Source organism: Anoxybacillus sp. CHMUD, from assembly GCF_013096965.1.
Lineage (GTDB): Bacteria > Bacillota > Bacilli > Bacillales > Anoxybacillaceae > Anoxybacillus > Anoxybacillus kestanbolensis_A.
The window spans coordinates 57,672-168,817 of the sequence record NZ_SDLG01000006.1; the positions used below are offsets into that span (position 1 = coordinate 57,672).

Annotated in this window: 102 protein-coding genes and 2 pseudogenes; 88 read left to right on the forward strand and 16 right to left on the reverse strand. The window is 41.5% G+C overall.

Features of this window, described 5'->3' with window-relative positions; all coding sequences use genetic code 11:
• Positions 1–29 precede the first annotated feature (29 nt).
• The 54 genes and pseudogenes from ETB99_RS05830 to ETB99_RS06095 all read left to right on the forward strand — a co-directional run bounded on the left by ETB99_RS05830 (position 30) and on the right by ETB99_RS06095 (position 51,334).
• Complete coding sequence (locus ETB99_RS05830) at positions 30–890, forward strand: F0F1 ATP synthase subunit gamma (RefSeq protein ID WP_003396998.1); 861 nt, start codon at positions 30–32, stop codon at positions 888–890.
• Positions 891–918: 28 nt separating this feature from the next.
• Positions 919–2,340 (forward strand): F0F1 ATP synthase subunit beta, encoded by a 1,422-nt coding sequence (atpD, locus tag ETB99_RS05835; RefSeq protein WP_003396997.1) that lies wholly within the window; start codon positions 919–921, stop codon positions 2,338–2,340.
• A 23-nt stretch (positions 2,341–2,363) separates the two neighbouring features.
• Positions 2,364–2,768 carry a F0F1 ATP synthase subunit epsilon gene (locus ETB99_RS05840; protein WP_003396996.1) on the forward strand — a complete coding sequence of 135 codons (405 nt, stop codon included), beginning with the start codon at positions 2,364–2,366 and terminating at the stop codon, positions 2,766–2,768.
• Between the two features lie 147 nt (positions 2,769–2,915).
• Positions 2,916–3,314, forward strand: coding sequence for an NADH-quinone oxidoreductase subunit A (locus ETB99_RS05845; RefSeq protein WP_077429174.1), 399 nt, complete (start codon positions 2,916–2,918; stop codon positions 3,312–3,314).
• On the forward strand, positions 3,305–3,817 hold the full coding sequence (locus ETB99_RS05850) for a NuoB/complex I 20 kDa subunit family protein (RefSeq protein ID WP_003396994.1): 513 nt from the start codon (positions 3,305–3,307) through the stop codon (positions 3,815–3,817). The genes ETB99_RS05845 and ETB99_RS05850 overlap by 10 nt, the downstream gene beginning before the upstream one ends.
• Positions 3,818–5,023, forward strand: a complete 1,206-nt coding sequence (locus ETB99_RS05855) for an NADH-quinone oxidoreductase subunit C (RefSeq protein ID WP_171700155.1) — start codon at positions 3,818–3,820, stop codon at positions 5,021–5,023.
• Between the two features lie 3 nt (positions 5,024–5,026).
• Positions 5,027–6,127 (forward strand): NADH-quinone oxidoreductase subunit D, encoded by a 1,101-nt coding sequence (locus ETB99_RS05860; RefSeq protein ID WP_035019874.1) that lies wholly within the window; start codon positions 5,027–5,029, stop codon positions 6,125–6,127.
• Positions 6,127–7,128: an NADH-quinone oxidoreductase subunit NuoH gene (gene nuoH / locus ETB99_RS05865; protein WP_171700226.1), complete on the forward strand. Its 1,002-nt coding sequence runs from the start codon at positions 6,127–6,129 to the stop codon at positions 7,126–7,128. The genes ETB99_RS05860 and nuoH overlap by 1 nt, the downstream gene beginning before the upstream one ends.
• A gap of 22 nt (positions 7,129–7,150) precedes the next feature.
• Positions 7,151–7,570, forward strand: a complete 420-nt coding sequence (gene nuoI / locus ETB99_RS05870; RefSeq protein ID WP_003396988.1) for an NADH-quinone oxidoreductase subunit NuoI — start codon at positions 7,151–7,153, stop codon at positions 7,568–7,570.
• Positions 7,567–8,076, forward strand: coding sequence for an NADH-quinone oxidoreductase subunit J (locus ETB99_RS05875; RefSeq protein ID WP_003396986.1), 510 nt, complete (start codon positions 7,567–7,569; stop codon positions 8,074–8,076). Before nuoI ends, ETB99_RS05875 begins: the two co-directional genes overlap by 4 nt.
• Positions 8,073–8,384 (forward strand): NADH-quinone oxidoreductase subunit NuoK, encoded by a 312-nt coding sequence (gene nuoK / locus ETB99_RS05880; protein WP_091700060.1) that lies wholly within the window; start codon positions 8,073–8,075, stop codon positions 8,382–8,384. Before ETB99_RS05875 ends, nuoK begins: the two co-directional genes overlap by 4 nt.
• A gap of 59 nt (positions 8,385–8,443) precedes the next feature.
• The gene (gene nuoL / locus ETB99_RS05885; RefSeq protein ID WP_171700156.1) at positions 8,444–10,300 is read left to right on the forward strand and encodes an NADH-quinone oxidoreductase subunit L; all 1,857 of its coding nucleotides are present in this window, start codon (positions 8,444–8,446) and stop codon (positions 10,298–10,300) included.
• Positions 10,300–11,817: an NADH-quinone oxidoreductase subunit M gene (locus ETB99_RS05890; RefSeq protein WP_077429178.1), complete on the forward strand. Its 1,518-nt coding sequence runs from the start codon at positions 10,300–10,302 to the stop codon at positions 11,815–11,817. The genes nuoL and ETB99_RS05890 overlap by 1 nt, the downstream gene beginning before the upstream one ends.
• A 4-nt stretch (positions 11,818–11,821) precedes the next feature.
• On the forward strand, positions 11,822–13,324 hold the full coding sequence (nuoN, locus tag ETB99_RS05895) for an NADH-quinone oxidoreductase subunit NuoN (RefSeq protein WP_171700157.1): 1,503 nt from the start codon (positions 11,822–11,824) through the stop codon (positions 13,322–13,324).
• 57 nt (positions 13,325–13,381) lie between these two features.
• Positions 13,382–13,612: a DUF1146 family protein gene (locus tag ETB99_RS05900; protein WP_171700158.1), complete on the forward strand. Its 231-nt coding sequence runs from the start codon at positions 13,382–13,384 to the stop codon at positions 13,610–13,612.
• A gap of 81 nt (positions 13,613–13,693) precedes the next feature.
• Entirely contained in the window at positions 13,694–14,389 is a 696-nt protein-coding gene (locus ETB99_RS05905; protein WP_171700159.1) for a YwmB family TATA-box binding protein, read from the forward strand.
• Positions 14,390–14,420: 31 nt separating this feature from the next.
• The gene (gene murA / locus ETB99_RS05910; RefSeq protein WP_171700160.1) at positions 14,421–15,719 is read left to right on the forward strand and encodes a UDP-N-acetylglucosamine 1-carboxyvinyltransferase; all 1,299 of its coding nucleotides are present in this window, start codon (positions 14,421–14,423) and stop codon (positions 15,717–15,719) included.
• A gap of 96 nt (positions 15,720–15,815) precedes the next feature.
• A complete protein-coding gene (spoIID, locus tag ETB99_RS05915) occupies positions 15,816–16,802 on the forward strand; it encodes a stage II sporulation protein D (RefSeq protein WP_171700161.1) in 987 nt (328 codons plus the stop codon).
• Between the two features lie 74 nt (positions 16,803–16,876).
• On the forward strand, positions 16,877–17,659 hold the full coding sequence (spoIIQ, locus tag ETB99_RS05920) for a stage II sporulation protein SpoIIQ (protein WP_375153708.1): 783 nt from the start codon (positions 16,877–16,879) through the stop codon (positions 17,657–17,659).
• 222 nt (positions 17,660–17,881) lie between these two features.
• Positions 17,882–18,145 (forward strand): sporulation transcriptional regulator SpoIIID, encoded by a 264-nt coding sequence (gene spoIIID, locus ETB99_RS05925; protein WP_003396966.1) that lies wholly within the window; start codon positions 17,882–17,884, stop codon positions 18,143–18,145.
• Positions 18,146–18,237: 92 nt separating this feature from the next.
• Positions 18,238–19,242 carry a rod shape-determining protein gene (gene mreB / locus ETB99_RS05930; protein ID WP_171700163.1) on the forward strand — a complete coding sequence of 335 codons (1,005 nt, stop codon included), beginning with the start codon at positions 18,238–18,240 and terminating at the stop codon, positions 19,240–19,242.
• A 169-nt stretch (positions 19,243–19,411) separates the two neighbouring features.
• Positions 19,412–20,587, forward strand: a complete 1,176-nt coding sequence (locus ETB99_RS05935; RefSeq protein ID WP_171700164.1) for an RNA-guided endonuclease InsQ/TnpB family protein — start codon at positions 19,412–19,414, stop codon at positions 20,585–20,587.
• A 162-nt stretch (positions 20,588–20,749) separates the two neighbouring features.
• Positions 20,750–21,538: a flagellar basal-body rod protein FlgF gene (flgF, locus tag ETB99_RS05940; RefSeq protein WP_171700165.1), complete on the forward strand. Its 789-nt coding sequence runs from the start codon at positions 20,750–20,752 to the stop codon at positions 21,536–21,538.
• Between the two features lie 10 nt (positions 21,539–21,548).
• Complete coding sequence (locus ETB99_RS05945; protein ID WP_171700166.1) at positions 21,549–22,373, forward strand: flagellar hook-basal body protein; 825 nt, start codon at positions 21,549–21,551, stop codon at positions 22,371–22,373.
• 14 nt (positions 22,374–22,387) lie between these two features.
• Positions 22,388–22,600, forward strand: a complete 213-nt coding sequence (locus ETB99_RS05950) for a DNA-directed RNA polymerase subunit beta (RefSeq protein WP_171700167.1) — start codon at positions 22,388–22,390, stop codon at positions 22,598–22,600.
• An 85-nt stretch (positions 22,601–22,685) separates the two neighbouring features.
• Positions 22,686–23,114 (forward strand): 3-hydroxyacyl-ACP dehydratase FabZ, encoded by a 429-nt coding sequence (gene fabZ, locus ETB99_RS05955; protein ID WP_012576163.1) that lies wholly within the window; start codon positions 22,686–22,688, stop codon positions 23,112–23,114.
• Between the two features lie 66 nt (positions 23,115–23,180).
• Entirely contained in the window at positions 23,181–23,411 is a 231-nt protein-coding gene (locus ETB99_RS05960; protein WP_094240363.1) for a hypothetical protein, read from the forward strand.
• 139 nt (positions 23,412–23,550) lie between these two features.
• Positions 23,551–23,949: a hypothetical protein gene (locus ETB99_RS05965; RefSeq protein ID WP_077429853.1), complete on the forward strand. Its 399-nt coding sequence runs from the start codon at positions 23,551–23,553 to the stop codon at positions 23,947–23,949.
• A 308-nt stretch (positions 23,950–24,257) separates the two neighbouring features.
• Complete coding sequence (locus ETB99_RS05970; protein ID WP_171700168.1) at positions 24,258–24,998, forward strand: YveK family protein; 741 nt, start codon at positions 24,258–24,260, stop codon at positions 24,996–24,998.
• Between the two features lie 28 nt (positions 24,999–25,026).
• Entirely contained in the window at positions 25,027–25,689 is a 663-nt protein-coding gene (locus tag ETB99_RS05975) for a CpsD/CapB family tyrosine-protein kinase (RefSeq protein ID WP_171700227.1), read from the forward strand.
• 132 nt (positions 25,690–25,821) lie between these two features.
• Positions 25,822–26,586: a tyrosine-protein phosphatase gene (locus ETB99_RS05980; protein WP_171700169.1), complete on the forward strand. Its 765-nt coding sequence runs from the start codon at positions 25,822–25,824 to the stop codon at positions 26,584–26,586.
• A 279-nt stretch (positions 26,587–26,865) separates the two neighbouring features.
• Positions 26,866–27,390, forward strand: coding sequence for a hypothetical protein (locus tag ETB99_RS05985; protein ID WP_253263556.1), 525 nt, complete (start codon positions 26,866–26,868; stop codon positions 27,388–27,390).
• A 72-nt stretch (positions 27,391–27,462) separates the two neighbouring features.
• The gene (locus ETB99_RS05990; protein WP_171700170.1) at positions 27,463–28,524 is read left to right on the forward strand and encodes an IS630 family transposase; all 1,062 of its coding nucleotides are present in this window, start codon (positions 27,463–27,465) and stop codon (positions 28,522–28,524) included.
• Positions 28,525–28,555: 31 nt separating this feature from the next.
• Positions 28,556–28,801, forward strand: a pseudogene (locus ETB99_RS05995) (hypothetical protein); the annotation flags it as partial.
• A 94-nt stretch (positions 28,802–28,895) separates the two neighbouring features.
• Positions 28,896–29,777 carry a UTP--glucose-1-phosphate uridylyltransferase GalU gene (gene galU / locus ETB99_RS06000; RefSeq protein WP_171700228.1) on the forward strand — a complete coding sequence of 294 codons (882 nt, stop codon included), beginning with the start codon at positions 28,896–28,898 and terminating at the stop codon, positions 29,775–29,777.
• 24 nt (positions 29,778–29,801) lie between these two features.
• On the forward strand, positions 29,802–30,482 hold the full coding sequence (locus ETB99_RS06005; RefSeq protein ID WP_171700171.1) for a sugar transferase: 681 nt from the start codon (positions 29,802–29,804) through the stop codon (positions 30,480–30,482).
• Positions 30,483–30,855: 373 nt separating this feature from the next.
• Positions 30,856–31,830 carry a UDP-N-acetylglucosamine 4,6-dehydratase (inverting) gene (pseB, locus tag ETB99_RS06010; RefSeq protein WP_171700172.1) on the forward strand — a complete coding sequence of 325 codons (975 nt, stop codon included), beginning with the start codon at positions 30,856–30,858 and terminating at the stop codon, positions 31,828–31,830.
• Between the two features lie 38 nt (positions 31,831–31,868).
• Positions 31,869–33,053, forward strand: coding sequence for a UDP-4-amino-4,6-dideoxy-N-acetyl-beta-L-altrosamine transaminase (gene pseC, locus ETB99_RS06015; protein WP_171700173.1), 1,185 nt, complete (start codon positions 31,869–31,871; stop codon positions 33,051–33,053).
• A 44-nt stretch (positions 33,054–33,097) separates the two neighbouring features.
• The gene (locus ETB99_RS06020) at positions 33,098–33,979 is read left to right on the forward strand and encodes an aldo/keto reductase (RefSeq protein WP_171700174.1); all 882 of its coding nucleotides are present in this window, start codon (positions 33,098–33,100) and stop codon (positions 33,977–33,979) included.
• The gene (locus ETB99_RS06025; protein ID WP_171700175.1) at positions 33,976–34,866 is read left to right on the forward strand and encodes a Gfo/Idh/MocA family oxidoreductase; all 891 of its coding nucleotides are present in this window, start codon (positions 33,976–33,978) and stop codon (positions 34,864–34,866) included. The genes ETB99_RS06020 and ETB99_RS06025 overlap by 4 nt, the downstream gene beginning before the upstream one ends.
• 1 nt (position 34,867) lies before the next feature.
• A complete protein-coding gene (locus ETB99_RS06030; RefSeq protein WP_171700176.1) occupies positions 34,868–35,629 on the forward strand; it encodes an SDR family oxidoreductase in 762 nt (253 codons plus the stop codon).
• A complete protein-coding gene (locus ETB99_RS06035; RefSeq protein ID WP_171700177.1) occupies positions 35,607–36,326 on the forward strand; it encodes an acylneuraminate cytidylyltransferase family protein in 720 nt (239 codons plus the stop codon). Before ETB99_RS06030 ends, ETB99_RS06035 begins: the two co-directional genes overlap by 23 nt.
• Positions 36,327–36,646: 320 nt before the next feature.
• Positions 36,647–37,738 carry a UDP-2,4-diacetamido-2,4,6-trideoxy-beta-L-altropyranose hydrolase gene (pseG, locus tag ETB99_RS06040; protein ID WP_171700178.1) on the forward strand — a complete coding sequence of 364 codons (1,092 nt, stop codon included), beginning with the start codon at positions 36,647–36,649 and terminating at the stop codon, positions 37,736–37,738.
• Entirely contained in the window at positions 37,735–38,304 is a 570-nt protein-coding gene (gene pseH / locus ETB99_RS06045; protein ID WP_171700179.1) for a UDP-4-amino-4,6-dideoxy-N-acetyl-beta-L-altrosamine N-acetyltransferase, read from the forward strand. Before pseG ends, pseH begins: the two co-directional genes overlap by 4 nt.
• On the forward strand, positions 38,301–39,359 hold the full coding sequence (pseI, locus tag ETB99_RS06050; protein ID WP_171700180.1) for a pseudaminic acid synthase: 1,059 nt from the start codon (positions 38,301–38,303) through the stop codon (positions 39,357–39,359). The genes pseH and pseI overlap by 4 nt, the downstream gene beginning before the upstream one ends.
• 12 nt (positions 39,360–39,371) lie before the next feature.
• Positions 39,372–40,658, forward strand: a complete 1,287-nt coding sequence (locus ETB99_RS06055; RefSeq protein ID WP_171700181.1) for a lipopolysaccharide biosynthesis protein — start codon at positions 39,372–39,374, stop codon at positions 40,656–40,658.
• A gap of 110 nt (positions 40,659–40,768) precedes the next feature.
• A complete protein-coding gene (locus tag ETB99_RS06060) occupies positions 40,769–41,749 on the forward strand; it encodes a polysialyltransferase family glycosyltransferase (RefSeq protein ID WP_171700182.1) in 981 nt (326 codons plus the stop codon).
• Positions 41,750–41,861: 112 nt separating this feature from the next.
• Positions 41,862–42,689 carry a glycosyltransferase family 2 protein gene (locus tag ETB99_RS06065; protein ID WP_171700183.1) on the forward strand — a complete coding sequence of 276 codons (828 nt, stop codon included), beginning with the start codon at positions 41,862–41,864 and terminating at the stop codon, positions 42,687–42,689.
• Positions 42,690–42,697: 8 nt separating this feature from the next.
• The gene (locus ETB99_RS15245; RefSeq protein ID WP_171700184.1) at positions 42,698–44,053 is read left to right on the forward strand and encodes a DUF6418 domain-containing protein; all 1,356 of its coding nucleotides are present in this window, start codon (positions 42,698–42,700) and stop codon (positions 44,051–44,053) included.
• Between the two features lie 95 nt (positions 44,054–44,148).
• Positions 44,149–45,314, forward strand: a pseudogene (locus ETB99_RS06075) (IS256 family transposase).
• Between the two features lie 423 nt (positions 45,315–45,737).
• Complete coding sequence (locus tag ETB99_RS06080; RefSeq protein ID WP_171700185.1) at positions 45,738–46,841, forward strand: glycosyltransferase family 4 protein; 1,104 nt, start codon at positions 45,738–45,740, stop codon at positions 46,839–46,841.
• 19 nt (positions 46,842–46,860) lie between these two features.
• On the forward strand, positions 46,861–48,129 hold the full coding sequence (locus ETB99_RS06085; protein WP_171700186.1) for a glycosyltransferase family 4 protein: 1,269 nt from the start codon (positions 46,861–46,863) through the stop codon (positions 48,127–48,129).
• A gap of 1 nt (position 48,130) precedes the next feature.
• On the forward strand, positions 48,131–49,504 hold the full coding sequence (locus ETB99_RS06090; protein WP_171700187.1) for a sugar phosphate nucleotidyltransferase: 1,374 nt from the start codon (positions 48,131–48,133) through the stop codon (positions 49,502–49,504).
• A gap of 87 nt (positions 49,505–49,591) precedes the next feature.
• Positions 49,592–51,334 carry a phospho-sugar mutase gene (locus ETB99_RS06095; RefSeq protein ID WP_171700188.1) on the forward strand — a complete coding sequence of 581 codons (1,743 nt, stop codon included), beginning with the start codon at positions 49,592–49,594 and terminating at the stop codon, positions 51,332–51,334.
• 18 nt (positions 51,335–51,352) lie between these two features.
• Here ETB99_RS06095 and gloA2 read toward each other — a convergent pair whose 3' ends face one another.
• The gene (gene gloA2 / locus ETB99_RS06100; RefSeq protein WP_171700189.1) at positions 51,353–51,736 is read right to left on the reverse strand and encodes an SMU1112c/YaeR family gloxylase I-like metalloprotein; all 384 of its coding nucleotides are present in this window, start codon (positions 51,734–51,736) and stop codon (positions 51,353–51,355) included.
• Between the two features lie 136 nt (positions 51,737–51,872).
• Here gloA2 and ETB99_RS06105 point away from each other — a divergent pair, with 136 nt between their 5' ends.
• The 7 genes from ETB99_RS06105 (at position 51,873) to tagU (ending at position 59,579) form a co-directional block, all read left to right on the forward strand.
• On the forward strand, positions 51,873–53,279 hold the full coding sequence (locus ETB99_RS06105) for a PTS fructose transporter subunit IIC (RefSeq protein WP_171700190.1): 1,407 nt from the start codon (positions 51,873–51,875) through the stop codon (positions 53,277–53,279).
• Between the two features lie 74 nt (positions 53,280–53,353).
• Positions 53,354–55,303 (forward strand): BglG family transcription antiterminator, encoded by a 1,950-nt coding sequence (locus tag ETB99_RS06110; RefSeq protein ID WP_171700191.1) that lies wholly within the window; start codon positions 53,354–53,356, stop codon positions 55,301–55,303.
• A 14-nt stretch (positions 55,304–55,317) separates the two neighbouring features.
• On the forward strand, positions 55,318–55,776 hold the full coding sequence (locus ETB99_RS06115) for a PTS sugar transporter subunit IIA (protein ID WP_171700192.1): 459 nt from the start codon (positions 55,318–55,320) through the stop codon (positions 55,774–55,776).
• Between the two features lie 19 nt (positions 55,777–55,795).
• Entirely contained in the window at positions 55,796–56,755 is a 960-nt protein-coding gene (gene manA, locus ETB99_RS06120; protein ID WP_171700193.1) for a mannose-6-phosphate isomerase, class I, read from the forward strand.
• A gap of 26 nt (positions 56,756–56,781) precedes the next feature.
• Positions 56,782–57,660, forward strand: a complete 879-nt coding sequence (locus ETB99_RS06125; RefSeq protein WP_171700194.1) for an ROK family protein — start codon at positions 56,782–56,784, stop codon at positions 57,658–57,660.
• Between the two features lie 202 nt (positions 57,661–57,862).
• The gene (locus ETB99_RS06130; protein ID WP_171700195.1) at positions 57,863–58,141 is read left to right on the forward strand and encodes a hypothetical protein; all 279 of its coding nucleotides are present in this window, start codon (positions 57,863–57,865) and stop codon (positions 58,139–58,141) included.
• A gap of 520 nt (positions 58,142–58,661) precedes the next feature.
• Positions 58,662–59,579 (forward strand): polyisoprenyl-teichoic acid--peptidoglycan teichoic acid transferase TagU, encoded by a 918-nt coding sequence (gene tagU / locus ETB99_RS06135; RefSeq protein WP_171700196.1) that lies wholly within the window; start codon positions 58,662–58,664, stop codon positions 59,577–59,579.
• Positions 59,580–59,653: 74 nt separating this feature from the next.
• Here the strand turns inward: tagU and amyS are convergent, their stop codons facing one another.
• Together amyS and ETB99_RS06145 are read right to left on the reverse strand one after the other, a co-directional pair.
• Positions 59,654–61,495 (reverse strand): alpha-amylase, encoded by a 1,842-nt coding sequence (gene amyS, locus ETB99_RS06140; protein WP_171700197.1) that lies wholly within the window; start codon positions 61,493–61,495, stop codon positions 59,654–59,656.
• Between the two features lie 310 nt (positions 61,496–61,805).
• Positions 61,806–62,399 carry a plasmid pRiA4b ORF-3 family protein gene (locus ETB99_RS06145; protein ID WP_171700198.1) on the reverse strand — a complete coding sequence of 198 codons (594 nt, stop codon included), beginning with the start codon at positions 62,397–62,399 and terminating at the stop codon, positions 61,806–61,808.
• Between the two features lie 142 nt (positions 62,400–62,541).
• Here ETB99_RS06145 and ETB99_RS06150 point away from each other — a divergent pair, with 142 nt between their 5' ends.
• From ETB99_RS06150 to ETB99_RS06165, 4 genes are all read left to right on the forward strand, one after another.
• The gene (locus tag ETB99_RS06150; RefSeq protein WP_171700199.1) at positions 62,542–63,852 is read left to right on the forward strand and encodes a UDP-glucose dehydrogenase family protein; all 1,311 of its coding nucleotides are present in this window, start codon (positions 62,542–62,544) and stop codon (positions 63,850–63,852) included.
• A gap of 62 nt (positions 63,853–63,914) precedes the next feature.
• On the forward strand, positions 63,915–64,883 hold the full coding sequence (gene galE, locus ETB99_RS06155) for a UDP-glucose 4-epimerase GalE (protein ID WP_171700200.1): 969 nt from the start codon (positions 63,915–63,917) through the stop codon (positions 64,881–64,883).
• A gap of 127 nt (positions 64,884–65,010) precedes the next feature.
• Entirely contained in the window at positions 65,011–66,519 is a 1,509-nt protein-coding gene (locus ETB99_RS06160; RefSeq protein WP_171700201.1) for a glycine betaine uptake BCCT transporter, read from the forward strand.
• A 107-nt stretch (positions 66,520–66,626) separates the two neighbouring features.
• Positions 66,627–69,683: an efflux RND transporter permease subunit gene (locus tag ETB99_RS06165; RefSeq protein ID WP_171700229.1), complete on the forward strand. Its 3,057-nt coding sequence runs from the start codon at positions 66,627–66,629 to the stop codon at positions 69,681–69,683.
• A gap of 119 nt (positions 69,684–69,802) precedes the next feature.
• On the opposite strand, the gene ETB99_RS06170 is transcribed toward ETB99_RS06165, so the two are convergent.
• Genes ETB99_RS06170 through ETB99_RS06180 form a run of 3 tightly spaced genes read right to left on the reverse strand, consistent with a single transcriptional unit; the run spans position 69,803 to position 74,649 of the window.
• Entirely contained in the window at positions 69,803–72,496 is a 2,694-nt protein-coding gene (locus ETB99_RS06170) for a DEAD/DEAH box helicase (RefSeq protein ID WP_171700230.1), read from the reverse strand.
• Positions 72,496–74,151: an SWIM zinc finger family protein gene (locus ETB99_RS06175; RefSeq protein WP_171700202.1), complete on the reverse strand. Its 1,656-nt coding sequence runs from the start codon at positions 74,149–74,151 to the stop codon at positions 72,496–72,498. Before ETB99_RS06175 ends, ETB99_RS06170 begins: the two co-directional genes overlap by 1 nt.
• A 54-nt stretch (positions 74,152–74,205) precedes the next feature.
• A complete protein-coding gene (locus tag ETB99_RS06180) occupies positions 74,206–74,649 on the reverse strand; it encodes an Rrf2 family transcriptional regulator (RefSeq protein ID WP_171700203.1) in 444 nt (147 codons plus the stop codon).
• Positions 74,650–74,809: 160 nt separating this feature from the next.
• Between ETB99_RS06180 and hmpA the strand changes: the two genes are divergently transcribed.
• Together hmpA and ETB99_RS06190 are read left to right on the forward strand one after the other, a co-directional pair.
• Positions 74,810–76,039 (forward strand): NO-inducible flavohemoprotein, encoded by a 1,230-nt coding sequence (hmpA, locus tag ETB99_RS06185; protein WP_171700204.1) that lies wholly within the window; start codon positions 74,810–74,812, stop codon positions 76,037–76,039.
• Between the two features lie 102 nt (positions 76,040–76,141).
• Positions 76,142–76,561: a VanZ family protein gene (locus ETB99_RS06190; RefSeq protein ID WP_171700205.1), complete on the forward strand. Its 420-nt coding sequence runs from the start codon at positions 76,142–76,144 to the stop codon at positions 76,559–76,561.
• Between the two features lie 12 nt (positions 76,562–76,573).
• On the opposite strand, the gene ETB99_RS06195 is transcribed toward ETB99_RS06190, so the two are convergent.
• The 3 genes from ETB99_RS06195 to ETB99_RS06205 form a co-directional block, all read right to left on the reverse strand.
• Positions 76,574–77,623, reverse strand: a complete 1,050-nt coding sequence (locus ETB99_RS06195; RefSeq protein ID WP_253263558.1) for a Fic family protein — start codon at positions 77,621–77,623, stop codon at positions 76,574–76,576.
• A gap of 113 nt (positions 77,624–77,736) precedes the next feature.
• Positions 77,737–77,922 (reverse strand): hypothetical protein, encoded by a 186-nt coding sequence (locus ETB99_RS06200; RefSeq protein WP_171700129.1) that lies wholly within the window; start codon positions 77,920–77,922, stop codon positions 77,737–77,739.
• Between the two features lie 258 nt (positions 77,923–78,180).
• Positions 78,181–79,053, reverse strand: a complete 873-nt coding sequence (locus ETB99_RS06205; protein ID WP_171700207.1) for a CvfB family protein — start codon at positions 79,051–79,053, stop codon at positions 78,181–78,183.
• A 123-nt stretch (positions 79,054–79,176) separates the two neighbouring features.
• On the opposite strand from ETB99_RS06205, the gene ETB99_RS06210 reads away from it, so the two are divergent.
• Positions 79,177–80,295 carry an SEC-C metal-binding domain-containing protein gene (locus tag ETB99_RS06210; protein ID WP_171700208.1) on the forward strand — a complete coding sequence of 373 codons (1,119 nt, stop codon included), beginning with the start codon at positions 79,177–79,179 and terminating at the stop codon, positions 80,293–80,295.
• A 20-nt stretch (positions 80,296–80,315) separates the two neighbouring features.
• On the opposite strand, the gene ETB99_RS06215 is transcribed toward ETB99_RS06210, so the two are convergent.
• Positions 80,316–81,044 carry a hypothetical protein gene (locus tag ETB99_RS06215; RefSeq protein ID WP_077429896.1) on the reverse strand — a complete coding sequence of 243 codons (729 nt, stop codon included), beginning with the start codon at positions 81,042–81,044 and terminating at the stop codon, positions 80,316–80,318.
• A gap of 200 nt (positions 81,045–81,244) precedes the next feature.
• On the opposite strand from ETB99_RS06215, the gene ETB99_RS06220 reads away from it, so the two are divergent.
• Positions 81,245–83,491 (forward strand): S-layer homology domain-containing protein, encoded by a 2,247-nt coding sequence (locus ETB99_RS06220; RefSeq protein WP_171700209.1) that lies wholly within the window; start codon positions 81,245–81,247, stop codon positions 83,489–83,491.
• A 25-nt stretch (positions 83,492–83,516) separates the two neighbouring features.
• Here ETB99_RS06220 and ETB99_RS06225 read toward each other — a convergent pair whose 3' ends face one another.
• The gene (locus tag ETB99_RS06225; RefSeq protein ID WP_253263559.1) at positions 83,517–84,077 is read right to left on the reverse strand and encodes a hypothetical protein; all 561 of its coding nucleotides are present in this window, start codon (positions 84,075–84,077) and stop codon (positions 83,517–83,519) included.
• Between the two features lie 140 nt (positions 84,078–84,217).
• Between ETB99_RS06225 and ETB99_RS06230 the strand changes: the two genes are divergently transcribed.
• From ETB99_RS06230 to ETB99_RS06275, 10 genes are all read left to right on the forward strand, one after another.
• The gene (locus tag ETB99_RS06230; RefSeq protein WP_171700211.1) at positions 84,218–84,952 is read left to right on the forward strand and encodes a WecB/TagA/CpsF family glycosyltransferase; all 735 of its coding nucleotides are present in this window, start codon (positions 84,218–84,220) and stop codon (positions 84,950–84,952) included.
• On the forward strand, positions 84,949–86,481 hold the full coding sequence (locus ETB99_RS06235) for a putative polysaccharide biosynthesis protein (protein WP_171700212.1): 1,533 nt from the start codon (positions 84,949–84,951) through the stop codon (positions 86,479–86,481). Before ETB99_RS06230 ends, ETB99_RS06235 begins: the two co-directional genes overlap by 4 nt.
• Positions 86,454–88,346, forward strand: a complete 1,893-nt coding sequence (locus ETB99_RS06240) for a DUF5693 family protein (protein WP_171700213.1) — start codon at positions 86,454–86,456, stop codon at positions 88,344–88,346. The genes ETB99_RS06235 and ETB99_RS06240 overlap by 28 nt, the downstream gene beginning before the upstream one ends.
• A complete protein-coding gene (csaB, locus tag ETB99_RS06245; RefSeq protein ID WP_253263560.1) occupies positions 88,343–89,425 on the forward strand; it encodes a polysaccharide pyruvyl transferase CsaB in 1,083 nt (360 codons plus the stop codon). Before ETB99_RS06240 ends, csaB begins: the two co-directional genes overlap by 4 nt.
• Positions 89,426–89,518: 93 nt before the next feature.
• Positions 89,519–91,627 carry a methyl-accepting chemotaxis protein gene (locus ETB99_RS06250; RefSeq protein ID WP_171700215.1) on the forward strand — a complete coding sequence of 703 codons (2,109 nt, stop codon included), beginning with the start codon at positions 89,519–89,521 and terminating at the stop codon, positions 91,625–91,627.
• Positions 91,628–91,715: 88 nt separating this feature from the next.
• Positions 91,716–92,198 carry a competence protein ComK gene (locus ETB99_RS06255; protein WP_077429888.1) on the forward strand — a complete coding sequence of 161 codons (483 nt, stop codon included), beginning with the start codon at positions 91,716–91,718 and terminating at the stop codon, positions 92,196–92,198.
• A gap of 40 nt (positions 92,199–92,238) precedes the next feature.
• A complete protein-coding gene (locus ETB99_RS06260; RefSeq protein ID WP_171700216.1) occupies positions 92,239–92,667 on the forward strand; it encodes a DUF1284 domain-containing protein in 429 nt (142 codons plus the stop codon).
• A gap of 49 nt (positions 92,668–92,716) precedes the next feature.
• Entirely contained in the window at positions 92,717–94,063 is a 1,347-nt protein-coding gene (locus tag ETB99_RS06265; RefSeq protein ID WP_128999640.1) for an aspartate kinase, read from the forward strand.
• A 60-nt stretch (positions 94,064–94,123) separates the two neighbouring features.
• A complete protein-coding gene (locus ETB99_RS06270; protein WP_171700217.1) occupies positions 94,124–95,041 on the forward strand; it encodes a processed acidic surface protein in 918 nt (305 codons plus the stop codon).
• Positions 95,023–95,532 (forward strand): class D sortase, encoded by a 510-nt coding sequence (locus ETB99_RS06275; RefSeq protein ID WP_077429884.1) that lies wholly within the window; start codon positions 95,023–95,025, stop codon positions 95,530–95,532. Before ETB99_RS06270 ends, ETB99_RS06275 begins: the two co-directional genes overlap by 19 nt.
• On the opposite strand, the gene ETB99_RS06280 is transcribed toward ETB99_RS06275, so the two are convergent.
• Complete coding sequence (locus tag ETB99_RS06280) at positions 95,533–95,940, reverse strand: YwpF-like family protein (protein ID WP_035019891.1); 408 nt, start codon at positions 95,938–95,940, stop codon at positions 95,533–95,535.
• Between the two features lie 371 nt (positions 95,941–96,311).
• On the opposite strand from ETB99_RS06280, the gene ETB99_RS06285 reads away from it, so the two are divergent.
• Positions 96,312–96,671 (forward strand): CCDC90 family protein, encoded by a 360-nt coding sequence (locus ETB99_RS06285; protein WP_004892763.1) that lies wholly within the window; start codon positions 96,312–96,314, stop codon positions 96,669–96,671.
• A 21-nt stretch (positions 96,672–96,692) separates the two neighbouring features.
• On the opposite strand, the gene ETB99_RS06290 is transcribed toward ETB99_RS06285, so the two are convergent.
• Positions 96,693–97,106: a helix-turn-helix domain-containing protein gene (locus ETB99_RS06290; protein WP_237811318.1), complete on the reverse strand. Its 414-nt coding sequence runs from the start codon at positions 97,104–97,106 to the stop codon at positions 96,693–96,695.
• Between the two features lie 191 nt (positions 97,107–97,297).
• On the opposite strand from ETB99_RS06290, the gene ETB99_RS06295 reads away from it, so the two are divergent.
• Positions 97,298–97,747 carry a hypothetical protein gene (locus tag ETB99_RS06295; protein ID WP_006319994.1) on the forward strand — a complete coding sequence of 150 codons (450 nt, stop codon included), beginning with the start codon at positions 97,298–97,300 and terminating at the stop codon, positions 97,745–97,747.
• A gap of 193 nt (positions 97,748–97,940) precedes the next feature.
• Here the strand turns inward: ETB99_RS06295 and ETB99_RS06300 are convergent, their stop codons facing one another.
• Both ETB99_RS06300 and secA2 read right to left on the reverse strand, forming a co-directional pair.
• Positions 97,941–98,807 (reverse strand): accessory Sec system S-layer assembly protein, encoded by an 867-nt coding sequence (locus ETB99_RS06300; RefSeq protein WP_077429880.1) that lies wholly within the window; start codon positions 98,805–98,807, stop codon positions 97,941–97,943.
• A 16-nt stretch (positions 98,808–98,823) separates the two neighbouring features.
• Complete coding sequence (gene secA2 / locus ETB99_RS06305) at positions 98,824–101,157, reverse strand: accessory Sec system translocase SecA2 (RefSeq protein WP_171700219.1); 2,334 nt, start codon at positions 101,155–101,157, stop codon at positions 98,824–98,826.
• Positions 101,158–101,394: 237 nt separating this feature from the next.
• On the opposite strand from secA2, the gene ETB99_RS06310 reads away from it, so the two are divergent.
• Positions 101,395–104,826, forward strand: coding sequence for a S8 family peptidase (locus ETB99_RS06310; RefSeq protein ID WP_171700220.1), 3,432 nt, complete (start codon positions 101,395–101,397; stop codon positions 104,824–104,826).
• Positions 104,827–104,933: 107 nt separating this feature from the next.
• Positions 104,934–106,526 carry an S-layer homology domain-containing protein gene (locus ETB99_RS06315; RefSeq protein ID WP_171700221.1) on the forward strand — a complete coding sequence of 531 codons (1,593 nt, stop codon included), beginning with the start codon at positions 104,934–104,936 and terminating at the stop codon, positions 106,524–106,526.
• Between the two features lie 23 nt (positions 106,527–106,549).
• On the opposite strand, the gene ETB99_RS06320 is transcribed toward ETB99_RS06315, so the two are convergent.
• Positions 106,550–107,095, reverse strand: a complete 546-nt coding sequence (locus ETB99_RS06320) for an S-layer homology domain-containing protein (protein WP_309138137.1) — start codon at positions 107,093–107,095, stop codon at positions 106,550–106,552.
• A 297-nt stretch (positions 107,096–107,392) separates the two neighbouring features.
• Between ETB99_RS06320 and ETB99_RS14995 the strand changes: the two genes are divergently transcribed.
• The 5 genes from ETB99_RS14995 (at position 107,393) to ETB99_RS06335 (ending at position 110,858) form a co-directional block, all read left to right on the forward strand.
• Positions 107,393–107,500 (forward strand): putative holin-like toxin, encoded by a 108-nt coding sequence (locus ETB99_RS14995; protein WP_253263561.1) that lies wholly within the window; start codon positions 107,393–107,395, stop codon positions 107,498–107,500.
• A gap of 477 nt (positions 107,501–107,977) precedes the next feature.
• Positions 107,978–108,085, forward strand: a complete 108-nt coding sequence (locus ETB99_RS15295; protein WP_019418134.1) for a putative holin-like toxin — start codon at positions 107,978–107,980, stop codon at positions 108,083–108,085.
• Positions 108,086–108,416: 331 nt separating this feature from the next.
• Positions 108,417–108,614, forward strand: coding sequence for a hypothetical protein (locus ETB99_RS06325; protein WP_375153709.1), 198 nt, complete (start codon positions 108,417–108,419; stop codon positions 108,612–108,614).
• A 149-nt stretch (positions 108,615–108,763) separates the two neighbouring features.
• A complete protein-coding gene (locus ETB99_RS06330) occupies positions 108,764–109,336 on the forward strand; it encodes a transposase (RefSeq protein ID WP_171700222.1) in 573 nt (190 codons plus the stop codon).
• Position 109,337: 1 nt separating this feature from the next.
• Positions 109,338–110,858, forward strand: a complete 1,521-nt coding sequence (locus ETB99_RS06335; protein WP_171700223.1) for a YifB family Mg chelatase-like AAA ATPase — start codon at positions 109,338–109,340, stop codon at positions 110,856–110,858.
• Positions 110,859–111,146 lie beyond the last annotated feature (288 nt).

Below are 111,146 nucleotides of genomic sequence, written 5' to 3' on the forward strand. Positions count from 1 at the left end.
ACAATTGAGCGAAAAAGGTGGTGAAACCTTTGGGAGCATCGTTACGCGATATTAAAGCGCGCATTAATACGACAAAAAAGACGAGCCAAATTACGAAAGCGATGGAAATGGTCTCGGCCTCAAAGTTAAACCGTGCTGAACATAATGCGAGATCGTTCACGCCGTACATGGAAAAAATTCAAGAAGTCGTCGCGAGCGTTGCACTTGGCAGCAATGACGCTTCTCATCCGATGCTTGTAAAGCGCCCAGTCAAAAAGACGGGATATTTAGTCATTACGTCTGACCGCGGTTTAGCAGGTGCTTACAACAGCAACGTGCTCCGTACGGTATACCAAACGATTCAAGAGCGTCACCGTTCAACAGAGGAATATGCGATCATCGCAATCGGCCGCGTCGGTTTAAATTTCTTTAAACGCCGCAACATCCCGGTAGCTTTACATATTACCGGTTTGCCAGACCAACCGACGTTTGCGGATATTAAAGAAATTGCGAACAAAACTGTCAATATGTTTGCGGATGGTACGTTTGATGAACTGTATATGTTTTACAACCATTTCGTCAGTGCCATCCAACAAGATGTCACAGAGAAAAAGCTATTGCCATTAACGGATTTAGCTTCCGATAAAAAGTTGACAGCTTACGAATTCGAGCCGTCGCAAGAAGAAATTTTAGAAGTATTGTTGCCGCAATACGCTGAAAGTTTAATTTACGGTGCTTTGCTAGATGCAAAAGCGAGCGAGCATGCTGCGCGGATGACAGCGATGAAAAACGCAACAGACAATGCAAAAGAATTGATTCGGACGCTTACACTTTCTTACAACCGTGCCCGTCAAGCAGCGATTACGCAAGAAATTACAGAGATTGTGGCCGGAGCGAACGCATTGCAATAAGGTTGATTAGCAGTTAGGAGGGAAAACGATGGCAAAAGGACGCGTTATTCAAGTTATGGGTCCTGTTGTAGACGTCAAGTTCGAAGACGGACACTTACCTGCGATTTACAACGCCCTAAAAATTAAACATAAAGCGCGTAACGAAAAAGAAGTCGATATCGACTTAACGTTAGAAGTAGCCCTTCACCTTGGGGACGATACAGTACGCACAATTGCGATGTCAACGACAGACGGATTAGTGCGTGGCATGGAAGTCATTGATACAGGAGCACCAATTTCTGTTCCTGTTGGTGAAGTGACGCTCGGACGCGTATTTAACGTACTAGGGGAGCCGATTGACTTAGGGGAAGACATCCCGGCAGACGCTCGCCGCGATTCGATTCACCGTCCGGCACCAAAATTCGAACAGCTTTCAACACAAGTTGAAATTCTTGAAACAGGAATTAAAGTCGTTGACTTGCTTGCACCTTATATTAAAGGTGGAAAAATCGGTTTGTTCGGTGGTGCAGGGGTAGGAAAAACGGTTTTAATTCAAGAGTTAATTAACAACATCGCGCAAGAGCACGGTGGTATTTCCGTATTCGCGGGCGTTGGTGAGCGCACGCGCGAAGGAAACGACTTGTACCATGAAATGAAAGACTCTGGCGTTATTAACAAAACAGCGATGGTATTCGGTCAAATGAACGAGCCACCTGGAGCACGTATGCGTGTAGCGTTAACAGGGTTAACAATGGCGGAATATTTCCGTGATGAGCAAGGACAAGACGTATTGTTCTTCATCGATAACATTTTCCGTTTCACACAGGCAGGTTCGGAGGTTTCTGCGTTATTAGGACGCATGCCTTCAGCGGTAGGTTACCAACCAACGCTTGCGACAGAAATGGGTCAATTACAAGAACGTATTACATCAACAGCAGTCGGTTCGGTTACATCGATCCAAGCGATTTACGTACCAGCGGACGACTACACAGACCCAGCGCCAGCGACAACGTTCGCACACTTAGATGCAACGACAAACTTAGAGCGTAAACTATCAGAGATGGGTATTTACCCAGCGGTAGACCCACTCGCATCGACATCTCGTGCGCTTTCGCCTGAAATCGTCGGTGAAGAGCACTATCAAGTTGCGCGCAAAGTACAACAAACGTTACAGCGCTACAAAGAATTGCAAGACATTATTGCGATTCTCGGTATGGATGAGCTTTCAGAAGAAGATAAACTTGTCGTTCATCGCGCTCGTCGCATTCAGTTCTTCTTGTCGCAAAACTTTCACGTTGCTGAACAGTTTACAGGACAACCAGGTTCATACGTTCCTGTAAAAGAGACAGTTCGTGGCTTTAAAGAAATTTTGGAAGGAAAATATGACCATCTTCCAGAAGATGCGTTCCGCTTAGTCGGCCGTATTGAAGAAGTAATTGAAAAAGCGAGAAAAATGGGCGTAGAAGTTTAATAAGGGACCGAGGAGGATTTTCCATGAAGACGATTAAAGTCAGTGTCGTAACTCCGGACGGCCCAGTATATGAAGCGGATGTGGAAATGGTGAGTGCTAAAGCGCAAAGCGGCGAACTCGGCGTGTTGCCAGGGCACATTCCGATGGTCGCACCGCTAGAGATTGGCGCGGTTCGTTTGAAAAAAGGAAACGCGACAGAGCTTGTCGCGGTGAGCGGCGGCTTTTTAGAAGTTCGCCCTGATCGCGTCACGATTTTGGCGCAAGCAGCGGAACGAGCAGAAGATATTGATGTGGCGCGTGCAAAAGCGGCGAAAGAGCGGGCTGAACGCCGTCTGCAAGCGAAACAAGAAGATATTGATCATAAGCGGGCTGAGCTAGCTTTACGTCGCGCGCTTAACCGTTTAAATGTCGCGAATCGCAACTTTTAACCCTAAGAGCATCGTCTCTTAGGGTTTTTTGTTATTAGAAAGAGGGGGGTTTTTTTCTTGTTTTTGGAACAAGTTTTATCGACACATATGTGAAGAAGTGATATAATGTTATCGGTTACAGTCGTAATAGTATGACGTTTTCGAAAAATGTGTATAAAGTCACAAAGGGGTGGGACATCGTTGAACGTTTATGTAAACAGTTATGTAGTCGTCTTTGTGTTTCTTTGTTTAGGTATTTTACTTCCGATCGTTGCGCTCACAGCAGGACGTTTTCTTCGTCCACATGCGCCGAATGCAGCGAAGCAAACAACGTACGAGAGCGGATTGGATCCATTCCACGATTCGCGCGTGCAATTTAACGTGAGATATTACATCTTTGCGTTGCTGTTCGTCATTTTTGATGTAGAAACTGTATTTTTATATCCGTGGGCGGTGGCATTTGAAAAGCTCGGTGCATTTGCCATCATCGAAATGCTCATTTTCGTCGTCATGTTGTTGATTGGACTTGTGTATGCTTGGAAGAAGAAGGTGTTAAAATGGATGTAAAGTTATTGAACGTATCAGATCAAGAAATGGAAGAAATGCGCCGCAACGTCTTTTTAACGACATTAGAACAGCTAAAAGCGTGGGCGCGCAGCAACTCGCTATGGCCGCTTACGTTCGGACTTGCCTGTTGCGCCATTGAAATGATGGGAGTCGGCTCTTCCCATTACGACTTAGATCGTTTCGGCTCTTTCTTCCGCACGTCGCCGCGTCAATCAGATGTCATGATCGTTTCAGGTACAGTCACGAAAAAAATGGCGCCAATTGTTCGCCGCTTGTACGATCAAATGCCTGAACCGAAATGGGTCATTGCGATGGGATCATGCGCAACGGCAGGTGGTCCGTACGTGAAATCGTATTGCGTTGTGAAAGGTGTCGATCAAATCGTCCCTGTTGATGTATATATTCCAGGCTGTCCGCCAAACCCAGCTGCCCTTATTTATGGCATTAATAAGTTAAAAGAGAAGATTCGCTATGAAGCAAAAACAGGAAAGAGGGTGCTGTAAATGAGCGATGAAAAAGATTTACAGCAACTAAAAAGAGAAGCGGCCGAACGGGCGAAACAATTAGCAAAAGAGCGTCTTGCTGCCAAACAAGCAGCTGAACAAGCGAAACAAACTGAGCCATCGCTCGAAAGCGAAGATGACCTTGCGCTTGCGAAGAAAAAAGCAGCGGCAGCGGCGAAAGCGAAAGCGGCAGCATTGGCGAAACAAAAAGCCGCGGAGACAGGGGACTTAAGCGAAGAAGAGTTAGCGAAGAAAAAAGCAGCGGCAGCGGCGAAAGCGAAAGCCGCAGCGCTAGCGAAACAAAAAGCGCTGGAGTCAGGCGAATTAAGTGAAGAAGAATTAGCGAAGAAAAAAGCGGCAGCAGCGGCGAAAGCGAAAGCTGCAGCGCTAGCGAAACAAAAAGCGCTGGAGTCAGGCGAATTAAGCGAAGAAGAGTTAGCGAAGAAAAAAGCGGCAGCAGCGGCGAAAGCAAAAGCCGCAGCGCTAGCGAAACAAAAAGCGCTGGAGTCAGGCGAATTAAGTGAAGAAGAATTAGCGAAGAAAAAAGCGGCAGCAGCGGCGAAAGCAAAAGCCGCAGCGCTAGCGAAACAAAAAGCGCTGGAATCAGGCGAATTAAGTGAAGAAGAATTAGCGAAGAAAAAAGCGGCAGCGGCAGCGAAAGCGAAAGCCGCAGCAGCAGCAAAAGCAAAAAGTGCAGATGTCGCTGAACAAAAAGAGGAAAAACCTTCACCAAATCAGCCATATCTCGACAAATACGTCAAAGTGATTGAACAACATCTCGGAGCAGAGGTGCTAGAAAACGCTTACATCAACCGGTTGTCGAAAGACGTACCAACGCTTGTTGCTAAAAAAGATACATATTATAAAGTGGCTGAGTTTTTAAAATATAACGAGCAACTAAGTTTTGATTATTTATCCGAATTGCACGGAACGGATTTTCAAACACATATGGAAGTGTACGTCCACTTGTATTCTTATAAAAATCGCCAGTCCGTTGCGTTGAAAGTAAAAATAGATCGCGACAATCCGGTCATTGACTCGCTTGTTCCGCTTTGGCCAGGGGCAAATTGGCCGGAGTGCGAGGCGTACGACTTGCTTGGTATTCGTTTTGAAGGCCATCCAAACCTCATTCGCATTTTCTTAGGGGAAAATTGGGTCGGCTACCCGCTCCGGAAAGATTACGAACCGTACGATATGGAGGGTTAGAGCGTGCTGAGAACAGAGGAGATGCTTTTAAACGTTGGACCGCAACATCCGAGCACGCATGGCGTGTTTCGCCTCGTGCTGAAAATTGATGGGGAAATAATTAAAGAAGCGACTCCCGTCATCGGTTATCTTCATCGCGGGACAGAAAAAATTGCGGAAAATTTGCAGTATACACAAATCATTCCGTACACAGATCGCATGGACTATTTATCGGCGATGACGAACAATTACGTTATTTGTCACGCAGTAGAAACGATGATGGGTATTGAAGTGCCAGAGCGCGCAGAATATTTACGTGTTTTAGCGATGGAGCTTGGCCGCATTGCGAGCCATCTCGTTTGGTGGGGTACGTATTTGCTTGATATTGGTGCAGTCAGCCCGTTTTTATATGCGTTTCGTGAGCGAGAAATGATTATTAATTTATTAAACGAACTATCAGGCGCGCGCTTAACGTTTAACTATATGCGTGTCGGCGGCGTGAAATGGGATGCGCCAGATGGATGGATCGACAAAGTGAAGCAGTTCGTTCCATATATGCGCAAACAGCTAGAAGGTTATCATGAACTTGTGACAGGAAATGAAATTTTCCGCAACCGTGTCATCGGCGTTGGTAAATACACGAAAGAAGAAGCGTTAGCTTATTCGTTAAGCGGCGTCAATTTACGTTGTACAGGTGTGAAATGGGACTTACGAAAAGATGAACCGTATTCCATTTACGACCGCTTTGATTTTGATGTACCTGTACGAACAGAAGGAGATTGTTTCGCCCGTTATGAATGCCGTCTCGCCGAAATTGAGCAATCGCTTCGCATTATTGAACAAGCGTGTGAGCAGTTTCCAAGTGACGGTGAGATTATGGCGAAAGTGCCAAAAATTATTAAAGCGCCACCGGGCGAGGCGTATGTGCGCATCGAGTCGCCGCGTGGCGAAATTGGGTGCTACATTGCGAGCGACGGGAAAAAAGAGCCGTACCGCTTAAAATTCCGTCGACCGTCATTTTATAATTTGCAAATCCTTCCGAAACTATTAAAAGGGGAAAATATCGCAAATTTAATTGCGATACTTGGCGCGATTGATATCGTGCTTGGGGAGGTCGATGGATGATGATGGAACAACTTTTACAGTCGACGCCGAGCTGGACAAATGTTGCGATATTTTTCGCGATTGGCGTTGGGCTGTTGCTCGTTGTATTAGGGTTTGTTACGTACGGCATTTTAGCGGAACGAAAAGTAATGGGATTTATGCAAGGACGAATCGGTCCGAACCAAGTGGGAGGTCGCTGGGGGTTATTGCAGACGGTTGCGGACGTATTAAAACTACTATTGAAAGAAGATACAATTCCAAAAGCAGCCGATCGGCCATTGTTCATTTTAGCACCGGTCATTGCGTTTGCCCCTGCGTTTATGGTGCTGGCAGCGTTGCCGTTTACGGATGCGTTACAATTTGCCGATATTGGTGTCGGGCTGTTGTATTACATTGCCGTTTCGGGATTGACGACGATTGGGGTTGTCACGGGCGCATGGGCGTCCAACAACAAATATGCACTACTTGGAGGCATGCGCGCAGCTGCGCAAATGATTTCATACGAAGTGCCTCTCGTCATGTCGGTCATCGGTGTCATTTTGTTGGCGGGAAGTTTAAACTTAAACGACATTGTTGAGGCGCAAAAAGATGTTTGGTTTATTATTGCGCAGCCGATCGGATTTCTCGTTTTCCTCATCGCCGCTGTGGCAGAGTTAAACCGGACGCCATTTGACTTGCCGGAAGCAGAATCGGAGCTTGTTGCAGGATTCCACGTAGAATATTCTGGCTTCCGTTGGGCGTTTTTCATGCTTGCAGAGTACGTGTACTTTTTTGCGATGGCAGCTTTAACAACTGTTCTTTTCTTAGGAGGATGGCATCCGCTTCCATTTCTCGGTTTTATTCCAGGAGCGGTTTGGTTTGCCTTAAAGTTTAGTCTTGTCGTCTTTTTATTCATTTGGTTTCGCATTACGTTTCCGCGTGTGCGGGCCGATCAATTGATGGAGTTTGGCTGGAAAGTATTATTGCCTGTTGCACTCGTGAACATTTTCGTGACAGCTTTTGTAAAACAACTATTTTTTTAAATAAAAAGGTGGGTGGGCAGAAATGCTCGGTTTAATGAAAGGATTAGCGTATACGCTGAAAAATTTAACGAAAGAAAAAGTGACGTACGATTATCCGAATGAACCGCTTCCGCTTCCGGATCGCTTTCGCGGCATTCAAAAGTTTTATCCGGAAAAATGTATCGTTTGCAATCAGTGTGCAAACATTTGCCCGACCGACTGTATTCAGCTGACGGGCAAAAAGCATCCGGATCCGACGAAAAAAGGAAAAATTATTGATACGTATGACATTAATTTTGAAATTTGCATTTTATGCGATTTATGTACAGAAGTATGTCCGACCGAGGCGATTGTCATGACGAACAACTTTGAATTAGCGGAATATAGTCGCGATGAATTGTTTAAAGATTTAACGTGGCTTGACGAAAACGATACGAACGTGCGGAAGGTGAATAAACCATGAGCGGACAATATCTCGCATTTTTCGTTCTTGCGCTCATTGCGCTAGGCGGCGGCATATTTATGTTAAATTTAAACAAAGTCGTCCATATGGTCGTCGCCCTTGTATTTACGTTCGTCAGTCTCGCCGGCATTTACGTGCTTTTATCTGCTGAGTTTGTTGCGGCAGTACAAGTGCTCATTTACTCCGGAGCAATTACGATCATTATGTTATTTGGCATTATGTTGACGCGCCACCAAGATGACGGACAATCGACAGGAAGCCCGCTTCGTAAAGCGCTCGCGTTGCTCGGTACGGTAGCATTCGGTGCGGTTATGTACATCGGCATTCGCACGCTTGATTTCGGTACGGAAGCGGTCGGACTTCATGAAAACAATACGGAACAAATCGGGATCGCCCTTTATTCTAAATACGTCATTCCGTTTGAACTAACATCTGTATTATTGCTCGTTGCTCTCGTTGGCGCCGTCATTTTAGCAAAAAAAGATGATAAGGAGGAGGGAGAATGAGCGTACCGTTATCCGCCTATCTCGTATTTGCGCTTTTATTATTTTGCATCGGGCTGTACGGAGCGTTAACAAAACGAAATACGGTGATCGTCCTCATTTGTATTGAGCTCATGTTAAATGCGGTCAACGTAAACTTAGTGGCGTTTAGTAAATATGGGGTGAATCCGGGCATTACAGGGCAACTGTTTTCGCTGTTTACAATTACCGTTGCCGCCGCAGAAGTAGCGGTCGGTTTAGCGATTTTAATTGCGCTATACCGCAACCGTAAAACGATTCATATTGATGAAGTCGATACGATGAAACGATAAAGGATGGGAAACAAAGGGGTTAATATATAAACGCACCTGAAAAAGGGGATGATTGAACGATGATGGAAAACGCATGGCTCATACCGCTTTTTCCGTTCGTATCGTTTGTTGTGCTGCTTGTCGTCGGTAAGCAGTTAAAAGAACGAAGCGCGTATGTCGGAATGTTGTTGACGTTTCTTTCGCTCGTTTTGGCTCTCGGGACGTTGTACGAGCGATGGACGGCACCAACATACAAACAAGCATACACATGGCTTACGATCGGGAATGTACAATTGACGGTCGGTTTTGAAGTGAATGCGTTAAACGCACTTATGCTCGTTGTCGTATCGCTTGTTAGTTTTCTCGTACATACGTATGCGAAAGGGTATATGCATGGTGATGAGCGCTTTCCGGTGTTTTATGCATATTTAGGCTTATTTACTTTTGCGATGCTTGGGCTCGTCATATCGCCTAACTTATTGCAGACGTACATGTTTTGGGAGCTTGTCGGTCTCGGCTCGTTCTTATTGATCGGATTTTATTTTTACAAAGAAGAAGCAAAAGCTGCAGCGAAAAAAGCGTTTATTATGACGCGCATCGGGGATGTCGGCTTGCTGATCGGCATGATTTTATTGTTCCTTGAAGTAGGAAGCTTTGAATATGAAGCCATTTTTGCCGCGTTACAAAATGGAAATATATCGACTACAATCATCACGTTAAGCGCCATTCTTATTTTCGTTGGCGCCGTCGGAAAATCAGGTCAATTTCCGCTTCATACGTGGCTTCCGGATGCGATGGAAGGTCCAACGCCTGTATCCGCATTAATTCACGCAGCGACAATGGTTGCGGCTGGGGTATATTTAGTGGCGACGTTGTTCCCGCTTTATGAAGCGAGCGAGACGGCGATGATGACCGTCGCTTACGTCGGTGGATTTACCGCTATTTTTGCAGCGTCCATCGGCTTAGTACAAACAGACATTAAACGTGTGCTCGCGTATTCTACAGTCAGCCAGCTCGGCTACATGATGTTGGCGCTCGGTTCAGCTGGATATGTCGCAGGCATCTTTCATTTGATGACGCATGCATTTTTCAAAGCGCTCCTCTTTTTAGCGGCAGGTAGCGTCATTCATGCGGTGCATACGCAAAACATTGAACAAATGGGCGGATTATGGAAAAAGATGAAATGGACCGCTCCGCTCTTTTTAATCGGAACGTTAGCGATTAGCGGGTTTCCGTTGTTCTCAGGCTTTTTCAGCAAAGACGAAATTTTACTTGCCGCGTGGACGCACGGACATGTCGGTCTATTTGTTGTTGCTGTTATTGCGGCCTTTTTCACAGCGTTTTATATGTTCCGTTTATTTTTCCTTGTATTTGCAGGGGAAGCGCGAACGAACGTCCACGACGTTCACGAATCACCAATGGTTATGGTGCTTCCGATGATTGTGCTCGGCGTGCTTGCTGTCGTTTCTGGCTACGTCCAAACACCGTGGGGAGCGTTTTTAGGCGAATGGTTGACGGAAGGAACGAACTGGCATGCGCATACAGAAGGTCCAAGTTGGATTATGATTGTTGCGACTGTTGTTTCTTTATGTGGCATGGCTCTTGCGTGGCTCATATATGGCAAACAGGCGATTGCTCGCGACTGGCTATCGTCGCGTTTCCCAATGACGTACAACGTGCTTATGAATAAATATTACGTCGACGAGTTTTACGGACTTACTGTTATTCGTGCCGCATCGTTTGTTAGCTTGTTATTTGAATACATCGATCGTTTCCTCGTCGAAGGAATAGCTCGGTCGCTTGCAGCAGCTACGCGCGGTATCGGACGAATCGGTTCGCGTCTACAAAACGGTCAAGTACAAATGTATGGCACAGTGACGATCGTTGCTTTAGCAATTCTCGTCGTCATTTTTGCGGTGACAGGGGGGTATTTATAATGCAGCCATACTTTTTATCGCTCTTAATTTTCTCCCCGCTTTTAGGTATACTCGTTCTTTCCTTGATTTCGAAAGAGCAAGAAAAAGCGATTAAATGGCTCGGTGTGTTGGCGACGTTGCCATCGTTATGTTTATCGTTGTTTGCTTTTTGGCAATATCAAAACGGGTATGATATAAGCCAGCTGACAGAAAAGCGTTCATGGATTCGATTTGGCGATTTTCCGTTTTTAAGGGAAACGGATTTTACGGTCGCGTACGAACTGCACGTCGACGGTTTTGCGCTCGTCATGATCGTGCTAACAACTATTTTAGCAACGCTCGCTGCGCTTGCTTCCATATCCATTCAAAAAGAATGGAAAGGCTATTTTCAACTGTTTTTATTGCTTGAAATCGGCATGCTTGGCGTTTTTGCGGCAAGCAACCTCGTTCTCTTTTTCATCTTTCTCGAATTGACGCTCATTCCGATGTTTTTCTTAATCGGAAAATGGGGCTATTTCGAAAAAGAAAAAGCAGCGTATAGTTATTTAATTTACAACGGGCTCGGTTCAGCTGTTTTGTTAATTGTGATCGCTATTTTGTTCGCCCGCACCGGCACAGCGAATATCGCGGAGTTGCGCCACATATTGACGGATCCGATTGCGCAAATGCAAACCATTTCGCCAATTTCCGACGATCTTCGTTACGGATTGTTTATCGCCTTGCTTGTTGCATTTGGGGTAAAATTGCCGATCGTGCCGCTCCATCGTTGGATGTTGCGCGTGCACGTACAAGCGCCGCCGTCTGTCGTCATGCTGCACGCGGGTGTTTTGTTAAAAATTGGTGCTTTTGGTCTCGTTCGTATCGCCCTCGGATTATTTCCCGGGCAATTCCAGCAATTTTCGACATGGCTCATCGTTTTAGGAGTTGTAAATTTATTGTACGGTGCGTTTTTAGCGTTTAGACAAACCGATTTTAAAATGGTACTCGCTTACTCAAGTGTATCGCATATGGGCATTGTATTGATCGGTCTTGGATCTCTTAATGAAGCGGGAATGCAAGGGGCGATTTTCCAAGCGGTGTCACACGGATTTATCGCGGCGTTCTTATTCTTCTTCGTCGGGGTCATGTACGAGCGGACGCGCACGACGACGCTCGCCCGTTTAGGTGGAATGGCAAAAACGATGCCGTATGCATCAGGATTTATTCTTGCTGGAGCGATGGCTTCGCTCGGCTTGCCGGGGACGTCAGGATTTATTAGCGAGTTTATGGCGTTTGTTGGTGCGTTTCGAGCCGAGCCTTTATTAGCGGCGATCGGTACGCTCGGCATTATTATGACAGCAGTGTACTTGTTGCGGGCGGTGCTTCGCATAACATTCGGGCAAACAACAGTCACAAACGTTCACGATTTACGTGGTATCGAATGGGTGCCAGCCATTAGTTTACTGTTGTTTATTGTTATTATTGGGGTATATCCGAACGTGTTGGCGATGCCGCTGCAGACGACGATTGAAACGATGATGAACGGGTTAGGGGGTTGATGAGATGGATTTCGAAACATTACTTAGTTATCAATGGGGCGTCATGATGCCGGAATTTATCATTCTCGGCGTGGCGGTTGCGCTCTCGCTCATCGACCTATTTATGCCCGAAGATCGCAACCGGCGCCTGCTAGGGCTGTTCGCTTTCGTTGGCGTCGCCGTTTCGTTCGTATCGTTGCTTGGGTTATGGATGACTGATGTTACATCTATTTTAGATGATACGTTTCGCCTTGATTCGTTTGCGAAATCGTTTAAAGCGTTATTGCTCATCGGTAGTGCGCTCGTGTTACTTCTTGCGATTCATTACGAACCGAATGAGCGCATCGCCTACCGCGGTGAATTTTACTACTTATTTTTAACAGCGCTCCTCGGCGCGATGATGATGGCGTCGAGCGGTGATCTTATTACGCTCTTTGTCGGTCTTGAACTGTTGTCCATTTCTTCTTATATTCTTGTTGCGATTCGGAAAAAACATACGTTAGCGAATGAAGCTGCGCTAAAATACGTCATTACGGGAAGTATCGCAACAGCCATTACGTTATTCGGAATGAGCTACATATTTGGCTTTACCGGATCGACAAATATAAAAGAAATTGCCCAGCAACTCGCAAGCACGTACGATGAAAACCATCAATACATTTTATCGGTTGCCTTTTTGCTTACGTTTATCGGTTTGTCGTTCAAACTGGCGGCTGCTCCGTTTCATATGTGGGCGCCTGATGTATATCAAGGTGCAACGACGCCCATTGTTTCGTTTTTAAGCGTTGTGTCGAAAACGGCAGGATTTATCATCGTCTTGCGCCTCATCGTCTCTGTATTTGCGCAAACGCCAGCCGGAAGTTCCGCTTCCATGTTGATGACGCTTGCGCCGTACATCGCTTTTTTAGCAGGAGCAACGATGATTATCGGCAATACGATTGCCCTTCGACAACGAAACGTGAAGCGTATGCTCGCATATTCAAGCGTGGCGCATGCCGGGTACGTATTAGTCGCTTTTGCAAGCTTATCGATGTTTATGTTTGAAGCGATTTGGTTTTACTTATTGGCGTATTTGTTTATGACGATCGGAGCATTTGCCATTTTACAAGTCGTTTCTCAACATCACGATGACGAAGACGTTAGCATATTTGCTGGTTTATATCGTCGCTCGCCGCTTATGGCAATTGCGATGACAATCTTTTTACTATCGCTTGCAGGTATCCCAGGAACAGCTGGATTTATCGGGAAAATGAATATTTTCCTCGGCGCATTCGTCGTGGAGCCGGCACATTACGTGCTTGCGTCGATTATGGTGATCACAACGGTCATCTCTTACGTATATTACTTTGGAATTTTCGTACAAATGTTTTTCCGACCTGTCGAACATACGCACCGATTAGAGTGGCCACCTGGGGTCATTGCGGTTGTCGTTATTTGTATCATCGGCACCGTTTTATTAGGGGTGTTTCCAAACATCGCTTACGATTTCCTTGCACCGTTTGAACATTTTAGCGATTTTCTTCAATAAGACGTATAATGGAAGGGGTTTACCCTTCCATTTTCTTTTGTGAAAGGAGGAATAAGCGTGGAAGTATTCGGACAAGAGGCGTTAATTAGTTTACTTTCTCATTTATTTTTTATTACGGTGACGTGGTGGACGTTACAAGCGGTTCGACTTGAAGTCATTTTCAAACCAAATCGTACCATTCAAGCGCGCGTCTTTTACGTGTTATTGACGATCGCGATCGGCTCATTAGTGAGCAACTTCTTTTTAGATTATTTACGTTGGTCGCGCCAGCTGCCATTTTTATTTTAACCGCGAGTGTTGTCGATTTTTTTCACGTATGTTCCCTTCCGATCTGGCAACAATAAATGCTAAGGAGAGGAAGGGAAAGAGATGAGAAAAAAATGGTTGGCACTCGTTATTTTTTGTTTGTTATTTAGTGGTTATCGGATGTATGATGGTGAACGTGTCGAAAGAGAAATAACGAAAATAAACGACATGCTCGGCGTATTTGACGCTCATCATATTTACCTCAAACGATGGAACGTCTACGCCAAAGAGCAAGTACTTACCAATGACCCTCACAACTGGATCCAACAATACGTGAGAACATGGTCCTCTTTTCGTTGGACGGTTGAACCGCACAAGATGATTGGCAAACGTGAAACCTCCGCTTACGTTGAAACGATTCAACTTATCACGGTCGCTCATCATCCAGCTGTCCTTGTTTTATACGAAGCAACCGGTTCAACGTGGAATAAACAACTCGAACGCACGCTCGTCCGACAAACGACAAAATTATTCGAAAAACCTACATTTTTCACTTGTATTACAGGGGAATTTGATGATAAGATGAAAGGTGTTTTGTTTGACAAGGCGGTTCGCTTGCTTGCTTCGTTTCAAGCGCAACCGATCGAATCATTGCGTGAAGAGACATTTGTCTCCGTCTCAGCATATACTGAGCAGTGGAAGACGTCACTTTCTGTCGGACAACAACAAATGAATCTTCAACTGGCGTTACGACAAAACGGATTGGGCGCGCGAACGACCGTTGTCATTGGCACCCCAATCATAACAGCTGAATATTAATATAGAGACTTTGGACGCGGAGGGGAATGCCTTGGAAAAAATCATCGTCCGCGGCGGGAAGCGGTTGAGTGGCACAGTGAAAGTGGAAGGTGCGAAAAACGCTGTGTTGCCTGTCATCGCCGCAACATTGTTAGCGAGTGAAGGAAAGAGCGTCATTTACGATGTACCTGAACTCTCCGATGTATATACGATTAGTGAAGTGTTGCGTCATTTACAAGCGGACGTAACGGTTGGCAACAACAACATTGTCGTGGATGCATCTGGAGAGCTAACGATTGAAGCTCCATTTGAATATGTACGAAAAATGCGCGCATCTGTATTAGTGATGGGACCGTTGCTTGCGCGTAAAGGCCGCGCGCGCGTGGCGCTACCGGGTGGCTGTGCGATCGGATCACGCCCGATTGATCAACATTTAAAAGGATTTGAAGCGATGGGTGCAACGGTGAAAATCGGCAACGGTTTTATCGACGCAGAAGTGAATGGGAAATTGCGCGGTGCAAAAATTTATTTAGACTTCCCAAGTGTAGGAGCGACAGAAAATATTATGATGGCTGCCGTTTTGGCAGAAGGCACGACCGTCATCGAAAACTGTGCGAAAGAGCCTGAAATTGTCGACTTAGCTAACTTTTTAAACGCCATGGGTGCGAAAGTGCGCGGGGCTGGAACAGGCACGATTCGCATTGACGGTGTTACTACATTATATGGTGCTGAACATACAGTTATTCCTGATCGCATTGAAGCCGGAACGTTTATGATTGCCGCTGCCATTACAGGCGGAAACGTCCTTGTACAAGGTGCGGTGCCAGAACATTTAACGTCGTTAATCGCAAAGCTCGAGGAAATGGGTGTCACGATCGTTGAAGAAGATAGTGGTTTGCGCGTCATTGCGCCAGACAAATTAAAAGCGGTAGACGTCAAAACGATGCCACATCCCGGCTTTCCAACAGATATGCAATCACAAATGATGGCGCTATTGATGAAAGCAGAAGGCACAAGCATGGTAACCGAAACGGTATTTGAAAACCGTTTTATGCATGTCGAAGAATTTCGTCGCATGAATGCTGACATGAAAATTGAAGGCCGTTCGGTCATTATTAACGGTCCATGCAACTTGCAAGGGGCGGAAGTAGCCGCAACGGACTTGCGTGCAGCTGCTGCGCTTATTTTAGCCGGGCTAGCAGCGGAAGGATATACGCGCGTAACGGAGCTGAAACATTTAGATCGCGGTTACGTTCGTTTTCATGAAAAGTTAGCCGCTCTAGGTGCTGACATCGAGCGTGTCCGCGAGGATGTCGATACGGCACAAACACAAATGACAGACGTTGGATGAACATAAAAGCGACCGTTTGCGGAGGCGAATGGTCGTTTTTTGCATATATGCTTGTCCCCTCGCATACAGTTTAGTAATGACAAAGGGGGGATCGGATTGCGACAATGGATCATCGCAACAATAACATTATTTACACTTATTTTACTTATTCCTGCGTTAGTCGTTTTAGCGTTTGGGGAAAAGCAAAGCACACCCCTTTCGGCCGAACCGAAGCACGTTCAAGCGCGCGATGAACCGATCGTGGAAGTGGCAGTGTACCGAAGTAAAGAAAAAAAGGTCGAACGGCTTCCGCTTGAACAATATGTCGTTGGCGTCGTAGCAGCAGAAATGCCAGCGGAATTTGAAATGGAAGCGTTAAAAGCTCAGGCGCTTACCGCAAGAACGTATATCGTGAAACAGCTTATGCATAACCAACCGATTCAACTACCCGAGGGAGCGAACGTGACGGACACGGTTATGCATCAAGTATATTATAACGACGAGCAATTAAAAGAAATGTGGGGAATTAGTTACGAATGGAAAATAAAAAAAATTAAAGAAGCGGTCGAGGCAACGAGAGGACAAATTTTAACGTACAACAACGGGCCGATTGAAGCGGCGTTTTTCTCGACAAGCAACGGCTATACGGAAAACTCAGAAGCGTATTGGCAAAACGCGTTTCCGTATTTAACGAGCGTCGAAAGCCCGTGGGATGAACAGTCGCCAAAGTTTTACGAACAAGTGACGTTATCGGTTCGCGAATTTGAACAACGGCTCGGGGTGAAACTGCCAAAAGACGGATCCGTTGGAAAAGTGCTTGCACGCACGCCGGGAAAACGCGTCGCTCTTGTTGATATTAACGGGAAACAGCTCACTGGTCGTGACGTGCGCGAAAAGCTGCAGTTAAAATCAACCGATTTTACGTGGGAGAGGAAAGGAAATAACATCGTCATTACGACGAAAGGATACGGTCACGGCGTCGGGATGAGTCAATACGGGGCGAACTTTTTAGCGAAACAAGGAAAAACGTATAAAGAGATTGTCAAATATTATTATCAAGGGGTACAAATTCACGATATATCGCTTGTCGCTTCAAAATTTTGAAGCGGCAAATTTTTTTATTTTTACGTGTATAAATGTGCTTCTTTCTGTTCACAATGGTTGCTGAGGTGATGAACATGAAAGAAGAAAACAAAAAAGTTTCAAAGTTGTTCCGTAAACGATGGGTTGTTCCTTCCGTTTATTTGTTAAGCGCAGCGCTTATTTTAACAGGTGTGCTTTGGTTCCAAAACAAAACAAACGATATTGTCCAGCCACCTGTCGATGAGCAAACAGAACAAGGAACGGCGGTGAATGAACCAGAATCTGTTCCGGTACAACAAGCGGTTGAACAAATCATTATGCCTGTCCTTGATCCAAACGCTGTTGAAATCGCAAAACCATTTTACGATTTTCATGCACCAGCCGAAGAACAAGAAGCTGCTCTCGTCTCTTATAATGATGAATATTATCCGAACAAAGGTGTCGACATCGCGATGAAAAACGGCGAAAGTTTTGATGTGACCGCATCGTTAAGCGGAACAGTCGTCAAAGTAGAAAAAGACCCGCTCTTTGGCTACGTCGTTCATATTCAACATGATCGCGGCGTTGTGACGGTATATCAATCATTAAAAGACGTACAAGTGAAAACAGGCGACACAGTAAAACAAGGACAAGTGATCGCAAAGGCAGGCACAAGCGAGTTTAATAAAGAAGCAGGCGTCCACGTCCATTTTGAAATTCGAAAAGACGGACAAGCGGTGAACCCTGTCGCTTACTTCGATCAACCGCTAAGCGCATTAGAAAACAAAGAACAACAAACAACGGAACAACAAGAAACAAATCAAAACGAAACAGAAAAACAACAAAGCGATCCGTCAAGCACCGTTCCAGATGCTTCGATCGGAATGGCAAGAACATGAACAGATGGGCAAAATGCTCATCTGTTCGCTTTTTTATGGAATATATTTTCTTCTTCCCTAATACACTATTACAAACTTGAACAACGAGGGTGTTTGAGGTGAGATGAACGATTAATAGATGACATTGACGATTTTGTTATAAACGAGTAAACGCCACTGCGCCAAACGCCTTACACGTCTCATTTCACACTTCTCACATCCAACTTAGGGAGGGCGAGCAGTGTGCACGATTACATCAAAGAGCGTACAATCAAGATTGGCAAGTACATCGTGGAGACGAGAAAAACCGTTCGCGTCATCGCGAAAGAGTTCGGTGTGTCCAAAAGCACCGTCCATAAAGACTTAACGGAACGGCTTCCAGAAATTAATCCCGAATTAGCGAATGAAGTGAAAGAAATTTTAGATTACCATAAATCCATTCGCCATTTGCGTGGAGGAGAAGCGACAAAGAAAAAGTATAAAAAAGAAACGGAGCAAGCGACGTAAATTTGTTGTTCCCCTTGTCAAAAATATTCTCTTTTTTTCGTCATCGTTGTGGTAGAATGTTTTATTAGGAGAAATGGCAAGGAGGAACGTACATGTTTTTAGCAAGAGATATCGGCATCGATCTCGGCACGGCGAACGTGTTGATTTATGTGAAAGGAAAAGGCATTGTATTAAACGAGCCTTCCGTCGTTGCGATTGACCAGCATACGAAACGAGTGTTGGCGGTCGGAGAAGAGGCGCGGCGCATGGTTGGGCGCACGCCTGGGCATATTGTTGCCATTCGTCCGTTAAAAGACGGGGTGATTGCAGATTTTGAAATTACGGAAGCGATGCTAAAACATTTTTTAAGCAAACTCAATTTAAAAGGATGGTTTGCTAAACCGCGTATTTTAATTTGCTGTCCAACAAACATTACGTCCGTCGAACGAAAAGCGATTAAAGAAGCGGCAGAAAAAAGCGGCGGAAAAAAAGTGTACTTAGAAGAAGAACCGAAAGTAGCAGCGATTGGCGCAGGGATGGATATTTTTCAACCTTCTGGAAACATGGTCATCGATATTGGCGGAGGTACGACGGACGTTGCCGTATTATCGATGGGTGATATCGTCACATCCGCATCCATTAAAGTAGCGGGCGATAAATTTGACCAAGAAATTTTACATTACATTAAGCGCGAATATAAATTGTTAATCGGGGAGCGGACAGCGGAAGAAATTAAAATCAATATCGCGACTGTTTTCCCGAATGCGCGCGATGAAGCGATGGACATTCGCGGTCGCGATTTAGTAACAGGCTTACCAAGAACGATTACGATTCGCTCCGGTGAAATTGAAAAGGCGCTACGCGAAACGGTATATACGATCGTCCAAACAGCAAAAAGCGTTCTTGAGCGCACACCGCCAGAACTATCAGCCGACATTATTGACCGCGGCGTTTTCTTAACAGGAGGTGGGGCATTGCTTCACGGCATCGACCAACTTCTTGCCCAAGAATTAAAAGTACCTGTCTTTATTGCCGAAAATCCGATGGATTGCGTAGCGATCGGTACAGGATTAATGCTTGATAACATCGACAAAGCTCCATATCGTCAACCTGTATAGGTACCATTGGGAAATGGTACCTATTCGCTTTTTCCCCACTTTTCTTTTATAATGAAAGTAGTGTAAAAACGGTTAGGGGGCTTTTGACTGTTCATGATAAATGTATAAATATTTATAAAAATCTGATGATCATTTTATGTGAAAAAAGTCAAAAAGGGGCTGGGAGAAGATGATTCGCACGTACAAAGTCATGCTTCTGCCCAACAATAAGCAAAAGACGAAGCTATTTCAATGCGCCGGTGTTGCCAGATGGGCGTATAACTTTGCATTAGCACAACAACAAGAAAATGATAAACAAGGTGGTCAATTTTTAAGTGATGGCGAACTAAGAAAAAGACTAACGAAACTCAAACAAACGAAAGAGTACAGTTGGCTCAATTCATTCTCAAACAACATCACAAAACAAGCGATCAAAGACGCGTGTCAAGCTTACAAAAACTTTTTCGAAGGGCGGGCGAAGTTTCCAAAGTTTAAAACAAAAAAGCGAACACGCCCAAGTTTTTATCAAGACACCACCAAAATCAAAATCACCGACACGCATGTGAAACTAGAGAAACTGACGCCTTCGAAAAAGAAAAATAGACAGAAATTCAATTGGATTCGTCTTGCTGAAAGAGGTCGTATTCCTCACGGTGCACATATAAAGTATGTCAATCCGCGCATCGTGTTTGACGGGATGAACTGGTTTTTAACGGTCGGTGTAGAGGAAGTGGAAGTGAAACATGAAACGTATAACGAAGGCATCGGCATTGATTTGGGAGTAAAATCGTTCGCTACCGTCAGCAATGGGATGACGTTTCCTAACATCCATCACATGCCTCAAGTGAAAAAGCTTGAAAAACAAATGAAGCGAATGCAAAGAAAAATATCGCGAAAATATGAAATGAACAAAATCCAAACAGAAAGGGGGGAATTCCGTTACAGAAAAACGGAAAACATCAAGAAACTAGAATTCCTTGTTTTGAAAAAACGCCGAAGGCTAAAAAATACCCGGCTAAACTATACCCACCACATCACCACGACGTTGGTGAAAACCAAGCCAGCGTATGTCGTGATGGAAGACTTGAATACAAGTGGCATGTTAAAAAATCGCAAGCTATCGAAAGCGATTCAACAACAAACATTCCACGAGTTCAAGCGGCAAATGACGTACAAATGTGCATGGCATGGGATCGAGTTGATCGTGGCGGATCGGTTTTATCCGTCAAGCAAAAAGTGTAGCCGTTGTGGTCACGTAAAAGAGAAGCTTTCTCTATCCGAACGGACGTATCGCTGTGAAGCTTGCGGGATAGAAATGGATCGTGACCTCAACGCAAGCATCAACTTGAAAAACTATGCCAAGTAAAGCACAACATGTACCCATCCGTTAGTGGGGAAGTGAAGCCTTCGGAGCGTCAAAGAAACGAGAGTAGCTTTTCGCGAAATCGGGCGCGATGAACAAGGAAGGAAACATAGACTTTTATAAGTTTATTATAAAGTCTTGTAAGTTTTCTGTAACGGAAGAGTGATGTTTCGCGGACTATATACAGCGGCCTCAGGCATGCTTTCACAACAACGCCGCATCGAGATGATGACGAACAATATCGCAAATGCGAATACGCCGGGCTACAAAGCTGATCAAGCATCGTTGCGAGCTTTTCCAGAGATGCTAATGCACCGCATTCAACAAACAACGATTCCGACAGAAAGGAAACTCACATGGCGCGATCGGACGTACATTGGCCCGCTATCGACAGGTGTGTACGTGCAAGAACTTGTGCCGAACTTTGCGCAAGGAGATATACGCGAAACAGGCAACAACACCGACATGGCGATCGTCGATAGCACAGGCACATCATTTTTTACCGTTCAAAACGAAACGGGCGACGTTCGTTATACGCGCAACGGTCACTTTACAATTGATGCGGACGGTGCATTAACGACGACAGACGGCTTGTACGTGCTTGATGAAAACGGCAACCGCATCGTCGTTGGCGACGAGCAGTTTACCGTCTTATCTGATGGGACGATCACGAAAAACGGCGCGCCAATCGCCCGCCTTCGCATCGCTTATGCCGAAAATGTGCAAACGCTTATGAAAGAAGGAAACGGTTTATTTCGAGCCGAACAAGAACTTCCGCCTGCTGAAACGTATACGATTCGGCAACAACATATGGAACGTTCAAACGTCGATTTGTCTCGTGCGATGACAGATATGCTTTCAGCTTACCGAGCGTTTGAAGCAAACCAAAAAATTTTACAAGCATATGATAAAAGCATGGACAAAGCGGCAAACGAAATCGGCCGCTTAAGATAGGAGGACGGCTATGCTTCGCTCAATGATTACTGCCGCCAATACAATGAACCAACTACAACAACAACTAGACGTCATTAGCCATAATATCGCCAACGTCAATACGACCGGGTTTAAAAAGCGCGATGCCGTATTTGGTGAATTGCTCGCCCAACAGTTTACGAACTTGCCAAAAACGGACGAAGCGCCACGCCTGACGCCAGCAGGTGTCCGCCTCGGTGTCGGCGCAAAAGTCGCGTCCACCTATATGCAAATGAAACAAGGTTCGGTCGTAAAAACAGATCGTCCGCTTGATCTCGCTTTGACGAAAGAAGGGCAATTTTTCCGCATTTTTGTTGATGGGGCGATTCAATATACGCGCGATGGTGCGTTTTACCTTAGCCCGTCCGCAAACAATCCAGACGAACTTATGGTTGTAACAGCTGATGGTTACGCGGTGCTAAATGAAAACGACGAGCCGATTACTGTCCGCGACGGTTTTAAAGACATTCAAGTCACCCAAAACGGCACGATGCAATTCATTGCGCCAAACGGAGACATCATGCAGACGGTAAACATCGGGGTATCATATATCACCCGTCCGCAACTCATGCAGGCGCTCGGTGACAACCGTTTTGCTTTTCCAAATGGGCTCAATGTGGAAGACGCAACAATCAACTTAGCTGGCAATAATCGCAACGCCATTTCATTACAACAATACGCCCTAGAACAATCAAACGTGGAGCTAGCGACAGAAATGAGCGAACTGATGATTACGCAACGGTCATATCAGCTTAACGCTCGTGCGATTACGCTATCGGATCAAATGATGGGGCTAATTAACGGCATTCGTTCGTAGAGAGGGAAAATGATATGGAGGAAAAACAACAAAAGCGCTCGCTTCGCCGTCCGCGCCGTCGCCTCGTTCCGATTTGGCTTCGTCTTGTCATTGTGTTCGTTCTCGTTCTGTTAAGTGGGATGATCGGAGCGATGGTCGGCTACGGTGTGATTGGCGAAGGAAACGCATGGGATGCGTTAAAGCCAGCGACGTGGCAACATATTATCGACTTAATCGAAAAACAATAGTGGACAGACCACTTCAAAACGTGATACATTGAAAACAAACGACGGAAGGGAGATCCTTCCGTTTTTTTATAAAGGAGGAATTGATATGCTTGATATTCAACAAATTCAACAAATTATTCCACATCGCTATCCGTTTTTACTCGTTGATCGCATTGTTGAAGTGGAAGAAGGAAAGCGCGCCGTCGGCATAAAAAACGTGAGCGCCAACGAACAATTTTTCGTCGGTCATTTTCCTGAATATCCGGTCATGCCAGGTGTATTGATTGTCGAAGCGCTAGCGCAAGTAGGGGCGGTCGCGATGTTAATGAAAGAAGAAAACCGCGGTCGCCTCGCCTTTTTCACAGGCATCGATAACTGCCGCTTTAAAAAACAAGTAAAACCGGGTGACCAATTGCGTCTAGAAGTGGAAATGATTCGCTTTAAAGGTGCAATCGGCAAAGGAAAAGGCATCGCCACCGTTGATGGCGAACTCGTATGCGAAACAGAAATGATGTTTGCGCTCGGTGAAAAATAATGCATAATCGTCTCCTTTCTGGGCATGTTATAAGTGATTACATATAAGACAGAAAGGAGACAAACGATGAAAGCAAAATGGCTACTCAAACTACTTAGCGCGCTCATCGCCATCATGGTCGTCACCGGTTGCAATAACGACGATACCGATAACGATATGAACAATCAAGAAGAGATGCAACCAGGTGAAGATACAAATAAAGGCGTCGGCGATGATGAAAACGATGCTGTCCCAGATGAAGAAGACGCCGTTGAAGATGCAGAAGACATGAACGATGCAGATAATACGGACGAGTAAGCGCAAGAGATTTCCTCTTGCGTTTTTTTATTGCTATACTTCCTATAACACCTAGCAAAGTTATAAAAAAACTTTGTCAATACCCGTTTTTTTATGATACATTAACGGTTGACGATTATTATATGGAGGGTTTTTGTATATGTTAAAACAGCTTCCTCATCGCATGAAAATGAACATCACGCTGTCGATTAAAAAAGTGTTTGAACGATACATGGCAACAATCGGCTGGGACGAAACAAAATACGATGCTGCAACGTTCATGGAACAATGGCGTCATTATTTATACAATGAAGCGGCATGGTTTAACGAATTAGATGATACGATGAAAGCAAACCCACACTTTCATGAACAACTTGCTGAACGTATTAACGAAATTATCGACCAGCTCGTCAACGAACCTCCAACAGACGATCAAATCGCAGAAATTAATCGCCTCGTTGAACGGCTCGGCATTGACGATTTCCCTTACGGCTGTCGATTAGAAGCAAAATACCATATCGAACGTCTACAACAAGAGTTAAAAAAAAAGAAAAGTTAACGAAACGAGCGAGTGAAAAGCAACGAAAGCTGGCAGAAATTTTATACTACCAAGCATATGACCGTCCACTGCCGGAGCGGGAGTATACGGTGGGGGAAATTTACGAGCTCATTGCACAAACGAAGCGAATGATCGAAAAAGAAGAGCATAATGAACAAATGATTCACTAACCGGCAGAACATGGCTCTGTCGGTTTTCTTTTTCGTGGAAATAACTTTACAAAAAGGGTAGAAAAACGGAATTGTTTGTCGGTATAATGAAGCTAGTGAACGTTTTTGTCGAAAATATATGTTTCATAGGAGGACGCCATGGAAGAGACGATTAGCTTACGAGAATTATTTCAAACGTTACGCAAACGTGCGTGGCTTATTGTAGCGATTACCGTCATCGTAACGATGACAAGCGGTATCGTTAGCTATTTTGTGTTGACGCCAATTTATCAAGCATCAACACAACTACTCGTAAATCAAGCGAAAAGCGAACAGCCGATTTACAATATTAGCGAAATTCAAACGAATTTGCAGCTCATTAATACGTATAACGTCATTATGAAAAGCCCAGCCATTTTAGATATCGTCAAAGAAGAACTCGATTTAAATATGCCGATTGAAGAGCTCAATGAAAAAATTAACGTCACAAGTGAAAAAGACTCGCAAGTCGTGAACGTAACAGTCGAAGATCCCGATCCGTATATGGCGGCTGATATTGCTAATACCGTTGCAAACGTGTTTCAGCGTGAGATCGTGAAAATTATGAACGTTGATAACGTCAACATTTTAGCGAGGGCAGAAGTGAAAGAGCAACCTGTTCCGGTGAAACCAAAGCCGCTACTCAATATGGCGATCGCTTTCGTTGTCGGTATGATGACAGGTGTCGGTTTAGCATTTTTACTTGAATATTTAGATAACACGATTAAAAACGAACAGGACGTCGAGAAGTTGCTTGAGCTACCTGTGCTAGGAGCTGTCACAACAATTGATGAAGAAGGAAAAGAAGCCAAAGCGTTACAAGCGAAAAAGCAAGTAAGAGGTGAGACGATTGGTTCTTAAAAAGAAAAAGCAAGTATTTGAGCGGACGATGCGCTCACTCATTACAAAAACAAACCCGAAATCGCCAATTTCTGAACAATATCGGACGATTCGAACGAACATTCAATTTTCTGTCGCTGATCGTCCGTTGCGCTCGATTATGGTCACCTCCTCTGCCCCTGCAGAAGGAAAATCAACAACCATTGCCAATTTAGCGGTCGTTTTTGCCCAACAAGGAAAAAAAGTGCTTTTAATTGATGCGGACTTACGTAAACCGACGGTCCATTACACGTTTCGTAAAGACAACTACGTCGGTGTCACGAACGTATTAACGAAACAGGCGACGCTTCAAACAGCGATGAAAGAAACGGATGTGGAAAACTTATTTGTGTTAACGAGCGGTCCGATTCCACCAAATCCAGCTGAATTGCTCGGCTCAGCCACAATGGAAGAACTATTAGCGGAAGCATATGATCAGTTTGATGTTGTTCTTTTTGATACACCGCCTGTGTTAGCCGTGACGGATGCCCAAATTTTAGCGAATCAATGCGACGGAACGATTCTTGTTGTCCATAGTGGAAAGACAGACATTGAGGCCGCGCAAAAGGCAAAAGAACTCCTTTTAGCGGCGAAAGGAAAGCTATTAGGTGTTGTGTTAAACCAAAAGAAGCAAAAAGAAAGTAGCTATTATTACTACTATGGTAACAAATAGACAACATTCGACAAAAAATGTCTATTGTCCCCTTCTATTTTCCTATGCTACTATGAATTACATGAGTCTAGTTGTCGAAAGATGATGAAATCCGCCTATTTTTGGCCGATATAAAGGGAGAGAGGGGTTTGCATGATTGATATTCATAGTCACATTTTACCATCTGTCGATGACGGAGCGAAGACGTTCGATGACGCCATCGAGATGGCGAAAGCGGCGGTTGATGAGGGGATTACGACAATCATCGCAACCCCTCATCACCGCAATGGGACGTTTGAAAATGAGAAACAATCGATTATTGAGCACGTTTATGCATTAAATGAGGCGTTGCAAATGCATCACATTCCCCTCTCTATCTTACCAGGACAGGAAGTGCGCATTCATGGGGAACTGATGGATCATTATCGCGATGGGGATATTTTGTCGCTTGCGGAGACGAAGTATGTGCTTGTGGAGCTTCCAAGCAACCACGTTCCGCGCTATACGGAGCAGCTTCTTTTCGATATGCAACTGCAAGGGCTTGTTCCGATCATTGCCCATCCTGAACGAAATAGCGAGCTGATCGAACATCCGAACAAGCTATACGACCTTGTGAAAAAAGGGGCATTAACACAGCTCACTGCCGCAAGCGTCGCCGGAAAGTTCGGGAAAAATATTAAAAAGTTTTCACTTCAAATGATTGAAGCGAATTTAGCTCACCTCATCGCATCTGATGCGCATAACACAACAACGCGCGCCTTTCATTTACGCGAAGCATACGATGTCATTCAAAAACAGTTCGGCTCGCAAGCTGTATATGTGTTTCAAGAGAACGCACAGCTGCTTGTCGCAAACGACACATTGTATAAAGATGCGCCAGAACGAATGAAAAAGAAAAAGTTTTTAGGTATTTTCTAAGTTTCATCGTTTCCTATACATACTATGGAATAATTGTGCATTGCTGATTTCGAACGTTTGTCGATATCGGCTTTCCTTTTCGGTGATGTCTCCTTACCGTTATCAACGGAGGCACTCGGCCGTGCTGTGGGTGGGGACGATGACGGTCCTGCCACCTTAGACGCCTGTCGTCAATGGTGCGGTGTGAGGGCGGGTTAGATGCCCAATGCTAACCTTGTTTTTTATTTATGTCTCTTTTTTGCCATGTTATAATGAGAGAAATGGTAAAGGAGGGATACAATGAGCCAAGAATTAAAAGCTTTGCTTCGCTCTGTATTGAAGGAAGAACTACAGCCTGTTCATGAGCGATTAGAACGTGTTGAACAAACGCAACAAGAGTTACAACGCGGTCAAAAAGCATTAGAAAAGAGTGTTGCTCAAATCCAGCAAGATGTAACAGAGCTACAAGTAGGCCAGCGAGCACTAGAAAACACAGTTGCTCAAATTCAACAAGACGTCGCACAATTACAAGCAGGCCAACAAGCATTACAACAAGACGTCGCACAATTACAAGCAGGCCAACAAGCATTACAACAAGATGTTGCACAATTACAAGCAGGCCAACAAGCGTTACAACAAGACGTCGCACAATTACAAGCAGGTCAACAAGCATTACAACAAGACGTCGCACAATTACAAGCAGGTCAACAAGCGTTACAACAAGACGTCGCACAATTACAAGCAGGTCAACAAGCGTTACAACAAGATGTTGCACAATTACAAGCAGGTCAACACAAGCTATATACATGCACCTTAAAACCATGACTTCTGTATGAACACCTTTTTTCATGGCTATACTGCTCCTAAATATTTCTATACAAAAGGAGCGGAATTGGCATGAAACGTTTGAAAATCACAAATGATCACGGTTGGACGCCTCGAACCCTTCGAAAACAAGAACGGAAAATCAAAGATGCTTCTCTTCGTGTTCGGGTGACCGCTGTTCGTCTTGTCATGGAAGGTCATCTCGGTAAAGATGTGGCCAAAATGGTCAATCTATGCCGTCAATCCGTTGCCATCTACGTTGCACGGTTTAATCAAGGTGGGCTCGATCATCTACTCGATCGTCGCTTACCACCTGGTCGCGTGCCATTTCTTACGGAAGAACAACAACAAGAAATTAGACAACTCGTGTTAACCACCACACCTGTGGATGCTGGCTGGGGCATCGCTTCATCATGGAACACGCGCATTTTACAATCTTACATCCAACATACCTATGGCGTTTCGATGTCACGTGAAGGCATTCGTAAGTTGTTGCATCGTCTTCGTTTGTCATGGACACGTCCGACTTACAAGCTAGTCAAAGGAGACGCCAAGCGTCAAGCTGCCTTTCAAAAAGAACTTGAATTTATAAAAAAAAAACTAATTACCGAGAATGTCACGCTGTTTTATGTGGATGAGACACATGTTCGTGCTTATCAAGCGCTACGTACGACATGGGCAGAAGTAGGGAATCAGAAACACGTGCCGAGCTACGGTCACCACGCCCACGTTTCTATTTTTGGCGCCGTCGATGTTCAACAAGGCGATGTGGTATTTCATCGCGCATCATCCGCCAATGCCGAAACGTTCCTCGACTTTTTGCGCCGATTGAAAGAGAAATATACGGACCGATTCCTCGTGCTTGTGTTAGACAATGCGCGTATTCATCATGCCAAGATGGTGCAAGCCTTTCTTGATGGCGAGGAAGGCGATGCTTTTCATTTCATCTTTTTTCCACCGTATTCTCCACAGTTGAACCCGATTGAACGGTTATGGAAGTGGTTGAAAGATGAGGTGATTGCCAACGTTTTTCACAAGGATCAAAACGACATTGCCCAATCCATTACTCGCTTTGAACAGTACGTTCTACAACACCCGGATGAGGTGTTGCGCCGCATCGGGTGTACTGCGTGAACCAGAGGTTAAAATTTTAAATTGGATGTATATAGAAAATGATATGGTCGATATGAAACAATCACTCGGAAATATGGAACGGACGCAAGAAAAGATTCTTGAAGAGCTACGCATATCAAAAAACAACCAGGCACTAGTCATAAATGATTTGACAAGCATAAAAAAATCAATGGATGTGACGGTTGCTTATTTGCAGCGTAGATCCGATGTCATATTTGATAAAATGATTGAACATGAAAAAGAAATTTTAAATTTAAAAACACGTCTACCAAACTAACTCCCCATGGGAGCTATTTTTTTGTACATCGACGTATAGGTTATGCATATATAGCGTATACGTGGGTGTACAGTTTAGGAAGTGAGGGATGTATGTGAAAACGGTAAGAAAAGCGATTATCCCAGCTGCTGGGCTTGGCACGCGCTTTTTACCTGCGACAAAAGCGATGCCAAAAGAAATGCTTCCGATTGTCGATAAACCGACAATTCAATACATCGTTGAAGAAGCGATCGAATCAGGCATTGAAGATATTATTATCGTCACAGGAAAAGGAAAACGTGCCATCGAAGACCATTTCGACCATGCATTTGAACTGGAACAAACGTTGTTAAAAAACAATAAACACGACCTACTAGAAAAAGTAAAAGAGCCGTCCAAAGTCGACATTCATTACATTCGTCAAAAAGAACCAAAAGGACTAGGCCACGCCGTCTGGTGCGCCCGCAAATTTATTGGCGATGAACCATTTGCTGTCCTGTTAGGCGACGACATCGTTCAAGCCGAAACACCGTGTTTAAAACAACTGATGAACGAATTTGAACAAACGAGAAGCTCCGTCATCGGCGTCAAACAAGTCGCAGACGACGAAACGCATCGCTACGGCATTATCGACCCGATCGACAAAAAAGGCCGACGCTACCAAGTGCGTCAATTCGTCGAGAAACCAGCACCAGGCACCGCCCCATCGAACTTAGCGATTATGGGTCGATACATATTAACGCCAGAAATTTTCATGTTTCTTGAAAAACAAGAAACCGGCGCCGGCGGCGAAATTCAACTGACCGACGCGATTCAAAAACTAAACGAAATCCAACGCGTCTTTGCGTATGAGTTTGAAGGAAAGCGATACGACGTTGGGGAGAAGTTAGGGTTTATTCAGACGACGATTGAGTTTGCGATGCAAGATGAGGAGTTGAAACAACATCTCATTCCGTTTATGGAGCAGATATTGCAAGAAGCGAAAGTGAAGGAATAAAAGGTTAAAGGGGGATGAAGGGAGTTGGCGCAATCAGGCAATGCTGCCAGTATAAAAGTCCAACAACGATATACACAACAAGTGATTGTTAACGATAAAAAAAGTTATTTAATTGCTAAACGAACAATGGACATTATCGGAGCCATGATCGGATTAATTTTGTTATCTTGGCTCTTTCTTATTGTCGCTGTTCTCATAAAGCTAGAAGACCCAAAAGGTCCAGTGTTTTTTAAACAAATACGAGTTGGAAAAGACGGAAAACAGTTTTATATGTACAAATTTCGCTCGATGGTGACCGATGCCGAAGCAAAACTACAGGAACTTCTGAAGTACAACGAAGTATCTGGTGCCATGTTTAAAATGAAAAACGACCCACGCGTCACGAAAGTTGGAAAATTTATTCGCAAGACAAGCATTGACGAACTGCCACAATTATGGAATGTATTAAAAGGGGAAATGAGCCTTGTCGGTCCACGTCCACCGCTACCAAGAGAAGTAGCGCAGTATACGGAATACGATAAACAACGGTTGCTTGTGACCCCAGGGTGTACGGGGTTGTGGCAGGTGAGTGGGAGAAGCAATGTTGGGTTTGAGAAAATGGTGGAGTTGGATTTGAAATACATTCGTGAACGTTCGCTCTTATACGATTTAAAGATTATACTTAAAACTATCAAAATAATGGTTAAACCGAATAGTGCTTATTAAAATCGGATAAAGGATTATGGAATGTCTCTTGCGAAAAATAGATCCTAATCAACTTCTCCAATTGATAATGTATTAAGAGAATAAAAGAAAATCGCTGCATATTGTTTTCGAATTCTCGCTTTGTCTGTTGTAATCTTGCATGAGGATTCTCTTTTCGAGTGTTTGGTTGTGCTTTCATTCTATAGGAGATCCGCAGGCAAGGTCTATTTTTATGCTTACTCGATTTTATCTAGTATCACAGGTTATAAATATATTATATAAGAAAATCAATTTTTATCATTTGATATAGCTATACTAATAAAAACAGTATGGGAAGTTCTTCTAAAAAGAGGAGCCTATTAATTTTAAACAACGAAGAAAGAGGTATTGAGACATGTACGATTTAACAGGTAAAACGATCTTAGTAACAGGTGGCACGGGTTCATTTGGTAAGAAATTTGTAAGAAAAGTCTTAGAGAATTATGATGTAAAAAAAGTAATAGTATTTAGCCGTGACGAGCTGAAACAATTTGAAATGGCTCAAGAATACAATGATCCTCGGATACGTTTCTTTATCGGGGATGTTCGAGATAAAGATCGTTTATATCGCGCGTTTGATGGGGTTGATGTAGTTGTACATGCCGCTGCGTTAAAACATGTAGGAGCATGTGAATATAACCCGTTTGAAGCTATAAAGACAAATATTTATGGTGCACAAAATGTTATTGAAGCCGCGATAGATCGAGGAGTTAAACGAGTTATTGCGTTAAGTACAGATAAAGCTGCAGCACCTGTTAATCTTTATGGTGCGACAAAGTTAGCTTCCGATAAATTATTTGTTGCTGCAAATTCATACGTAGGAGAAAAAGAAACTAGATTTGCGGTTGTTCGCTATGGAAATGTAGTCGGCAGCCGTGGCAGTGTGGTTCCTTTCTTTAAGAAAATGCGTCATATGGGCAAGTTACCAATCACAGACGAAAGAATGACACGCTTCTGGATTACTCTTGATCAAGGTGTACAATTTGTTTTAGATAACTTACAACGCATGCGCGGTGGAGAAATCTTTGTTCCGAAAATTCCGAGCATGAGAGTAGTAGATTTGGCAGAAGCAATTGCTCCAGAATGTGAAATCGAGATTGTTGGTATTCGCCCTGGTGAAAAACTTCATGAGGCAATGATTACTGAAGATGATGCTCGCCGCACATTAGAATTCGATACTTATTATATTATCCAACCGGAATTTCCTTGGTGGTTAAGTGATGCAGTTGAAGGCGGAAAGCCTCTTCCAGATGGGTTTAAATATACGAGTGATACAAATACTGAATGGTTAACAGTAGAAGAGTTACGAGCATTAGTAGAAGAAATGTAAAGTATTTCTTCTACTTTTCTAGTTTAGGAGATGATTAAATGGAAAAGAAAATAAACTTTAAGCCAGTTAGAGAATCATATTTACCTTATGGCAGACAATGGATTGATGATGATGATATTGAAGCGGTTGTAGAAGTATTAAAAGGAGATTATTTAACAACTGGTCCGTATGTCTCAACATTTGAACAAGCGGTTGCACAATATGTGGGTGCTAAATATGCAGTTGCTTTTTCAAATGGTACGGCAGCACTCCATGGTGCTTGTTTTGCAGCAGGCATTAGTGAAGGTGACGAAGTGATTACAACACCGATGACATTTGCAGCAAGTGCAAATTGTGTGCTTTATCAAGGTGGAATACCTGTTTTTGCGGATATTGATGAAAAAACATATAATATTAATCCAGATAAAATTGAAGAAAAGATTACGAATAAAACAAAGGCTATTATCCCTGTTGATTTTACAGGTCAACCTGTTGAATTAGATCGTATTTTAGAAATTGCTAAAAAACATAATCTTATCGTCATTGAAGACGCTGCTCATGCGTTAGGAGCGACATATAAAGGTAGAAAAATCGGCTCCATTAGTGATATGACGATGTTCAGCTTTCACCCAGTAAAACATATTACATCGGGTGAGGGCGGCATTATTACAACAAATAACAAAGAATACTATGAGAAATTGTTACAATTCAGATCTCATGGGATTACGCGCAATAAAGAAAAACTGAATGAATATCATGGTCCTTGGTATTATGAAATGCAATTTCTTGGCTACAATTATCGAATGACCGATATTCAAGCAGCGTTAGGTACAAGTCAGCTGAAGAAGATTGATAAGTTTATTGAGCTTCGTCGAAAATATGTTGCAATGTATAATGAAGCATTCAAAGATATGGATGAAGTTATAACTCCATTCCAACATGAAGATGGACAATCAAGCTGGCATCTATATATTATTCGATTAAAATTAGACAAATTAACAGCGTCAAGACGAGAAATTTTTGAAGCACTGCAACAGCAAAATATCGGTGTTAATGTTCACTATATTCCTGTTCATTTACAACCTTATTATCAGCAATTGGGTTACAAAAAAGGAATTTGTCCGAACGCAGAAAAATTGTATGAAGAAATGATTACGTTACCTCTATTTCCTGCGATGAGTGAAGAAGATGTTAACAGTGTAATAGAAGCAGTAAAAAGAGTTGTTTCATTTTATTCAATTTAGAATTTAATTAATTGCTTTATTCAACAAGAATAGGGGGAAATATATTGAAGTTAGCGTTAGGTACAGTCCAATTTGGCCTTAATTACGGCATATCCAATAAAGAAGGGAAAACACCTTTTGAAGAAGTTGTTAAAATAATTAAATATGCAGAATCAGTAGGAATTAAAATTTTAGACACTGCGGCTGCCTATGGAGAAAGCGAAAAGGTGATTGGTGAAGCAACAAAAAATAATGACAAATTTAAAATCATAACAAAAATTCCCCCTTTTCAAAGTGACAAAATTTCTGACAAAGAGGTTCAACAATTAGAAACTACCATACAAAACTCTTTGAATAAGCTGAAACGAGATAAAGTTTACGGAATTATGTTTCATAATGTTAATGATTTATTTAAGGAAAATGGAGAAAGATTATATTATAAACTGATAGAATTAAAAAGTATGAATCTTGTTGAAAAAATAGGGGTCTCTGTTTACGATGGTGAAGAAATAGACAGATTATGTGAGTTGTTCTCTTTTGATATTATTCAACTACCTATAAATGTTTTAGATCAACGATTATTAAAAAGTGGTCACCTCGCTAAGTTGAAGGAAGTAGGAGTAGAGGTATATGCTAGATCAATATTTTTACAAGGTTTATTGTTAATGGATTTAGAAAAGGTACCTAAATATTTCGAACCAATTATTCCATTATTAAGGGAATATCATGAAATGTTGCACAAAAATGATATGACATTACTTGATGGTGCAATTGATTTTGTGAAGAGTATTAGTGAAATAGATTATTTGATTGTTGGTGTTAATAATTTGGAGCAGCTTATTGAGATTAAAAAAACCTATGAATACGGAAAAAGAGGAAAATGTGACTATTCTAGATTTGCATGTACTAACAATAAATACATTGATCCTAGGAGATGGAAAAAGTGAAAACGATAAAGTTAGGGATTATTGGGCTTAGTGAAGGAAATGGTCATCCGTATTCATGGTCCGCTATTTTTAATGGATATAATGAAAGTGTAATGAAAGAATGTCCTTTTCCAGTAATTCCAGAATATCTCTCTAAACAAAATTTTCCTGAAGATGCTATTCGCGAAGGTAAAGTAACACATATATGGACTCAAAACAAGGATTTATCAAAACATATAGCTAATGCAGCTAATATTGAAAAGGTTGTAGATAATTATGTTGATATGATTGGGGAAGTAGATGCAATATTGTTAGCGAGAGATGATTATGAATTACACTATGAAATGAGTAAGCCATTTATTGAGGCGGGTTTACCAATCTATATAGATAAGCCATTAGCTATTGATAGAAAAACAGCTGAAATGATTTTATCATTAGAAAAATATGACGGACAAATTTTTACATGTTCTGCTATTGCTTATGCGAAAGAATTTTCTATTTCTCAGGAAGTTATTGAAAGTATAGGACCGTTAGAATATGTAGATGCTTGTGTTATGAAAAGTTGGGACAAGTATGCTGTTCATATTATCGAACCGGTGTTAAAGATTATAGGATGTCAAGGAAATATAAAAAGTATACACAAGTCAAAATCGTTAAATAAAAACGTTGTTACAGTTACGTGGGAAAGTGGATTACAAACTACATTTTCTTCATTAGGGAACATTTCATGTCCTATTCAAATTCGCTTATTTGGGAAGAATGGATACAAGGAATTATTGTTTAAGGATACCTATTATGCATTTAAAAAATCGCTGCAAACTTTTATTGATATTATAAAAGGAAAAGAAAAGCCGCTAGATAAACACTTTGTTTTGCAAGTAGTAGATATTATAGAGAAAGGAATATGATATGGGTTCAAAATCAATTTTGATTACTGGAGGAACCGGAAAAGTTGGGAAACAACTTGTTCAACATTTTTTAAAGAAAAATTATAATGTAATATTTACTTCTAGAAGTAAAGAAAAAGCGGATTCTCTTATTAAAGAATTTGAAGAAATTAATTCAAATAAGAATCTGTACAGTATAGTAGTTGATTTGGTGTCTGAAAAAGCGACTGATAAAATAATAAGTTGGTGTGAAAACAATAGCGAATGGCCTAATATATTAATAAATAATGCGAGAAATCTAGAATATCTAAAGATTGAAAACGGATATGTAAGTCGAAAAAATTGGATAGGAGAATTTACATTAGATGTTATTGTTCCTTATGAGCTAACTATGGCTATTGCACAACATCCAAATTCAAGATTGGAAAGTGTGATAAATATATCATCAATGTACGGTGTTGTACCTCCCAATCCTAACCTTTATGAAGATCCGAAAAATCAGTCACCAATTAATTATGGGGTAGCAAAAGCCGCACAAATACATTTGACAAAAGAGTTATCTATTCGGCTTGCTCCTAATATTAGAGTAAACGCTATTTCATATGGTGGGATAGAAGGGAGAGTCGATGAAAGTTTTAAACAAAGATATGCTAGTCTTTGTCCAATGGGAAGAATGTTGAAGGATCATGAGGTAATAGGTGCAGCTGATTTCCTTGCTTCTGATAATTCGATTGGAATGACAGGACAAAACCTTATTGTAGATGGGGGATGGTCAGTTTGGTAAAAAAAAAGTAGTAGCCATTATTCCTGCTAGAGGTGGCTCAAAACGTATCCCTAAGAAAAATATAATTGATTTTTTTGGTAAGCCTTTAATCGCTTGGACGATTAAAGCAGCTTTAGAATCAAAAATTTTTGACAGAGTGATTGTAAGTACAGATGATGAGGAAATTGCAAGGGTTTCTATAGATTATGGTGCGGAAGTACCATTTCTAAGAAAAATATATCAAGATGATCATTCTCCAGTTAGTCTTGCAACAATCTCAGCTGTAAAACAAGCGTGTGACTTTTATAATGAAGATTATGAAACTGTTGTTCAATTGATGCCCAATTGCCCTTTACGAGAAAGTAAGCATATTATTGAGTCTTTCGAATATTTCCAAAGGCATAATCATGCATTTCAAATTAGTTGTTTTAAATTTGGATGGATGAATCCTTGGTGGGCAGTTAAACTAGATCGCAACTTAAAACCTAAGCCTTTATTTGAAGATGCTTTTAAAAAAAGGTCACAAGATATAGATGACTTATACTGTCCTACAGGTGCAATATGGATTGCGAATAAAGATCGTTTGTTAGAGGAAGAAACTTTTTATGGTAATTCCCATATTTTTTATCCATTAAATTGGAAAGCTGCTGTTGATATTGACGATATGGATGATTTAGAAATGGCTAAATCAATATACTTGATGGAAAAAATAAAGTGAACGTGAATATTAAGGTTAATCCATCTATTCAATAGGGTTGGGCTATGTGACAAGATGTTTAAATTTAGCATAATTCAAAGGGAATAATTATCGCTTTATATTTTTATAAGCAGAGAACTTGGTGAAGATTTATGTAATTAACCTGTTTAACTTTTTAGGTGTTCCTATGATAAGTATTCGAATGTTCAGGAAAGAGAAACATAAAGCTATCTGTATAAAGATTGGCTACTATGTATTTTTGAAATATAATCAAAGGATTAAGCAAAACAAATTTTAACTCAATTATAACTTAGCAAACTGAACAATAGGTGTGTTTTCAAATGAATGTTGTATTTAGAGTTGACGCATCTGTGACTATTGGAACTGGTCATGTAATGAGATGTTTAACATTAGCAAGACATTTAAAACAAATGAAAGCTAACGTCTCTTTTATATGTAGGAGACTTGAAGGAGATTTAATCAATTTTATTAAAGATAATGGATTTACTGTTTATATTCTGTCTAAAGTTATGGTTAGTGATAGGGACAATAATGTTATTTTTAACTGGTATAAAGAAAATTGGCAACAAGATGCCCACGAAGCTCAGTGTTTAATAAAATCTCATATTCATTCAGTAGATCTTTTAGTTGTAGATCACTATGGTTTAGATGAAAAATGGGAATCTACTCTTAAACCTTTTATAAAGAAGTTAATGGTCATTGATGATTTGGCGAATCGGAAGCATGTTTGCGATTTTCTTCTGGATCAAAATTTATATTTAAATTATGAAGAGAGATATAAAAATTTAGTTCCTCCTGAATGTAAACAACTGTTAGGACCAAATTATGTATTGTTAAGGGAAGAATTTATCGATGCTTCTTGTCAGAAACGCATTCGTGATGGGAAAATTCATAACATCCTTGTTTTCTTTGGCGGCACGGACCCTACAAACGAAACGATCAAGGCACTTAATGCATTAGCTTTATTAGAAAATAATATAAAAGTAAATGTTGTTGTAGGTTCGTCTAATAAAAGAAAAGATGAAATTAGAGAATATTGTGATCGATACCCCAACTTCTTTTTTCATTGCCAAGTGCCAAACATGGCAGAATTGATGAATGAAGCTGATTTAGCAATCGGAGCTGGTGGGACGACAACATGGGAAAGATGTTATTTAGGACTGCCATCAATCACAATTATTGTGGCCGATAATCAAGTAGAATTAACAAACGCCGTTAGCAAGTTTGGTGCGACCATTAATCTTGGATTTAGTCATGAAGTTACATCTGAGCAAATATTTGAGGCTGTAAAAGATTTAATCGAGCATCCTAAAAAAGTTCAATTACTATCTGAACGTGCTTCTAAACTTGTCAATCATAAAATTGTAAATACTTATCCAGTTGTTAAGACAATCATGGAGGAACTAAAATGAACTTATTAGAACGTGCAAGACTGGAAGATATGAATTCTTCACATTTAGAAATGGTTTTAAATTGGAGAAATCAGGAGCATATTCGATCGGTAATGTTCCATGATCAAATTATTTCACTAGAAGAACACAGGAAATGGTTTGACAGAGTGAAAGAAGATCAGCGAACAATTGTAAAGATATTTTATCTCGACAACGTTCCGTTAGGGGTTGTGAATTTTACTAATATAGATTTTAAAAATGGCAAATGTTCTTGGGGATTTTATGTTGGTGATCAAAATGCGCCAAAAGGCTCAGGAACTTTAATGGGATACTTAGCCTTAAATTTTATATTTGAAGAGTTAAACATCCGTAAATTATGTGCTGAGATAATCAGCTTCAATGAAAGAAGCATTCGTTATCATCAGCGGTTAGGTTTTAGAACAGAAGGTGTTTTGAGAGAACACGTCCTTAAAAATAACAAATATGCAGATGTGATATTAATGGCTTTATTTAATAAAGAATGGATAGAACAAAAAAATAAAATTCAAAATATGATTCAAAATATGATTGAAGGAATGAGAGTATGAACGAAATTGTTGTCGAAGGAAGAAAAATAGGATCAAATCATAAACCATTTATTATTGCAGAAATGTCTGGCAACCATAATCAATCCTTAGAACGTGCTCTAGCGATCGTAGAAGCGGCTGCCAAGGCTGGAGCACATGCGTTAAAGATTCAAACATATACAGCGGATACAATGACATTAAATTTGGAAAATCCTGAATTTAAAATTGAAGATAGCGATAGTTTATGGAAAGGTAACACGCTTTATCAACTTTATCAACAAGCGTATACTCCTTGGGAATGGCACAAACCTATTTTTGATCGTGCTCGGGAATTAGGGATGATTCCTTTTAGCACTCCTTTCGATGAAACAGCAGTAGACTTTTTAGAAGAATTAGATGTGCCAATGTATAAGATTGCATCTTTTGAAAATAATGATATTCCACTTATTAAAAAAGTTGCTTCAACAGGTAAACCAATGATTATTTCAACTGGAATGGCAACCGTAGCTGAGTTAGACGAAACGGTTCGCGCAGCTAGAGAAGCAGGCTGTAAAGATTTGATTCTTTTAAAGTGTACAAGCACCTATCCAGCTTCTCCTGAAAATACAAATATACTAACCATTCCGCATATGAGAGAATTATTTGACTGTCAAGTTGGTTTATCGGATCACACGATGGGAGTAGGTGTGGCTGTTGCCAGTGTTGCGTTAGGAGCAACGGTAATTGAAAAACACTTTACCTTATCAAGAGCAGATGGTGGGGTAGATTCTGCGTTTTCAATGGAACCTGACGAAATGAAAGCTCTTGTAGTAGAGACGGAAAGAGCATGGCAGGCATTAGGGGAAGTAAAATATGGACCAACTGAGAAAGAGAAAGCATCATTGAAATTTAGAAGATCGATTTATGTTGCGAAAGATATTAAAGCTGGAGAAAAATTCACTAAAGAAAATATTAGAGTTATTCGACCGGGATATGGTTTAGAACCAAAGTATTTTGAAAAAATTATTGGATTAACAGCTAATCAAGATTTAAAAGCTGGGACTCCTTTATCGTTTGATTTACTTTTTAAAGAATAAGGGGAATTTCCTGTGTCATTGATAAACAAAGTAAAAGGAAATAATATCCTAGGTAATATTTTCTCATTTGGTTCAGCTACTTTCTTATCTGCAGGTTTATCTTTTGTAGTAGGGGTTTTAACAAGAAATATGCTCGGTCCTGAGCAGTATGGATACTGGCTAACTGTATCTATGCTGTTCTCTTTTGTTCCAATTTTTCAGTTAGGAACAGCAAATGCAATGAATAGAGATGTCCCTTTCTATTTAGCAAGAAAGGATTATATAAGGGCACAAGAGATAAAGAATTTAACTTTATCTTTTATATTTACTATACCATTATTTTTAGTTGTTATTTTTTTGGTAATAAGTGGTTTATTATTTTTTATCGATATTAGCTATGAATATCAAATAGGGTTCTTATTAGCATCCTTTATTTCGTTTTTTATCTTTTTATCTGCTTATATAGAAATGTATTATAAATCAGAACAAAATTTTAAAATGGCTTCAAAATTAGTGTCAGTAAAAAGTATTTCGCAATCATTGATAACACTATTGTTTATATATTTGATTGGATATGAAGGTTTATATATTGGAATGCTATTAGCTCTCATTATTGAAGTGATAATTGGAAGGAAATCTTTTCAAGGATTTAAATTTCAATTCGATTTAAATAAGTATAAAGAGCTAATCAAGACGGGTTTTCCAATATTATTGGTGGGATTAATTTGGAGTATATTAATCGCAAGTGATCGTTTAATTATAACTATTTTTATGACACCAGAAGATTTAGGTAATTATGGTGTGGGGATGTTAATATTTAGTTCTATGATGTTAATACCGCAAGTAGTTGGACAAGTCTTATATCCTAAAATTGTCGAATTAGTAAGTAAAGAAAGATACGATGAAATTAAAAGGCTTTATTGGAAAATAAATAAAATATTAGCCATTACAGTAGGATTAATTGTAGTAGCAGGATACTTTTCATTCCCTATTTTTGTAAATTATTTTATGCCGGATTATAAAGAAGGAGTAAAGGCTGGACAAATTTTAATATTGGGTATATATCCATTAACATTGGTAGGGTTTGCAGCTAATTATTTTAATGCTACATATAAACAAAAGATATATATAAATATACTTATATTAATTATCTTATTGAATATTATTATTAGCTTGCTTTTCTTATTATGGAAAAATGACATCTCTTCAGTAGCAATAGGGACATCAATTGCTTACTTTCTATATTTTCTATTTATGAATATATTCTTTTTAAAATTTATAAATCAACTTACGAATACCACTCCGAAGAAGCGACTATAAAGTTTTGTGAAAATCAGAGGAACTATTCCTTTTGTTTATCCCTTCGTGATATATCCTAATTTAGTGATTAAATAAATATCAATAAAGAAAGATGAGGGTAACATAAGTATATGAGTAAAAGTGCAATATATGTATGCCAAACACCGTTACATGTTTTAGAGGCTAGTATAATAGCAAATAAAAATAGAAAAAAATATTCTCACCAAAGTTTAGTAATAACAGATAAAAAAATTCCAAAAGGAATTAATCAATGCTTACATTTTTATAGTTGGGATAAGGTAATTATAACAATACCTTTTTCAAGCAAAATTTATAAATTATTTATTTTATTATTTGCTTCATTTAGAAATAAATTTTCGAGGATTAACAAAAGCTTGGATTTTTATTGTGGAAATTTGTCATCGTCATATACGCATTTGCAATTGTTAAATTATAAACCTGGAAATATATATACCTTTGATGACGGAGTTTTTAATTTAACTTTAAAAAAAAATAAATTAGTGGAAATAAGAGATGGAAAGAGTGTTAAATATATTAAGAAAATATTCAAAATAGACTTGGGTTTAAAAAAATTATTAAATTTAGTCGAAGCTCACTACACAATTTTTAAAATTGATTTTAATATTTCGTTATATAAAAAAATAATCTATATAAATGAAGAACTAAAGAAACTGCTTTCAAGTCGAAATATAAAAAAGATCGATGAAGTTTGGGTGATTGTTCAACCTTATTATGAAGATGGGATTATGAGTTTAGAACAGCAATTAAATATTTATAAATATATCGTTAAAGATCAAGGGAATTGTGATGTTAAGCTTAAATTACACCCTAGGAACGAAAGGAAATTATATGAACAATTCGGTGTAAATATATTAGACAGTGATTTACCACTAGAATTATTATTAATGTATTTCCAACCAAAAAAAATTGTAGGTATAGATTCAACAGGACTAATTACTTCAAAAATCATAAATAATGACATAGAGGTAGTTTCTTATTTAATAAATAATAATAACGAAAAAAAAGAAGAATTTGAAAAATATAATATTAAATGTATCATCATAAATAAGGAAAATATGATACCGGATTGATACCGGATTCTTTAAAATAGAAACTTTTTCAATATATTTCTTATCTAGAATTACTCAAATACTTATAAAAAAATTGTTTTTTTGATAGGTTTAATCAAAGAAGGAGGTTAATATGAAAATTTCATTAATAGTTGCGACTAAAAATAGAGATAAAGAGTTAGAAAAATTTTTTAATTCTTTGATAATGCAAAGTTATAAAAATTTCGAAGTTATTGTGGTCGATCAAAATGAAGACGATCGTGTTATAAAAATATGTAAACGATATAGTGATTTGGATATTATTTTGGTAAAATCAAAACCAGGGCTTTCTAGAGCAAGGAATGTTGGCCTTCAATTGGTATCAGGAGATATAATAGGATTTCCTGATGATGATTGTATATATAAGACCGATACTTTGGAATATGTAAAAAATTTTTTTAGTAATAATAATAAATATGTTTTTTTAACGGGAAGATCTGTCGATGAACAATCCAAAACAAGTGGAGCGAATTTTTTAACAGAGTCTCAAGAAATCAGTAAAAAAAATGTATGGAAAACAGCTATTTCTTATACGATTTTTGTAAAAAGAGAGGTTTTGACGAAAATCCCATTATTTGATGAAAGACTAGGGGTAGGATCTGGAACAATTTTTGGTTCTGGCGAGGAGACGGATTTTTTGCTTAATATAATTAAAAAGTCTTACAAGGGTTATTATGATGCAAACTTTACAATAATTCATCCTAATAAAGTGAATATTTATAATAAAAAAGCATACAAGAGAGCTCTTTTGTATGGAGCGGGACATATAAAAGTACTAAAAAAACATCAATACGGGAAGGTGTATATTATTATTGCATTATTAAAACCCCTAATTGCTATGCTAATTTATTGTCTACGACCCAAAAAAGCTTTATTTTACTTATATTCCTTTATCGGCAGATTTAAGGGTCTAGTTAATTAATAAAGAAGGTGATTAATATACTCCATATTATTACTATTATTCTTTTTATTACATATATAGTTTTGAATTTATATTTTTTTAGAAAAGAAAAATCCATTTATTTAATTATTCCTTTTTATATACCTCAGTTGTGGGCTGCTTTATCAGTATTTTATATAGAAACTAACGCAGTATTTATTACAGAACAAGATAGATATGCCTTTTTTACAGGTGCTACCATAAAATTATTATTGTTACTGATAATATTTACTTTGGGGACATTTTTATCATTAAAATTTCTTTATCCTTATAGAAAAAAATATTATGTAGCTGAGTTTAAGTTAAAGTATGTGATAAACAGAAAAATAATAAATTCTGAACAAATTGAAAGATTTATAATTATTTTTAGTTTAATAGTAAGTATTACTTTATTATTGGATGGGCTAATAACACACTTTATAAATTTTGGTAAGGTACAACGATTTAATTATTTTAATTATTCCATATTGAAAAATTATTTATATATGGGGTGGATACACACCTTTATATATCCTATTACATTTATTTTAGGATTATTAAGCACAAAAAAAGAATTTCAGAAACCCATAGTAGTTATTTTAGTGTTATTGGTTATTGTAAATATATTGAAGATGGAAAAATTTACTCCATTTTACCTAATGGGAATGTATTTTTGTTCGGGGATTTTATTTAATTATCCTGGATTCTTGAGAATGCTAAAGAAAATAAAATTAAGTAGATTTATTTTGTATAGTTTAATAGTGCTTATTATACTTATTTTTATTGGGATTAGAACTATATCAGTTTATCAAAAGGAGTTTAATCTCAGTTTAGCAGATACACTAAATGCTATAGAATATAGAATTCTAGGATTACAGGGACACGTTTGGTGGGGAACAGATTTGTTGAATGATCAGGTTTCTAATATGGAAAGAATCAAGGCAATTAAACAAGAATTTTATTCTACTATTGAGTCGATTAAGGGAAATGATAACAATATTAAGGGAATACAACAATTAATGATTCTTATTTCACCTAAAAAAGGCTGGTTGGCCATAGAGAGTGGTATTAATTTCACAATGGGGTATCCTGCTATATTAATATATTTGTTTGGAGATATACTTGCTTTTCTAATAATATTTCTACATGGACTTTTATACGGTTTGCTAATTCATTTATTATTACTAAGCTATTTGAAAAAGAGATATCCTTCATTGCTTTTTTTATCAATTATTTATGTAAATGTAAACTACTATTTAGTGATGGGTACGATAAATATAAATACAACCTTTTTATTTTCAGTTATTCTTTTGTTACTTATTAGAGTTCTTTTTTGGGGAGTAAATAGACAAATGGATGATGTATAAAATTTTGTGTAAAGCATTTTGCTAGACCAAAAGAAAAAAGGTAGGGTATTCTCTGATTGGACGAAAAACATTCCAGAGAAAGGAGAACCCTACCTATGTCTAAAAGTATATCGAATATCGACTGGGCAAATCAACTGGAAAATGCCATTCGTCAGTTTGTGAAAGAAAAATTAGAGCTGATTATGCGGGAAGAAATTAAAAATTTCCTCGAAATCGAACAAGCGGACACATCCAATATGAGAAACGGCTACTATCAACGAAATCTAGATACACAATATGGCCGGATTGAAGGACTTTTGGTCCCAAGAGACCGAAATGGAGAATTTCAAACGCAGCTGTTTGCCCCTTACCAACGACACACCGGCTGGCTGGAAGAAGCCATCATCAAGATGTATCAAAGCGGCATGAGTACACGGGAAATTGGCAAGTGGATCGAACGAATTCTAGGAAGTACCTATTCTCCTACGACGATCAGCCATATTACCGATGTCGTAAAGGAAGACATCGAAAAATGGGCAACCGTCCACTACACAAGCGTTATTCCGTCTTATATTTGGACGGTTTGTATGTGAAACTTCGCCGCGATACGGTAGAGAAAGAAGTCATTTATGTGGTGTTAGGAGTAAATGAAGAAGGATATCGCGAAATTCTCGATTTTTTCGTGGGAGGACAAGAAAGCGCCTATGGATGGCGGGAGATTCTCCAACAGCTCTACAAAAGAGGAGTCAAGGAAGTGCTTTTAGGCGTATTTGATGGTCTTCCGGGGCTGGAGGAAGCCTTTCGGGCGGTTTATCCGAAAGCTGACGTACAGCGTTGTGTCGTTCACAAAGTACGTAACACCCTCAGCCGTGTTCGGAAAAAAGACCAATTCGAAATGGCGGAGGATCTGAAACTCATTTATCGATCTCCGAGTAAAGAGATCGCATTGGAGATGTTTCGACAGTTTGAATCGAAATGGTCGAGCAAGTACCCAAGAGAAGTGCAATCTTGGGCCAATGAGTTGGATGTCCTCCTCACCTTTATGAATTATCCAAACAGTATTCGAAGTGTAATTTACACGACGAATGCCATCGAACGAACGATCAAGGAGATTCGGAAACGTCTCAAGCCGATGAACAGTTTGAGTAGTTTAGAAGCAGCTGAAAAAGTCGTGTATTTGACGATCCAAGACTTTAATGAGAAATGGGCGAGGCGAAAGTTACGAGGATTTTCCGAAGCTCATGAAGCCCTTCAACGAATGTTTGAAGAACGTTACAATTAACCATATATTGTAAACGAAAATAAACAAAATAAGGGGATTCTCCCTTTCCCCACAGGAGACTGAATATTCAGTCTCCTGTGGGGAGGAAATCGGTTCCCTATCCATTCCAAATCCATTTCAGAGATACCCTATCCATCTTGCATTACACAAAATTCTTGACGGTACCGACAAATGTATCAAACGTATAAAAAATGACACCTTAAATCTAAGAATAGAAGGGGTTTTTTACTTTAGTATGAAGAAAATTGTTGTAGAAGAACAGATATTGATAATGAAAATATCCAAAAAGGTTGGTGGTATTATTTATGGTTCGAATTAAGAATAATTACTCCGTTCCAAGAAGGAATCCGTTCGTTTTTTACAGTTTTTTATATAATTAAAATTTTATCTAGAAGAGTTTAATTAGATAATGAGGGGTTTATTATGACTAAAATAAAAGTACTCATTGATGGATACTACTTAAGGAAGCCAAGGGGCTTAGGTAGATATATTAAGGAACTATTATACAACTTATCTTTATATCCAAGAAATGAAGTTCAAATATTTGTTTTAGTTCCTGACGACATTAATAATGAATATTTAATTCAAGGTAAAAATATAACTTATATATTTTCTAAAGGTACTATTCAACCAATTTGGGAACAGTGTTTAATTCCTATAACTGTCAGGAAATATAAAATAGATGTTGTATTCCATCCTTATAATACTTCCAGTATATTAATGAATTTCTATTTAAAAAATGTAAAAAGGATAGTAACTATTCATGATTTAATGTTTTTAGATTCTAATCATAAATCTGCTAATCTGTATCAAAAATTAGGTAACATATACAGGAAAGTTTGTGTGAAATTCCTATCTAAACAGGCTACTATTATTTCAGTTAGTAACAAAACAAAAAAGGAAATTGCTCAAAAAATAAATAGAGAATCAACAGTTATTTATTCAACAGTTGATAAATTCTATAATGATTTTTATAGAAGTAAAAATAAAGTATTAGATATAATTCCTAATGAACCATATTTTTTACATGTAGGGGGAAGCAGTCCTCATAAAAATACTATTCGTGTAATAGAAGCGTTTAAAAAAAGCAATGTTTACAAACATTACAAATTATTAATAGTTGGTTTGGGGAAAAAAGGGAAGATACAAGAGTTATACAAAGATGATAGAGTAGAGTTTTTGGATTGGATTACTGATCTTGAAATGGCATCTTTATATAAAAATGCGTGCGCACTAATTTTCCCTAGTCTAAATGAAGGGTATGGATTACCGATTGTTGAAGCGATTAAATTCAATTGCCCAGTTATTACTTCTGATATAGAGCCCATGAGCGAAATTTCTATGGGTTCCTCATTGTTAGTAAACCCCTATGACATAGATGAAATTTCTAAAGCTTTGGAGAATATTACTGATAAAGAAATGAGAAATAGACTACAGTTAAAGCAAAAATCTGTATCGAATATATTTAGTAGTGAAGTGTATGCCAAAAAGCTTTATAACTTAATTATTAATGGCTCAATAATTTAAGACTTAGGAGTAGATTTCAATGAAAGTCATGATTATATCAACTGTTTATCCGTACCCTAAAGATAATGGAAAAAAAATAATTTTATCTAGTATTCTTGAATATTTTATAGAATTTTATGGTGCTGATAAGATTACTTATGTACTTTTAGATGATGACAAAATAGAAAATGTTTACGATATTAATTTGTTACAAGTGAATAAACCAAAAACATTCGAACAGATAAAAAATGTTATAAGTAGAACAATACTTACAAGAAAATTTAGTCTTCAGGAGTCATTTACTTATAGTAAACATTTAAAAAATATAGTGATAAAATATATTAAGAAAGAAAAAATTGATTTAGTGATTTATGATACATTAAGAATTTTTCAAATGTTTGAAGACAATAATTTACAAAATGTAAAAGAAATAATCTATTTGGATGATTTGTTTTCTATTAGGTATCAAGAGATGATAGATGTTTTAGATAAGTTAGGAAATATAGATTTGAATCCCTTAGGGAATTTTAAAAAGTTTATACCTAAACCTTTTCAAAAAATAGTAAGATTTAATTTATTTAATAGATTTTTATTATCATACGAAAGAAATCTAATTATGGATAGAGAAAATAAGATAGTTAATAAGGTAGATATTAGTTTGTTAATAAGCAAAAAGGAGGTAGAGATTTTAAAGAGCCGGACAGGAAATAGTAATATATATGCTATTCCCCCATTGTTACCCGGTTCTAAAAATCGTTATAACAGAAATTATAGAGGAGCACCAGATTTTATTTTTTTAGGATCTCTTAATATTCCTCATAATGATGTAGCTATATGTAATTTTATTAATGAAAATTTCCCGAGTATTTTGAAAGAAATCCCAGATTTGAAATTAAAAATTATTGGCAGAAATCCTAGTGATACTTTAAAAAAATTAGCTATTAAATATTCTAATAATATAATTTTAATGGGATTTATAGATAATTTAGAAGAGGTTTTTAATAGTGCGTGTGCAATGATTGTTCCTTTATTATTTGGAAGTGGGGTTAAATTAAAAACATTGGAAGCTTTTTCATATGGTTTACCGGTTATTTGCACTGATTTTGGTATAGAAGGTATAGATATTGAAGCAGAGGGATGTATAGTTGAGAATGACATTAAGAAATATAGTCAACATATGAAAAAGTTAACAAATATTGATTATAATAATAAAATATCAAAAACTCTATTTAAAAAATATATGGAAAACTATTCAAAAGAAGCTGTGTATGATACTTATAAAGATATATTTAAAATTGGAGGCAAATAAAGTGAAACTTGTATTACTTTCCGGCGGTTCCGGCAAACGCCTTTGGCCGTTATCAAATGATGCCCGTTCAAAGCAGTTTTTAAAGGTTTTGGAAAATAAGAACGGTGAGCTACAGTCAATGGTGCAGCGTGTATGGGGTCAGTTAAGAAATGTCGGCCTAGCTGATTCCTCTGTGATTGCGACAAGCAAAGCTCAAGTTGATATGATTCAAAGCCAACTAGGGTTTGATGTACCGATTATTATTGAACCGATGCGGCGCGATACGTTTCCAGCAATCGCTCTTGCATCGGTTTATTTATATAGCGTCGAAGGAATTGGATTAAATGAAGTCGTTGCAGTGTTGCCGGTTGATCCGTATGTCGAAGATCGTTTTTTTGATAGAGTAAAAGATTTAGAAAAAACCGTACTGACAAGTGGAGCAGATTTGGCGTTAATTGGTGTCGAACCAACGTATCCATCGGCGAAGTACGGTTATATTGTTCCTGCTTCTAAATCTAGTGATAGTGATTATTTAAGAGTAAGTCATTTTACAGAGAAGCCAAATGAAGAAAAAGCAGCGGAGTTAATCAAGCAAGGTGCGCTTTGGAACTGTGGTGTGTTTGCGTTTAAGTTGGATTATATGATTTCGTTATTAAAAGAAAAAGGGCTTCCGATTCAATATGAGGAGTTATTGAAGCAGTATGAGCGACTTCCGAAAATTAGCTTTGACTATGAAGTGGTCGAAAAGACGAAGCATATTGTTGTGTTGCCGTATGATGGGTATTGGAAAGACCTTGGCACATGGAATACATTAACGGAAGAAATGGCAACGGAGCAAATTGGAAAAGGGATTATTGCCGATTCAGAGAATACGCATTTAATTAATGAATTAGACATTCCAGTCACCGTGCTAGGAGTTTCCAATGCGATTGTGGCGGTAAGTCCGGACGGAATTTTAGTTTCTGATAAAGCCGCAAGCCCGCGAATTAAAGAACTGGTGAACGACTTTGACCAGCGCCCAATGTACGAAGAACGTCGCTGGGGTTGGTATCGGGTATTAGATTATACAAAATTTGAAGATGGACGAGAAGTATTAACAAAACGAATCGGCGTTACCGCAGGGAAAAATTTAAGCTATCAAATGCATCATCATCGCAGTGAAGTGTGGACCATCATTAAAGGTGAAGGGGAATTTGCTTTAAATGGAGAAATTCGCCGCGTTAAGCCAGGGGATGTGCTTGAAATTCCTGTCGGTGCGAAACATGGAATTAAAGCGATTACTGATTTAGAATTTATTGAAGTGCAAACAGGTACGCAGTTAATTGAGGAAGATATTGTTCGGATCTATATGACATGGGAAGAAGTCGAGCAACATTGCTTATTTGTAAGTCACTAATTTTTAGGCTGCTAGAAGAGATAAACTTCTAGCAGCCTCTTTTTTGTTTTATCTATCACCACCTACATCCATAGGAGGAGTCAGCATATGACGTGGAAAACGACAGTACAAAAATGGCTTTCATATCCACATTTAGATGAACAGCTAAAACAGCAATTACTTTCGATGCAAGCAGATGAAAAACTGCTCGAAGATAGTTTCTATAGAAACTTAGAATTCGGCACAGGCGGAATGCGTGGGGAGATTGGACCTGGGACGAATCGGATGAACATCTACACGATTCGAAAAGCGTCGGAAGGATTGGCACGTTACATTGTCGAGAAAGGGGAAGAGGCAAAAGCGCGTGGGGTAGTCATTGCTTATGATTCCCGGCATAAATCGCCTGAGTTTGCGTTAGAAGTGGCGAAGACGGTAGGAAAACACGGCATTCGAGCATATTTGTTTAAAGAACTTCGTCCGACGCCAGAGTTGTCTTTTGCGGTTCGGCATTTAGGTGCGTTCGCTGGAGTTGTGATTACGGCGAGTCATAATCCACCCGAATATAATGGGTTTAAAGTATATGGCGAAGATGGGGGACAAATCCCTCCAACGGTCGCAGATGTGCTCATTGAATATGTGAATGCGGTAGAGGATGAATTAGCGGTCGATGTCGCGAGTGAGCAAGAGTTGCTTAAAGCGGGACTGTTGACGTATATCGGGGAAGAAATTGATGCGGCGTATATTGCGCAGTTAAAAACAATTCAATTAAATCCAGAGCTTGTGGCGAGTGTGGCAAAAGATTTGAGCATCGTTTTTTCCCCGCTTCATGGAACAGCGAACATGCTTGTCCGAAAAGGGTTAGAAGCATTTGGATTTCAAAACGTTACTGTTGTTAAAGAGCAAGAACAACCAGACCCGAATTTTTCGACGGTCGCTTCACCAAACCCAGAAGAACATGCGGCGTTTGCCTTGGCGATCGAATATGGAGCAAAAATAAACGCCGATCTTTTAATGGCGACGGATCCGGACGCCGATCGACTTGGAGTTGCGGTAAAGAACGACAAAGGAGAGTATGTCGTTTTAACGGGCAACCAGATGGGCGCGTTAATGTTAGAGTATTTACTATCACAAAAACAAGCAAAAGGCATCTTGCCAGAGAATGGTGTCGTATTGAAAACGATCGTGACATCAGAAATCGGTCGGGCAATTGCGGCGCATTATGGATTGGAAACGATCGATACGTTAACTGGCTTTAAGTTCATCGGTGAAAAAATTGGCGAATTTGAGCGAACGAAAGAATACACGTTCCAATTTGGTTATGAAGAAAGTTACGGTTATTTAATCGGTGATTTTGTTCGCGACAAAGATGCGGTGCAGTCGGCAATTTTTGCGGCAGAAGTAGCTGCATATTATAAAGCACAAGGGAAAACGTTATATGAAGGACTAATGGATATTTTTGAAAAGTATGGCTACTATAAAGAATCATTGCGTTCGTTGACGTTAAAAGGAAAAGAAGGAGCAGAGCGAATCGCTCACATCATGTCTTCGTTTCGTAGCCAACCGTTACGTGAAGTTGCTGGTGTAGCGGTTGTTGCGGTGGAAGATTACGCTGTGGGCAAACGATGGGAAAACGGAACAGAGCAATCGCTTCGCTTGCCACGGTCGAACGTGTTGAAATATGAGTTAGCCAACGGTTCATGGTTTTGTGTTCGCCCGTCAGGCACAGAGCCGAAAGCGAAATTTTATTTTGGCGTAAAAGGCAAGTCACAACAAGAAAGTGATGCGCTGTTGGCCGAACTTGAACAAGCCGTTATGTCGCTTGTGGAAGATGCTTTATATCAAATGAAGTGATGGGGATCTCTTCCCCATCTATCCCCTTTCATACAACTCAATCGGTAATTGATCGGGATCTTGAAAGAATGTGAACTTTTTCCCTGTTATCGGATCGATACGAATCGGTTCGACCTCAATGTGATGCGCTTGTAAATAAGCGATCGTTTCCTCAATACAATCTACTGCAAATGCTAGATGACGTAAGCCACATGCTTCTGGATAGCTTTGTCTTTTTGGAGGGTTCTCAAAAGAAAAAAGCTCCAGTTGTATATCCCCAACTTGCAAATCTAACTTATATGATTGTTTGTCGACACGATATTGTTCATGAATGATTGGTAGTTGCAAAATACGTGTGTAAAAATGTTTGGAGCGTTTATAATTCGAACAGATGATTGCTATGTGATGTAGTTGTGTGAACATTTGTCTTCTCCCCCTTGCACGGTAATGATTTGTATTTTACCACAATTTACGGTAAAAATTTGTGACAATGTTGGTCGGATTGTCCGTTATGATAACAGTGTAACAAATAAAGCGCTTACAGAAGGGGGAGAGATGGATGAAATTTGTAGCGATTACGTCTTGTCCAAATGGAATTGCCCATACGTATATGGCAGCAGAGAAGCTAGCGAAAGCAGCTGAACGGATGGGGCATGAGATGAAGGTGGAAACTCAGGGATCTATTGGTGTGGAAAATGAGTTGACACGAGAAGATATTGAACAGGCCGATGGGGTGATTATTGCGGCGGATAAGCAAGTGGATAAAAGTCGTTTTCGAGGGAAACGGGTGCTGGAAGTGTCGGTTACGGATGGTATTCGTCGTCCGGAGGAGTTGATTGCGCGCTTTGAGCGAAACGAAGTGCCGGTGTATGAAAAAGAGAAGCTGAAGAGTGTAGCGGAAGCGAAAAAAGAGCGAAATGAGAAGCAAAACCCTATATATCGAAATTTGATGAATGGTGTTTCATATATGATTCCGTTTGTTGTGATCGGCGGATTGCTTATTGCACTCTCGCTTGCGCTCGGAGGAGAGCCAACGGCAAAAGGATTAGTCATTCCCGAAGGTTCGATTTGGAATCGTATTTTAAGTGTGGGTGTCGCTAGCTTTACATTTATGGTACCGATTTTGTCAGGTTTTATTGCGGTTAGTATTGCAGATCGGCCGGGGCTTGCGCCAGGGATGGTTGGCGGTTACATTGCGGCAAACGGTAGTTTTTATGGTAGTGATGCAGGAGCTGGATTTATTGGCGGTATCATTGCAGGATTTTTAGCAGGGTATATCGTAAAAGCCATTAAGCGTATTCGTGTTCCACAAATGATTCAGCCAATTATGCCGATTTTAGTCATTCCTATTGTATCTTCACTGCTTGTAGCGGCTTCATTTATTTTTGTTATTGGGCAACCGATTGCGGGAATCATGGAAGGATTAACGTCGTGGTTAAATAGTATGCAAGGGGCAAGTAAAGTTGTTTTGGCGATGGTTTTAGGTGCGATGATTGCTTTTGATATGGGTGGTCCAGTCAATAAAGTGGCGTTTTTATTCGGTTCAGCGATGATCGCAGAAGGACATGCGAACATTATGGGATCGATCGCGGTAGCTATCTGCATTCCACCTCTTGGCTTAGGTTTGGCAACGTTATTAGGGAAGGCGAAATATACAGACGAAGAACGTGAGGCAGGCAAAGCAGCGCTTGCGATGGGACTTGTGGGAATTACAGAGGGAGCAATTCCGTTCGCGGCACGTGATCCGCTACGGGTTATTCCGAGTATTATGATTGGTTCCATGGTCGGTGCGGTCATTGCGATGTTAAGTAATGTTGCTGATCATGTGCCACACGGAGGGCCAATTGTTGCTGTGTTTCGTGCTGTAGATAATGTGCCGATGTTTTTCATTTCGATTGTTATCGGTATGATCGTGACAGCGTTGCTTGTAAATGCAGTGAAAAAGCCGGTAGATGTAGAAAAGTGATAGAGGAAAGGATGGAATCTGTCGTATGAGGATTCCTCCTTTCTTTGTAAATTTTAAGGGATGGTGGTGACAGGATGATTGCTCGGCATAAAAGAATAATAAAAGCGCTATTAGATGCGAATGATTATGTATCTGTCACTTCACTTGCCGACGATTTGCATTGTTCCGAGAAAACCGTCCGTAATGATTTGAAGGTGTTAGATCAATGGTTGAAACAGTATCCGACTTTAAAGATCGAACGAAAGCCGAGTGTAGGGGTGTGTCTGAAGGGGGATGATGAAGCAAAAGAGAAGTTGCTTCGAGATCTTTTACATATAAGCGATGAGGAAGAACGGCAACTTCAGTTGTTGAAACGGTTGTTAATGACGGACAAGCCGGTTACGATGCAACAGTTGGCAGATGAGCTGTATATGAGCAAGTCTACCATTCATCATGATTTAGAGGGTGTGGATCGTTGGTTGCGTCCGTTCCATTTACAGCTCGTTCGCAAGCCGAATTTAGGGCTGAAAATCGAGGGGGAAGAGAAAAATTGGCGTATGGCGTTGGCAAAGTTGGTAGAGGGATTAGTTGATCACGCTCATTATATGTTAAATGAGCAACAGTTGAACATGGTCGCTGATGTATTGCAGCCGTATGAATTAGCTTTTATTGAAAAGGAAGTTCAAGAAACGGAAGCTGTGTTACCGTTTCCGTTAACCGATGAAGCAAAGATTAGTTTAGCCATTCATATTGCTATTGCGGTGAAACGCATAAAACAAGGATGGCGTATTCAAATGAATGCAACCCAATTGCATGAGTTAAAGAAAAAGAAAGAGTATGAGTTAGCTAAGCAGTTAGCGCAAAAAATCGAGGTATGGTTAGCGATTAAAATTCCTGATGCAGAAGTAGGATATATGGCGTTACATTTATTAGGCGCACGCATTCGTTACGATCGAGTACATATAAAGGACGGGGTTGAGCCATTTTTCCGTGAAATAGATGAGGAAGCATTGCGATTGGCGCGTTTATTGATCGAGTATATGTCGAATCATATAGATGATCGATTACTCAATGACCAAGAGTTACTATTTGGATTGACAATTCATCTCCATTCTACGTTGAATCGTTTGCGAAATGGATTGGCGATTACAAACCCGATGTTGTGGGAAATTAAACGGATGTATCGCTATGCATTTGAAATGGTGCTCTCTTTTATGAAACAAATGGAGAAAGATATACAGTTAACAATTCCTGAAGATGAAGTTGCGTATATTGTTTTGCATATTCAAGCAGCGCTTGAACGCATGCATCACAGAAAACACGAGCGCAAGAAAGTACTTATCGTTTGTACAACGGGATCAGGGACGTCACGTTTTGTAGAGGCAAAATTTGCGGCCGCTTTTCCTGAAGTGGATGTGGTCGGGATTGCTTCCATTTCTCGGTTATATAAAGCGATGAAAGAAAAAAAGCCCGATCTTTTAGTTAGTACGGTGCCGTTGCCACCTCATACAAATGTACCAACGGTCATTGTAAGTCCTTTGCTTCGTGAGCATGAGTTAGAAATGGTTAAAGATCAGCTGTTTCATTTGCGAGTCAAACAAAAAGAAAAACCATCATACAGAACGATTAAAGCGTTAGTGGATGAACGATTGATTTTTCTCGATTTACCATTTAAGACGCGTGAACATGTTATTACTTATTTAGGGGAGCAGCTGTATGAACAAGGGTATGTAGATCAGTTGTACAAACAAAGTGCGAATGAGCGAGAAAGTATTTCTTCCACGTATATTGGTAACGAAATGGCCATTCCCCACGGAGAAGTGCGATTGATTCACCAACCGGCTATTGCGATTGGACGTTTGCAAACGCCCATTGATTGGGGAGGAGAGCGTGTGAGGCTCGTTTTTATGATGGCTAATGGTATACAAGACAAAGAGCGCGTGAAGCAATTATTTCAAGAGTTAGTTGCCCTATCGGAAGATGAAGAGCTGCTGAAGCAGTTGAAACAAGCGAAAACAACGAGTGAATTTTATCAATGTTTATAAAGGAGTCGAGTAGGATGACAGTGACACAATTAATGAAGAAGCAATTAGTAAAATTACAGTTAGAAGGAACAACGAAAGATGAGATTATGGAAGAAATGATTGGATTGATCGATGAAGCAGGGGGATTAGTTGATCGAGAACAATACAAACAGGCATTATATGATCGGGAAAGAGAGGGAAGTACTGGAATTGGATTTGGAATTGCGATTCCTCATGGGAAAAGTGATGCAGTTAAACACCCTTGTTTAGCATTTGGTATGAAGCATGAGGGGGTAGATTGGGATAGTTTAGATGGGGAGAAAGTGAAACTTATTTTTATGATTGCAGTGCCTGAACGATATGCAGGAAATGAGCATTTGAAAATTTTGCAATTGTTAGCGAGAAAGCTGATGGATGAGACGTTTAGGGAACAGTTATTAACTGTACGAAAAGTGGAAGATGTTTTACAATTATTTGAGACGTTTCAATCTTAATGGGTGAAGGAGATGGATTATGAACATACCTCTTTTTTTCGCACCTGTGTTTCAAGAACGAATTTGGGGTGGAAATCGTCTTCGTGAGCAGTTTGGATATGATATTCCTTCAGAGCAAACGGGGGAATGTTGGGCAATTTCTGCACATCCGAACGGGCAGACGACTGTGATAAACGAACCATTTCGAGGTAAGACGTTAGGTGAGTTATGGGACGATCATCCAGAGTTATTTGGTCATTTTCCATCGGATCGTTTCCCATTATTGACGAAAATTTTAGATGCGAATGCTGATTTATCGGTGCAAGTGCATCCAGACGATGAATATGCTCGTACATATGAAAATGGAGAATTAGGAAAAACAGAGTGCTGGTATATCATTGACTGTAAAGAAGGAGCAGAGTTAATATACGGGCACCATGCCAAAACAAAAGAAGAGTTACAACAAATGATGGAAGAAGGTCGGTGGCATGACTTGCTTCGGAAAGTGCCGATTCGTCCTGGGGACTTTTTTTACGTCCCAAGTGGTACGGTACATGCGCTTTGCGAAGGAACGCTCGTACTCGAAACACAGCAAAGCTCAGATACGACATATCGGATGTATGATTACGATCGTGTAGACGAACATGGAAACAAACGGGAATTACATTTAGACAAAGCGCTCGATGTTATTACCGTTCCACATGTCGATATGTATTACGAACCACATGTGATACAAACAACCGAGGCGAAGATTACAACATTTGTTCAAAACGAGTATTTTACCGTACAAAAATGGGATATTGAGCGCGAATGGAGCGTTGAACAAACGGATTATTTTTTATTAGTTAGCGTTCTAGATGGAAAAGGGGAGTTTTGTACAGCACAAGAGACATATCCGTTACAAAAAGGGGACCATTTTCTCATTCCCCATTCGTTCGATCGTTTTACGATACAAGGGAATTTGCAATGTATTGTTTCTTCACCAACATGGAGGAAATGATGTTTACGAAAGTCAGGTGAAAAGAAATGTATTTAGGAGCGATTGAAGCGGGTGGCACGAAGTTTGTTTGTGCTGTTGGCGACAGTGAAGGAAATATACATGAATGTGTCCAGTTCCCAACGACTGCGCCAGAAGAAACGATGCAAAAGGTTATTGACTTTTTCAAGAGCTATTCACTAGACGCGATTGGGATCGGGACGTTTGGTCCAGTCGATTTAAATAGGAAAAGCCAAACATATGGCTATATTACAAATACACCAAAACCCCATTGGTCCAATTTTAATTTTGTTGGCATGATTGAAAAATACTTTCACGTCCCTATCGGATTTGATACGGATGTAAATGCAGCAGCGTTAGGAGAATTGTTTTGGGGAAGAGCAAAAGGGAAAAACAGTTGCATTTATATGACGGTGGGGACAGGCATTGGTGTTGGGGCGATCGTCGAGGGACGTCTCGTTCACGGATTACTCCATCCAGAGATGGGACATATTCTCGTTCGACTCCATCCAGATGATACGTTTTCTGGCATTTGCCCGTTTCACGGCGATTGTTTAGAGGGGCTAGCTTCCGGCCCTGCGATCGAAAAGAGATGGGGGAAACGAGGCGCTGACCTTTCTGAACAAGATGAAGTGTGGGAGCTCGAAGCTTTTTATTTAGGGCAAGCGATCGCACAGTACATTTTAGTTTTATCTCCGGAACAAGTAATTATTGGGGGAGGGGTAGCGAAACAATCCACCTTGCTACCTCGCATTCACCGTCACGTTTTAAATCATCTGAACGGATATGTACAACATGAGGTGATTTTAAAACATATTCATGATTACATTACACGACCTGGTTTAGGAGATAACGCAGGTATATGCGGAGCTTTAGCACTTGCGAAACAGGCGTTGGGGGATAAATAACAATGTTATTCAAAAGATGTCCTATACAATGGGAATCTTTTTTTGGAATATATGCTTGATTTAGAGCCATTTATTTTTTGATAAAAAACTGAATATTCAATATTTTAAGTTAGTAAAAAACTATATTATACAAATAAGTATCATATTTACAAAAAAGTTATTTATCCAGAAGGAATAGAGAGAAGAGTTATCGAAATGATAAATGAGAAAAAATTTTGAAGATCGGATGGTGAAAAAAGTGAAGGCACCTCATTGGACAAGAGAAGAAAATCTTTGTATTTATTACTACCTCGATCGTTTTCCTGAAAAAAGTGATAAAGAAATTGCAGAGTTCATTAAAACGCATGAGCAGTCTAGTACCATTGCTCGTTGTAGTGAGAGTGCCATTTATCAACATGTTGCTCAATTGAGGGATCGTCAAGCAGATTTAAACGTACCAGACCCTGTGCATAATCCTAATCGGAGTTTTAATCATTATTAATTACGAATTGGAATTTGGGACATTGGAGAATTTAGCGATGCAATTTATGCATGTTCGAAATGAATGACAGTGGAACGTTCCTTGTCCCCCAACTATAAATATTAATTTAGAAATTTTATTTTAGTTAGTAGTTTTGAAACTGACTTTATAAAAGGTTCAATTGTAAAATTAACATGCGTTTTTCTTCTCATTGTAGGAACTTACTCACACTACTTCTTCCTCTTAATAAATAATGGTTATAATCAATATGTACCGCTCCATCCTAAAAATCAATAATTTAACAAAACAGACCGATGCTTGTATCCTGTCCACAAGGTGATTGAAACATGTGAAAAAGTCATAACGTCCCTTGAAATACACCAATGTTGATCTGTTTTATCGCATGCTCACAAAAAATGTTTGCCGAGTTGATTTGGAGAGTGAAATGTTTTCTTGAGGAAATGACAAAACATTCCTTGTCTTTTTTCAAGCCGTATGCTACGCTTCACATGAAAATATCCATGAATAAAGGAAGATGCAGATGAAATCGGCACGAAAGAGAACAAGACGTATATGGATTGGAGCCATTGTTGTATTTCTTGCGTTGGTAGGGGGATACGTGTTTTCCGTTTATTACAAACTACAACAAACGATGAATGAAATGCATGAGCCGATTGGGCGAGAGAGGTCAGAGAAACGCCTAGATGAGCTATCGTTTACAGAAAAACAACCGATCTCGATTTTGCTTATTGGGGTAGATGAACGAAAAAATGATCGCGGTCGGGCAGATTCGTTAATTGTTATGACAGTAAACCCGAAAAAGCAGTCGATAGAAATGGTAAGCATTCCGCGAGATACACGCACATTGATTGTCGGTAAAGGGAAAGAGGATAAAATTAACCACTCGTACGCTTTTGGTGGGGTGGAAATGACGCTTGCGACGGTCGAACAATTTTTAGACATTCCAATTGATTATTACATTAAAGTGAACATGGAAAGCTTTAAAGATATCGTAGATGCCGTTGGCGGTGTAAAAGTAAATAATGCTTTTTCATTTGAATATGAAGGAGAGTCGTTTCCTAAAGGGGAAATTACCTTAAATGGTGAGAAGGCATTGAAATACACTCGTATGCGCTATGATGATCCACGTGGCGATTTTGGCAGACAAGATCGGCAAAAACAAGTGATTGAAGCGATTATTAAAAAAGGGGCAAGCTTTTCTTCCCTAGCAAACTACAATGATATACTCGAAGCAATTGGGAAAAATATAAAAACAAATTTAACGTTTGATGACATGAAACAAATTCAAGCGAACTATAAAGAAGCACGACGTCATATCGAGCAGCTACACATACAAGGAAAAGGTCAAAAAATAAATGGGATTTACTATTTGATTGTACCAGAGGAAGAACGTATAGCCATTTCGCAACGGTTGAAGGAGCATTTAGGAATAAAGTAAGGATGTCTCGGGGGACATCCTTTTTCTTTACAACTACACAAAAATGTATGTTTTTCATGTGAATGAACATATGCTTATGGTACATTCCAACTAGCGGTGTATGATCCGGTTGATGAGAAAGGAACGGTATACGTTCGATTAGAAATGCTTTCCCATATTACATTTCCAGCTTGGTCTTTTTTAATAAATTTAAACTCAGTAGCTTTTCCTTGTGGGAGAGCGATTGTTGCTTTCCACGTCGGATAAGAAGATGGGTTCATTTTAATCGCGTTGGCGGTGTTCCAATTGCCTAGCTCTGGAATGTTGCCGACAACATATACGTTTTGTCCGCTTGTTGTTGTGGCGTTATTGACTGTAAATGTGACGTTTGACGTTTTAGCCACCCAAATTGAGACGGAGCCTCCGTTTACTTTAAATTCTCCCCAACCATCTGCATTAATCGTTACTGTGTCACTTCGATTTCCGGTTAAATCATAAAATACTTTTCCGGCATGTTTTTTGCCGACATACATCCATTTACTTCCGCCAGGACCGTCGGTAATTAAAGCCGCCAGTCCAGAGTTCGGTTTTGCATCAATGCCTTCTCGTGTCCAACCGATAATGTCTTGATGATCAATGTAATCACGTTGTGTCCCATAAGCATAATCACGACGAGCAATTAGAAGCGGATCGATTTTACTTTTTAACCCTGGGATATTGTATTTAGGGATTCCGTAATAATCACCGTAAAATACGCAAGGATACCCCTCTTGTCTTGTTAAAATAAAGGCGTAAGCAAGCGGTTTAAACCAAGGTTCGACCCATGACTGTAAAGATTGCCCTGGTTGCGTGTCGTGGTTATCGACAAGTGTTACAGCGAGTGAAGGTTGATCTTTCATTAATGTATTATTCAATAAATAACGCATGTCAAAATATCCACTCGATTTGGAAGCGGTATAAAAGTTGTTATGCAAAGGTGCATCAAATAATGACATCGATCCATTTGTTTTTGTAATGTAATTATGCAGCTTATTGACGTCATAGCTCCAAAATTCCCCAACGGCAAATAAATTTTTTCCTGTTTGATTACGTACATATGTTAGCCAGTCAGGGAAAAAGCTGTATTTAATATGTTTTACGGCATCTAAGCGGAATCCATCGATATTTGTAGTATTGACGTACCACGTTCCCCAGTTTTTTAATTCTGTCACAACCTCAGGGTGATCCATATCTAAATCAGCGAACATTAAATAATCATAGTTTCCGTTTTCTGTATCGACTTCCCAGTCCCATGCTTTTCCTGTACCGCGGAATTTGTAAATCCGATTTAATTTTCGGCTTTCATCCCAATCGGTACCGTCAAAATGATACCAACGCCATTTAAAACTCGAGTATGTGTTTCCACGACCGGGAAAATCAAATTTTGTCCATGCTTGAATTTGATATGTTCCAGATGTTTCTTGATTTCGATTAGAAGGGTTTACCTCAACCGCATCGACAAATTCTGTGCCGTCAGCCCCCGCCTTATGATTAAATACAACATCTGCATATACTTGCATCCCTGCGGCTTTGGCAGCTTGGATGGCTTGAATATATTGTGTTTTTGTTCCGTATTTTGTTCGAATCGTTCCTTTTTGATTAAATTCCCCAAGGTCATATAAATCGTACACGCCGTATCCGACATCGCTTTGACTTGTTCCTTTATACGCTGGAGGAAGCCATAACGCTGTAATACCGAGCGAAGAAAGATTTGCGGCTTCATTTTTCACCTTTGTCCAAAGGGTTCCATCGTTCGGTAAATCCCATTCAAAATATTGCATCATTGTTCCGTTAATAGGTGCAGTATTAGCTTGTGCTGTTGAAAAAGGTGTGAAAAAGGAAATAACTAAGGTAGCAATTATAGAATAATACAACCATACTTTTTTCACATTATTCATCTATACACATCCTTTCATGTGAAGTAAAGGTGCAAACGTTTGCACTGAAGTATAAACGCGTTTGAAGTTATTATAATGATGTTTGTTAACGCTTACAATACAGTTTTTTATTTTTATACATTTCACCAAATTTGAAAGCTGTGCGGTTATTTTATGTGGAGGAATGTATAAAGGACCGCCTGTAACGGTGCCTGTCACGCCCCACGCAGCCATTTCACAACGATTAAAGGAGCATTTGGAGATACAGAAAAGGGGCTGACCGAAAAGACCGCTAAAAAGCGGACTTTTGAGGCAGCCCTAAAAAAGGCATTTATTTGAATTTGATTGTTGCTAGTCTTCCGTTTACTTCCTCTATATCAAAATATTCCGGATCAAAGTCGTCTCCGTACCATTCATCATACCACTCGAGAAACTCTTCCCGTTCTTGTTTTCTTGTATCGTCTTGCATCATATCGAGTACATCTTGGTAACCCCAAACGCCACCGACATCTTCTGGTGGGCATGCTCGTTTTCCTTTAATGCAAATAGGATGTGTCAACGGTTCCATTCGTTTTTCAATTTTTTCTAATGTAACGATATGCTCCCAATTGTCGCCAAAGTCATACGTATATAAAACTTTGTCCTTTTCATGACTTAAATATGTTTTCATCCGTATTTTTCGAGAATCGAGCATATCTTTCCGAGGGTGTGAAAAATCGTCTAGAGGGTGTGGCACATCGATGATCGCATCGCCTGTTTCGAATTGATATAAGTGATAGTTTTTCCAACCCATTGCTTCTTGAATGATCAGATGAAGTTGATCGAATGTAATATTGCTTGGAATAAGTACACGTCGCCAAATGGGAGGACGAATACCGCGCAAGGCGATTTTTAATTGGTAGACGGTTTGTTTTTTCTGCAACACTTTCTCCTCCTTTTCTTTTACTATAATGATAGACAAATTTCTATGTTTTTATAAGAGGGATCTTTCATTTTTTCGATAGCCGTATCGTGCAAATACGCTCACATTTGTGTAAACTGAAAAAAAACGTGCACGGAGGTCAGCAATGAACATTGTCGTCGTCGGAACAGGATATGTGGGCTTAGTGACAGGGGTCGCGCTTGCGCATATTGGTCATCAGGTGACATGCGTTGATGTCGATAAAGAAAAAGTGGATTGCTTGCGCCAAGGGATTTCTCCAATTTATGAGCCGGGTATTGAGCCGTTTATGAAAGAAAATATGGACGCTGGGCGATTGTTTTTTACGACGGACGGTGCGAGTGCATTTCGGGAGGCAGACGTCATTTATGTGGCGGTCGGCACGCCTGAAAATGAAGATGGCTTTGCGGATTTAACATATTTAAAGCAAGCGGTGAAAGACATTGCGGCGGCGGTAACGAAAGATGTCATCGTTGTGACAAAAAGTACGGTGCCGATCGGGACGAATCACGAAATGAAGCGCATGTTTGCGGAGCTTGCTCCACATGTACGTATCGAAGTCGTGTCGAACCCGGAATTTTTACGGGAAGGTTCTGCCATTCACGATACGTTTCATGGCGATCGCATTGTGATCGGTGCGGATGATGAGCAAGCGGCAGCTGTTGTGGCAGATATTCATCGGCCGTTTGGCATTCCGATTTTTCACACTGATATTCGGAGTGCGGAAATGATTAAGTACGCCTCGAACGCCTTTTTAGCAACGAAAATTAGCTTTATTAATGAAATTGCGAACATATGTGAAAAAGTTGGCGCGGACATTGAACAAGTGGCGGCTGGCATGGGGATGGATGCGCGCATCGGCTCCTCGTTTTTGCGCGCTGGCATCGGTTATGGAGGCTCTTGTTTTCCGAAAGATACGAAAGCATTGGCGAAAATTGCAGCAAATATCGATCACGATTTCGAATTGCTGAAGGCAGTGATTGAAGTAAACAATAAACAACAACGCAAGCTAATTGAAAAAGCGAAAAAAAGATTTGGACATCTCGCAGGGAAAAAAATCGTTCTTCTCGGTTTGTCATTTAAGCCCAATACAGACGATATGCGGGAAGCCGCCTCGCTTGTTGTTGCACGTGAGCTTGTTGCGGAACAGGCGATCGTTGTTGCTTATGATCCGATTGCGATGAATAAAGCGAAAAGTGTGTTGCCGAAGGAAGTCATATATGCAAGTCGTGTGGAAGAGGCGCTAAAAGATGCTGATGCGGCGATGATTTTAACGGAATGGGATGAATTTCGCCAGCTGGACTTATCTGTATACGTTAAGCAAATGAAAACGCCGATTATTTTTGACGGGCGCAATTGCTATGCGCTTCACGATGTAGCGCGCTACCCAATTGAATATTACTCGATCGGACGAAAACCGATAGCGAATATAAAATAACTCCATCTTTCCTATATATGTGTGATAAAATTGAAGTGGATGACAAGGAAAGGAGATTTTGCATGATTTTAGTCGTTGGCGGTGCGGGATATATCGGCAGCCATGTCGTCAAACAATTAGTTGGGACGAAGCCGGTCGTTGTGCTCGACAATTTATCGACAGGGCATCGGTATTTAGTTGATAAAAAAGCGGTGTTCGTTCATGGCGATTTAGGCGATCGGGCGACGCTTGTGCGCATTTTTGAAAAATATCCGATCGATGCGGTGATGCATTTTGCGGCAAATAGTCTAGTAGGCGAGTCGGTTGCCGAACCGATGAAATATTATAAAAACAACGTTGCTGCGACATTAACGTTGTTAGAAACGATGATGGAATATGGCGTGAAGCGGTTCATTTTTTCATCGACAGCAGCGGTGTACGGCATTCCAAACGTTGATGTCATTACAGAACAATGTCCAACAAATCCAATTAACCCATACGGTCGTTCGAAATTGATGATTGAACATATGCTTGCTGATTTTGCGTCAGCGTATGATTTACGCTACGTCGTCTTGCGTTATTTTAATGCGGCCGGTGCGCATGAAAGCGGTGAAATCGGGGAAGATCATCACCCGGAAACGCATTTAATTCCACTTATTTTGCAACATTTGCTCGGATTGCGCGATAAAATTTCGGTGTTTGGTACAGACTACGATACACCAGACGGCACGTGTATTCGTGATTACATTCACGTAAATGATTTAGCGGAGGCGCACATTCTCGCGTTGCACGCCCTTCTTTCGGACGAGAAAAAGACAGCGACATACAATCTTGGCAACGGGCTCGGTTATTCGGTTAAAGAAGTGATCGACATGTGTGAACGCGTCACAGGTAAAAAAGCAACGATCGAATATACAGCGCGCCGCCCGGGAGATCCTGCGCGACTTGTGGCGTCATCGGAAAACATTGCGCGCGAGCTTGGTTGGCAAGCGACACGTTCGCTCGAAGACATTATCGCAAGTGCATGGCGTTGGCATAAAAAGGATATGTAACCAAGGGAAGTCATATTATTTGACTTCCCCTTTCCATTTTGTTACCATAATTATGGTCGCATGTTTCACAAATACCCGAAGACGCTAACACGATCCCCATAAGCATAATGAAAAAAGGGGGAATTTGATGAGGAACACAACACCTGTCTTTTATGTTTCTCTTGTCATTGCGATTTTATTTATTGGTTGGGGAGTGATCCCGGAAAGTGTATTGCCGCAATTTCATTTGGCGAAAGTAAGCGGCGACGTACAAAGTTTTCTAGTGCATAAGTTTGGTTGGTTTTATTTACTATCCGCAACGGCTTTTCTCATTTTCTGTTTCGTGATGATTTTTTCGAAGTACGGAAACATTCGCCTTGGCGCAGATGATGAGAAGCCAGAGTATCGTTACCGAACATGGTTTGGGATGTTATTTAGTGCCGGCATGGGAATCGGGTTAGTGTTTTGGGGCGTGGCTGAGCCGATGTATCATTTTTACAGCCCACCTGTTGGTGAAGCAGAAACAGCAGAAGCTGCTCGTGTAGCGATGCGATATGCGTTTTTCCATTGGGGATTGCACCCGTGGGCGATTTATGCGGTTGTTGCGCTAGCGTTAGCTTATTTCCAGTTTCGGAAAAAAGAGCCGGGAGTGATTAGCCGCGTACTGCGTCCCGTGTTGGGTGAGCGTGTAAATGGATTAACGGGGATTGCCGTCGATACGTTAGCGGTTTATGCGACCATTTTCGGTGTAGCGACTTCACTTGGATTAGGGGCGGTTCAAATTAGTGGGGGATTGTCTCACCTCTCTCCAAGTATACCAAACAGTTTTGCGACACAGCTCGTCGTTATCATTGTCGTTACGGTATTATTTATGTTGTCAGCCCAAACAGGATTGAATAAAGGCATTAAAATATTAAGTGATATGAATGTGAGGATTGCAGTGCTTTTGATGCTTTTCTTACTGTTTGCAGGACCGACAAACTTTATTATGGATGTATTTACCGCAACGGTCGGCTCGTATATTCAAAACTTACCATCTATGAGTTTACGGTTAAGTCCGTTCGAACAAAGTGAATGGCCGCGTGTTTGGACTGTTTTTTACTGGGCATGGTGGATTGCTTGGGCTCCGTTTGTTGGCTCATTCATTGCGCGCGTGTCGCGGGGACGGACAGTGCGAGAGTTTATGATCGGTGTATTGCTCGTTCCGACGATTTTTAGCGCTCTATGGTTCTCTGTGTTTGGCGGATCTGCCCTGTATTTAGAAATGTTTGAGGGGGCAGACATTATGGAAACGATGAATGAGTCAGGCATTGAGATGGCGCTCTTTTCTGTTTTTAAACATTTCCCATTGACCACGATTTTATCAGGGTTAGCGATTTTACTCATTTGTACGTTTTTCGTTACATCAGCCGATTCGGCGACATTTGTGCTAGGAATGCAGACGACAAATGGAAGTTTAAATCCATCAAACTCTGTTAAATTGACTTGGGGAATCATTCAGTCCGCGACCGCCACCATTTTACTTTGGACAGGCGGATTACAGGCGCTTCAAACCGCATCAATTATTGCGGCGTTTCCATTTACGGTTATCATGCTTCTTATGATTCTTTCTTTGTTGCGGTCGTTTAAAAAAGAAATATTTATGAAGAAAAAATAATCGGTCATGAGGTGGCCGATTATTTTTTTACCTAAAGTTTGACACTCGCTGTTCTGTTCGCTACCCTAACAGTAGAACAAACAAAGAGGACGGTGAACAGACAGGTTATGAACATTAGCCATTTTTCGATTCGGCGCCCGGTGTTGACGTTCGTATCGATGGTGATCGTCATTCTTTTAGGGGCGGTATCTTTGTTAAATATTCCGATGAAGTTAATTCCTGATATTCAACCCCCTGTCGGTGTCGTTGTAGCAACGTATCCGGGAGCGGGGCCAACGGAAGTGTTAGAGAAAGTGACGAAGCCGTTAGAAAGTAGCTTAGCGACATTGCCGGGGCTAAAGACGATGACTTCGACGTCGCAAGAAGGATCGACACTCATTTTATTACAGTTTTCATGGGCGACAGTAATTGATGACATCCAAAATGATGTCATGCAGCGTATCGATCAAGCGCCTCTTCCTGATGACGTGTCAAAGCCGCGATTTTTAAAGTTTGACCCGTCGCAGTTTCCTGTCATCCAACTGACGTTGACGACGGAAAAGGAACATGAACAGCTGAAGACGTTGGCGCAACAGTTGAAAGCAGAGCTGGCCAAAACGGAAGGAGTAGCTAGCGTCAACGTATCAGGAACGTTTACGAAACATGTGCGCGTAGTCGTCGATCCAAATAAGCTTCAAACGTACCGACTTTCCCAACAAGACGTTGTGAATTTCATTTCGGCTAACAACGTGTCGTTGCCAGGGGAAACGGTCGTCATCGACGATCGGCAACTATCGACACGCATTTTAAGCACGGTACAGTCTGTCGATGAATTAAAAAATCTCGTTCTTTTGATCGACCCTATGACAAATAAGCGCGTTCGTTTGCAAGATGTAGCGAGCGTTGAACTCGTTCCAGACGAGCAACAAACGATTACGAGAACGAACGAAAAGCCATCCGTGTTAATGAGCGTGCTGCAAAAGGCAGATGCGAACACAGCGGAAGTATCTACAGCGTTTCAAAAGCAGTTGGATAAATTGTTGAAAAAAGAACAATTTCAAGACGTACATGTCGACATATTGTTTGACCAAGGGGAATTTATTCAGCGAACGATTCGCAACATCGCACAATCGCTCGTTTTAGGTGGCGCTTTTGCGATGGCGGTATTGTTTGTATTTTTGCGAAATATAAAAAGTCCGCTCATTATCGGCATCGCTATTCCGTATTCTGTCATTGTGACGTTCGTGTTAATGTATTTTTCCGATTTTACGTTAAATATTATGACGCTTGGCGGATTAGCCCTTGGGATCGGGATGCTTGTTGACAACTCGATTGTCGTTATTGAAAATATTTCCCGCCATTTAGCGATGGGAAAAGATCCGAAAGAAGCAGCGAAAGATGGCGTAAGCGAAATCGGAAGCGCGATTGTCGCATCGACGTTGACGAGTGTAGCTGTGTTTATTCCGGTATTATTTATTACCGGTTTAATTGGAGATTTATTTACCGAGTTTGCGCTAACGATTGCGTTTAGTTTACTAGCATCGTTATTTGTTGCGCTGACGGTTGTGCCGATGCTTGCGAGCCGTTGGTTGCGCCCGCGCAGACGGTATCGCGAAGAAGCCCGTTTAACGTCCGCCCCGATGCGTGCGCTTGAGCGAAGTGTACGATGGTCGTTGCGTCATCGTTTTGTTGTGTTGTTGTTGGCAGTTAGTTTGCTTGGTGTCGGTGTGGTCGGGTTAACGAAAGTCGGTATGCAGTTTTTGCCGAATGCTGATGAAGGGTTTTTCTCGATTCGCGTCCAAACAGATGACGGTGCTTCGCTGCAAGCGACAGAGCGCGTTGTGACGGCGATTGAACATGAATTAAAGCGAGTGGATGATATCGATACGTACGTCAGCTTAATTGGTTCAACGCAAGAGCAATCGTTTCGTGGTACGACGCAAAGCAACGTCGCGGAAATATACGTGAAAATGAAACCGAAAGATAAGCGTGATCGCTCGGTGTTCGTTGTCGTTGATGAGTTAAAATCCCCTGTGCAACAAGCGGTGAAAAAAGTGAATAAAACGGCGGAAGTGTCGTTTAACTTGCAAGCATCGACCGGAAGTGCGCCAAATACGTTAACATTTAGCGTAAAAGATACGGATGAGAAAAGGTTGAAAGAAGTCGTTAGTCAAATTGAAAAACGATTAAAGACCTTAAAAGAAGTAAAAGAAGTGACAACGGATTTATCAGAAACAGTTGATGAAATGCAAGTGAAAATCGATCGAGAAAAAGCGTTGCAACATGGACTTACACCAGCGCAAGTCGCCATCGCTGCCCAACAAATGACGCGCGGAATGACGGCGACGCGCATCATTGACACAAATGCCAACGTATATGACGTCATGGTCGAGTACGATCCAAACGTAAAAAATTCTGTTGCCGATTTAAAACAATTGCTTGTGAAAAAGCCGGATGGATCATTTGTGAAGCTCGGCGATATTGCATCCGTTTCGATCGGAAAAAGCCGTGTTCAAATTCAGCGAGTAAATGAACAAAGCGCCGTCCAGTTTACGGTGAAATATAAAAGTTCGGTGACGCTTGGCGACATATCGGCGCTTGTTGATCGTGAAATTGAAAAGCTCGATCTTCCATCAGAAACGGATATTGTTTTCGGGGGAGATCGCGAGTTGCTTGAGTCGTCCATTGATGATTTAGCTTTAGCGTTTGGGTTGGCGGTGACGTTTGTATATCTCGTCATGGCGGCGCAGTTTGAGTCGTTTAAACATCCGTTCATCATTATGTTTACGATTCCGTTAATGATCGTCGGAATTGCGGGCGGATTATTGTTGACACAGACGCCAGTAAGCGTCATGGTCATTATCGGCGGTATCGTACTTGCCGGTATTGTCGTCAACAATGCGATTGTCCTGGTCGATTATATGAATCAATTGCGTGCGCGCGGAGAGCGGGATATTATTGTCACAGCGGTCAAGCTTCGTCTTCGCCCGATTTTAATGACGGCGTTAACGACAATTTTAGGGCTGTTGCCGCTCGCCTTTGGCATCGGTGACGGGGCGGAGCTTAATCAGCCGATGGCGATTACTGTTATCGGTGGACTGATTAGCAGCACCTTTTTAACGTTATTTGTCATTCCGATTGTATATAGCTTTACGTTATCGAGAAAGTTTTATATTCAAAAATAAACAGCCGGTCGCGTCGGCTGTTTATTTTTTTCGTTCTTCTAACTTTTTTGCCATTTGTTCAAGCAGTTTTTCCCATAACGTTTGTTGCTTCGTTCCTTTTTTCTTTGCCATATTTCACCTCATGAAAGCGTAAATAGTTCGCGCAATTGTTCGTTGGATAGTTCGGTAATCCACGTTTCACTTTGGATGAGCTGTTCATTGAGCGCTTGTTTTTTCTCAAGCATATCGTCGATTTTTTCTTCAATCGTCCCGGTTGTAATGAATTTATGCACATGAACAAATTTCGTTTGCCCGATGCGATACGCTCGGTCTGTCGCTTGGTTTTCAACGGCCGGATTCCACCAGCGGTCAAAATGAATGACGTGGTTGGCGGCTGTTAAGTTTAGCCCTGTTCCGCCTGCTTTGAGCGATAAAATGAATATATGAAACTGTCCATGTTGAAATTGTTCGATCATTTCATCGCGCGTTTGTTTCGGTGTGCTTCCATTTAAAAAGACGACAGTTTCTTTCAAATGCGTAGAAAGAAGGTGTTGGATCATCTCGCCCATTTGAATGTACTGGGTAAAGATTAAGCAACTTTCCCCGTTTTCGCGAATTTGTTTGACAAGTTCAAGCAGCTTTTCTACTTTATGCGATCGCTCGACGATTTGCTTCGGATGTTTTTCTTTTAAGTATAGTGCTGGATGGTTACATAATTGTTTTAAGCTGTTTAACATTTGTAAAATGATGCCGCGTCGCGCAAACCCATCGACTTGTTCGAGTTTTTCAAGCGACTGTTGCACAATTTGTTCGTATAAGGATGCTTGTTCGGCAGTGAGCGGGCAATATTCTTTTTGTTCGAGTTTATCAGGCAAGTCGAGCGCAATACGTTCGTCTGTTTTTGTGCGGCGTAGTAAAAACGGACGAATGAGCTTTTGTAAACGTTCGGTCGCTTGCTTATCGCCATTTTTCTCAATTGGCGTCGCAAATTGGCGCTGAAACTCGGTTTGCGATCCTAAATAGCCCGGATTTAAGAAATGGAAAATGCTCCAAAGTTCGTTTAGTCGATTTTCAATCGGTGTGCCGGTGAGCGCAATTTTATGACGCCCTTTTAGTTTACGAATGGCACGCGCTTGTTTCGTTTGGGCATTTTTAATGTTTTGTGCTTCATCTAAACAAATGACATCCCAATCGATGCTTGCGAGGTCGTCGAAATCTAAATGCGCCAAACTGTACGATGTAATGACAAGGTCACAGCTTTTTGCTTTTTCGATAAACGTATCTTCATGTCCACGAGTGGATCCGTGATGAACGTAGACGGTTAAAGACGGAACGAATTGCTGACATTCTTTTTGCCAATTGCCGATGACGCTCGTTGGACAAATAAGTAAAGCAGGGCCGTTTCGTTTCTCGTTTTCTTTCACATAGGCGAGATAGGCTAGCATTTGTATCGTTTTCCCAAGACCCATATCGTCTGCTAAACAGCCACCAAAACCGAGCTGGCGTAAAAAGACAAGCCAGTCGACGCCTCGCTGTTGGTATGGACGTAACGTGCCGTGGAACGTGCTCGGAATGGTGACGTTTGGGATATGGTCAATGTTTTTCATTTTTCGTACGAGCGTGGCAAACGGGCGATTCAGTTCAATGTCAATCGCTTCATCGTCTTCATGTTGTTCGTTTGTTTTTTCCGCGAGCGTTTGCATAAGTACGTCACGAATTGATAAACCTTCTTGTTTCGCTCGTTTCATCAGCTTTTGTACGTGTTGAATGACGGCAGGGTCAAGTTGCACCCATTGATCGCGAATGCGCACGAGGCGGCGCTTTTGTTCGACGAGTTCCGCGAATTGCTGCTCCGTCAGTTCGATGCCGTTTGTAGCGATACGCCAGTCGAAATCGACGAGTGCATCGAGTCCGAACACAGATGTTGCCGATGATTTCACGCGTGCTTTTACACGAAGGCGCGTTTGTTTGACGACTTCCCACCATTCCGGCACGATAACGCGAACGCCTGCTTCGGTGAGTTCGATTGTCGCTTCCACTAAAAAGCGCCACGCTTCTTCTTCGTTTAGTTGCGTGCGCAGCGCCCCATTTTCGCTCAGCCATGGAACGATCGTTTGCCAGCGTTGTTGAGCTCGTTCAATATGACTAGCGTACGCTTGCCAAGCTTTCGGCATATGCGGATACACGGTGATGTCGTTTGTTGCTGCGTCGATGAGCACCGTTTCAAGCGACCATGCTCCACCATCTTCCTCTGGTTCGTTTGAACGTATGGCGATGATAAATGGCGGGCGGTTTTTGTCCCAGCCAATTTCGGTGAGCCAGTCATGCTCGTCTATAAATGAAACGCTGTCGCTTGTTAGTAGCGGATATGTTTCAACGATTTGTTGCCACGTTTGTTTTAGCTCCACGTCCGATTGAATCCAGTCGTTTATTGCTTCGGAGCGCCACATCGCAACGAACGGATGATCTTCTTCTGTACCTTTCCAGCCGAATTGCCCTTTTTTCCATGTTTCAAAGTCAGGCATAAACTGCTTTTGTTCGATATGTCCCATGATTTGTTTTGCCCATGTTTGAAATTGTTTGCTTTGTTCGTCCCACATCATATGAATAAATCGATTGGACGATGGATAAGCAAAAAACGTAAGCGCCTCCCAAGGCGAAAGAAGGACGCCAATATGGTTTCCGATTGTATCGACTGTGGCAAATGTCCCGTAAAACGTTTCTTCATGCCAACAAAAGACGAGCTCTTTCCACTCATCTGGGTGCGCATCATCACTATAAATGAAAAACTGTTTCTGTTCTTCAAGCCAACGGCTTTTTAGTTCAAGTTGCATCATATGAATTTCCCTTTCCGTAATAAATCTTGAAAGGCACGTAATCGTTTTGTTTGTTCAGCTAATGTTGCGATATATGTTTCCCAGCGCGGCATTTGTTTTAAGGCGCGGTAATGGGCGCGCAGTTTTCGTAAATGTTTTATTGCTTGTTCGTATGCGCTGCGATTTTTTTGTTTAATATAATGCATAATCGTTTGGTGATACAAAGGAAGAACGAGCGAACGGTCCGCTTGTTCGACTGCTTTTAAATGGAACGGGTGAATCATGTCGACGCTTGCTTTTTCAAGCATATATAATTCAATAAGCTCTTTCCATTTTTGTTCATCAAATAAGTAATCGATGTACGTATAAAAACTGTACGGAAGCAGCTTTTGAAGAAGCTGTTCGTACCGTTCGGTTTGTTCATTTTTTGTAGCGATACTATATTGGACATAGGCAGATAGTACATGTTGAACAAACCACTCACGGTCAGTTATATGAAGCGAATATAAGTATGTTTCCACATTTTGTTCGAGCCGATGGAACCAATCAGCTCCACGTTGAATTTGCTTTTTCGCAAATGACATATGCATAAAACGGACGATATGTCCCGTTGCTAAGTATGGAAACGGTTCAATGAGCTGATACGCACGATGATCGTTTTCAAGCAAAAACGACACGTACGAAGCTGCGCCGATAAACGGTATTTTTTCTTCTACGGTTTGTTTCTTATTTAACTGTTCAATCGCCCATGTACATTCTTCTTGGCGATATGTTTCGTCAGTCAATACGGTTGTCCATATGATTTCGTATACATCTAATATTTGGCTAAAGTACGTTAATTCGCCTGACAATACGTTTCTTACGTATGGGATGGTAGCGTATAAAAGTTGTTCATGACTTTTTGTACGCGGTTTTTTCGCTAAATTTGTGAGTGCTTGTTGGACGGTTGAAGAAAATTGTTCCACATGCCGCTCTTGCATCATTGCGGAGTAGCCCCATGGTTGTTGCGGAATATGAACTAGTTTAATAAATGTAAATAAGGCGGCATGGACATAATATAAATGGTCTAAAAACGATGCTTTAGATGTCGGACGTTCGAATGTTGGGAAAAACGATTGAACGAGCCTGCGCATATGTTCTTCTTCCGTTACATTGTATAGCGGGATGCGGCGATATTTTTCTTCAAACGATTGCCACCACGCGTCAACGATATTTGCGTTGTTTGACGTATTGCTTCCATTTTTCTCGTTTAGCTTCTGTTGCTGAACGGTTTGTTGTTTCACTTGTACGTCTTTTTGTGTTTCATTGCTTTCGGCTTTTTTTCGTTTTGTCGCTGGTTCTTTCCATGTTCTAATTAAATTCCCGACTGCATCAATTTGATTGTATGCATATAAAAATAACGCAACATTGTGCGGACATAGACCGGCGGCTGTGCAAGTACACGATGAGCCCGCCACCTGCTTTAACCGAAAAGACGGCTCATATGTATGTCCCTTATCCGTTACTTTCCCTTTCAGCACATTGTCCTCGATCGTCACGTTATATACATGCCCGGTGCGATACAAATGCCATGCGCGTTTAATCATGTCGCTATGTTTTTTGTACGGTAGCAGCTTTATGACACGTTGAGCCGCTTTCGTCATCAACTCTTGCGGCAACATCGTCTGTAACATGACAGCATCTCCTTCTCTTAAATTTGTCCTTATTTTAGCATGCTCTCTATTTGTTTACAAACGAGGGAAGTTAAAAAATGTTTTTAATGTTTGCTTATTTTGTAGTAAATCAGCAAGTGTATAATTGTCGAGTGTTTGTAAAAATGCTTGCAATGCTTCATGAAGAATATGTTTCAACTGACAAATGGGCGTAATAATACAGTCGTTTCCATGAGCGGCGAAGCATTCAACGAGAGATAAATTCTCTTCCGTTTGCCTAACGACAGCACCGATGCGAATGTCTTCTGGTTTTTTAGCGAGGCGAATGCCACCGTTTCGCCCGCGAATCGTTTCAATAAGTCCGAGTTTTCCGAGGTCGTATACAATTTTACTTAAATGGTTTTCTGAAATGGAAAACGTGCGGGAAATTTCTTTAATGTTTGTTTTTTTACCTTCTTCTAACGTTCCTAAAAAGAGAAGAACGCGCAACGCATATTCTGTATAGTTCGTTAACTGCATAATGTTTCACCTTTCATTTGTTATTTACTTTATATAGTAGCACATTCTTTCGTCTCGCCGTTATGTGATAAAAAACATGTATTTTATATATTGCTTTTTTGTTTTTTATATGATTCAATAAACATGTATATAAAATATATGTTTTTGGGGGATATGTGTGATGGGCGCAATAAAATCTTTATTAAGCGAACGTACAATTGAAATTATCAAATCAACGGTTCCTGTGTTAGAACAATATGGGGAGCAAATTACACGTCGCTTTTATGAACTGATGTTTGCTAATCATCCGGAGTTATTGAACATTTTTAATCATGCTCATCAAAAACAAGGAAGACAACAAAAGGCGTTAGCAGCATCGATATATGCCGCAGCGAAGCACATTGATCGTTTAGAAGACATTTTACCTGTTGTGAAGCAAATTGGTCATAAACATCGTAGTTTAGGTGTCAAAAAGGAGCATTATCCGATTGTCGGCAAACATTTATTGCTTGCGATTAAAGATGTGCTTGGTGACGCTGCGACAGATGAAGTGATTGAAGCGTGGGGCGAAGCTTATGGAGTCATTGCTGATGTGTTTATTCAAGTAGAACAACAAATGTACGATGAGGCAGCGAAAAAACAAGGTGGATGGGTTGATTTTCGTCCTTTTGTTGTGCAGAAAAAAGTGAAAGAAAGCGATGTTATTACATCATTTTATCTCGTTCCGCAAGATGGAGGGGAAATAAGCGATTTTCTTCCCGGTCAATATGTGAGTGTGAAAGTACAAATTCCGAGCGAAAAATATACGCACATTCGTCAATATAGTTTGTCGGATATGCCAGGGCAACCATATTATCGCATCAGTGTGAAACGGGAAGTTGAAACAAATCAAAAACCTGCTGGTATTGTATCGAATTATTTGCATGATCATGTGAAAGAAGGGGACGTGCTTGAATTAAGTGCACCAGCTGGTGATTTTACAATCGACATGAGCAAGGAAACTCCTGTTATATTCGTTAGCGGTGGCGTAGGTATTACACCATTATTAAGTATGGCGAAGTCAGTCGTAAAACAACAGCCAAATCGTTCAATCACTTTTATTTGTGCGGCAATCAATCGTCGCGTTCATGCATTTGATCAAGAGTTGCGCATGCTCGCAGAACAAACGAACGTATCTTATTATGTTTGTTATGAACAACCGTCAGAAGCTGACCGAACTCATCCGTATTTTAAGAAGGAAGGATTTATTGACGCTTCATTTATGCGGTCTGTTATCGAGCAAACGAATGTCGATGTATACATGTGCGGCCCAATTCCTTTTATGAAAACTGTCAAAGAAGCTCTGCAGCAATGTGGGGTGGCTGAGGAGCGGGTTCATTATGAATTTTTCGGTCCTGCTAGTCAGCTGTAACATGTTGTCCTTCCCAATTTGGGAGGGGCTTTTTTGTTGTGAAAAAGAGGAAAAAGAGATAGAATGGTGGGAAGATTTCCGTATATAGAAAGGGTCTGAATGATGACTAAAACAAATCGTATGATATGGTGGGGTCTTGTATTTGCATGGTGTGCACTTATTTACTATTTTACCGAGTCTCCGCTATTTACCGGGGAGCAAACGGCACAATGGGTTCGCTATTGGCTTGAATATGTTGGCATTCATACGAACCGTCCTGTGAGCGACGGATTATTTTCATGGAATTTTATTGTTCGAAAATGTGCGCATATGACGGTATTTGGAACGTTTGCGTTTTTTGCATGGAAAGCGACAGCTTCCTATCGCTTCGCATGGTTGCTTACGCTCGTCTGTGCGATATTTGATGAATGGCACCAGTCGTTTCAACCGAACCGAACGGCCCTATTTTCTGACGTCATCATCGATATGATCGGGGCGACGATTGTGTTATGGATGGTTTGGAAGGCGAATAAGCGAGCATAAACGCTCGCTCGCTTATTCACTAGTTTTTTTCCACTTTGCGCTTCTTCCTTTACCAATTGGGGTGATTTTTTTTGCTTCTTTTAATTCGTTTAAGACGCGATTGATCGTTGCTTCACTAATGTCAGGACAGGCATGGCGAATCTCTTCTTTTGTAAAGTATCCAATTTTCCCTTCAATGAAATCTTTAATGCGCTTTCGTTTATTTCCGCGACTTGTTTCTACATAGCCCACACGCTCTTCAAGTTTTTTATATGCAGCAACGATAATCGATAAAAAGTAATGTAGCCAAGGAAAAATATCGTTTTTCCCTTCATGCCAATGGATTGATGAGCGCTTTAGCACGTCGTAATATGTTTCTTTGCTTTCTTCAATGAGCGTTTCAATACTAATGTAACGACCGACTTCGTACCCAAATTTGTATAATAAAAGAAGTGTTAATAAACGTGACATCCGTCCATTGCCGTCGTGGAATGGATGAATGCAAAGGAAATCTAAAATGAAGATGGCAATTGCGATCAATGGATGTACGTCACCTTTTTGAACGGTATCTTGAAAAGTCATACAGAGAAGGCGCATATGTTCATCGGTTTGGAAAGCTGGTACAGGAATAAAACGGATAAACTTTTCACCATTCGGGAGCGTTTCACTTATATAGTTATCTTGATTTTTCCACTCTCCACCTTGCGAAGGAACATACTCGTATAAATCATGATGCAGTTGTTTAATGATAGAAGGGGATAGCGGAATGGCGTCGTATGATGCGTGGATCAATTTTAACACATTTCGGTATCCGGCAATCTCCCCTTCCGATCGATCCATCGGTAACGTTTGTTCAGCCATAATGCTTTTAAGTCGTTTATCTGTAATGACGATTCCTTCAATCGCATTTGATGATTTTGTGGATTGAATGATCGCTACATTTTTCAGCGTTTCGAGTATTTGGGGGGATTGCTTTTTGTATAAGTCTTGTTTCCCTTTGTATTCATCAATTTTTGTAAGTAGTTGAATCGTTTCCATGGAGTATGGGAGATGTTTCAATAGCTCGTAATTGTATATGCGCATCATATCACCTCGTTTATAAATGATTACATATAAATGATTACATTTAATTATAACATAATGAACTCATTCTTATAAAAATATACTCATTACATAAAAAAAGAGAACGTTTCGTTTTAAACGAAACGTTCGTCCGCAGGAAAGACGATGCCTGTTTGTTTTCTTGCTTCGTCCATCACTTTCATCATCTTTGGCGATTCCTCCCCGACTTCTAAGCGAGAGCGAAAGTCGGGGAGGAATCGCCCTTCCTCCTTTCTTTTGTATATGATAGAATAAGAATGTGGAGAAAACCGTTGAATCAAGGCACTCCAATCCCCGTTACTCGATGTAGGGAGTTGGTTGCAGGAAACGTTGCAACCGTAAAACATCGAGCGTACATCCGTCTGTTGTGCGTGGAAGTCAAGTACTGCCTACAGACATGCCGAGCCACTCGGTAGCGATATAGGCATGACCTATGTCGTTGGGTAGTCGTCAACCTGCCCCTGATGCAACCCCAAGTCAAGGAAGGAGGACGAAGTCCGTTCGCACTTCTGGGGAGTTGCAAGCCCCCGCTTCAAGCGTTAGCTAAGTGGGGGTAGTTGACTTTCTCTCCCTTTGATATATGTCCAACCATCTTGTTGGTACACTTTTTCTTCTTTCATTAATCGTCCGAGCGCGCGTTTAAATGCGGCTTTGCTCATATGAAAACGCGCCTGAATGTCTTCTGGGTCGCTTTTGTCGCTATATGGCATCGCACCGCCACGGCTTTCAAGATAGTTGTAGATCGTTTCTGCATCTGTTTGTAAACTTTCTTGTTTTCGCGGAAGTAGCGATACGTTAATCGTTCCGTCTTCTTTCACAGCGATGACGCGTCCTTCGACGAGTTCACCGAGACGTGGTTCGCGTCTCCGTTGTGACTCGTGAATGAATCCGATATACCCGACCTCTGTGATAAGAAACGATCCTGCTTTAATTAAACGATAAATGCGTCCGCGCACGTTCGTGTTAAACGCAGAAGCAGGAGCGGGAACGCTTATTTGTTTCATCGTTTCTTCATCCGCGAGTTTCGCGAGCAGCCGTCCCCGTTTATCTACTTGGAGCGAACAGTATAACTGATCCCCTTTTTCCGGCCAAAGCGTCGGAATGGACGGTAAGTCATCGACCGATAATAACACGTCTTTTTCAATGCCGATATGAACGAAAACGCCGAGCTGTGGTACGACGTCGACGACTTCAACCCAACCGTATGATGACGTCGTAATGAGCGGGCGCTTCATCGTTGCACGCATCCGTCCATCATGATCGTGATATAAAAATACGGTCACATCATCCCCAATTTGTAACTCGCCTTCACATTGACTTTCATGAAGCAAGGCGCTTTCTTTTCCGTTCGTGACGATATACCCGAACGGCTTTTGTTCTTTTACTTGCCATGTAACGATTTGTCCAATCATTGCTCTCTTCCTTTTTTATAGCGTTTAATGCTTATTCTACACGATTGCAAGGAAAGACACAAAGGATGTATCTTCTTCCATTTTGACATGTTACAATAAAGAAAAAGTGTTGAGGTGGGGAAAATGAGTAAAGTAGCACGAAATGCGTTATGTCCGTGCGGAAGTGGAAAAAAGTATAAACATTGTTGTGGGAATAATGTTGTGTCGATGCATGAGCTTATCGATCAAGACGTTATTCACCATATGCACGATCTCATTCACTATGCTACATTTGAACACGAATCGTTTTTGTATCGAACGGTTCAAAAACATATGATCGTAGAACAAACGGACGAAGATACAACACCTGTGTTTCGCTTTTTCATTAGCATGTGGGCGATGTTTTTCAAAAAGGATGCACATGGGATGACGATTTTCGATTACTATTTGCGCACGCTTCGTAAGCAGGCAATTCGGCCAACCGTATATAGCATCATTCAATCGTGGCGGCAGGCGTTTCCGACGTTTGTTTGCATAGATGAATTGCGCGATTCGTATGTCGTTGTTACCGACTTATTAACAGAGGAAACGAAACAGATGAAATTGCTTGATATGCCGGATGAGTTTCATTTAGAAGAAGGACAAGCATTGGCGGGTGTTTTTGTACCTCATGGCCAATATATCGCTTGTTTTGGAACATTTTTTCCTCTCCCGATCGTTTTAACCCATCCGTTATACGTATACATACAAGATGTTTGGAAAGCGTGCGGCGAACAATATGAACGATGGATTGAGGCGTATCCAGAAACGTTTCAAAAATCGTTACGGTTAACGATGTTTGATGTCGAAAGTTTATCGCCAAAACAAGAGCAAGTGTTTACGTCATTTGAAAAAAACTTTCCGCAAAAAGAGCTGTCTATTATTGACACCGCACGTCTCATTTGGGTGGAATATTGTCGCCTGTACAATCCGACGATTCGAAAGCCAGAAGTGTACGCAGCAGCGCTTCATTACATTATGGCTGATGCGATTTTGCAACAAAGGATTTCACAAAAACAGCTTGCTGAGCAATACGGCATTTCTGCGAGTACGTTATCGAAACGGATCGATACGTTTTACGATGCGTTTGAAGACATTGCCGGACAAATTCACGACCAACTTGATGACTTATTTACTGACTGGGATGATGACGACTGGGAAGAAGATGACTGGGACGATGAGGACATCTTTGAAGTATGTGAAGATTGTGATGAAGATGAGTAAAGGGAGCGAAAGGCTCCCTTTTACAGTTTGCTCAACGCTTTTTTTAATAGCGCGTTGCGTTGCGCTGATTTTTGTTGTTCGTATGTTTCACGAAATTCTTTCGCATGATTTGGGCTAAAGCCATTCTTTTTTAATTCGTTTTCTAGTGCGTTGTAAATGACGTTGAATGCTGCATCTGTTTTTGCCTCAAGCTCTTGGGCAGCTGTGTTGTATTTGGAGAAGAAGTAATTAAATGATACCGATTGTCCATTTGCTTTTCTTTCTTTGTACTCTCCAATTGCGTGATCGACAAGCGCGTCAATTTTAGCATTCGCTTGCTGTTGGAGGAGTTCAAACGACGGACGATACTTTTCTTTAATGCTTGCGACCGTTACTTGTTGGACGGGTTCGTTTGTTTTGTTTTCTTCATTTGTATCATTTTGTTCGTTTGATTTGCTTTCGTTATTTGTTCCTTTTTCATCGGATGGCGACGATGACTTGTTTTCCTCCTCATGTTCTGTTTCATTGTTGTTTGCTTGACTATTTGTGTCGTCTGGATTCTTTGTTGTGGATGTTTGCTCGTTTCCTGACGCAGATGAATTGCTGTCATCAGGCAACACAATTTCATATTCTTCTTCTACAATTTTAGCTACTTCTTTGTCCTCTTTCTTCAAATCTACTTTTTTATTCGTAAGAAAATAATAGTATCCCCCTGCACCACCAAGAACCAAAACGATGATGCTAAGTGAAATGACGATCCACTTTTTCACTTGAATGATCTCCTTTCTCTTTGTTCCGCTATGTTTATCATACACGATTTTATAGAACAATAGACATAAAAAATGTAACCAAGCTGGAAATACGTCTTGATATCGTCATACAATTGAATTACTATAAACTTATGGAAATAAAAGATAGATTACGGTTGTTAGTACTTTCATATTTACATATATTTAAATGAGGTGATGAAATGAAAAAATATCCATGGAGTCAAAAAGCGTTGCGGGCGATGATTGCAACAGCTGTTGCTTTCACACCAGCGGTTGCGATTGGTGGACAAGCTACACATGTTGAGGCGGCGCAAACAGTCGATCAAAAAATTGATCAGCTAGCTAGTCGGTTTTATATTTTTTACAAAAATGCTGATGAGACGGTTTTGAACAATGCAAAAAACAAGATTAATGGCATTGAATACACTCACATTTCAAGCGCAGTCGGTGGCTTATCGTTAAATGAGACCGCTAAGCAGGATGCACTTGTTGCTCTTATTAAAGGTGTGGCGAATGTTATATACACGAAACATGGAAGTGCTTCGGATCTTTCACAAGCGGTGAAAGATTTTCGTACGCAGTATGCGGATGAATTTAACACGTTATTCGATGAAACAAATAACGTTACTGCGGATCAACTTATTGATTTCGTATTAGCGATGGAGCCTAACCTAGAAGGAGCTATTATGCAAAATGCAACACGGTCGAATATATCATATGCAGCGGTTATTGAGACAGCGGTTCAAGATACATTGAGTGCAGGAAACTTTAATACTCTACAAGGTAAGCTTAATTCCATCGGTTTATCTGTGCAGAAGTTGTTCCAGCTACAGGAGAGATTAAACAATGAAGTTATTGACACAAGTAAGCAAGCACGTTCTGAAATGCTTGGGAGCGCGTTTGCAGAGAAGGGTGCTCTCATTGCTAATAACGGTAATATGTATGAACTTCGCGTCCCTATTGTTCAGGGAAGCAATGTCATGGTCAGTTTAACAACGTCCATTCAATGGGAAACTTCAAACCCAGCGATTGCAACGTTTAGCGGGAATGTTTTGACTACACATCAAACAGGAACAGTCGATGTTTTTGCTAAAATCGATGGAATAACAATTGCGAAGAAGCAGTCTGTGTCAGTTACAGCTAGTGGTGGTAGCACAGGTGGCGGTAGCACAGGCGGTGGTTCAGTTGTAACTCCTCCAAGCACAGGCGTAGACAATGGAAAAGTAAATGTTGGCCAAGATGCAGTAACGACAAAAGAGCAAACAAACAGCAAAGGACAAAAAGAAAAAGTAACCGAAGTGAAAGTAGACAAAATTGCAGACATCGTTAATCTTGTTTCAGCTCAAAATAAAGAAATCGTGTTAGGCGTTGGTACGCTTGGAGCGAATGAAATAGCGAAAGCGGAAGTACCAGCAAAGCTATTTGCGGACGCAGCGGCAAAAGAGGCAAAAGCGATAGTGAATGTTCAAACAGATAAAGCATCATATAAGTTACCTGTGGCGGAAATCCAAGCGAAGCTTACCGAAATCGCGCAAAAGCTAGGTTCAAGCATAGATAACGTAAAAATTGCTGTTGAAATCACAAAAGTAAATCCGCCTCAAGGAGTAACTGCGGTATCGGATGCGGTGGAGTTTAACGTTGTTGCTACAGCAAACGGAAAAAGCGAAACGATTACACGGTTTACGCAATATGTGGAACGTGAATTAAAGGGATCGAAAGTATTTGTTCCACAACGTTCGGTAGCTGTGCGTGTTGATGCAAACGGCAACCTTGTCTCTGTGCCAACGGTGTTTAACGGCGATCAAGCAACAGTAAAATCATTAACAAACTCCACATATGTCGTTGTTGAAAACAATAAAACGTTTGTAGATGTTGATAATGGAAAAACATGGGCGGAAGCGTATGTTGAGGCGCTTGCATCTAAGTACATTATTAAAGGAAAAACAGATCAAACGTTTGCACCAAAAGAAAATATGACACGTGCGCAATTTGCTGTTTTACTTGTTCGTGCGCTTGGATTGCCAAGTGAGACATATGATAAACGTTTCAAAGATGTGAAAGGAACAGAATGGTTCAACGAAAATGGCGAGCTTGCTGCAGCAGTGAAATATGGCATTATTCAAGGAAAAGGAAATGGTGTATTTGCACCGAATGCACCAGTAACTCGTGCGGAAGCAGCGGTCATGTTCAAACGAGCGCTTGAATTATCATTCTTAAATTATGATATGACACAGTTAGATAGTACGAAGAAAGTCACCGACTTTAAAGATGCTAGCCAAGTGAAAATGTGGGCGAAAGACAGTGTTGAAAAAATGTACCAAGCTGGTATTTTTACAGGACGGGAGAATAATCGTTTTGTGCCAGCTGGATATATGACACGGGCAGAAGTGGCTAAAGCATTGGCGGAGTTTTTAGCATCTGCGAAATTAATGAACGATGTACAATAAAAAAGGGAGCGAAAGGCTCCCTTTTTTAAATGAGTTCAATATCTTCTAAAATCATGCTTGCAAAAAAGCCGCTAATATGATGAAGCGCCTCAAGCACTACTTTCGGATCAGCGTCAAAAAAGTCTTTCATCATTGGCTGGTTTTGTTCATGAATGAAAGCAAAAATAAAATCTGTTTTGATACGATTGCTTAATAATACAGGACAGTAGCTTAGCTCGAGCTTCCGCTTCATATTTTCTTCGCCGCTAAAATGTTTTTGATACATGTCGCGCAACGTCGGCAATTGTTGTTCAATTTTCTGGTGGGCGTCGGTAACCCACGCTTGCACAGCTTCTGCAGGGGGAAATTGTTTACTAAGTAAAATGAGCTCAAATATTTTGTTTAGCGCGAAACTTGATTCTGTCGCAAAAGCGACGTTCGTCAACAATAACGAAACGTATTCTTCTTCTGTTTTTGTTTCCATGCGCATTTTCATAAAAATTTCTAATATTTCGGAGTGTACTTTCGTCTTCGTCCAATCTTTTGTTAATTGTTGAACGAGAGCCATTACCGTGCGATTGACGGTATCGTTTGTCCATTGTTCCATCGCGAATGCAACCCTTTCTTTTGCATGTATGTATACCATTAGTTTACCAATGTTATGACGAAGAAGAAATAGTCAATGTCATATTCATTGTGATATGATTAATAATGTTGTCGAACAATCGAATTAAAGGAGCGTTTTGTATGTCGTTTCAAACGGTTCACATACTTGGAGTTCCGTTTGTTCGTGCGACAATGGATGAAATGATGTCCGTCATTCATGCGCACGTCAAACAACAAAAGCCGTGCTTTATCGTAACGGCGAATCCTGAAATTGTGATGAAAGCAAATGAAGAACCTACATATATGGCAACGATTCAACAAGCAGATTATGTCGTTGCTGACGGGATCGGGGTCGTGAAAGCGGCTGAACTGCTCGGAACGCCGCTTCCAGAGCGAGTGGCTGGCTACGACTTGCTTTGCTGCTGTTTGCAGCTTGCTGATGAGTATGAATATCGCGTATATATGATTGGGGCAAAAGAAGAAGTTGTACAAGCAGCGGCACAACATATTCGTCAACACTACCCGAACGTTCGTTTAGTTGGGGTACGCAACGGCTACTTTGATTGGAACGATCAGACAATTGTCGAAGAAGTAAAACAAGCCGAGCCAGACTTTGTATTTGTTGCGCTCGGTATGGGAAAACAAGAACAATGGATCGCCGAACATATGCATACAGTCGGACGTGGTGTATGGATGGGCGTTGGCGGAAGCTTCGACGTGCTTGCTGGAGTGGTCAAGCGCGCCCCTGAACTATGGATTCGTCTAAATCTCGAATGGCTGTATCGTTTACTGAAACAGCCGACGCGAGCGAAGCGGATGATGGCGTTGCCGCGCTTTGCGTGGACGATTTTAAAGCAAAAGGTTGTTAGAAAATGAGCCAGTCATTTGTGAAAGGGACGATCATTTTAACACTCGGCACGATCATCTCGAAAGTGCTTGGCAGCATTTTTCGCATTCCGTTACAAAACATTGCGGGAGATAAAGTGCTCGGCATTTTTAGTCTCGTTTATCCGCTCTATATGGTTGCGCTCATTTTATCGGTTGCGGGGATTCCGATTGCTGTATCGAAATTAATTTCCGAAGCGCGCGCCCAGCAAAAAGAAGATGAAGTCGCGCGACTTATCAAAACCGCAAGCGTATTGGCATTTAGTTTCGGCGTGCTCAGCTTTTCGCTACTTGCAGGCGGTTCATCTTGGATTGCGCAAGCACTTGGCGGCGCAGAGGCAAAATGGGCGATTATTGTCGTATCCACAACGCTTCTTATCTCACCATATATGGCGGTATATCGCGGGTTTTTTCAAGGGCTTGAAAATATGAAACCGACGGCGGCATCACAAGTACTTGAACAATTTGTGCGCGTCGCTTTTATTTTACTTGTTGCTTTTTATATGGTGAAAGCTGCATATCCTGACGATATAATCGCCGGAGCAATTATGATTGGCTCGCCGCTTGGGGCGTTTGCAAGTCTTGTATACTTACGGGCGCTGTATGCCCGCTCTCCTTACCGTCCGAAACGTGTGAAACTAACGCGCACGCAGTGGATGGAGACGAGCAAGACGATTTTAACGTTATCTATTCCTATTGCGCTCGGTGCCCTAGCAATGCCGTTTTTAAATTTAGTCGACTCGCTATCCGTTCCGCTCGCGCTTCGTTCGTATGGCGTAGGAGCAGACGAAACGAGCTATTTATTTGGGCTATATAGCCGCGGAACAGCCCTTGTGCAAATCGCAACCGTATTTTCATCTTCGCTTGTGCTCCCGCTCATTCCGCTTCTAAGCAAGCAGTTAGCGAAAGGGGAGTTGACACAAGCGCGACAAACGATTCAAAAATCGTTTGAACTATCACATTTCTTATCATGGCCGATTGCGGCCGGATTAGCTGGTTTAACGGTTCCTTTGAACATCGCTTTATTTACAAACCACGAAGGAAGCTTGACGATGGCTATCGTGCTAGCAAGTTCCGTATTCACCTCGCTCGCTTTGCTTGGCACAGGCATTTTACAAGGCATCGGTGAATCAAAGCGCGCGGCAGTCATTATCGTCATCGGCTGTGTCGTGAAATGGGGAACAAACATATTATTTATTTCTTGGTACGGCTTAATTGGTGCTGGTATTTCGACGCTTGTCACATATGCATTTATTACATGGATGAACCATGTTGCGATTCGCCGTCACATATCGCTTTCGTTTTGGAATCGAAAGGTCATCGTCTATGTATTTGCTTCGCTTGTTATGGGCATCGGCTTATTTCTCATTTCCCCAACGTGGGGAAGAATGGCGTCGCTCGTGTATGTAGCGATTGCAACAATCGGTGGTGGTCTGTTTTATGTTGGAATTGCACTTGCGCTCGGTGGAGTAACGCTTCAAGAGCTTCGCCAATGGTTGAATCAAACGAAGAAGGGATGAAACACGTGAAAAAATGGTTGTTGATTATCATCGCGCTTTCGCTGCTGCTCATCGCCCCAGCGATCAGCAAGCGTCATCAAGCAGAATGGGACAATCGAACGTATGAAATGATGATGCCATACGATGAAATCGAAGCATGGTTGCAAGAAGAAAAAGAAGAAGACGTATGGAAGCAATTGAAAGAAGCTGGTTTAACGACGGTAAGTATAGAAGCAGAAACGCTTGATTCACTTGAACAATCAGGACATGTTCTGTTGTTAAAGATGGACGAATGGAAACATACCCTCGTTTTATTGAATGAAACGGTCGCTCATCTTCCTTCGCGTGGGCTTGTCGTTTATCCGCTCGATGAAACGTTCCCGCTTGTTTCATCGCTCAAAGCGACGTTTGGCGATGACGTTCAAGCGATGCAAGCAAATGGAAAAACGTACTATATAATCGAAGGGAATGCGAAAAAAATCGAGCGTGTTCCACTCGGATATGATGAAATGAAAATCGCTCGTCTCATTGAACAAGGCTTAATGGTTGTACTTCGTATTCCAGATGCACGTGATATGAACGAAGCAAGTGTACGTGTACTTCAACAAATTGAAGCGTTAAAAAATGAACATACATTTAAGTTGTTGCCGACAGGAGAAGAAGTGGCCGGCTATCCGACAGATGTCGCAAAATGGGGCGAAAGATGGAAAGAAGCGGGATACGTCCTATTGTCAACGGAGTTTTACGAAGCGAAAGGATTGACGACATTAGCAAAAGCGATGGATGTGCACGTTGTTCGTTTACATAGTTTAAATTTAGAACAACGAAAGCCAAATGAAGCGGTCGATGTCGCTATTCGTGCGATTAAAGAGCGAAACATACGTGCCTTGTTTATTCGTCCGTATGCATCGGCAGATACAGAACAAAATATGGAAAAAACAATAACGGTGATGAAACAAATTGTTCAACATATGCCGAGTCATTATACGCTTGGAAAAAGCGAACCGTTCGCACCAATTGAACGTTCGTCTATTGCTACAATTGGATTTGTGATTGGGGCGACTGCTTTCGTTTTTCTTGCGGTTCGTTCGCTCGTGTCGCCAATGATGGCATCACTTGCCGCCGGCGGAACGCTCATTTTAAGTGTTGCAGGAACGGTGTTGGCGATTGATTTAGCCTTGAAGGCAGTCGCTTTGCTCGTTGCTATCATTACCCCAATATATGCCGCTAAACCTTCTTCCGTTCAAGAAGGATGGCGTGGTACATTTATGGCGTATGGTCGTGCTATCGCCATTTCGTTTGTCGGAATTAGTTGGATTGTGACGATGCTGTATGGAAATGAGTATATGGCTTATGTCGGTGAAGGTTTTCGTGGGGTGAAACTTGTTTATGTCGTTCCGCTTGTTGCCATGGTCGTACTCGTTTTACCTTCGATCATTCAAGAGCCGCTTCTTCCGTTTATCAAACGACTATGGAAACACCCGATTACGATCGGACATGTCGTCATTAGCTTCGTTGTGCTTGCTCTGTTAGCGTATTACGTCTTGCGCTCTGGCAATACAGGAACGGCAAGTGCCCTTGAACTAGCAGCGAGACAAAAATTAGAAGAATGGTTATATGTACGCCCACGCACGAAAGAGTTTTTACTCGGTTTTCCAGCTTATTTGCTTGCGTTATTTGTCATCAATAAGCAAAAACAGCTAGGGGCGATCCTTCTTGTCGTTGGGACAATCGGATGGTTGTCGATTATCAATACATTTACACATTTGCATATCCCACTTTTTATTTCATTTGTTCGCACAATGTATAGTCTTGGACTTGGGCTATTTATTGGTATTGCCCTCATTTACGTATATAAGTGGGTATGGAAAAAGGTGATACGATGAACATTGTACTATCTGGATATTACGGTTTTCATAACGTCGGCGACGAAGCCATTTTATATGCGATCATTCAAGCGCTTCGGGCGCATGATCCACATGTGCAAGTGACCGTGCTTTCAAACGATCCTGAATTTACAAAACAAACATATGGGGTTCATGCGGTAAATCGTTGGCGAATCGGTGACATCGTTCAGGCGCTCCGTCAAAGCGATGGGTTAATTAGCGGTGGCGGAAGTTTGCTTCAAGATCAAACAGGATGGCGCAGCATTCCGTACTATACGGGGATCATGCAAATTGCCAAATGGCTTGGCAAACCGGTCATGGTGTACGCACAAGGCATGGGTCCTGTCAACAACAAGCCAAATCAATGGTTGATGAAATGGACGTTAAATCGAGTCGATCGTCTTACGGTGCGCGATGAACCATCTGCACAACTATTAAAAACGTTAGGTGTTACAAAGCCGATTACTGTCGTACCTGATCCGGTGATGGGACTAGAGCCGCCGACAACGCCAACAGTTTGGTGGCAACAACAGTCGTTTACACGTCCGGTCATTGCTGTTTCCGTACGGGATTGGCCGCGCGGTCGCGATTTTGAGAGAAAAATTGCTGTTGCGCTTGACCGTTCGATTGGAGCAGGTTTTGATGTTGTATTCATCCCGATGCATGGGCATCATGATGATCAAACGTCCCGTCGCGTGTTAGCGATGATGAAAGAGCGCGCCGTCGTTGCTCCTTATGATGCAAGCATTGAAGAAAAAATGGCGATGATCGCAAGCGCTGACTTACTCGTCGGGATGCGTTTACATGCGTTAATTTTTGCGGCGGTCGTTCATACACCGTTTATTGCTTTATCATACGATCCGAAAATTGATGCATTTGCCGAGCAAGCAAACCAACCGGTGTTTGCGCATGTCGAACGAGACGACTGGGACGGTGAAGCACTATTTTCATATATTCAACAATGTATGAACAAACGAGAAGAGCGAGAAGAAGCGATGATTCAAGCCGTTGCACCGCTCCAACAAACAGCCCAACAAACAGCTGCAGAAGCGCTCGCTTTGTTTCGGGATAAAAAATAGGTCATTGGACCTATTTTTATTTTTGTTATATAATTTTTGTGAATCGTCTGATAAAATAAAAAACAATACGTACATATTGTTTTCGTAAGGAGCGTGGATGCAGCGGTGTTTACGTTAGGGAAAAAGTTACTGAATCGCTTGCCTTTTAGTAAAAAGTTCATGTTGTTGGCAATCATTTTTATGTTTACTCTTTTTATGATTAGCGTGTTGTACGTTCGGCTATTGACGGATAAAGCGATGGTACTTGAAAAAGAAAAGCAAGGAGTAGCTTATATCGCTCCGATGATTGACGCGATGTATAGTTTACAAAAGCATCGTGAATATACGACGACCGTTTTGTTAGGACATGGGAAAGAAGACAAAGTAGCAGAGGCGCAAGCGATGTTGAAAAAATCAATGGAAACATTACAAAGCGTCCATAAAGCACAAAAAGCAGACTTCATCGAGGAAGAAAAATGGAATCAGTTATTACAACAAATGAAAGATGTGCAAGATAATTGGAAAATGTATACGGCAAGCGAGGCGGTGAAGCGCCATAACGCCCTTATTTACGACTTACATCAACTGTTGCTTTCTGTTGCTAGCCGTTCGCACGTATCGCTCGACAACGATATGAACAATCATTATTTAGCACGTCTTTTTGTTGAACATGTACCGCTTCTTACTGAAATGATCGGAGGGGCGCAGTCGTTTGCGGCAGAGTTGACAATAAAAGATGAGTTGTATGAAATTGAACGCTCAAAAATGACCTATTGGATCAATACGTTAGAAACAGCGATGCAAACGATTAGCCGTGCAACCGCTCCTCTTTTCGTTGACGATGCGTCAATGCGCAAAAAAGTACAACAATATAACGACATCATTTCGACGGATTTATTAAGCATTACAAGCTTATTGCAACGTGAATTTTTACAAACGAATCAAATTTCGTTAACGTCGGTTGAACTATACGAGAAAACGAACGATGCGCATGAACAGCTGCATGAGTTGGCTCGTTTTTCGCTTCAAGCGTTTCAAAACCATTTGCAAAGCGAGTATCGCGCCGTCATGTTTGAAAAGTGGGTGACAATTAGTGCGGGTGCACTTGCGGTGGCGGTTGTCATTTACTTATTCATCGCTTTTTATATGGCGGTACGGGAGCAAATTACTGCGATCGAACGGGCGAGCATGCAAGCGGCAAGCGGCGATTTAACGGTGCAAATGTCCGTCTCATCGAACGATGAATTTGCCCATATTGCCCAGTCATTTCAATCGCTTATTGCTTCATTTCGCTCAATGATCGGTGCTAACCAACAATTGACGCACGACGTATCCGCATCCGCCCATGAATTAACAGCGATCACAGAAGAAGCAGCACAGGCGATGGAACAAGTCGGTGCAACGATGGAAGAAGTGGCAGCGGGATCGAGCAAACAGCGCGCATGGGCGCAACAAAACGTCGAAGCTGTTTATACGCTTGTCGATGATACAAATTATATTTTATCGCGCTCGCAACAAGCGGCAGAAGCAGCTCGGGCGATGACGGCAGAAGCGGAAAAAGGAACGGCCGCTATGAATAAAATGATCGAGCAAATGAAAACAATGAACGGCTTTATTACGCAATCGAGCGAATGGATTCAAGCGTTGCATCAACGTTCCGCCGACATTGCCCAAATGGCGACGATGATTACAAACATTGCCGATCAAACGAATTTACTCGCATTAAATGCAGCGATTGAAGCAGCGAGAGCAGGGGAGCATGGACGCGGTTTCGCCGTCGTGGCGGATGAAGTAAGGAAGCTTGCGGAACAATCCGCGTTATCGGCTAAACAAATACGCGAACTATTGCAAGAAGTACAAACAGATACAGCACAATCGGTTGAAGCGATGCAACATGTGCGACATGAATCGGAAAAAAGCATGGTGCTTGCGCGCGAAGCGGATGAAACGTTTGCTCGCATTCAACAAACGACAAGTGACGTCATGGTTCAAATGGATGATGTCGCTCAAAAAGTTGCTGTGATGACGAGCGCGTTTGATGAACTAGCTTTAACGATGAAAGAAACGGAAACGATCGCTCAAGAAGCAGAAAGGCAGACACAAACGGCAGCAGCAGCCCACGAACAACTACTTTCTGCTGTTCAAGAAATTGCTGCAAATGTACAAACGTTAAGCGATAAAGCGCAACATTTAGCCGAAAAAGGAAAACAATTTACTGTTTAGTCCCGGACATTTTCCGGGATTTTTATTGTTAAAATTATGAAAATTCATTATAATAATGGCGAACATATATTTGTGAGGGGGAGTTTGGATGGAACGGATGGAAGAGTACATGATTATGGAGGAGACAGCTGCACTTGTGCCGCAATATGATTCATACGGCCGGCTTGGGACGATCGTTTACGAATTGTACAACACGTACAAAGTAGAGCAATCGCCGAAAGAGATTATACAACAAAGCTGCCGTTACTACGGAAGTACATATGAAGGAAAAGTTCACGCGGCAAAACATATTCTCGGCATTCGGCAAATGGTTCCGATCTCCGTTTGTGAAGCGCTTCGGCTCTACTTCTTTCCAACATGTTCTCCTGACAGCGATCGATGCATATGGATTGCACCATCCCACATCAAGATGATACAACCGTATGAAAAAAAGAAAACGAAAGTCATTTTAAAAAATAAACAAGAACTCATTGTCGACATCCAAAAAGGAACGTTTGAAGGAAAAATGTATAAAACAGCGATGCTTATGGTTACTTTACAACAAAGAATGATGCATAACTATGAAAAGTAGTGTATAATATTTCGAGAATAAAAAAGAAAAGAGGACCATTATGCGAACGTTGCGAGGACATCATTTATTATGCGTACACGGCTTTCAAGGCATGGGATATAGTGAATCGTTCGTCGAAAAGATGACCGAAATCGTTGCGTTTATGCGCGATGACAGTACGGATGGCCCGATTCGCGTCATCGCCGCCCTTGATGAAGCGTGTTATGCATGTCCCCACCATGGAGTAGACCGTTGCGAAGCAGATGAAAACTCGAACGAGCACGTATTGGCGATGGATCGGCGCGTGCTCAACCATTTACAGCTCGAAGAACGAGGAGTTTATATGAAGTCAGAGCTCATCGAACGAACGAAGCGGACCGTTGAGCCGGATGATTTAGATGTGCTTTGCGCCGGCTGTTCATGGCTATCGTATGGTGTGTGCAAAGAAGGAATACGAAAATTGAAAAATTTTTCTGACAAAAGAGATTGAAGATATGCTATGATAAGGAAATAAAAATAGAAAGAAAGGGTTATGGCATATGAAAGTAGCAAAATTCGGGGGAAGTTCTGTTGCCAATGCACAGCAATTTCAAAAAGTAGCCAACATCATTACGGCGGATGACGCGCGCAAATTTGTTGTTGTTTCTGCGCCGGGCAAGCGATGCAAAGATGATACGAAGATAACAGATTTATTAATTACGCTTGCAAAAAAAGTAATCGAACATGACATATACGAAGGGGTGCTTGCGCAAGTTGTCGCACGTTATGATGAAATTGTTAGCGATTTGCATTTGTCGCGCGATATTTTAGACGTCATTTCGGCAAGCTTACAACAAATGATTGATACGTATCGCGATCAACCAGAGCGTTTGCTTGATGCATTAAAGGCGAGCGGAGAAGATAACAATGCGAAGCTGATGGCACACTATCTTCGTCAACTCGGTTATGAAGCGCACTATGTCAATCCGAAAGACGCCGGCATTTTCGTCACAGATGAGCCGGGCAATGCACAAATTTTACCTGAGTCATACGAACAACTGGCAACATTAAAAGAAAGAAGTGGCATTTTAGTTATCCCAGGCTTTTTCGGCTATTCGCGTTCAGGGCATATCGTCACATTCCCACGCGGCGGTTCGGATATTACTGGTTCGATCGTTGCGGCAGGAGTTGGCGCTGAACTATATGAAAACTTTACCGATGTCGATTCCATTTATTGCGTTAATCCGTCGATCGTGGAACATCCGTGCCAACTAAAAGAATTAACATATCGTGAAATGCGCGAGTTGTCGTATGCCGGTTTCTCGGTGTTTCACGATGAAGCGCTTGAACCTGTGTATCGCCGTGGCATTCCGGTATGCGTGAAAAATACGAACAACCCGGAAGCGCCGGGGACGATGATCGTTGCAACGAGAGATCATCGCGAGCGCCCTGTTGCAGGCATCGCTAGCGATACAGGTTTTTGCAGCATTAACGTCAGCAAATATTTAATGAACCGAGAAATCGGATTTGGGCGTCGTCTACTACAAATTTTAGAAGACGAGGGCATTTCATACGAACATACGCCATCAGGCATCGATAACATGTCTGTCATTTTACGTGAAGAACAATTAGCAGGTGATGTCGAGCGCCGTGTATTAGACCGGATTGTAACAGAATTGCGTGTCGATGAAGTGTCGATTGAACGTGATTTAGCGCTTATTATGGTCGTTGGGGAAGGAATGGAGCGCAGCGTCGGTATTGCCGCGAAGGCGACAGCTGCATTTGCCCGCGCCAACGTCAACATTGAAATGATTAACCAAGGTTCCTCAGAAGTAAGCATGATGTTTGGCGTCAAAGCAGATGCGGTTGAAAAAGCGGTGCGCGCCTTATACGAAGTATATTTCTAGTCGTATAAAAATGGAATAATCGAACAAAATAACCATAGCACACATAAGGGAGGAAAACATATGCGCGTGCTATGGTTATTTGTTTTTTTAGTTGTGACACCTGTGCAAGCAGCTATTTCTGAAGAAGCGTTGCGACAATACGTGCAAAATATTGGCTGGACGATGGACGATTTAACGCGTTATTTAGCGAAATGGAATATGACGGTCGATGATTTTTCTTCATTGGAGGCGTTAAAAGAGCAATTAGGCACACCCATCACGCCTGATCGGCTTGATGCCCTATTACAGCGTTATGACATGACGAAAGAAGAAGCGGAAGCGCTTCTCGGACAATTTGGCGAACAACTGCAACAATATACGTTTATTGAAGATTTATCGTATGCGCTATCGTTTTATCGCGACCGTTACGATGCGATGCAAGCGATGACCGATATTTTAGCGACGATTGGACTAACGGAAAACGAAATTCGTGGATTGATTGAACGTACTCCGCCGACTGCGAAGCAAACGCTTGAACGCCTTGACGAACAAATACAAACGCTTGTGTTGCGTGACTTATCCAAACCGTTAACGAAAAAAGAGCGGGAAGCCATGCTCACCTTTTGGAACGAATGGCTGTCGCTGTATCGTCTGCAAGCGAAAGTGTTTGAAGTAAACGAACGGCGAAAACCGATTTCGTTTGGACAAATAGAAACAGCTACAGCCCCTGTCGTTATGGAATGGTATGATGAAAGGGGAAATTTCGTAGCCGATTTATATATTCCGTCTGAACGGATGAATTCGAGCGTGTTGATTGATGCAAGCGAACAACTTGCACACATTGGGAAGATGGCACTTGATTTAGAAAGTGGTTTGCTTGTTGCACGCATGCCGAAAACCGCTTCTTCGTATGGGCTGAACATATTGATCGGTGTCGCTCTACTTTTTGTAAGCTTCGTGTTATGGAAGAAGGGAAAACGATGCGAGCCGTTGCGATAGCATGTTTTCTTTTTAGCGCATCGTTCATTTGGGCAAATGTGTTCGGTTGGTATAAAGCGTATGAAGCGGTAAAACGGAGCGACCAACCTACTGTACAACAGGGTGATGTGATCGGCACACTTTTTATGCCGAAACTAAACATATCCATGCCGATTTATGAAGGATTGCAACAGTTAAATAAAGGGGTGGCGCACGATGAACGAAGTGCGCTTCCGGGGAAAGGTAATCATACGATTTTAGCAGGACATCGCGATACGGTATTTCGCCAGCTTGGCGACATTCAACGAGGAGACGAGCTAGTCATTCGCACGAACGATCAAACATGGACGTACGTCGTGCAACATATTCGCATCGTCAAGCCAGATGATAAAACGGTGCTCGTCCCAAAAGCGCATCCGACGCTTACGTTAATTACATGTTATCCGTTTCGCTGGATCGGGGATGCGCCGAATCGATACGTTGTCATTGCAAAACAAAAAGGGGCTGGATAATCAGCCTCTTTTCGTATGCATGTGTTCTTTAAATTGTTGTAGGAGCGTTTCACCATGTAGTCCGCGCTGAACTAAATCTTCGAGCACAACTTCAGCCAGATTCGACCGTTTGACGAGCGTCGCATCCATTAGTACACTCATTCGTTCACTCATTATCGTTACCGAGCGAACGGTCGCACGTACATGGGCAGGATCGTTCGTTTTGCGTGAAATGGTCACAAGCGCATCAAACGTTGCTCCGCTTTCTTTTAACGATGTAAATAGCTCGCGGTATGTTTGCTCGACGTACGCTTCGATCAGCCACTGTTTGTTTTCATCTTCTTTATTGATTATTAACCCATCAATAAGTGGAATATCTTGCTTTTGTTCATGCAATAGTGTGAGGGCAACGAGCTTAAATGTTTTCACCGCATCCACCTCGCAACAGTAGTTGCCTTTATTATATCATATGAACAATATGTAACAAAAAAAGAAAAGAAAAAGTGAAAATTGAATTTTCGGCTACTTTTTTTGCGAGAAACGGCTGAAAAACGGCGAAAAAATAAAAAAATCGGCTTGAAAATTAAAAAATCGAAATTTTACATCATTTTTGTATTTTTGTATCATATAGACCGAGGAGGTGATAAAAAGCAATTCCTCTCAACTTCCTTCCAAAATGTGTCCTCTTACTGCTCCCTCACAGTTTGGCTAGCATCCTCTCCGCTAGCCTCTTTTTTTCAATTGACCGGCTATGGTGGGAGTGGTATGCTAGGGGTAAAAATGAAAGGGGTGAATGAAACGTGGAAAGCCAAGTGTTACAAGCAGTGAAAGAATTGCTTTATGAAGTACGTGAAATGCGTGGGGAAATAGAAAACTTGAAACAAGAGATGCAAAGCTTCAAACAAGAGATGCGTGCAGAAATGGAAAGCTTCAAGCAAGAGATGCGTGCAGAAATGGAAAGTTTCAAACAAGAGATGCGTGCAGAAATGGAAAGTTTCAAACAAGAAATACGTGAAGAAGTAAAAGAACTGCATGTGCGCATCGGAAAGTTAGAAACAAAAGTGGACAAGCTGCATGACAAATTTGAACTGCACGCACAAAAGCAATGGCAAACGGAAGCAGATGTATATCGTTTAAAAAAATTAATCGGCATTGAATAAAGGGCAGAAAACGCCCTTTTTTTATTTCAATGCTTCAATCATTTCATCGATCATCTTTATGACGATCTCTTCCAAACGTTTTCGTTTATGCATCGGTAATGACTGCAACGCATATAGTCGTTTCGCAAGCCTCGGCTGTTCATTCAAGTAGCGAATAACGGATAACTGCTCATCGCTCATGTCATTTGTCCCGTACGCCAATCGTACTTCTTGCAATAGTTGTTCATCTGTCGGGTGTTTACCGAGCAAAAAATCAGTGCTGACGCGAAATAAATCACTCATGTCGATAATCGACTGCAAATCAGGAAGCACTTCACCGTTCTCCCATTTACTCACTTTCGAACGAGACACGTTTAATCGCTGTGCCAATTGTTCTTGCGTCCAATCGTGTGCGTTGCGCAAACGCCTAATTTGTTCTCCGATATGTTGTAACATCATCTTCCACCAAATTCCCTTTTTCTTTTTACGATAGAAGAAGAAAAGGGGATTGTTTGTTCTTTTTAAGAACAAATAAATAAAATGTTCGTTTTCAGAACGAAAATAAACAGTCTTTTTGTCGAAAAAAGTTGAATGAATATTCGAAAAATGTAAAAATATACATTGGAAAAACTTGAGGGGGATGATGAATGATGAATATTTATTTTTCCAATTTCATTGTTCATGAAGCGAAAAAAAGAGGAAAAACGTGCGAGGTGCTTATTAAAGAAAAGCCGAATCCTCCATTTTATGAATCTCGCACAATCGAACCCATTCACTTTTCTGACTCACTTCAGTTTATTTCACCAGTGAACAAGCTGCCTCTTGAACCGATGCGCTACCGCATGATTACGTGCACAACAAAAGACGATTTATTTTTATTTTTTAAAACGGTAGACGATCAATTAATGATTGTCATTACGTTTTTCTTTGGTAAAGGACAAGCGCAAATATGTGTGAAACGTTGGAATGACCTCGAGAAGCGTTACATCCCCGCACCGATGAACGACCTCACAGCTGCTGAAGAACGAGCCATCCTATGTACATTTCGCTCAGTTTCCATTCGTTCTGGGCAGAGAATTCAATATTGTTTATTTTGAACGTGTGGAAAAACGACATAAGGGAAGTTTGTCAACGAAAAATTTATACCAAAAAAACTAAAAATATGTTTGTTAAACGTAAAAAGTCATGCTAAAATATAACTGTAGTACTATTTCCTTCTGTTTACAATAGAGAGCGGTTGGTGGCCAGAGGCAAAGAAAAAGGGCTGATGTGAATCATCAGCCCTTTTTCTTATTGTGGAATATAGGCACGCCATGTAGAAAAATCAAATTCATCTTTTTGTAAAAGTGATTTTGGAAAGATAAACGTCCACGGTTTGCTTGTATTTGCTTTCACTTCCAAATTCAACGTGAATGCTCCGCGTGCGACAACATCCCCCGATGCATCTTCGACAACTAATGGCATTTGTTCAAACGTAATGTTTTTACCACTGCCGTTACGAATGAGTAGTGTTACAACTAAATTCCCTTCGTTGTTTATGAGTGCTTGCAATCCCATGACGTTTACCTCTCCTTGCTTTGGTGGGGTAAGGGAGCGCACGAGCTGTTCAAGCTTTTGTTTATCTTCTTCTTTTAAATGTTGTTGCCAACTTTCTTCTAAGTCAAGCTGGTGTGGCTTTTTTAATTCAAACGCCAATTTCCATCCTGTTTCTGGAATGTCTTCTGTATATAAGTCGTTCGTGGTGAATACAAATCGCCACGGACGGCTGCTTTTTGGCGGAATGTCGCCAAGTTCATTCATCGGGAATATTTTTCTTCCGATGACTTTTCCATCTGGTCCGATGAACAGTAGTGGCATATGGTCAAAACGAATCGACTGATCTAAGCTGTTTCGGACAAACGCTGTAACAACGTAATGATCGCCTTCCTTTTTCCATTCTATCCCCGATAGTGATACTTGATTTTTTTTCAACGGTGGTAATTCGTTATTGACATATTGAAAATAATATTTTTGTTCGGTTGTTAGTGACATCAGTGGATGAATCGATAATGTCGTATGCACGTCTTCATCTTGTTGTTCACTTGCGCCGTCAAATAATTGCTCTGCTTGAACGGTGCTATCTTCCCCTTGTTTTTTCTTTTTGAAAAATGGAAACATTGTTCCATCTCCTTCCTTATTGTGATATGAGCTGGGCAAGTTGTTGGGAAGCATCCTTTTCTAATCGGTGGTACATGAGTGTAAAGAGCTCCAACCCTTCTTTTGCATATTGGCGCATCGGATCTTCTTGTCCGTAATAGCGCAACCCAATCCCTTCTTTTAACAGTTCCATCGCTTCTAAATGTTTTGTCCAATGGAAGTCGATGAGCGAAAGTAAAGCGCGCTTTAAGGCCCATTGCTGTTCTTCCGTATACGTAAATGCGTGAACGCGTGATTCCCACGATGCGATAGCTTGTTGTACGATTACTTCCACTTCTTTTTGCTCGACGACACCAGCTACATCAATGTGTTCGTTTGTTACCGTTTGAACAGTCGCTACTAAACGTGTGATGTCCCATTCTTCTGGAATGACATCTTCTGGACATGTATAAGCCACTTCTCGTTCAAGAAACGATGGCACCATATGAACAACAATTGGAATGACATCATCAGCTTCAAGCACGCGGTTGCGGAGCGTATAAATGGTACGACGTTGTTCGTTTAGTACGTCATCGAGCTTTAAGTTATATTCTCGGATTGAGAAATTGCTTCCTTCACAAATGCGCTGGACGCGGTTGACAAACTCATGAATATCTTTGTTTAATACTTCCCCTTCCTCGTTCATTTGTAGTGATTTTTTTATTTTTTCTAATTCGTCTTTGGCGAAGCGACGAAACATATCGTCTTCAAGCGAAATGAAAAATTGCGAACGTCCCGGATCTCCTTGACGACCAGCACGTCCTTTTAATTGGTTGTCAATGCGGCGGCTTTCATGACGTTCTGTACCGAGGACATACAATCCGCCAAGCTCTGCCACGCCTTCTCCAAGCATAATGTCTGTTCCGCGCCCAGCCATATTTGTCGCAATTGTAATTTGCCCCTTTTGACCGGCACGCGAAATCAACTCGACTTCTTGCTCGACGCTTTTCGCGTTTAACAATTGAAACGGCAATCCTTCTTCCGCTAAATATTTCGCCACTTTTTCCGATTGTAAAATGGACGTTGTCCCAATGAGCATTGGCTGTCCCGTCGCGTGTACGCGCTTCGCTTCTTTGGCGACTGCTTTATATTTTGCCTCGATGGTCGCAAAGACGCGGTCAGGCAAGTCTTGACGGATAACAGGGCGGTTTGTCGGAATTTGAACGACATCCATGCCGTACAACGTTTGAAACTCTTTTTCTTCCGTTTTTGCTGTACCTGTCATGCCGGATAAAATCGGATAAAGACGGAAATAGTTTTGAATCGTAATCGATGCTTGAATTTTGTTCTCTTCGGTTAGTTCGAGTCCTTCTTTTGCCTCGATCGCTTGATGAAGCCCGTTGCTTAAGCTGCGTCCTTCCATTGGGCGGCCGGTAAACATATCAATTAACAGCACTTTTCCGTCTTTGACGATATAATCAACATCGCGCGTAAACATGACGTATGCGCGCAACGCTTGAATGACGTAATGATATAACACTTGATGTTCAAGGTCATATAAGTTGTCGATTCCGAATCCTTTTTCGATTTTTTCAATGCCTCGTTCTGTTAAGTTGACCGTTTTCGTTTCTTCATCATATTCGTAATCTTCATCACGAACGAAATGTTTCACGATGCGTGCGCATAAGTAGCTTAGTTCCGAGCTTACGCCTGTTTTACCCGCGATAATGAGAGGGGTTTTCGCCTCGTCAATTAATACGCTATCGACTTCATCAATAATTGCATAATGGAACGGGCGTTGCACACGATCGGCGACGCTGTATGCCATATGATCGCGCAAATAGTCGAAGCCGAATTCATTGCCGACGCCATACGTAATATCGGCATTGTATGCCGCTTTTTTTTCCTCAATGGACATGTGTGGCAAGTTCAGACCGACGGATAAGCCTAAAAACTCATGAATTTGTCCAATTAACTCCCGGTCGCGACGAGCTAAGTAGTCGTTGACGGTAATGACGTGTACCCCTTTTCCTTCAAGGGCACGCAAATAACTTGGGGCGGAAGCGACGAGCGTTTTTCCTTCCCCGGTCGCCATCTCGGCAATATTTCCTTCCGCTAGTACTAATCCTCCAATCAATTGAACGTCAAAATGACGCATGCCAAGCACGCGTTTGGATGCTTCGCGAACGGTTACAAACGCTTCGGTCTGTATATCAAATACCGTTTCGCCTTGCGTGAGCCGCTGTTTAAATTCATTTGTTTTGGCGCGCAATTCGTCATCTGTCAACGTTTCAAACGTCGGTTCAAGTTCATTTATGCGCGCAACGATTTTATAGTAGTTTTTTAATTTTCTTTCATCGCTGTTTACGAGTTTTTTTATGTAAGACAACATGGGGAACCTTCTCCTTCGCTGTAAATCAAATCGTTTCAACGTACAGTATACCATTGTTCCCAAAATGTTTCACGACCCGGAAAATATTTCTTTACTTTTTATTTATTGGGTGATATTGTAAGATTGTTAGAAAAATTTATCAAAATATGAAACTTTTTTTGTTTTTTATCGTTATAGTAGGTGTATTTGCTTGTTCGGGCGAATACATATATGACATTCTCTTTAAGGAGGCTTTTTATGAAAAAGTGGAAGAAGACCGCATTATCTGTTAGTTTAGCTTCGTCACTTATCGTACCAACGGTCGCCCAAGCGTCGACGGAAGCACCGATTGCGCAATGGAAAAAACAAACGACGACAGCATCGGCTTCACTTGCGTACAAAAAGTTCGAAGATGCACAAAACCAAGTGAGCACCGATACGCTCATCGTGAAGTACAACGAAAAAATTCCAACGGCGGTACATCGTAGTTTAGGAGCGACGTTGAAACAATCATTCCCACAATTAGGATATGATGTCGTCACCGTACAAAAAGGAAAAGACATGCAGCAAGTGATGAAAAATTACGCAAAATTAAAAGCCGTCAAAAGCGTGACCCCAAGTTTTACATACAAACGGCTCGGTTCTCTTGATCCGAAAGCAGACCATATGTATTTACTGTCGCTATTAAACGTGGACAAAGCGATCAAGCTCGCGGGAAAACATAGCGTGACTGTCGCGGTCATTGATACAGGTATGGATACGAAACATCCAGAGTTAAAAGGACGCCTCCTCCCTGCTTACAATGCGATTAACCCAGCAGGTGCGCCAATCAAAGACGTGCATGGGACACATGTCGCAGGCATTATCGGTGCCAATGCCAATAACGGTATTGGCGCGCACGGTATCAACCCAAATGTAAAAATTTTGCCGATTGACGTATTCGGTGGGGAATGGGGAGCGAGCGATTATACGATCGCCCAAGGTATTTTATATGCGATTGAAAAAGGGGCAAAAGTCATTAATATGAGCCTTGGCGGCTATTTTAGCTCGCCGATTTTGGAGGAAGCAGTTCAAAAAGCGATTGATGCTGGCATTACCGTCGTTGCCGCAGCAGGAAACGAAGCGACCGATATGTATTCCATTCCAGCTTCATACGAAGGTGTCATTAGCGTTGGGGCAACCGACAGCAAAAATAAACTTGCTGAGTTTTCAAACTATGGCCCGTCTGTTGACCTTGTTGCACCGGGGGCGGACGTATATAGCCCGATTTACGACTATGCGAAAGGCTCGTCTTTTGCAGAGCTAAGTGGAACGTCGATGGCATCACCCGTCGTTGCAGGCGTAGCATCGCTTCTTTTATCGAAATATCCGAATTTAAAACCATATCAAGTGGAATGGATTTTAGAGCGCACCGCAACGGATTTAGGTGAAAAAGGATACGACTTAACGTACGGCAACGGCCTAGTCAATCCAGTTGCAGCGCTGCAATATAACATAAAAAACGTACCGCAACAAGAAAAATGGAACGATGAAAGGATTTTAGCAAAAGCGCCAGTCATTGACGCAAAAGAACGGTATGTGAAACAAGGTTCGTTCACAAAGCCAGAGGAAATGCATTGGGTGAAAGTAAACGTCCAACAAGGTGAAAGCGTGCAAGCGCTATTAGAAGGAGCAGAGACGTACGACTATAAGCTCGTTTTCCGCTTCTATCCTGAAGGAAAAACGACGTCTGAAAAGCCGATTCAAGTGAATGACGGCCGCGCAGGTGAAATGGAAGCGAAACTATTCACAGCAAAACAACCAGGTGTGCTTGCGATCGGCGTCACAGATGCGAACGGCAACTACAATTTACAAGGAAAGTCAACATATACGTTAGCTGTACAGTCGTTTACAGAACTTGCGGACGATGGCTTGACGAAAGAAAACCCAGCGACGATTGAACAATTACCGTTTTCTTTAGAAAACTTAACGTTCGTTCCAGAAAACAATGAAAGCGACCGCGACTATTTCCGTTTTACTGTCGCAGAGCCGACGACGGTGAAATTTCAGCTATCTGCTGTGCCGGGCATCGATTCGTCATTAAACGTTTATTTCGCTGAAGAACTATATCGCCCAGTCGACCCAGACGCAAAATATAAAGAAATTCCGTTCCCGATCGCGTCAGGAAACAATAACGGCGTCAGCAAAGGGGAGACGGTGACGTTTGAAGCGCAACCGGGAGTCGAATATGTGCTCGAAGCGTCAAGCGAACCGATGGGAGGATTTTATACAATGGTGCTTGATATGGCGATGTCAAGCAACAAAGTAAAAGAAGCAACCGCTTCAGCGATCCCGTATCAAATAAGCGCTGAAGCGATTACGCTCCCGCAAGATGAAGACAACTTCCCAGCGCGTGAACCGATGCCGTCGGAAGAAGGGGCTGTGGAACAAGCGAAAGCGACCGAACAAACGCGCAAGCCAAACGACATCATCATCATTGGCGATGACGGAAGCTGGAGCTACTTTGAAAAAGAACAAGTTGCACAAATTAAAGAAAATGCACGCCTTTACAACATCGGTGATCGCGCTGAGGCGTTTATTCAATTTAGCTACGACCAAGATTTTTACAAATTAACGGTACCGAAAACAGCGATATATCAATTTTCATTCGCAACACCTGACGATATGATGCCGTCAGCGATGTTGTTTGAATACGATGAGAAAAAAGATGATCTTATCCCTGTAAACTATTTTTGGCCATTCGATTGGATGACAGGGAAAAAACAATCCGATTGGACGCTCATTCTCGAAGAAGGAAAAACGTATTACATGTCAGTACAAAACGACTACTATCAGCCAGTTGCCGATCCGTATGTCATCACATCGAAAAAGCTTATAGATGCGCCGAAAGATGTAAACGAGAACAATAACGAACCGATTTTGGCGACTGTTACGAACGTTAACGATGTGAAAACAGGAAACTTTGTCCTTCCAAACGACAGCGATTACTATTACTACAAACATCGGAAAGCGACCGAACTGTTGACGTTTTATGCAAAACCAAGCAAACAAAACGCATCGTTTCCGAAAGCGTTGCGCGGCACATTAATTCCAATCGTATCTGTTGTTGAAGATACGAACGGAAATATGACGATTGACGAGGACGAATACAATAAAGCTGTCACGTTTTATCCAAACGGTTGGAGCCCGTTATACGACGTAAACGGTTCGTTCCAAGCGAAGAAAAATGTCGGATATTTCTTTATCGTCAACTCGTTTATGTGGGATGGATTGTCGCTTCAGTCGTATAACTTTGGTATTCAGTCGCTCACTCAAAAAGATGAAGATGCATCATCTGTCATGAAAAACAACGTGCCGTCCAAACCGCTTTCGCTAAATAAAAAAGGAAATACGTACGAAGCGAAAGGGTATATGAACGTTGTTGATTACGGCGACAAAGACGCATACAAATTCGTCGTTGCAAAAGACGGCACATTTACATTCAAACTCGACGTACCAGGCACGATGGACGGGGTCATGTCGATTTTTGATGCGAAAGGACGGATCGTTCAAACGTACGACCATTACGGTGATGGAGACGGGGAAATCGGCACGCTTTCGTTGAAAAAAGGAACGTACTATGTCGTCGTTGAAGAATCGCTTGCTCGGCCAAACGCCAACCCATACACGCTCTCGATTATAAAAAAATAGATGACATAAAGGCTGTCTGTAATTAGGCAGCCTTTATCATTTTCCAGCTACGTGATGTACGAAACCGTGTTAAGATAAATGTAGATTGATAGAATGAGGTGGTCGATATGCGTCGTATGCCGTTCGTCTTGTTTATGTTCGTTTTTTTGTTCTTTTTTCAAACGCCAGCGCATGCCGATGTCGTTGATTTAACGAATAAAGCGAAAGCGCAAGCGTATGAAGATTACTATCCGCTCATTGCCCGTTATAAAGGAACGAGTGGCGTCACATTTGAAAGCTATAGCGTCTATTGGAATGCAACGAAACTTGCCCAACTTGAACAAGAGCTGCTAAAAAATAAACATGGGACGGAGCTTTCGTTACTCGGAAGCGTAAAAATTTTCCCTGACTATCCCGCAGGCGGAAACGTGCTCGGACAATATTTTGCTCAATATCAAGTCAGTCCGAAACTTGCGCTGCTTCCGAATCGTTACATTCATTTATACGGTGGGAATGAATGGACGACGGTCGAACAAATGGCAACGACGCTCGCACATGAGTATGGGCATCATTTTACGTATTATTATTTGTTGAATAAAGAACAGCGACGCCCGAACGAATGGCTGCAGTCGCAATATGCTGCCGCGCGTGAATTGTTTCGTTATCCGTCTGTACATGTGGACGGGAATGGAGAATACGAGTGGTATATGCCTGAAATATTGGCGGAAGATTACGTGCAACTGTTCGGTTCATCCAATGCGTTAAAAGGACATATGCAAATGAACGTCCATCTTCCAACACCATTTGAGCTTCCAGCTTTACAAACGTATTGGAAAAATCAACTCGGTGCTCCGTACGAACCGAACCCGCCGCTTTCGTTGCTGCTGACAAACTATACGGTGAAAAATAACGTATATGCGCTCAAGCTTTACACATATGCTGATGCGACCGTCTACGTGAATGCGCAAGACGGGGAAGGGCGCTACGCTTCTGTTTATATCGGAAGCGTGCCAAAAGGAGTTAACGAGACGGTATACGATGGGACGAAACTAAGTAGCCAAGTATCATGGTTGTTTCGAGCAACGCTTGTTGATACAGCTTTATTTCGCGTCGTACAACCGACAACAAAAGGATTTAATCGCGGCTCAGCGACGTTACGTGTAACGTATGGAACGATCGATTCGCTTGTTTCTACCCCGCCACTTTTTCCAGACGTCGTCGGGGAGGAATTGCAAGAAGCTGCCCAGCTCCTCTATGAACGAGGTATTGTAGCAGGATACCCAGATGGAACGTATCGTCCAAATGAACGATTACTCCGCCGCCATGCAGCACTTATGCTGATTCGTGAACTGAAATTAACGCTTCCTGAAGGATATGTCGTAAAAGCAAAAGATGTCAAACCGACCGATCCGTGGTATAAAGAGATGGCGATTGCTGAATCGTATGGATTGCTGACGGGATATAACGGAAAACTATATCCGAATGACTATATTACTCGCGCCCAAATGGCAGCGATTTTAACGAGGGTATATGCCGATGTGTACGAACAGCCGACGACGAATCAATCGTTTGTTGATGTTCCTTTTTCTCATTGGGCGTATGGAGCGATCAATACGTTGTTTTATAATCAAATTACGATCAACAATCCGTATCGCCCGAACGACGTGGTGACACGTGGACAGTTTGCCCTCTTTTTAAAACGGACGCTCGATAAAAAATAGCGAGGAAGGCTTGTCCTTCCTCGCTATTTTGCGTTGATCGCACGATAGAAAAACACCGCGAATTGCGCGCGCGTCACCGTTTCTTTTGGACGAAACGTTCCGTCTTCATAGCCGTTTGCAACGCCAGCTGCAACAAGCTTTTCAATCGCATCATACGCCGCATCTGTTTCTTTCACATCCGTAAACGGCACATCTGCCCCGCGCTTTAACTTCCAAGCTTGCGCAAACCACATCGCTAACTGTTCGCGCGTGATCGGTTCGTCCGGTTGGAACGCCGTCATCTGTTTATCGACGATCCGCTCTTTGACAAGGGCGTTAATCGCACCGACTGCCCAATGGTCGCTCGGCACGTCTTGGAACGTTTTCTTCCGATCGTTCATATTCAATTTGAAATACGTGGCGAGAAGCCCTGCAGCTTCAGCACGCGTCATCACTTCATTCGGTTTGAAATAGCTTTTCGCATACCCGAGCACAATCTCTTTTTTTCCTAACGTTTCAATTTCTTTATTTGCCCAAAAGTCATTTCCGATATCTTGGAATTGACCGACCGCTTGCTCATAAGCGAGCACGCGTCTTGCGCCTATGTATCGCTTTTTATAGTACGAATCATCTAATGAAGAAACAGCAATTCCTTTTAGGGGTAGGGTGCCTGTCACCCGTCGAAGTTTGTCGAAGATTGATAGAAACAGAGAGTCGTTGAGTGGCTCTCTGTTTCTTTTTCTGCATTTTTGTTGATGTTCTGTGGCATTTTTTGTAGTAGTGGTTGTTGAAATTGAGAGAGGGATAGAAAAATGTTACAATCTCCATAGCAACTACATAAGCAGGGTGGGCGGTTGACCACTTCCCTGATGAAGGGAGGTGGGAATATGACGACGTATGAAGCATTGAGTCTTATTGCGCAATTCAGCTTAGTGTTCATCGGAATGCTAACATTGACTGTTATCATCGTCGTCTATATAAACAAAAAGAAATAACCGCTCTCCCGCGACCAACGGATGAAGACGGTTACTTCTTTTTGGTAATCTCTAATTCGGTTCGGTCAGCCGCTCTTCTTGCGGCATGTAGTTGCTTGCTGAGCGTTTGCGGCGCTCAGCTTCTTTAGTTTATGAAATATCTGCTTATATTATACAAATGATATCGCTGGTTTGGCAAGTGCGTACCAGTCACCCGTCGAGAGAGTATCAAAAAATTTTTCTTTTGATGCAGGATTTTGTCCGTTTTTGGCGAAAGGATATGCAAGAAAATTCATGGGAACGGTGCCTGTCACCTGTCGAAGATTGATAGAGACAGAGAGTCATATGGCTCTCTGTTTCTTTTTCTGCATTTTTGTTGATGTGCTGTGGCATTTTTGTGGCAGCTGTTGTTGAAATTGCGAGAGTGATAGAAAAATGTTACAATCTCCGTAGCAACTACATAAGCAGGGTGGGCGGTTGACCACTTCCCTGATGAATATGACGACGTATGAAGCATTGAGTCTTATTGCGCAATTCAGCTTAGTGTTCATCGGAATGCTAACATTGACTGTCACCATCGTCGTCTATATAAACAAAAAGAAATAACCGTCCCCCCTCGACCAAAGGTGTGAAACGGTTATTTCTTTTTATCTGTTACACATCTAAAGGTCAGCCGCTCTTCTTGCGGCATGTAGTTGCCCGCTGAGTGTTCACCGCACTCAGCTTTTTTTTATTTTATGAAATATCTGCTTATATTATACAAATGATATAGCTGGTTTGACAAGTGGGATGAGTGTCACCCGTCGAGAGAGTAGTTTTACGTGCAGAGTATCAAAAAATTTTCTTGCGATGCAGGATTTTGTTTGTTTTTGTCGAAGGGATATGGCGAAAAAGTTTGTGTGAGGTGAGGTGTGTGGGACGAGCGAGGCGGATATGGGTGCCGCATTTGTTTTATCATATCGTTTGTCGTGGGAATCGGCGAGATCCGTTGTTTAAAGAAGTGAATGATTTTCGTGCGTTTTTGCATATCCTCGAACAGCTCCATGAAAAAATTCCGTTTGAAATTGCTTCATATTGTTTTATGACAAATGGGCTGCGTGCCTGTCACGCCCCGAAGATTGTCGAAGATTGGTAGAGACAGAGAGTTGTTGAGTGGCTCTCTGTTTTTTGTTGCGAACGTGATTACGTGCCAGTCGTCCAGAGAGAGAAATTTTTCTTTTGATGCAGGATTTTCGCTGTTTTTGTCGAAGGGATATGCAAGAAAATTCATGTGAGGTGAGGTGTGTGGGACGAGCGAGGCGGATATGGGTGCCGCATTTGTTTTATCACATTGTGTGCCGTGGAAATCGGCGTGATCCGTTGTTTAAAGAAGTAAATGATTTCCGCGCGTTTTTGTATATCCTCGAACAGCTTCATGAAAACATTCCGTTTGAAATTGCTTCGTATTGCCTCATGACGAATCATTTCCATCTGCAGCTTCGTTCGCAACAACAATCCATTTCCAAAGTCATGGCACTGATTAACAAACGATACGCCAATTATTACAATACACGTTACGGGTTAACTGGTCATGTGTTTGAAAAGCGTTACTTCAGTAAAATCATTGACGATGATGCAGGGATGTTAGAAGTCAGTCGCTATATCCACCTCAACCCTGTCGAGGCACGTATGGTGCATCTTCCCGAACATTATCGCTGGAGTAGTTTCCACTTTTATCACCAATCTACCTCATTGCCTTCATTTATGAACATTGATGTACTCCTTCGTTACTTTTCTGGAACAATGAATGAAAAAAAGAAAGCATATGTGCAGTTTGTGAAAGAAGATGTTGTACCGAACTGTGTCAAGGAGGAATAACATGAAAGTTTGTAGTATCGGTTTGCGTGGGATGGAAGGATACCGCGTACAAGTGGAAGTGAAAGAACTGCCGGGAATGCCTTCTGTTGTGATTGTCGGATTGCCCGATACATCGGTAAAAGAAGCAAAGGAGCGTGTCATTGCGGCGTTGCATGCGTTTGGATGTGATGTCATGAATCAAAAACTTGTCATCCATCTGTCGCCGCCCGAGCGAAAAAAACAAAGTCCGATGTTTGATTTAGCAATGGCGATTGGTATTTTAAAAGTAAAAGGAAAACTCGAGCAACCAATTCCGTCACATATCGCATTTTTAGGCTCATTGTCATTAGACGGAACGATTCAGTCAGTAGATGGCATGTTACCAGCTATTTTAGCTGCCAAAAAACTCGGCTTTCAACAAGTATATGCCCCATATGATCCGACATTTCCCTTTCAATACCTGCAGCATATCGATTGTGTTTTTGTTCAAACATTAGATCAAGTAATGCAATGTTTACAAGGTCAACCAGTGTTATTTTCGACGAATCATCTCCCTTCAGCTGTCGATCCACCTCAAGAAACTCATCGTGATTTTGAACATATCATCGGACATGACTACGCCAAGTATGCACTTGAAGTTTCTGCTGCAGGAGAACATAACGTGTTAATGATCGGACCACCAGGGTGTGGGAAAAGCTTGTTAGCCGAAACGTTTCCAACGATTTTACCGCGCCTTTCCGATGAAGCGCAGTTGGAAGTGCTTAGTTTATACCAACTCGCAGGGGAAACGAAAAACGATTCCTCTCCACCGTTTCGTCATCCCCATCATTCAGCATCTTCTATAGCATTGATTGGAGGAGGGACGCAGCCGAAACCAGGGGAAGTTTCGCTTGCCCATCGTGGGGTATTATTTCTTGATGAAATGGCAGAGTTTACGAAAAAGACGTTGGACATGCTTCGACAACCGCTAGAAACAGGCAAAGTGACGATTAGCCGCGTTTCGTCGACGGTGACGTATCCAGCACATTTCATTTTGATCGGGGCGATGAATCCATGCCCATGCGGCTATTTCGGTTCGAAAAAACGCTATTGCATATGCAGCCCAAAACAGATCCACGCCTATCGCCAACGTATCTCCGGACCGATTTACGACCGCATCGATATATTGTTATCGTTAGAAGCAGTGGATTTGACTCAAAAATCAAAGCAAGTAGACTGTTCGGAAACGATTCGTCGCCGTGTGGAAGCTGCGCGTTTCCGGCAATTCGAACGATATGGGGAAGAAATAACAAACGGCCGTGTGTCGCTGGACGTGCTGCTTGCGAAAAGTCCGCTAACGAAAGGGCAACAACAACTGCTTCAACATTGGGCGGCTATGAATGACTGGAGCAACCGCGTGCAAACAAAAATCGTTCGCCTTGCTCGCACCATTGCCGATTTAGCAGAAGCGGAAAACATCACCGATGAAGCATTATGGAAGGCGATGGCGTTTCGGAGAATAAAAGAAGGACGTCAAGAAAGGAATATGAAGGAAGGATGTTGAGTGGAGATAGGGAGAGTGATTGGATAGCGTGCCAGTCACGCCCTAAAGTATGTTAGGAATGTAAAGAATGAATGTATGAACAAATGGAATATAGGTAATAAATGTGTTGTTTTTTGTGTGAAATTATGTGTATAATATAGATAATAATGCATATACTAAAGAAAGGAGCATTCCTGTTAGAAGTTTTTTCGGGGACTTGAATAAAAAAAGCCCTCTTGGTATGATTCGGGGGTGTCAATCGGATGAATTGACCCCTAATTTGGATACCAAGGAGGACTATACATGAAT

Excerpts from the sequence above, each read along its gene's own strand:
- ETB99_RS06125 (WP_171700194.1), top strand. The coding sequence starts at position 56,782 with ATGTATTTAGGAGCGATTGAAGCGGGTGGCACGAAGTTTGTTTGTGCT.
- nuoH (WP_171700226.1), top strand. The coding sequence starts at position 6,127 with ATGATGGAACAACTTTTACAGTCGACGCCGAGCTGGACAAATGTTGCG.
- nuoN (WP_171700157.1), top strand. The coding sequence starts at position 11,822 with ATGGATTTCGAAACATTACTTAGTTATCAATGGGGCGTCATGATGCCG.
- fabZ (WP_012576163.1), top strand. The coding sequence starts at position 22,686 with ATGCTTGATATTCAACAAATTCAACAAATTATTCCACATCGCTATCCG.
- ETB99_RS06150 (WP_171700199.1), top strand. The coding sequence starts at position 62,542 with ATGAACATTGTCGTCGTCGGAACAGGATATGTGGGCTTAGTGACAGGG.
- ETB99_RS06060 (WP_171700182.1), top strand. The coding sequence starts at position 40,769 with ATGAGTAAAAGTGCAATATATGTATGCCAAACACCGTTACATGTTTTA.
- ETB99_RS06270 (WP_171700217.1), top strand. The coding sequence starts at position 94,124 with ATGCGCGTGCTATGGTTATTTGTTTTTTTAGTTGTGACACCTGTGCAA.
- pseG (WP_171700178.1), top strand. The coding sequence starts at position 36,647 with ATGAATGTTGTATTTAGAGTTGACGCATCTGTGACTATTGGAACTGGT.
- ETB99_RS06195 (WP_253263558.1), bottom strand. The coding sequence starts at position 77,623 with ATGCGCATATACAATTACGAGCTATTGAAACATCTCCCATACTCCATG.
- ETB99_RS06170 (WP_171700230.1), bottom strand. The coding sequence starts at position 72,496 with ATGCAACTTGAACTAAAAAGCCGTTGGCTTGAAGAACAGAAACAGTTT.
- spoIIQ (WP_375153708.1), top strand. The coding sequence starts at position 16,877 with ATGAAAGAAGAAAACAAAAAAGTTTCAAAGTTGTTCCGTAAACGATGG.
- ETB99_RS05875 (WP_003396986.1), top strand. The coding sequence starts at position 7,567 with ATGAGCGGACAATATCTCGCATTTTTCGTTCTTGCGCTCATTGCGCTA.
- ETB99_RS05855 (WP_171700155.1), top strand. The coding sequence starts at position 3,818 with ATGAGCGATGAAAAAGATTTACAGCAACTAAAAAGAGAAGCGGCCGAA.
- ETB99_RS14995 (WP_253263561.1), top strand. The coding sequence starts at position 107,393 with ATGACGACGTATGAAGCATTGAGTCTTATTGCGCAATTCAGCTTAGTG.
- ETB99_RS05960 (WP_094240363.1), top strand. The coding sequence starts at position 23,181 with ATGAAAGCAAAATGGCTACTCAAACTACTTAGCGCGCTCATCGCCATC.
- nuoI (WP_003396988.1), top strand. The coding sequence starts at position 7,151 with ATGCTCGGTTTAATGAAAGGATTAGCGTATACGCTGAAAAATTTAACG.
- ETB99_RS06160 (WP_171700201.1), top strand. The coding sequence starts at position 65,011 with ATGAGGAACACAACACCTGTCTTTTATGTTTCTCTTGTCATTGCGATT.
- ETB99_RS06110 (WP_171700191.1), top strand. The coding sequence starts at position 53,354 with ATGATTGCTCGGCATAAAAGAATAATAAAAGCGCTATTAGATGCGAAT.
- gloA2 (WP_171700189.1), bottom strand. The coding sequence starts at position 51,736 with ATGTTCACACAACTACATCACATAGCAATCATCTGTTCGAATTATAAA.
- ETB99_RS15295 (WP_019418134.1), top strand. The coding sequence starts at position 107,978 with ATGACGACGTATGAAGCATTGAGTCTTATTGCGCAATTCAGCTTAGTG.
- ETB99_RS06260 (WP_171700216.1), top strand. The coding sequence starts at position 92,239 with ATGCGAACGTTGCGAGGACATCATTTATTATGCGTACACGGCTTTCAA.
- ETB99_RS05990 (WP_171700170.1), top strand. The coding sequence starts at position 27,463 with ATGAAACGTTTGAAAATCACAAATGATCACGGTTGGACGCCTCGAACC.
- ETB99_RS06085 (WP_171700186.1), top strand. The coding sequence starts at position 46,861 with ATGAAAGTCATGATTATATCAACTGTTTATCCGTACCCTAAAGATAAT.
- ETB99_RS05850 (WP_003396994.1), top strand. The coding sequence starts at position 3,305 with ATGGATGTAAAGTTATTGAACGTATCAGATCAAGAAATGGAAGAAATG.
- ETB99_RS06210 (WP_171700208.1), top strand. The coding sequence starts at position 79,177 with ATGAGTAAAGTAGCACGAAATGCGTTATGTCCGTGCGGAAGTGGAAAA.
- ETB99_RS06220 (WP_171700209.1), top strand. The coding sequence starts at position 81,245 with ATGAAAAAATATCCATGGAGTCAAAAAGCGTTGCGGGCGATGATTGCA.
- ETB99_RS05840 (WP_003396996.1), top strand. The coding sequence starts at position 2,364 with ATGAAGACGATTAAAGTCAGTGTCGTAACTCCGGACGGCCCAGTATAT.
- ETB99_RS06295 (WP_006319994.1), top strand. The coding sequence starts at position 97,298 with ATGATGAATATTTATTTTTCCAATTTCATTGTTCATGAAGCGAAAAAA.
- pseB (WP_171700172.1), top strand. The coding sequence starts at position 30,856 with ATGTACGATTTAACAGGTAAAACGATCTTAGTAACAGGTGGCACGGGT.
- ETB99_RS06095 (WP_171700188.1), top strand. The coding sequence starts at position 49,592 with ATGACGTGGAAAACGACAGTACAAAAATGGCTTTCATATCCACATTTA.
- pseH (WP_171700179.1), top strand. The coding sequence starts at position 37,735 with ATGAACTTATTAGAACGTGCAAGACTGGAAGATATGAATTCTTCACAT.
- nuoK (WP_091700060.1), top strand. The coding sequence starts at position 8,073 with ATGAGCGTACCGTTATCCGCCTATCTCGTATTTGCGCTTTTATTATTT.
- ETB99_RS06290 (WP_237811318.1), bottom strand. The coding sequence starts at position 97,106 with ATGTTACAACATATCGGAGAACAAATTAGGCGTTTGCGCAACGCACAC.
- ETB99_RS06175 (WP_171700202.1), bottom strand. The coding sequence starts at position 74,151 with ATGTTACAGACGATGTTGCCGCAAGAGTTGATGACGAAAGCGGCTCAA.
- ETB99_RS05985 (WP_253263556.1), top strand. The coding sequence starts at position 26,866 with ATGAGCCAAGAATTAAAAGCTTTGCTTCGCTCTGTATTGAAGGAAGAA.
- ETB99_RS06235 (WP_171700212.1), top strand. The coding sequence starts at position 84,949 with ATGAGCCAGTCATTTGTGAAAGGGACGATCATTTTAACACTCGGCACG.
- ETB99_RS05965 (WP_077429853.1), top strand. The coding sequence starts at position 23,551 with ATGTTAAAACAGCTTCCTCATCGCATGAAAATGAACATCACGCTGTCG.
- ETB99_RS06165 (WP_171700229.1), top strand. The coding sequence starts at position 66,627 with ATGAACATTAGCCATTTTTCGATTCGGCGCCCGGTGTTGACGTTCGTA.
- ETB99_RS06180 (WP_171700203.1), bottom strand. The coding sequence starts at position 74,649 with ATGCAGTTAACGAACTATACAGAATATGCGTTGCGCGTTCTTCTCTTT.
- ETB99_RS05970 (WP_171700168.1), top strand. The coding sequence starts at position 24,258 with ATGGAAGAGACGATTAGCTTACGAGAATTATTTCAAACGTTACGCAAA.
- galE (WP_171700200.1), top strand. The coding sequence starts at position 63,915 with ATGATTTTAGTCGTTGGCGGTGCGGGATATATCGGCAGCCATGTCGTC.
- ETB99_RS06080 (WP_171700185.1), top strand. The coding sequence starts at position 45,738 with ATGACTAAAATAAAAGTACTCATTGATGGATACTACTTAAGGAAGCCA.
- ETB99_RS06300 (WP_077429880.1), bottom strand. The coding sequence starts at position 98,807 with ATGTTTCCATTTTTCAAAAAGAAAAAACAAGGGGAAGATAGCACCGTT.
- secA2 (WP_171700219.1), bottom strand. The coding sequence starts at position 101,157 with ATGTTGTCTTACATAAAAAAACTCGTAAACAGCGATGAAAGAAAATTA.
- ETB99_RS06105 (WP_171700190.1), top strand. The coding sequence starts at position 51,873 with ATGAAATTTGTAGCGATTACGTCTTGTCCAAATGGAATTGCCCATACG.
- ETB99_RS05980 (WP_171700169.1), top strand. The coding sequence starts at position 25,822 with ATGATTGATATTCATAGTCACATTTTACCATCTGTCGATGACGGAGCG.
- ETB99_RS06240 (WP_171700213.1), top strand. The coding sequence starts at position 86,454 with ATGGTTGAATCAAACGAAGAAGGGATGAAACACGTGAAAAAATGGTTG.
- ETB99_RS06065 (WP_171700183.1), top strand. The coding sequence starts at position 41,862 with ATGAAAATTTCATTAATAGTTGCGACTAAAAATAGAGATAAAGAGTTA.
- ETB99_RS06315 (WP_171700221.1), top strand. The coding sequence starts at position 104,934 with ATGCGTCGTATGCCGTTCGTCTTGTTTATGTTCGTTTTTTTGTTCTTT.
- mreB (WP_171700163.1), top strand. The coding sequence starts at position 18,238 with ATGTTTTTAGCAAGAGATATCGGCATCGATCTCGGCACGGCGAACGTG.
- ETB99_RS06310 (WP_171700220.1), top strand. The coding sequence starts at position 101,395 with ATGAAAAAGTGGAAGAAGACCGCATTATCTGTTAGTTTAGCTTCGTCA.
- ETB99_RS06230 (WP_171700211.1), top strand. The coding sequence starts at position 84,218 with ATGTCGTTTCAAACGGTTCACATACTTGGAGTTCCGTTTGTTCGTGCG.
- ETB99_RS05975 (WP_171700227.1), top strand. The coding sequence starts at position 25,027 with ATGCGCTCACTCATTACAAAAACAAACCCGAAATCGCCAATTTCTGAA.
- ETB99_RS06035 (WP_171700177.1), top strand. The coding sequence starts at position 35,607 with ATGGGGGATGGTCAGTTTGGTAAAAAAAAAGTAGTAGCCATTATTCCT.
- ETB99_RS06030 (WP_171700176.1), top strand. The coding sequence starts at position 34,868 with ATGGGTTCAAAATCAATTTTGATTACTGGAGGAACCGGAAAAGTTGGG.
- tagU (WP_171700196.1), top strand. The coding sequence starts at position 58,662 with ATGAAATCGGCACGAAAGAGAACAAGACGTATATGGATTGGAGCCATT.
- ETB99_RS05935 (WP_171700164.1), top strand. The coding sequence starts at position 19,412 with ATGATTCGCACGTACAAAGTCATGCTTCTGCCCAACAATAAGCAAAAG.
- nuoL (WP_171700156.1), top strand. The coding sequence starts at position 8,444 with ATGATGGAAAACGCATGGCTCATACCGCTTTTTCCGTTCGTATCGTTT.
- ETB99_RS05905 (WP_171700159.1), top strand. The coding sequence starts at position 13,694 with ATGAGAAAAAAATGGTTGGCACTCGTTATTTTTTGTTTGTTATTTAGT.
- flgF (WP_171700165.1), top strand. The coding sequence starts at position 20,750 with ATGTTTCGCGGACTATATACAGCGGCCTCAGGCATGCTTTCACAACAA.
- ETB99_RS06190 (WP_171700205.1), top strand. The coding sequence starts at position 76,142 with ATGACTAAAACAAATCGTATGATATGGTGGGGTCTTGTATTTGCATGG.
- ETB99_RS06265 (WP_128999640.1), top strand. The coding sequence starts at position 92,717 with ATGAAAGTAGCAAAATTCGGGGGAAGTTCTGTTGCCAATGCACAGCAA.
- ETB99_RS06335 (WP_171700223.1), top strand. The coding sequence starts at position 109,338 with ATGAAAGTTTGTAGTATCGGTTTGCGTGGGATGGAAGGATACCGCGTA.
- atpD (WP_003396997.1), top strand. The coding sequence starts at position 919 with ATGGCAAAAGGACGCGTTATTCAAGTTATGGGTCCTGTTGTAGACGTC.
- pseC (WP_171700173.1), top strand. The coding sequence starts at position 31,869 with ATGGAAAAGAAAATAAACTTTAAGCCAGTTAGAGAATCATATTTACCT.
- ETB99_RS05845 (WP_077429174.1), top strand. The coding sequence starts at position 2,916 with ATGTGTATAAAGTCACAAAGGGGTGGGACATCGTTGAACGTTTATGTA.
- manA (WP_171700193.1), top strand. The coding sequence starts at position 55,796 with ATGAACATACCTCTTTTTTTCGCACCTGTGTTTCAAGAACGAATTTGG.
- ETB99_RS06115 (WP_171700192.1), top strand. The coding sequence starts at position 55,318 with ATGACAGTGACACAATTAATGAAGAAGCAATTAGTAAAATTACAGTTA.
- ETB99_RS05945 (WP_171700166.1), top strand. The coding sequence starts at position 21,549 with ATGCTTCGCTCAATGATTACTGCCGCCAATACAATGAACCAACTACAA.
- hmpA (WP_171700204.1), top strand. The coding sequence starts at position 74,810 with ATGGGCGCAATAAAATCTTTATTAAGCGAACGTACAATTGAAATTATC.
- ETB99_RS06130 (WP_171700195.1), top strand. The coding sequence starts at position 57,863 with ATGAGAAAAAATTTTGAAGATCGGATGGTGAAAAAAGTGAAGGCACCT.
- pseI (WP_171700180.1), top strand. The coding sequence starts at position 38,301 with ATGAACGAAATTGTTGTCGAAGGAAGAAAAATAGGATCAAATCATAAA.
- ETB99_RS05890 (WP_077429178.1), top strand. The coding sequence starts at position 10,300 with ATGCAGCCATACTTTTTATCGCTCTTAATTTTCTCCCCGCTTTTAGGT.
- ETB99_RS06225 (WP_253263559.1), bottom strand. The coding sequence starts at position 84,077 with ATGGAACAATGGACAAACGATACCGTCAATCGCACGGTAATGGCTCTC.
- ETB99_RS06275 (WP_077429884.1), top strand. The coding sequence starts at position 95,023 with ATGCGAGCCGTTGCGATAGCATGTTTTCTTTTTAGCGCATCGTTCATT.
- ETB99_RS06255 (WP_077429888.1), top strand. The coding sequence starts at position 91,716 with ATGGAACGGATGGAAGAGTACATGATTATGGAGGAGACAGCTGCACTT.
- ETB99_RS06205 (WP_171700207.1), bottom strand. The coding sequence starts at position 79,053 with ATGATTGGACAAATCGTTACATGGCAAGTAAAAGAACAAAAGCCGTTC.
- amyS (WP_171700197.1), bottom strand. The coding sequence starts at position 61,495 with ATGAATAATGTGAAAAAAGTATGGTTGTATTATTCTATAATTGCTACC.
- csaB (WP_253263560.1), top strand. The coding sequence starts at position 88,343 with ATGAACATTGTACTATCTGGATATTACGGTTTTCATAACGTCGGCGAC.
- ETB99_RS05950 (WP_171700167.1), top strand. The coding sequence starts at position 22,388 with ATGGAGGAAAAACAACAAAAGCGCTCGCTTCGCCGTCCGCGCCGTCGC.